At 69.4% G+C, this 111,995-nt stretch carries 114 protein-coding genes and 3 tRNA genes (2 of these 117 running past the window's edge); 42 read left to right on the top strand and 75 right to left on the bottom strand.

The features are described from left to right. On the bottom strand, positions 1-1,398 hold the 5' portion of the coding sequence (locus CSX12_RS08530; RefSeq protein WP_241160591.1) for a carboxyl transferase domain-containing protein. 156 nt of this gene lie to the left of the window's left edge; only the first 1,398 of its 1,554 coding nucleotides appear in the window; it begins with the start codon at positions 1,396-1,398; its stop codon lies beyond the left edge, outside the window. A gap of 111 nt (positions 1,399-1,509) precedes the next feature. Between CSX12_RS08530 and CSX12_RS08525 the strand changes: the two genes are divergently transcribed. Then, positions 1,510-2,160 (top strand): TetR/AcrR family transcriptional regulator, encoded by a 651-nt coding sequence (locus CSX12_RS08525; protein ID WP_017202075.1) that lies wholly within the window; start codon positions 1,510-1,512, stop codon positions 2,158-2,160. Here the strand turns inward: CSX12_RS08525 and CSX12_RS08520 are convergent. Genes CSX12_RS08520 through pdhA form a run of 3 tightly spaced genes read right to left on the bottom strand, consistent with a single transcriptional unit; the run spans position 2,105 to position 5,588 of the window. After that, positions 2,105-3,463: a dihydrolipoamide acetyltransferase family protein gene (locus CSX12_RS08520; protein ID WP_124895510.1), complete on the bottom strand. Its 1,359-nt coding sequence runs from the start codon at positions 3,461-3,463 to the stop codon at positions 2,105-2,107. The genes CSX12_RS08525 and CSX12_RS08520 overlap by 56 nt on opposite strands. After that, the gene (locus CSX12_RS08515; RefSeq protein WP_026049705.1) at positions 3,460-4,470 is read right to left on the bottom strand and encodes an alpha-ketoacid dehydrogenase subunit beta; all 1,011 of its coding nucleotides are present in this window, start codon (positions 4,468-4,470) and stop codon (positions 3,460-3,462) included. The genes CSX12_RS08520 and CSX12_RS08515 overlap by 4 nt, the downstream gene beginning before the upstream one ends. 2 nt (positions 4,471-4,472) lie before the next feature. Then, the gene (pdhA, locus tag CSX12_RS08510) at positions 4,473-5,588 is read right to left on the bottom strand and encodes a pyruvate dehydrogenase (acetyl-transferring) E1 component subunit alpha (protein WP_164479626.1); all 1,116 of its coding nucleotides are present in this window, start codon (positions 5,586-5,588) and stop codon (positions 4,473-4,475) included. Between the two features lie 171 nt (positions 5,589-5,759). Here pdhA and CSX12_RS08505 point away from each other — a divergent pair, with 171 nt between their 5' ends. Then, on the top strand, positions 5,760-6,233 hold the full coding sequence (locus CSX12_RS08505) for an Lrp/AsnC family transcriptional regulator (RefSeq protein ID WP_017202071.1): 474 nt from the start codon (positions 5,760-5,762) through the stop codon (positions 6,231-6,233). On the opposite strand, the gene CSX12_RS08500 is transcribed toward CSX12_RS08505, so the two are convergent. Next, positions 6,205-7,104 (bottom strand): alpha/beta hydrolase, encoded by a 900-nt coding sequence (locus CSX12_RS08500; RefSeq protein WP_026049704.1) that lies wholly within the window; start codon positions 7,102-7,104, stop codon positions 6,205-6,207. The two genes, CSX12_RS08505 and CSX12_RS08500, sit on opposite strands and share 29 nt — an antisense overlap. Positions 7,105-7,228: 124 nt before the next feature. Here CSX12_RS08500 and CSX12_RS08495 point away from each other — a divergent pair, with 124 nt between their 5' ends. Next, entirely contained in the window at positions 7,229-8,143 is a 915-nt protein-coding gene (locus CSX12_RS08495; RefSeq protein WP_124895508.1) for a helix-turn-helix domain-containing protein, read from the top strand. A 172-nt stretch (positions 8,144-8,315) separates the two neighbouring features. Further along, entirely contained in the window at positions 8,316-8,630 is a 315-nt protein-coding gene (locus CSX12_RS08490) for a hypothetical protein (protein ID WP_017202068.1), read from the top strand. A gap of 50 nt (positions 8,631-8,680) precedes the next feature. Here the strand turns inward: CSX12_RS08490 and CSX12_RS08485 are convergent, their stop codons facing one another. Further along, positions 8,681-8,941: a DUF6458 family protein gene (locus CSX12_RS08485; RefSeq protein ID WP_017202067.1), complete on the bottom strand. Its 261-nt coding sequence runs from the start codon at positions 8,939-8,941 to the stop codon at positions 8,681-8,683. 121 nt (positions 8,942-9,062) lie between these two features. Then, complete coding sequence (locus CSX12_RS08480; RefSeq protein ID WP_124895507.1) at positions 9,063-9,581, bottom strand: hypothetical protein; 519 nt, start codon at positions 9,579-9,581, stop codon at positions 9,063-9,065. A 355-nt stretch (positions 9,582-9,936) separates the two neighbouring features. On the opposite strand from CSX12_RS08480, the gene CSX12_RS08475 reads away from it, so the two are divergent. Beyond that, positions 9,937-10,497 (top strand): hypothetical protein, encoded by a 561-nt coding sequence (locus CSX12_RS08475; protein WP_124895506.1) that lies wholly within the window; start codon positions 9,937-9,939, stop codon positions 10,495-10,497. Positions 10,498-10,504: 7 nt separating this feature from the next. Here the strand turns inward: CSX12_RS08475 and CSX12_RS08470 are convergent. Both CSX12_RS08470 and CSX12_RS08465 read right to left on the bottom strand, forming a co-directional pair. After that, positions 10,505-10,578 (bottom strand) — tRNA-Ile (locus CSX12_RS08470). A 29-nt stretch (positions 10,579-10,607) separates the two neighbouring features. Beyond that, on the bottom strand, positions 10,608-11,144 hold the full coding sequence (locus CSX12_RS08465) for a gamma carbonic anhydrase family protein (protein WP_124895505.1): 537 nt from the start codon (positions 11,142-11,144) through the stop codon (positions 10,608-10,610). A gap of 130 nt (positions 11,145-11,274) precedes the next feature. Here CSX12_RS08465 and CSX12_RS08460 point away from each other — a divergent pair, with 130 nt between their 5' ends. Continuing rightward, positions 11,275-11,760: a DNA starvation/stationary phase protection protein gene (locus tag CSX12_RS08460; RefSeq protein WP_017202063.1), complete on the top strand. Its 486-nt coding sequence runs from the start codon at positions 11,275-11,277 to the stop codon at positions 11,758-11,760. A gap of 80 nt (positions 11,761-11,840) precedes the next feature. On the opposite strand, the gene CSX12_RS08455 is transcribed toward CSX12_RS08460, so the two are convergent. The 6 genes from CSX12_RS08455 to CSX12_RS08430 form a co-directional block, all read right to left on the bottom strand. Beyond that, complete coding sequence (locus tag CSX12_RS08455) at positions 11,841-13,337, bottom strand: amidohydrolase family protein (protein WP_241160590.1); 1,497 nt, start codon at positions 13,335-13,337, stop codon at positions 11,841-11,843. After that, positions 13,334-13,975: an FMN-binding negative transcriptional regulator gene (locus CSX12_RS08450; RefSeq protein WP_124895504.1), complete on the bottom strand. Its 642-nt coding sequence runs from the start codon at positions 13,973-13,975 to the stop codon at positions 13,334-13,336. The genes CSX12_RS08455 and CSX12_RS08450 overlap by 4 nt, the downstream gene beginning before the upstream one ends. Before the next feature lie 38 nt (positions 13,976-14,013). Further along, entirely contained in the window at positions 14,014-15,498 is a 1,485-nt protein-coding gene (locus CSX12_RS08445; RefSeq protein ID WP_124895503.1) for a sodium:alanine symporter family protein, read from the bottom strand. A gap of 99 nt (positions 15,499-15,597) precedes the next feature. Then, a complete protein-coding gene (locus tag CSX12_RS08440; protein WP_124895502.1) occupies positions 15,598-16,596 on the bottom strand; it encodes a DNA-formamidopyrimidine glycosylase family protein in 999 nt (332 codons plus the stop codon). A gap of 1 nt (position 16,597) precedes the next feature. Continuing rightward, on the bottom strand, positions 16,598-17,083 hold the full coding sequence (locus CSX12_RS08435) for a ribose-5-phosphate isomerase (protein ID WP_124895501.1): 486 nt from the start codon (positions 17,081-17,083) through the stop codon (positions 16,598-16,600). A 38-nt stretch (positions 17,084-17,121) separates the two neighbouring features. Continuing rightward, positions 17,122-18,309, bottom strand: a complete 1,188-nt coding sequence (locus CSX12_RS08430; RefSeq protein ID WP_017202057.1) for a ferrochelatase — start codon at positions 18,307-18,309, stop codon at positions 17,122-17,124. A gap of 170 nt (positions 18,310-18,479) precedes the next feature. Between CSX12_RS08430 and pepN the strand changes: the two genes are divergently transcribed. The 4 genes from pepN (at position 18,480) to CSX12_RS08410 (ending at position 24,349) form a co-directional block, all read left to right on the top strand. Further along, the gene (pepN, locus tag CSX12_RS08425) at positions 18,480-21,032 is read left to right on the top strand and encodes an aminopeptidase N (RefSeq protein ID WP_124895500.1); all 2,553 of its coding nucleotides are present in this window, start codon (positions 18,480-18,482) and stop codon (positions 21,030-21,032) included. Positions 21,033-21,267: 235 nt separating this feature from the next. Beyond that, on the top strand, positions 21,268-22,248 hold the full coding sequence (locus CSX12_RS08420) for a mechanosensitive ion channel domain-containing protein (protein WP_225855839.1): 981 nt from the start codon (positions 21,268-21,270) through the stop codon (positions 22,246-22,248). Further along, entirely contained in the window at positions 22,245-22,694 is a 450-nt protein-coding gene (locus CSX12_RS08415) for a globin (RefSeq protein WP_017202054.1), read from the top strand. Before CSX12_RS08420 ends, CSX12_RS08415 begins: the two co-directional genes overlap by 4 nt. After that, complete coding sequence (locus CSX12_RS08410; protein ID WP_124895499.1) at positions 22,691-24,349, top strand: FAD-binding dehydrogenase; 1,659 nt, start codon at positions 22,691-22,693, stop codon at positions 24,347-24,349. Before CSX12_RS08415 ends, CSX12_RS08410 begins: the two co-directional genes overlap by 4 nt. Positions 24,350-24,358: 9 nt before the next feature. Here the strand turns inward: CSX12_RS08410 and CSX12_RS08405 are convergent, their stop codons facing one another. Continuing rightward, on the bottom strand, positions 24,359-25,024 hold the full coding sequence (locus CSX12_RS08405; protein WP_017202052.1) for a hypothetical protein: 666 nt from the start codon (positions 25,022-25,024) through the stop codon (positions 24,359-24,361). A 49-nt stretch (positions 25,025-25,073) separates the two neighbouring features. On the opposite strand from CSX12_RS08405, the gene CSX12_RS08400 reads away from it, so the two are divergent. After that, positions 25,074-25,970, top strand: a complete 897-nt coding sequence (locus CSX12_RS08400) for an acyl-CoA thioesterase II (protein ID WP_124895498.1) — start codon at positions 25,074-25,076, stop codon at positions 25,968-25,970. A gap of 30 nt (positions 25,971-26,000) precedes the next feature. Here the strand turns inward: CSX12_RS08400 and CSX12_RS08395 are convergent, their stop codons facing one another. Together CSX12_RS08395 and ettA are read right to left on the bottom strand one after the other, a co-directional pair. After that, positions 26,001-26,486, bottom strand: coding sequence for a thioesterase family protein (locus tag CSX12_RS08395; RefSeq protein WP_124895497.1), 486 nt, complete (start codon positions 26,484-26,486; stop codon positions 26,001-26,003). Positions 26,487-26,493: 7 nt separating this feature from the next. Beyond that, complete coding sequence (gene ettA, locus CSX12_RS08390) at positions 26,494-28,173, bottom strand: energy-dependent translational throttle protein EttA (RefSeq protein WP_124895496.1); 1,680 nt, start codon at positions 28,171-28,173, stop codon at positions 26,494-26,496. 150 nt (positions 28,174-28,323) lie between these two features. Here ettA and CSX12_RS08385 point away from each other — a divergent pair, with 150 nt between their 5' ends. Next, entirely contained in the window at positions 28,324-28,773 is a 450-nt protein-coding gene (locus CSX12_RS08385; RefSeq protein ID WP_124895495.1) for a hypothetical protein, read from the top strand. A 49-nt stretch (positions 28,774-28,822) separates the two neighbouring features. Here the strand turns inward: CSX12_RS08385 and CSX12_RS08380 are convergent, their stop codons facing one another. Both CSX12_RS08380 and ssb read right to left on the bottom strand, forming a co-directional pair. Beyond that, a complete protein-coding gene (locus CSX12_RS08380) occupies positions 28,823-29,320 on the bottom strand; it encodes a hypothetical protein (protein ID WP_124895494.1) in 498 nt (165 codons plus the stop codon). 76 nt (positions 29,321-29,396) lie between these two features. Further along, the gene (ssb, locus tag CSX12_RS08375) at positions 29,397-29,894 is read right to left on the bottom strand and encodes a single-stranded DNA-binding protein (protein WP_124895493.1); all 498 of its coding nucleotides are present in this window, start codon (positions 29,892-29,894) and stop codon (positions 29,397-29,399) included. A gap of 204 nt (positions 29,895-30,098) precedes the next feature. Between ssb and CSX12_RS08370 the strand changes: the two genes are divergently transcribed. After that, entirely contained in the window at positions 30,099-30,368 is a 270-nt protein-coding gene (locus CSX12_RS08370; protein WP_124895492.1) for a hypothetical protein, read from the top strand. Positions 30,369-30,370: 2 nt separating this feature from the next. On the opposite strand, the gene CSX12_RS08365 is transcribed toward CSX12_RS08370, so the two are convergent. Then, positions 30,371-30,443: transfer RNA gene (locus CSX12_RS08365), tRNA-Arg, on the bottom strand. 87 nt (positions 30,444-30,530) lie between these two features. Here CSX12_RS08365 and orn point away from each other — a divergent pair. The 6 genes from orn (at position 30,531) to CSX12_RS08335 (ending at position 33,152) form a co-directional block, all read left to right on the top strand. Then, complete coding sequence (gene orn / locus CSX12_RS08360) at positions 30,531-31,157, top strand: oligoribonuclease (protein ID WP_124895491.1); 627 nt, start codon at positions 30,531-30,533, stop codon at positions 31,155-31,157. A 36-nt stretch (positions 31,158-31,193) separates the two neighbouring features. Further along, a tRNA-His gene (locus CSX12_RS08355) sits at positions 31,194-31,266 on the top strand. Between the two features lie 91 nt (positions 31,267-31,357). Then, a complete protein-coding gene (locus CSX12_RS08350; RefSeq protein WP_124895490.1) occupies positions 31,358-31,987 on the top strand; it encodes a LysE family transporter in 630 nt (209 codons plus the stop codon). A 27-nt stretch (positions 31,988-32,014) separates the two neighbouring features. Further along, positions 32,015-32,362: a metallopeptidase family protein gene (locus CSX12_RS08345; protein WP_017202043.1), complete on the top strand. Its 348-nt coding sequence runs from the start codon at positions 32,015-32,017 to the stop codon at positions 32,360-32,362. Then, positions 32,359-32,655: an ATP-dependent Clp protease adapter ClpS gene (gene clpS, locus CSX12_RS08340; protein ID WP_017202042.1), complete on the top strand. Its 297-nt coding sequence runs from the start codon at positions 32,359-32,361 to the stop codon at positions 32,653-32,655. Before CSX12_RS08345 ends, clpS begins: the two co-directional genes overlap by 4 nt. Further along, the gene (locus tag CSX12_RS08335; protein ID WP_124895488.1) at positions 32,652-33,152 is read left to right on the top strand and encodes a DUF2017 family protein; all 501 of its coding nucleotides are present in this window, start codon (positions 32,652-32,654) and stop codon (positions 33,150-33,152) included. Before clpS ends, CSX12_RS08335 begins: the two co-directional genes overlap by 4 nt. 4 nt (positions 33,153-33,156) lie before the next feature. On the opposite strand, the gene CSX12_RS08330 is transcribed toward CSX12_RS08335, so the two are convergent. From CSX12_RS08330 to gatC, 6 genes are read right to left on the bottom strand one after another with little or no spacing between them, the layout of a single operon-like run. Continuing rightward, positions 33,157-33,738: a hypothetical protein gene (locus tag CSX12_RS08330; protein WP_124895487.1), complete on the bottom strand. Its 582-nt coding sequence runs from the start codon at positions 33,736-33,738 to the stop codon at positions 33,157-33,159. Next, positions 33,722-34,039, bottom strand: coding sequence for a hypothetical protein (locus CSX12_RS08325; protein ID WP_017202039.1), 318 nt, complete (start codon positions 34,037-34,039; stop codon positions 33,722-33,724). Before CSX12_RS08325 ends, CSX12_RS08330 begins: the two co-directional genes overlap by 17 nt. Positions 34,040-34,076: 37 nt before the next feature. Then, complete coding sequence (dinB, locus tag CSX12_RS08320; RefSeq protein WP_124895486.1) at positions 34,077-35,333, bottom strand: DNA polymerase IV; 1,257 nt, start codon at positions 35,331-35,333, stop codon at positions 34,077-34,079. Positions 35,334-35,380: 47 nt separating this feature from the next. Continuing rightward, positions 35,381-36,895 carry an Asp-tRNA(Asn)/Glu-tRNA(Gln) amidotransferase subunit GatB gene (gene gatB / locus CSX12_RS08315; RefSeq protein WP_017202037.1) on the bottom strand — a complete coding sequence of 505 codons (1,515 nt, stop codon included), beginning with the start codon at positions 36,893-36,895 and terminating at the stop codon, positions 35,381-35,383. Continuing rightward, positions 36,895-38,412 carry an Asp-tRNA(Asn)/Glu-tRNA(Gln) amidotransferase subunit GatA gene (gatA, locus tag CSX12_RS08310; protein WP_124895485.1) on the bottom strand — a complete coding sequence of 506 codons (1,518 nt, stop codon included), beginning with the start codon at positions 38,410-38,412 and terminating at the stop codon, positions 36,895-36,897. The genes gatB and gatA overlap by 1 nt, the downstream gene beginning before the upstream one ends. Further along, positions 38,409-38,708 carry an Asp-tRNA(Asn)/Glu-tRNA(Gln) amidotransferase subunit GatC gene (gene gatC, locus CSX12_RS08305; protein WP_026049703.1) on the bottom strand — a complete coding sequence of 100 codons (300 nt, stop codon included), beginning with the start codon at positions 38,706-38,708 and terminating at the stop codon, positions 38,409-38,411. The genes gatA and gatC overlap by 4 nt, the downstream gene beginning before the upstream one ends. A 57-nt stretch (positions 38,709-38,765) precedes the next feature. On the opposite strand from gatC, the gene CSX12_RS08300 reads away from it, so the two are divergent. After that, entirely contained in the window at positions 38,766-40,466 is a 1,701-nt protein-coding gene (locus tag CSX12_RS08300) for a long-chain-fatty-acid--CoA ligase (protein ID WP_124895484.1), read from the top strand. A 65-nt stretch (positions 40,467-40,531) separates the two neighbouring features. Beyond that, positions 40,532-42,358, top strand: coding sequence for a DEAD/DEAH box helicase (locus tag CSX12_RS08295; RefSeq protein ID WP_017202033.1), 1,827 nt, complete (start codon positions 40,532-40,534; stop codon positions 42,356-42,358). Between the two features lie 76 nt (positions 42,359-42,434). Here the strand turns inward: CSX12_RS08295 and ligA are convergent, their stop codons facing one another. Genes ligA through CSX12_RS08280 form a run of 3 tightly spaced genes read right to left on the bottom strand, consistent with a single transcriptional unit; the run spans position 42,435 to position 47,090 of the window. Beyond that, positions 42,435-44,768 (bottom strand): NAD-dependent DNA ligase LigA, encoded by a 2,334-nt coding sequence (ligA, locus tag CSX12_RS08290; protein ID WP_124895483.1) that lies wholly within the window; start codon positions 44,766-44,768, stop codon positions 42,435-42,437. Positions 44,769-44,807: 39 nt separating this feature from the next. Then, entirely contained in the window at positions 44,808-45,905 is a 1,098-nt protein-coding gene (mnmA, locus tag CSX12_RS08285) for a tRNA 2-thiouridine(34) synthase MnmA (protein WP_124895482.1), read from the bottom strand. Between the two features lie 9 nt (positions 45,906-45,914). Beyond that, complete coding sequence (locus CSX12_RS08280) at positions 45,915-47,090, bottom strand: aminotransferase class V-fold PLP-dependent enzyme (protein WP_124895481.1); 1,176 nt, start codon at positions 47,088-47,090, stop codon at positions 45,915-45,917. Positions 47,091-47,190: 100 nt separating this feature from the next. Here CSX12_RS08280 and glgX point away from each other — a divergent pair, with 100 nt between their 5' ends. The 3 genes from glgX to glgB all read left to right on the top strand — a co-directional run bounded on the left by glgX (position 47,191) and on the right by glgB (position 53,602). Then, on the top strand, positions 47,191-49,263 hold the full coding sequence (glgX, locus tag CSX12_RS08275) for a glycogen debranching protein GlgX (protein WP_124895480.1): 2,073 nt from the start codon (positions 47,191-47,193) through the stop codon (positions 49,261-49,263). 122 nt (positions 49,264-49,385) lie between these two features. Further along, positions 49,386-51,401: an alpha-1,4-glucan--maltose-1-phosphate maltosyltransferase gene (locus CSX12_RS08270; protein ID WP_206427157.1), complete on the top strand. Its 2,016-nt coding sequence runs from the start codon at positions 49,386-49,388 to the stop codon at positions 51,399-51,401. Then, the gene (gene glgB, locus CSX12_RS08265) at positions 51,398-53,602 is read left to right on the top strand and encodes a 1,4-alpha-glucan branching protein GlgB (protein WP_124895479.1); all 2,205 of its coding nucleotides are present in this window, start codon (positions 51,398-51,400) and stop codon (positions 53,600-53,602) included. Before CSX12_RS08270 ends, glgB begins: the two co-directional genes overlap by 4 nt. 48 nt (positions 53,603-53,650) lie before the next feature. On the opposite strand, the gene CSX12_RS08260 is transcribed toward glgB, so the two are convergent. Together CSX12_RS08260 and CSX12_RS08255 are read right to left on the bottom strand one after the other, a co-directional pair. Continuing rightward, positions 53,651-54,574, bottom strand: coding sequence for a tetratricopeptide repeat protein (locus tag CSX12_RS08260; protein WP_026049701.1), 924 nt, complete (start codon positions 54,572-54,574; stop codon positions 53,651-53,653). Next, positions 54,571-56,529 carry a glycosyl transferase gene (locus tag CSX12_RS08255; RefSeq protein ID WP_124895478.1) on the bottom strand — a complete coding sequence of 653 codons (1,959 nt, stop codon included), beginning with the start codon at positions 56,527-56,529 and terminating at the stop codon, positions 54,571-54,573. The genes CSX12_RS08260 and CSX12_RS08255 overlap by 4 nt, the downstream gene beginning before the upstream one ends. Positions 56,530-56,709: 180 nt before the next feature. Between CSX12_RS08255 and CSX12_RS08250 the strand changes: the two genes are divergently transcribed. Next, a complete protein-coding gene (locus CSX12_RS08250; protein ID WP_017202024.1) occupies positions 56,710-57,771 on the top strand; it encodes an AI-2E family transporter in 1,062 nt (353 codons plus the stop codon). Positions 57,772-57,786: 15 nt separating this feature from the next. Here the strand turns inward: CSX12_RS08250 and CSX12_RS08245 are convergent, their stop codons facing one another. The 9 genes from CSX12_RS08245 to rpsB form a co-directional block, all read right to left on the bottom strand. Continuing rightward, positions 57,787-58,506, bottom strand: a complete 720-nt coding sequence (locus CSX12_RS08245; RefSeq protein WP_124895477.1) for an alpha/beta hydrolase — start codon at positions 58,504-58,506, stop codon at positions 57,787-57,789. Further along, on the bottom strand, positions 58,503-58,790 hold the full coding sequence (locus tag CSX12_RS08240; protein WP_017202022.1) for a hypothetical protein: 288 nt from the start codon (positions 58,788-58,790) through the stop codon (positions 58,503-58,505). Before CSX12_RS08240 ends, CSX12_RS08245 begins: the two co-directional genes overlap by 4 nt. Positions 58,791-58,799: 9 nt before the next feature. Further along, positions 58,800-59,372: a transglycosylase SLT domain-containing protein gene (locus CSX12_RS08235; RefSeq protein WP_017202021.1), complete on the bottom strand. Its 573-nt coding sequence runs from the start codon at positions 59,370-59,372 to the stop codon at positions 58,800-58,802. Between the two features lie 170 nt (positions 59,373-59,542). Continuing rightward, positions 59,543-60,121 carry a DivIVA domain-containing protein gene (locus CSX12_RS08230; protein WP_017202020.1) on the bottom strand — a complete coding sequence of 193 codons (579 nt, stop codon included), beginning with the start codon at positions 60,119-60,121 and terminating at the stop codon, positions 59,543-59,545. Then, a complete protein-coding gene (locus tag CSX12_RS08225; protein ID WP_026049700.1) occupies positions 60,121-61,272 on the bottom strand; it encodes a phosphatidate cytidylyltransferase in 1,152 nt (383 codons plus the stop codon). The genes CSX12_RS08230 and CSX12_RS08225 overlap by 1 nt, the downstream gene beginning before the upstream one ends. 5 nt (positions 61,273-61,277) lie before the next feature. After that, positions 61,278-61,832 carry a ribosome recycling factor gene (gene frr, locus CSX12_RS08220; protein ID WP_017202018.1) on the bottom strand — a complete coding sequence of 185 codons (555 nt, stop codon included), beginning with the start codon at positions 61,830-61,832 and terminating at the stop codon, positions 61,278-61,280. A 68-nt stretch (positions 61,833-61,900) separates the two neighbouring features. Next, a complete protein-coding gene (gene pyrH, locus CSX12_RS08215; RefSeq protein ID WP_017202017.1) occupies positions 61,901-62,617 on the bottom strand; it encodes a UMP kinase in 717 nt (238 codons plus the stop codon). Between the two features lie 94 nt (positions 62,618-62,711). Then, positions 62,712-63,539 carry a translation elongation factor Ts gene (gene tsf / locus CSX12_RS08210; RefSeq protein ID WP_017202016.1) on the bottom strand — a complete coding sequence of 276 codons (828 nt, stop codon included), beginning with the start codon at positions 63,537-63,539 and terminating at the stop codon, positions 62,712-62,714. A gap of 41 nt (positions 63,540-63,580) precedes the next feature. Next, positions 63,581-64,522, bottom strand: a complete 942-nt coding sequence (rpsB, locus tag CSX12_RS08205; protein WP_124895476.1) for a 30S ribosomal protein S2 — start codon at positions 64,520-64,522, stop codon at positions 63,581-63,583. Between the two features lie 304 nt (positions 64,523-64,826). Between rpsB and CSX12_RS08200 the strand changes: the two genes are divergently transcribed. Then, the gene (locus tag CSX12_RS08200; protein WP_124895475.1) at positions 64,827-65,399 is read left to right on the top strand and encodes a peptidoglycan DD-metalloendopeptidase family protein; all 573 of its coding nucleotides are present in this window, start codon (positions 64,827-64,829) and stop codon (positions 65,397-65,399) included. 17 nt (positions 65,400-65,416) lie between these two features. On the opposite strand, the gene CSX12_RS08195 is transcribed toward CSX12_RS08200, so the two are convergent. The 9 genes from CSX12_RS08195 to CSX12_RS08155 all read right to left on the bottom strand — a co-directional run bounded on the left by CSX12_RS08195 (position 65,417) and on the right by CSX12_RS08155 (position 72,493). After that, positions 65,417-66,319: a tyrosine recombinase XerC gene (locus CSX12_RS08195; protein ID WP_124895474.1), complete on the bottom strand. Its 903-nt coding sequence runs from the start codon at positions 66,317-66,319 to the stop codon at positions 65,417-65,419. Positions 66,320-66,382: 63 nt separating this feature from the next. Further along, on the bottom strand, positions 66,383-67,576 hold the full coding sequence (dprA, locus tag CSX12_RS08190; RefSeq protein WP_124895473.1) for a DNA-processing protein DprA: 1,194 nt from the start codon (positions 67,574-67,576) through the stop codon (positions 66,383-66,385). Continuing rightward, the gene (locus CSX12_RS08185; protein WP_124895472.1) at positions 67,573-69,102 is read right to left on the bottom strand and encodes a YifB family Mg chelatase-like AAA ATPase; all 1,530 of its coding nucleotides are present in this window, start codon (positions 69,100-69,102) and stop codon (positions 67,573-67,575) included. The genes dprA and CSX12_RS08185 overlap by 4 nt, the downstream gene beginning before the upstream one ends. Beyond that, positions 69,099-69,461 (bottom strand): YraN family protein, encoded by a 363-nt coding sequence (locus tag CSX12_RS08180; RefSeq protein WP_017204526.1) that lies wholly within the window; start codon positions 69,459-69,461, stop codon positions 69,099-69,101. The genes CSX12_RS08185 and CSX12_RS08180 overlap by 4 nt, the downstream gene beginning before the upstream one ends. 126 nt (positions 69,462-69,587) lie before the next feature. Continuing rightward, positions 69,588-69,914 (bottom strand): DUF2469 family protein, encoded by a 327-nt coding sequence (locus tag CSX12_RS08175; protein WP_017204525.1) that lies wholly within the window; start codon positions 69,912-69,914, stop codon positions 69,588-69,590. A gap of 73 nt (positions 69,915-69,987) precedes the next feature. Next, a complete protein-coding gene (locus CSX12_RS08170) occupies positions 69,988-70,647 on the bottom strand; it encodes a ribonuclease HII (protein WP_124895471.1) in 660 nt (219 codons plus the stop codon). Next, positions 70,644-71,369 (bottom strand): signal peptidase I, encoded by a 726-nt coding sequence (gene lepB, locus CSX12_RS08165; RefSeq protein ID WP_124895470.1) that lies wholly within the window; start codon positions 71,367-71,369, stop codon positions 70,644-70,646. The genes CSX12_RS08170 and lepB overlap by 4 nt, the downstream gene beginning before the upstream one ends. 117 nt (positions 71,370-71,486) lie before the next feature. Next, positions 71,487-71,834 (bottom strand): 50S ribosomal protein L19, encoded by a 348-nt coding sequence (rplS, locus tag CSX12_RS08160; protein WP_026050001.1) that lies wholly within the window; start codon positions 71,832-71,834, stop codon positions 71,487-71,489. 170 nt (positions 71,835-72,004) lie between these two features. Then, positions 72,005-72,493, bottom strand: a complete 489-nt coding sequence (locus CSX12_RS08155; RefSeq protein WP_124895469.1) for an MFS transporter permease — start codon at positions 72,491-72,493, stop codon at positions 72,005-72,007. Between the two features lie 109 nt (positions 72,494-72,602). Here CSX12_RS08155 and map point away from each other — a divergent pair, with 109 nt between their 5' ends. Further along, on the top strand, positions 72,603-73,385 hold the full coding sequence (gene map / locus CSX12_RS08150) for a type I methionyl aminopeptidase (protein WP_124895468.1): 783 nt from the start codon (positions 72,603-72,605) through the stop codon (positions 73,383-73,385). A 66-nt stretch (positions 73,386-73,451) separates the two neighbouring features. Continuing rightward, positions 73,452-74,045, top strand: coding sequence for a histidine phosphatase family protein (locus tag CSX12_RS08145; RefSeq protein WP_241160589.1), 594 nt, complete (start codon positions 73,452-73,454; stop codon positions 74,043-74,045). Between the two features lie 26 nt (positions 74,046-74,071). Here CSX12_RS08145 and trmD read toward each other — a convergent pair whose 3' ends face one another. Genes trmD through rpsP form a run of 4 tightly spaced genes read right to left on the bottom strand, consistent with a single transcriptional unit; the run spans position 74,072 to position 76,089 of the window. Further along, positions 74,072-74,791: a tRNA (guanosine(37)-N1)-methyltransferase TrmD gene (gene trmD / locus CSX12_RS08140; protein ID WP_124895467.1), complete on the bottom strand. Its 720-nt coding sequence runs from the start codon at positions 74,789-74,791 to the stop codon at positions 74,072-74,074. A gap of 19 nt (positions 74,792-74,810) precedes the next feature. After that, complete coding sequence (rimM, locus tag CSX12_RS08135) at positions 74,811-75,416, bottom strand: ribosome maturation factor RimM (protein WP_124895466.1); 606 nt, start codon at positions 75,414-75,416, stop codon at positions 74,811-74,813. A 1-nt stretch (position 75,417) separates the two neighbouring features. Next, positions 75,418-75,648 (bottom strand): RNA-binding protein, encoded by a 231-nt coding sequence (locus CSX12_RS08130; RefSeq protein ID WP_017830729.1) that lies wholly within the window; start codon positions 75,646-75,648, stop codon positions 75,418-75,420. A gap of 6 nt (positions 75,649-75,654) precedes the next feature. Next, on the bottom strand, positions 75,655-76,089 hold the full coding sequence (gene rpsP / locus CSX12_RS08125; protein ID WP_124895465.1) for a 30S ribosomal protein S16: 435 nt from the start codon (positions 76,087-76,089) through the stop codon (positions 75,655-75,657). Between the two features lie 209 nt (positions 76,090-76,298). Between rpsP and CSX12_RS08120 the strand changes: the two genes are divergently transcribed. Then, the gene (locus tag CSX12_RS08120) at positions 76,299-77,450 is read left to right on the top strand and encodes a glutamate--cysteine ligase (RefSeq protein ID WP_017204516.1); all 1,152 of its coding nucleotides are present in this window, start codon (positions 76,299-76,301) and stop codon (positions 77,448-77,450) included. A gap of 18 nt (positions 77,451-77,468) precedes the next feature. On the opposite strand, the gene CSX12_RS08115 is transcribed toward CSX12_RS08120, so the two are convergent. After that, entirely contained in the window at positions 77,469-78,440 is a 972-nt protein-coding gene (locus CSX12_RS08115) for a sugar-binding domain-containing protein (RefSeq protein ID WP_124895464.1), read from the bottom strand. A gap of 102 nt (positions 78,441-78,542) precedes the next feature. Between CSX12_RS08115 and CSX12_RS08110 the strand changes: the two genes are divergently transcribed. The 3 genes from CSX12_RS08110 (at position 78,543) to glpK (ending at position 82,653) form a co-directional block, all read left to right on the top strand. After that, positions 78,543-80,252, top strand: coding sequence for a glycerol-3-phosphate dehydrogenase/oxidase (locus CSX12_RS08110; RefSeq protein ID WP_124895463.1), 1,710 nt, complete (start codon positions 78,543-78,545; stop codon positions 80,250-80,252). A gap of 91 nt (positions 80,253-80,343) precedes the next feature. After that, positions 80,344-81,099 carry an MIP/aquaporin family protein gene (locus CSX12_RS08105; protein ID WP_017204513.1) on the top strand — a complete coding sequence of 252 codons (756 nt, stop codon included), beginning with the start codon at positions 80,344-80,346 and terminating at the stop codon, positions 81,097-81,099. A gap of 39 nt (positions 81,100-81,138) precedes the next feature. Continuing rightward, positions 81,139-82,653, top strand: coding sequence for a glycerol kinase GlpK (glpK, locus tag CSX12_RS08100; RefSeq protein ID WP_017204512.1), 1,515 nt, complete (start codon positions 81,139-81,141; stop codon positions 82,651-82,653). Positions 82,654-82,663: 10 nt separating this feature from the next. Here the strand turns inward: glpK and CSX12_RS08095 are convergent, their stop codons facing one another. Further along, on the bottom strand, positions 82,664-83,605 hold the full coding sequence (locus CSX12_RS08095; RefSeq protein WP_124895462.1) for a LysR family transcriptional regulator: 942 nt from the start codon (positions 83,603-83,605) through the stop codon (positions 82,664-82,666). A gap of 78 nt (positions 83,606-83,683) precedes the next feature. Here CSX12_RS08095 and CSX12_RS08090 point away from each other — a divergent pair, with 78 nt between their 5' ends. Continuing rightward, the gene (locus tag CSX12_RS08090) at positions 83,684-84,595 is read left to right on the top strand and encodes an EamA family transporter (protein WP_124895461.1); all 912 of its coding nucleotides are present in this window, start codon (positions 83,684-83,686) and stop codon (positions 84,593-84,595) included. Between the two features lie 17 nt (positions 84,596-84,612). On the opposite strand, the gene ffh is transcribed toward CSX12_RS08090, so the two are convergent. Next, the gene (gene ffh / locus CSX12_RS08085) at positions 84,613-86,172 is read right to left on the bottom strand and encodes a signal recognition particle protein (protein ID WP_017204509.1); all 1,560 of its coding nucleotides are present in this window, start codon (positions 86,170-86,172) and stop codon (positions 84,613-84,615) included. A 53-nt stretch (positions 86,173-86,225) separates the two neighbouring features. Then, a complete protein-coding gene (locus tag CSX12_RS08080; RefSeq protein ID WP_124895460.1) occupies positions 86,226-86,813 on the bottom strand; it encodes a TetR/AcrR family transcriptional regulator in 588 nt (195 codons plus the stop codon). Between the two features lie 93 nt (positions 86,814-86,906). Here CSX12_RS08080 and lipB point away from each other — a divergent pair, with 93 nt between their 5' ends. Further along, the gene (gene lipB / locus CSX12_RS08075; RefSeq protein ID WP_124895459.1) at positions 86,907-87,560 is read left to right on the top strand and encodes a lipoyl(octanoyl) transferase LipB; all 654 of its coding nucleotides are present in this window, start codon (positions 86,907-86,909) and stop codon (positions 87,558-87,560) included. Then, positions 87,557-88,546: a lipoyl synthase gene (gene lipA, locus CSX12_RS08070; protein ID WP_124895458.1), complete on the top strand. Its 990-nt coding sequence runs from the start codon at positions 87,557-87,559 to the stop codon at positions 88,544-88,546. Before lipB ends, lipA begins: the two co-directional genes overlap by 4 nt. A gap of 34 nt (positions 88,547-88,580) precedes the next feature. Here the strand turns inward: lipA and CSX12_RS08065 are convergent, their stop codons facing one another. From CSX12_RS08065 to smc, 3 genes are all read right to left on the bottom strand, one after another. Then, positions 88,581-89,081, bottom strand: a complete 501-nt coding sequence (locus CSX12_RS08065) for a DUF2004 domain-containing protein (RefSeq protein WP_124895457.1) — start codon at positions 89,079-89,081, stop codon at positions 88,581-88,583. Positions 89,082-89,124: 43 nt separating this feature from the next. Further along, positions 89,125-89,997: a signal recognition particle-docking protein FtsY gene (ftsY, locus tag CSX12_RS08060; RefSeq protein ID WP_017204504.1), complete on the bottom strand. Its 873-nt coding sequence runs from the start codon at positions 89,995-89,997 to the stop codon at positions 89,125-89,127. A gap of 241 nt (positions 89,998-90,238) precedes the next feature. After that, positions 90,239-93,784, bottom strand: a complete 3,546-nt coding sequence (smc, locus tag CSX12_RS08055) for a chromosome segregation protein SMC (RefSeq protein ID WP_124895456.1) — start codon at positions 93,782-93,784, stop codon at positions 90,239-90,241. Between the two features lie 523 nt (positions 93,785-94,307). Here smc and CSX12_RS08050 point away from each other — a divergent pair. The 4 genes from CSX12_RS08050 (at position 94,308) to CSX12_RS08035 (ending at position 97,897) form a co-directional block, all read left to right on the top strand. Next, on the top strand, positions 94,308-94,592 hold the full coding sequence (locus CSX12_RS08050; RefSeq protein ID WP_124895455.1) for a hypothetical protein: 285 nt from the start codon (positions 94,308-94,310) through the stop codon (positions 94,590-94,592). 109 nt (positions 94,593-94,701) lie between these two features. After that, a complete protein-coding gene (locus CSX12_RS08045; RefSeq protein ID WP_124895454.1) occupies positions 94,702-95,781 on the top strand; it encodes a GNAT family N-acetyltransferase in 1,080 nt (359 codons plus the stop codon). 101 nt (positions 95,782-95,882) lie between these two features. Then, positions 95,883-96,578 carry an ABC transporter ATP-binding protein gene (locus CSX12_RS08040; protein WP_017204497.1) on the top strand — a complete coding sequence of 232 codons (696 nt, stop codon included), beginning with the start codon at positions 95,883-95,885 and terminating at the stop codon, positions 96,576-96,578. After that, positions 96,575-97,897, top strand: coding sequence for an FtsX-like permease family protein (locus CSX12_RS08035; RefSeq protein WP_124895453.1), 1,323 nt, complete (start codon positions 96,575-96,577; stop codon positions 97,895-97,897). The genes CSX12_RS08040 and CSX12_RS08035 overlap by 4 nt, the downstream gene beginning before the upstream one ends. Before the next feature lie 34 nt (positions 97,898-97,931). Here the strand turns inward: CSX12_RS08035 and CSX12_RS08030 are convergent, their stop codons facing one another. Together CSX12_RS08030 and CSX12_RS08025 are read right to left on the bottom strand one after the other, a co-directional pair. Next, positions 97,932-98,663: an SDR family NAD(P)-dependent oxidoreductase gene (locus CSX12_RS08030; protein WP_124895452.1), complete on the bottom strand. Its 732-nt coding sequence runs from the start codon at positions 98,661-98,663 to the stop codon at positions 97,932-97,934. A 29-nt stretch (positions 98,664-98,692) separates the two neighbouring features. Then, positions 98,693-99,679 (bottom strand): aldo/keto reductase, encoded by a 987-nt coding sequence (locus CSX12_RS08025; protein ID WP_124895451.1) that lies wholly within the window; start codon positions 99,677-99,679, stop codon positions 98,693-98,695. A gap of 186 nt (positions 99,680-99,865) precedes the next feature. On the opposite strand from CSX12_RS08025, the gene bsh reads away from it, so the two are divergent. Next, on the top strand, positions 99,866-100,840 hold the full coding sequence (bsh, locus tag CSX12_RS08020; protein ID WP_124895450.1) for a choloylglycine hydrolase: 975 nt from the start codon (positions 99,866-99,868) through the stop codon (positions 100,838-100,840). A gap of 59 nt (positions 100,841-100,899) precedes the next feature. Here bsh and CSX12_RS08015 read toward each other — a convergent pair whose 3' ends face one another. From CSX12_RS08015 to CSX12_RS07980, 8 genes are all read right to left on the bottom strand, one after another. After that, positions 100,900-101,523: a TRIC cation channel family protein gene (locus CSX12_RS08015; RefSeq protein ID WP_124895449.1), complete on the bottom strand. Its 624-nt coding sequence runs from the start codon at positions 101,521-101,523 to the stop codon at positions 100,900-100,902. 66 nt (positions 101,524-101,589) lie between these two features. Continuing rightward, positions 101,590-102,108, bottom strand: coding sequence for a DUF1269 domain-containing protein (locus CSX12_RS08010; protein ID WP_124895448.1), 519 nt, complete (start codon positions 102,106-102,108; stop codon positions 101,590-101,592). A gap of 110 nt (positions 102,109-102,218) precedes the next feature. Continuing rightward, on the bottom strand, positions 102,219-103,094 hold the full coding sequence (mutM, locus tag CSX12_RS08005) for a bifunctional DNA-formamidopyrimidine glycosylase/DNA-(apurinic or apyrimidinic site) lyase (protein WP_124895447.1): 876 nt from the start codon (positions 103,092-103,094) through the stop codon (positions 102,219-102,221). Beyond that, on the bottom strand, positions 103,087-103,725 hold the full coding sequence (gene rnc, locus CSX12_RS08000) for a ribonuclease III (RefSeq protein WP_124895446.1): 639 nt from the start codon (positions 103,723-103,725) through the stop codon (positions 103,087-103,089). Before rnc ends, mutM begins: the two co-directional genes overlap by 8 nt. Positions 103,726-103,788: 63 nt before the next feature. Beyond that, positions 103,789-103,998 carry a 50S ribosomal protein L32 gene (rpmF, locus tag CSX12_RS07995; RefSeq protein ID WP_013586329.1) on the bottom strand — a complete coding sequence of 70 codons (210 nt, stop codon included), beginning with the start codon at positions 103,996-103,998 and terminating at the stop codon, positions 103,789-103,791. A 2-nt stretch (positions 103,999-104,000) separates the two neighbouring features. Beyond that, positions 104,001-104,549, bottom strand: a complete 549-nt coding sequence (locus CSX12_RS07990; protein WP_225855838.1) for a DUF177 domain-containing protein — start codon at positions 104,547-104,549, stop codon at positions 104,001-104,003. A 70-nt stretch (positions 104,550-104,619) separates the two neighbouring features. Further along, on the bottom strand, positions 104,620-105,117 hold the full coding sequence (gene coaD, locus CSX12_RS07985) for a pantetheine-phosphate adenylyltransferase (protein WP_124895445.1): 498 nt from the start codon (positions 105,115-105,117) through the stop codon (positions 104,620-104,622). 30 nt (positions 105,118-105,147) lie between these two features. Next, entirely contained in the window at positions 105,148-107,322 is a 2,175-nt protein-coding gene (locus tag CSX12_RS07980) for an ATP-dependent DNA helicase RecG (RefSeq protein WP_124895444.1), read from the bottom strand. Positions 107,323-107,385: 63 nt separating this feature from the next. Between CSX12_RS07980 and rsmD the strand changes: the two genes are divergently transcribed. After that, positions 107,386-108,012 (top strand): 16S rRNA (guanine(966)-N(2))-methyltransferase RsmD, encoded by a 627-nt coding sequence (gene rsmD / locus CSX12_RS07975; RefSeq protein WP_124895443.1) that lies wholly within the window; start codon positions 107,386-107,388, stop codon positions 108,010-108,012. Here the strand turns inward: rsmD and thiL are convergent. Next, complete coding sequence (thiL, locus tag CSX12_RS07970) at positions 107,982-108,977, bottom strand: thiamine-phosphate kinase (RefSeq protein ID WP_124895442.1); 996 nt, start codon at positions 108,975-108,977, stop codon at positions 107,982-107,984. The genes rsmD and thiL overlap by 31 nt on opposite strands. Positions 108,978-109,000: 23 nt before the next feature. On the opposite strand from thiL, the gene CSX12_RS07965 reads away from it, so the two are divergent. Next, positions 109,001-109,483: a DUF3515 domain-containing protein gene (locus CSX12_RS07965; protein WP_017204484.1), complete on the top strand. Its 483-nt coding sequence runs from the start codon at positions 109,001-109,003 to the stop codon at positions 109,481-109,483. An 18-nt stretch (positions 109,484-109,501) separates the two neighbouring features. Here CSX12_RS07965 and CSX12_RS07960 read toward each other — a convergent pair whose 3' ends face one another. The 3 genes in view from CSX12_RS07960 to CSX12_RS07950 are tightly spaced (each overlapping or abutting the next) and all read right to left on the bottom strand, a layout consistent with a single transcriptional unit that may run on beyond the window. Next, on the bottom strand, positions 109,502-110,584 hold the full coding sequence (locus tag CSX12_RS07960; protein ID WP_124895441.1) for a D-alanine--D-alanine ligase family protein: 1,083 nt from the start codon (positions 110,582-110,584) through the stop codon (positions 109,502-109,504). Next, on the bottom strand, positions 110,484-111,623 hold the full coding sequence (locus CSX12_RS07955) for an NAD(P)H-dependent glycerol-3-phosphate dehydrogenase (RefSeq protein WP_124895440.1): 1,140 nt from the start codon (positions 111,621-111,623) through the stop codon (positions 110,484-110,486). Before CSX12_RS07955 ends, CSX12_RS07960 begins: the two co-directional genes overlap by 101 nt. Next, positions 111,613-111,995 carry the 3' portion of a lysophospholipid acyltransferase family protein gene (locus CSX12_RS07950; protein ID WP_124895439.1) on the bottom strand. The gene runs 373 nt beyond the window's last position, so only the last 383 of its 756 coding nucleotides appear in the window; its start codon lies off the right edge, out of view; its stop codon occupies positions 111,613-111,615. The genes CSX12_RS07955 and CSX12_RS07950 overlap by 11 nt, the downstream gene beginning before the upstream one ends.

The following is a 111,995-nucleotide window of genomic DNA, read 5'->3' as shown; positions in this document are numbered from 1 at the left end:
CTGCTCGCGGATCGGGGCCTCGAAGGCCGCACGCTGCTCGTCGCTCCAGCTCTCTCCGCGCCCGACGAGCTGGTCCTCCTTGACCGTGGCGAGCACCGAGGCCGCCTGAGGGCCGCCCATCACGGAGATCCGGCTGGCCGGCCAGCTCCACAGGAACCTCGGTGAGTACGCCCGCCCGCACATCGAGTAGTTCCCGGCGCCGAACGACCCGCCGATGATGACGGTGAGCTTGGGAACGCGCGTGCTGGCGACGGCCGTGACCATCTTCGCGCCGTCCTTCGCGATGCCGCCGGCCTCCGCGTCGGAGCCGACCATGAACCCGGTGATGTTCTGCAGGAAGAGCAGGGGGATGCCGCGCTGGTCGCACAGTTCGATGAAGTGCGCGCCCTTCAGGGCCGATTCGCTGAAAAGGACGCCGTTGTTGGCGATCACGCCGATCGGATGCCCGTGCAGTCGCGCGAACCCGGTCACCAGTGTGGTGCCGTACTCGGGCTTGAACTCGAGGAAGGTGTCGGCGTCGATCAGTCGCTCGATGACCTCGTGCACGTCATAGGCGGCGTTGACGTCCACGGGCACGACGTCGTACAGCGAGCCCTGCTCGGACGGGGCACGGCTCTCCGCCACGTCCCACGCGGGTGCGACGGGCGGCGGGAGGGTGGCCACGATGTCGCGGAGGATCTCGAGCGCGTGCTCGTCGTCCTCCGCGAGGTGATCGACGACGCCGCTGCGGCGGGCGTGGAGTTCTCCACCGCCGAGCTCTTCGGCCGTGACGACCTCGCCGATCGCGGCCTTGACCAGCGGTGGGCCGCCGAGGAAGATCGTGCCCTGCCCGCGGACGATGATCGTCTCGTCGCTCATCGCCGGTACGTAGGCGCCGCCTGCCGTGCAGGAACCGAGCACCGCGGCAAGCTGCGGGATGCCGGCCGCCGACATCCGGGCCTGGTTGAAGAAGATGCGTCCGAAGTGCTCGCGGTCGGGGAACACCTCGTCCTGTCTGGGCAGGAAGGCTCCGCCGGAGTCGACGAGGTAGAGGCACGGCAGGCGGTTCTCCAACGCGATCTCCTGCGCCCGCAGGTGCTTCTTGACCGTGAGGGGGAAGTACGTCCCGCCCTTCACGGTCGCGTCGTTGCACACGACCATGACGTGTCGGCCGTGGACCAGTCCGATCCCGGCGATGACGCCGGCTCCGGGAGCCTCTCCCCCATACAGCCCGTGGGCCGCGAGCGGCGCCACTTCGAGGAACGGGCTGCCCTCGTCGAGCAGGCGTGCGACGCGGTCGCGGGGAAGCATCTTGCCCCGAGCGACATGCCGCTCGCGCGACGATTCCGGGCCTCCCCTGGCGGCGACGGCGAGACGGTCGCGCAGCTCCTGCGCCAGGGACTCCTGGGTAGCGGGCATCGTGATGTCCTCCTCGACCCACGTCCGCGCGGCCGAGGGCCTGGCGCGGTGCATGCACTTTCGGTTAGTGTTCACTAACCCGATGCTTCAGGTTAGCGAGGATTAACTGAGATGACAACCCCGGTCACCGCACGGGATCGCGCGAAGGCGGAGCGCTCCGACGCCCTTCTGCACGCGGCTGCACGTCTCTTCGCCGCCCGGGGCTACAGCGGGGTGAGCCTCGAGGAGATCGGTGCAGCGGTCGGCGTGTCCGGACCCGCGGTGTACCGGCACTTCGCGGGGAAGCAGGCCCTGCTCGGCGCCGTGCTGATCAAGGTCAGCCAGGACCTGCTGCGCGGCGGCGACGAGGTCGGCACCGACGTGTCCGAACCCGAGAAGCGCATGCACGGACTGATCCGCTTCCACGTCGACTTCGCGCTCGGCAATGCCGAGGTCATCCAGGTGCAGGACCGTGACGTCGCCTACCTGTCGGACAGCGATCGAGCCGAGGTGCGTCGTCTGCAGCGCGCGTACATCGAACTGTGGATGGACGCCCTCGCCGCTCTCGACGAGACCCTCGCCGACGACAGGGACGCCCTGCGGCTCCGGGTCCAGGCCTGCTTCGGACTGATCAACTCGACTCCGCACAGCACCCGCGCGACCGCGCGGCGACACTCCGCCACCGCGAGCGTCCTGATCGCGATGGCGGAGGCGGCGCTGCGCGCAGCTACGCGAGGAGCATCGCCCGACCCGGATCCTCCAGGAGGCCCGCGACCGACGTGAGGAAGGCCGCGCCTTCCGCGCCGTCGACCAGCCGGTGGTCGAACGAGAGACTGAGCGTCATGATCTCGCGCAGGGCGATCTCGCCCCGGAACTCCCACGGCTGTCGCCGCACCGCTCCGACCGCGAGGATCCCGGACTGACCGGGCGGGAGGATGGGGGTGCCGGCATCGACGCCGAACACGCCGATGTTCGAGATCGAGAAGGTCCCTCCGGCCAGCTCCGCAGGCGAGGTCCGGCCTGCGCGTGCGGTCTCCGCGAGCGCGGTGATCGCATCGGCCAACTGCGGCAGCGTCATCCGCTCCGCATCCCGGATCATCGGCACGATCAGCCCCCGATCGGTCGCGGCGGCGATCCCGAGGTCCACGAAGTGGTACTGCACGATCTCGCCCGCGGCCTCGTCCCATCGGGAGTTGAGTCCCGGCGCGCGGCCGAGGGCGAGGCAGACCGCCTTCGCCACCACCGCGAGCGGTCCGATGCGGTGTGCCGCGAGTGCCTTGTCGCCGCGGAAGCGAGCGATCATCTCCATCGTCGCGGTGACGTCGACCGTGTGGAAGACCGTCACATGCGGTGCGGTGAACGCGCTCTGCACCATCGCCGCCGCCGTGTGCTTGCGCACGCCGCGGATCGGGATGCGCGTCTCGCGCTCCGCCCGGTCGAGGCCGGCCGCCGTCCCCGGCGCCGCGGGAGCATGTGGCGATCCGACGTCCGTCCGCGGTGCCGTCGCGGCACCGACCCGCTCCGCATACGCATCCACGTCGCCGCGGGTGATCACGCGGTCTCCGGCCTCGGCGGCCACCAGGACGAGGTCGACACCCAGGCGCTTGGCGTGAGCGCGGACGGGCGGCGTCGATCGGGGCCGCTCGATCACGGCCTCGACGGCAGGGGACGGCGAGGCGTCGTGCGGAGCCGCTTCGAGCACGGCGGTGTCGACCGGTGCCGCCGCCGCGCCGACACGACGAGCTCGTCGCGCGGGACGGCCGGACGTCGCGGGGGCGGCACCGTAGCCGACGAGGTTCGGCTGAGCTTTCTCCGCGGAACCTTCGGAGTCCGGCGCATCCTCGTCGCCCTGCACGTCGAAGGCGATGAGCGGAGCGCCCACCGCGACGGTCTCCCCCGCGTCGGCGTGCAGCGTCGAGACGGTGCCTGCATAGGGCGATGGCAGCTCCACCACCGCCTTGGCGGTCTCGACCTCGGCGAGGGTCTGGTTCAAGGTCACGGCGTCACCCGGGGCGACGAGCCACTGCACCACTTCGGCCTCGGTGAGGCCCTCTCCCAGGTCTGGCAGACGGAACTCTGCGATCATGCGTCCGCTCCCGTCAGGCTGTTCGGTCGGTCCAGCACCCGGTCCACCGCGTCGAGCAGTCGATCCAGGTCAGGCAGGTGATACTTCTCGAGCTTCGCCGGCGGGTAGGGGACGTCGTGACCCGTCACGCGCAGCGGCGCGGACTCGAGGTATTCGAAGCAGCGTTCCGTGATGCTGGCGATCACCTCGGCGGCGACACCGGCTTCCCTCGACGCTTCATGGGCGACGACCACACGCCCCGTCTTGCGCACGGAGGCGGCGACGGAGTCGTAGTCGACCGGGGACAGCGACCGCAGATCGATCACCTCGAGCGAGATGCCCTCGTCTTCCGCGGCCTCCGCAGCCTGGAGCGCGGTCGACACCATGGCGCCGTATGTGATGAGGGTCGCGTCGGTGCCGGCGCGCACCACCCGGGCGAGTCCCATCGGCGGGGCATCGGCGAGCGGCGCGTCCAGTTCGACCTCCCCCTTGTGGTGGTAGAGGCGCTTCGGCTCGAAGAAGATCACCGGGTCGTCGGACGCGATCGCCTGCCGCAGACTCCGGTACGCGTCCTGCGGGTTGGAGACCGCGACGACGCGAAGGCCCGCGGTGTGCACGAAGTAGGCCTCCGGCGATTCCGAGTGATGCTCGGCGGCACCGATCCCACCCGCCCACGGGATCCGGATGGTGAGGGGCATCTTCACCCGTCCCTGCGTGCGGTAGTGGAGCTTCGCGACCTGCGCGACGATCTGGTCGAACGCCGGATAGACGAAGCCGTCGAACTGGATCTCGACGACCGGGCGGTAGCCGCGGAAGGCCAGACCCACCGCCGTGCCCACGATCCCGGACTCCGCGAGCGGAGTGTCGATCACGCGTGCGGCGCCGAACTCGTCGAGGAGTCCGTCGGTGATGCGGAAGACGCCGCCGAGCCGGCCGATGTCCTCCCCCAGCAGGACCACCTTGTCATCGTCCTGCATCGCACGGCGGAGCCCGGCGCCGAGCGCCTTTCCGAGAGTCATCTCGGTCATGCTCACACCCCGCTCTCGAATGTGGCGAGGTACGCGGCGTACTCCGCGCGCTGACGGTCGAGTCCCGCGTGCGGCTCCGCATACACGCCGTCGAACACGGCCAGTGCGGGGCGGGTGACCATGCCGAGGCACGCCGCGCGCATCTCCTTCGCGACCGCATCAGCGGCCGCCTGCGTCTCGGCGACGTCGTCATCGCTCAGCTCCCCCGCGGCACGGAGGTGCGCCTCCAGCCGGGTGATCGGATCGCGGCGACGCCAGGACGCGAGCTCGGCCTCGTCACGGTAGCGCGTCGGGTCATCCGCCGTCGTGTGCGGACCCATCCGGTACGTGACCGCCTCGATGTACGCGGGCCCCTTGCCGGATCGCGCGTGGTCGAGGGCCCATCGCATGGCCGCCATGCAGGCGAGCACGTCGTTTCCGTCGACGCGGACGCTCGGGATCCCGAATCCGGGGGCGCGGCCGGCGATCGGGTACTGGGACTGGACGGTCACCGGCTCCGAGATCGCCCAGTGGTTGTTCTGGCATACGAACACGACGGGCGCCTGGTACGAGGACGCGAAGATCATGGCCTCGTTGACGTCCCCCTGGCTGGTCGCGCCGTCTCCGAAGTACGTGACGGCGACCTCGTCGGTCCCGTCGTGCTGGATGCCGAGCGCATACCCCACGGCGTGGAGCGTCTGTGCGCCGATGATGATCTGCAGCGGTGCCATCCCGAGCACGGCCGGATCGTAGGAGGCGCCCTCCTCGCCGCGCCACATCCGCACGTAGTCGGCGGGCTGCGCGCCGCGGGAGTAAATGACGCCGGTCTCCCGGTAGCTGGGGAAGACGAAGTCCTGCGGCGAGAGCGCCCGTGCCGTGCCGATCTGCGTGGCCTCCTGCCCCTGGCACGGCGCCCACAGCCCGAGCTGCCCCTGCCGCTGGAGAGCGACGCCCTCGGCGTCGATGCGACGCAGGATGATCATGTCGCGGAGCAGCGAGCGCAGCTGGGCGTCATCGACGTCGGCGACGAACGGGTCGAGCCGGGGATTCGGGACGCGACTGCCGTCCGGAGCCAGGATGCGCTCGGAGAGCTCCAGATCCTGCGCGGTGTCTGCGATGGGGGTGATCTGCGGCGACATCATCGTCCTCCTCGTCCCGAGCAGCCCCTCGTGAGGGCCACTCTTTGACGCCGGCGTCATCACCGGCACGCTCTGAGCGTACGTCTGCTCAACACCTCGCTCAAGCAATTGCATGGCCTCTGAGCATGTTGCTCAATTCTGCGGCAACCCCACCTGCTAGGGTTTGGCACTATGCCTGGACTGGACCGCACCGATCTCGAGCTTCTCGCCGCTCTCGCCGATGATCCGCGCATCACCGTGGTCGCGCTGGCCGAGAGCCTCGGACTGTCACGGAACACGATCCAGGCGCGCATGGCCCGTCTGGAGCAGAGCGGGATCTTCCTGTCCTACGAGCGATCCTTCGCGCCGGAGGTGCTCGGGTTCCCGCTGCAGGCGTTCGTGAGCATCGGTGTGCGGCAGACCGAGCTTCCACGCATCATCAACGAGCTCGCGAGGATCCCCGAGGTCGTCCAGGCGCACGGCCTGAGCGGATCCATCGATCTGCTCGCGCGGGTGGCGTGCCGTGACGCACGGCACCTCTTCGACACCGATGCGCGCATCCTGTCGATCGAAGGCGTGGAGCGCACCGAGACCTCGCTCGCGATGGGCGAGGTCATCCCGTTCCGGGTCGCCGGCCTCATCGGCCTCGCGCGACGGGAATCCTGAGGAAGCGCCGAATGGCTCCGGCCGCCTCAGCCGGAGTCTCGTAGTGGATCAGGTGACCGACGTGCGCGATCTCCACCAGGGACGCGTCCGGAAACAGCGTCGCGAGCGTACGCTCGGCCTCGATCGGCGTGATGTCGTCGCGCTCGGCCGCCACGAGCAGGGTGGGCGCCTGGATAGCCGGAGCGAACTCACGCACATCGTGTGAGACGCTCGCGACGAAGGCGTCCCTCAGCACGTCTCGATCGGAGAACCGGGAGAAATAGGTGTCGTGCTGGTCGTGGATGAAGCGACGGAGCACGGGATCCCCCGTCTTCGCCATCGTGATGCTCATGACCCGGACGATGATGCGGTTGCGCAGCAATGCGGTGCCGAGCTTCTCCGGAAGGCGCGCGCCGAGCGCGTAGTACAGCACGGCCAGACGGGTCATCACGCCCTTCGGCCCCTCGAGAGCGGGAGCGCCGATCGGGTTGAGCAGGATCAGACGAGGGGTGGACAATCCCTTCGCGACCGCAGCGGAGGCGACGATCGAGCCGAAGGAGTGACCGAGCACGACGGCTCCCGGCGCCACGGTCGCGGCGAAGTCCCTGAGCCACCCGGCGTACTCGTCGAGATCATGACGGCGCCCCGGCAGCGGGGCGGATTCGCCGAATCCGGGGAGATCGGGGGCGATCACACGCACCTCCGGCAGGAACGCCAGAACAGGCTCGAGGCCATGGTGCTCCCCGCGGAAACCGTGCACCGCGATGACGGTCGTCTCCGCGTCCTCCGGGCCGTAGACCCAGTACGCGGTGGTGCCCCCTCGCACAGCGACCTCGTGTCGCGTGACCGGCAGTCTTCCGAGTCGCTCTGCATAGGGAGATGGCACGGTCATGCTCCGAGTCTACGAGCCTCGCGGCCACCAGGCGTGTCGGCGGTCGGCCCTATCGTGGGAGACGTTCCCAGCCGCCGTGGTTACACTCGGAATCGCTCTCGGGAGCGACGTCACGAGGAGCAGCATGCGGTTCACGTCCACGGATCTGGCACAGGTCGAGGCCACCTGGCAGCAGTTCGTGCCGTCCTCCTCCCTGCAGGACGCCGATCCGCGTCGCTTCCGATTCGACTGGCACTCGGAGGAGCTCGTGAGCGGTTCGCTCGTGAACTACCGCCTCGCCGCTCAGGTCCATTCGAGGGCGGAACCGGTGGACCAGATCCTCGTCTGCCGTGTCGATGCCGCTGACGCGCGCGTGTGGTCGCGCGGCCGGTCTCTCGACGCCGGTCGCCCGTGGATATCCGATGGCGCCCTGATCGAGGCGAAGTGGGATCGCGCCGCCCGCGTGCGCGCCTTCGTCTTCGACCGCCGTGCGGCGCAGCAGAGCGCCCGGCTGCTGACCGGCGACGATCGCCTGGAGCTGCGCACGACGGGACTCTCACCGCACTCGGCCGACGCCGCACGCAGTTGGGAGCGCGCGTTCGCCTACATCGAGAGCGCCATGGAGGATGCGCAGGCGGAACCCCTCCTCATCGCCGAACTGGAGCGGCATGCCCTGATGATGACGCTCTCGGCGTTCCCCACGACGTTCGGCGAGACATCGACGCGGCCTGTCCAGCGAGGCGCAGCGCCATCGACGGTCCGACGCGCGCTCGCTTTCATCGATGAGAACGCCCACCTGGCCATCACGATCGACGACGTCGCAGCGGCTGCGTTCATCTCGACCCGGGGTCTCCAGTACGCGTTCCGTCGAGCCCTCGACATCACCCCTGCCGAGGCGCTGCGCCGAGCCCGCCTCGCCGGCGCACACCGGGAACTCCGCCAAGGCGTCGGTCCCTCCGTCAGCGCGGTCGCCCGCCGGTGGGGTTTCAGCAACTCCTCGCGCTTCACCGCGGCGTATCGCCAGGCATACGGCGCCGCACCGCGGGTCGCGGAGGTGTGACAGCGAACGAAGATTCTGTTCGCGTCCGACGGCGGGTCGCCGTGCATGCCCTGCGTGGGGCGATTTATTGGCTAGAGTTCGAAATACCCCGTCCGCGTATACCGGTCGGCGAATCCCCGTCGAGGAGTTCCATGTTCCGTGCCCCGCACATCGTCGAAGGACCGGCCCGCTGATGGGCAGTCTCTACTACGGCGACGCGCAGACTCCGATCCAGATCGAGGATCGCGCTCTCGCCCATCTCAAGGTCGTCATCGCGACGAAGCTGCGTCGGAACGAGAGCTTCACGCTGTCATGGCGGCACCCTGACGGCGACGCGCCCGGACGCTCCACGCTGTGGCTGCACCCGTCGATTCCGCTGCGTTTCGTCTTCCAGGAGCCGGAGACGCCCGAACTGAGCCGCCGGTGGATCGAGGAACTCGCCCACTCCGCGAACTCGAGCGGGGGCATCACCCTCGTCGAGGAGCATCTCGAGGCACCTGTCGAGTGACGAACGGGGTGGGAGGGCAGAAGCCCTCCCACCCCGTCATCCGCGGTGGGTCACAGCGTGTCGTCGCCGCTGGAGCTGACCGAGCGGCGCGTGGTCGGCTCACCCGTCGCCGGGTCGACGTAGGTCCGGGAGACGCTCTCCGTCCGGCGGCGGCGTGCCAGCAGCACGATGCCGATCAGGAAGATGATCACGCCTGCGCCCATCAGGATGTAGCCGACCATGTCGAGGTTCACCCACGGCACATCGACGTTCACCGCGAAGACGAGGATCGCTCCGATCACGAAGAGTGCGATTCCGCTGCCGATGCTCATGTTGCCTCCTGTCTGCGGCGCAATGCCGCGCCTCTCGCAGGATGGCGGGCGCAGACGGACACGGGGAGGGGCTTGACACGAGACCGCAGTCTCGTCTCGTGTCTTCGCCTGTGCCGATGCGTCAGCGGGTGTAGCCGTAGGACTCGACCCGAGGGAAGGCGAGTCCGTCGCCATCGCCGTGCCAGATCCCGGTGAACGCGATAACGACCCTCTCGCCGGAGGCCAGCGGTCCCCTCCAGGTGACGGTGTCCCGGGACGCCGTGGCGCCTCCGACGGTCGCGCCGAGGCTCGCCGTGTCCCAGCTGGAATCGTCGAGCACCCCGCCGAGGCCGAACACCATCTCGCTCTTGGTGGAGTCGACGCTGCCGTTGTTGACGAACTCCATCCGGTAGGTGACGACGTCGCCAGGACGCGGATCGGTGGGACGCGAGTTGAAGGTGTACTGGAACGAGAGGCATGCCGGATTCAGCGCCTGCACGACAGCACCGGAGCCCCCGCTTCGCACGACGGTGTCCGACGCATCGCCAGAGGTCACCGTGCTCGCACTGGCCGCGCTCCCGCTTGCGACAGCGCCCAGGGCGAGTGCGGCGGCCACCCCTCCGTTGAGCGCACGTCGGCGGATCGAAGTCGTCTTGTTCACGGTGGTGCCCTTCTGTCTTCACCTCCGCCGTGCGGTCGACGGGGACCGACCGTGCCGTTCCGAGGAGCACGAGCGGTCCCCGTCCGCCGGGACGGTGGCCGGAGGTGAGGCGCCACCCCGCCCGGCGCCCGGTGCCGCGCACCGGGGGTGAGGAGAGGATGACCCTCACAGTGAGGTGACGCCTCGGAGGTGTTTCGATTACGCGCAGCGCACGAGCGCGCTCCGTGGGCGATCACATTCCAGCATCCCGCTACGAAGCTCGCTGACGTCCTTCTGGGCTTCCCGCGCTCGTGCAAGCGTGCTGTCACGCTCCTCCCTGTTCGACAGGACAGGGACGCCTGAGGAAAGGGACGCGATGCACACGACGATTCTGACCAGCCTGGCCGCGGGGCTTCTCGCCGCGACCCCCGTTCTTGCGGCTCAGCCACCGGCCGCGTCCGACCCGACGCCGGCTCCCCCATGCGTGTCGGGCGCAGCTGCGGCGTGTCCCACCTTCCACTACGCCTGGGACATGGCATCCGGGTGCGTGCCGGGTGCGTCGGCGGGCTGTCCCGCTTTCGACGAAGCCTGGGACGGGGCGGCCGCCGATCCCTCTCCCGGCCAATGGACGCTCTTCCGGATGGTGTTGGCGAACAACAGCCGCATCGACGCGCCGAACGCCCTGTTCGTCATCCGGCTGGGCAGCGTCCGGGACGACGCCTACACGTCCTTTCCGATCCGATCGACAAGCGGCCGCTGGGGCATCCGCGAGGACCCGGACCCCGGTCCCGATGTTCGTGAGTCCGATGAGAAGCTGTTCTGGAGCGGTCCCCTCGCGGCCGGCGAGAGCGTCGCCGTCACATTCTGGGGAATCTGGCGAGGGACCGGAGACGGACTCCCCAACCCGACCGTCGAGTACTACGGCGCCGCTCGATAGGAGGCAGTAGGGCGGGCGGGACTTGAACCCGCGATCGTTGGGTTATGAGCCCACTGCCTTAACCAGCTTGGCCACCGCCCCGTACGCGCTCCAGCCTAGTGGCCGAGGGCTCAGACGGGAGTCGTCGCGGCATGCGTCCTGACGTGCTCGAGGTAGATGTCGGCGTTCGCGATCAGGCCCGCGCGTTCTTCTTCCGTGAGCGGTCGGCGGACCGAGGCCGGTACGCCGGCGACGAGGGAGCCGGGCGGGATCTCGGTCCCACCCAGCACGACGGCACCGCCGGCGATGAGACACCCGGAGCCGATGACGGCACCGCTGAGGATGACGGAGCCCATGCCGACCAGTGTGCCGTCGCCGATTGTGCAGCCGTGGACGACGGCATTGTGCCCGATCGACACCTTCGCACCGACGACGACGGGATGGCCCGCGTCGACGTGGAGAGACACGTTGTCCTGCACGTTCGAATCGGGGCCGATCACGATCGAGGCCGAATCCCCGCGGAGCACTGCGTTGTACCAGACGCTGGATCCCGCAGCGAGCGAGACGTCTCCGACGATCCGTGCTCCGTCCGCGATGAACGCGGCCTCGTCGATCGTCGGCACGCGGTCGGGCAGAGCGAGGACGGAGGCCCCGGAGGCGATACGCATGAGGCGAGACTACCCTCATCACCGCGGAAACACGCGGAAGTGAGCCGAGCCTCAGCTTGCTTGCGGAATGTCTCAGCGTGAGTAGCGTTGTCTTCATCAGATACGAGAATCCGACCCGGAGGAGCACCAGATGAGCAAGGCACAGACCGTTTCCACCACCGCCATCGACCCGACCGTCGCCGCAGGCGCGGCCCAGTTCCTCTCCCCCGTCGTGCTCGGCCTCCAGGCTCTGACCGTGAACGGCAAGCAGGCCCACTGGCACGTCCGCGGAGCGAACTTCATCGGCGTCCACGAGCTTCTCGACACGATCGTCGCGCACGCCGGCGACTTCGCCGACACCGCGGCTGAGCGTATCGTCGCGCTGGGTCTGCCGATCGACGCCCGCGTCTCCGCCGTCGCCGAGAAGGCCGGTTCGACCGCCGTGGCAGCCGGCTTCGCGCAGTCAGACGAACTCATCCGCGCCGTGATCTCCGACATCGACGCGATCCTCGTCGATGTGAAGGCTGCCGTCGACGGACTCGACGAGGTCGACCTGACCAGCCAGGACGTCGCGATCGAGATCCAGCGCGGGCTCGAGAAGGACCGCTGGTTCCTGGTCTCGCACATCGCCGCCTGACATCCCGTCCGAGCCCGAAGGGGCGGTCCCCGGTTCGCCGGGGACCGCCCCTTCGGCATCTCACCGGCAGGTCAGGGGGCTCACGAGAGGTGGGTGATCCGCCCCGCCAGGAGTGTGGCGACGACGGGCATCGAGCGCAGCTCCGACCCGCCGGCGGTGCGCGGGTCGGCTCCGCAGAGCACCAGGTCGGCGGGTTCTCCCGGCCGGATCGCTGAGCGCACGCTCGCCTCGATCGCTTCATCCACCGAGAGCCGCTCCTCCGGGTGCCAGGGCTCGCGAGCGTCGTCCGTCCGCGTCACCGCCGCCGAGATGGCCTGCCACGGGTCGAGGTCGGCCACGGGAGCGTCGGAGCCGAAGCGGAGCTGTGCGCCCGCGTCACGGAGCGAAGCCAGCGGATAGGCGACGGCGGTCTGGGCCGGCCATTGACGGGCCACGAGATCCCGATCGTCCAGAGCGTGCTGGGGCTGCACGCTCGCGATCAGGCCGAGCCGACGGAAGCGCGGAAGATCGGCGTGCCGCACGAGCTGGGCATGCTCGATGGAGCCGACGGCGCCTGTCGTGGTGAACGCGTCGAGCGCGGAAGTGAGCGCCCGGTCACCGATCGCGTGGACCGCCACCGCCAGTCCTGCGCCGGTCGCCGTCGTCATCAGCGCCGTCAACTCCTCCGGCGGCACCGTGAGCACTCCGAAGTTGGCCGGATCGCCGGGGTAGGCGTGGAAGCAGGCCGCCGTCCTGGTTCCCAGCGAGCCGTCGGAGATCACCTTGAGTGATCCCGTGTGCACGAGTCCGCGGCCCTCCGACGGCGCATCCGTGTAATCGTGCGCCTGTCCGGTGCGCAGGCCCGCCGCGATCGCTCGCTCCAGGTCGAACGGATACACGGCGAACTCCACGCGGTGCGCCGCGAATCCATCGGCGACCCGCCGCGGCCAGGCATCCGCGTTCCAAGCCATGTCGAAGTCGACGAGACCGGTGATCCCCCGTGTGGCAGCCTGCTCCCCCGCGCGCCGCACCGCGCGATCACCGTGTTCGGGGTCGACCGCGTTCAAGCGGCGAGAGATCTCGAAGGCGTCCTCTTCGCGCAGCATGCCGTCCGGGCTGCGGAAGCACTCCCGCGCCAGTGCCGCGGAGTTCAGCCAGACGCTGTGCACATCGGCGTTGATGAGATAGGTGGGCACGGCACCGGTGGCGTCGTCCAGCAGGGGCAGGCTCGGCACATCACCCCAGAAGGCGTCGCGGAAACCGCTGCCCACGCGGCGTCCGTCGGGGAGGAGCCCGGCGCTCGACATCGTGCGCGCCGCCTCCGCCGCCGACGTCACGGCGCCGAGCGGCTCCCGTTCCGCAGCCAGCGCCCATTGCACGGTGTGGACGTGGTTGTCCCAGAGCCCGGGAACCGCCCACGTGCCGTCGCCGTCGAGGACCCGGCCGCGCGCCGGCAGCGCCCCCGTCGGTGCGATGTCGACGATGCGGCCTTCCGCCAGATACAGGTCGACCGGCTCGTCGTCGAGCAGGAATTCGCGCCCGGGCCCAGTCACCCGCACCGCCCGCACCATGTCGATGCTGTCGCCACGTCCGGTCACTGCCGCACTCCCCCGCGCGCTTCCTGAGCGCGCCGCATCTCTCCGGCCAGGGCAGGGTTGCGGTACGGCCCTTCGGCGTCGAGCGCGGCGATCACCGTCTCGATCGTCTCCGCCGGCTTGTTCTGACTGAGCTTCCGCTTGCCCACCACGCGCGTGGGCGTCAGCCGGAAGCCGACCGTGCCGGCTTCGAGCCGACGGACGAAGGCCTCGTCATTCGGCCGCTCCCACATCAGGCGAGGGTCGGGCAACCGGGATTCGAACCGCTCGACGAGGCGGTCCAGCACGGCGAGATTCTCCTCGGTGGACAGGATCTCCGGCACGCCGGAGAGGTGGACGGCGGTGTAGTTCCAGGTCGGCACGGCCGCCGCGTGGCCGTACCAGCCCGGCGAGACGTACCCGTGCGGCCCCTGGAACACGACCAGCATCTCGCGCTCCGCCATGCCGTGGATGAGGTCGTCCGGTCGCCCCACGTGTCCGACGATCGTGAGGTCGTCTCTCGCCGCGTCGAGCAGCACCGCGTAGTGCGAGGCGACGAGTCCGTCGTCGCCCGCGCTCATGATCGTCGCCCAGGGATTCGCGTCGATCACGTGGCGCATCTCGGTCACATCCGCCAGCGTGAAGCTGGGATTCTGTCGCATATGACCAGCCTAGGGCCGCGTACGACGCTCATCTCGCGTCAGTCGCCGCGACGCCCGACCACAGGGACGGCCTGCGTCTTCCATTCCTCCCACCCGGGGGTGCCGGCCATGAACGACTCGATCTGGTCGCGGTCGGCACGGAGCTTCGGATCGTTGTCCAGATACTTCTTCGTCTCTCTCGCCACGAGCCCGGACAGGATCAGAAGCCCGATCAGGTTCGGGAGGGCCATCAGGCCGTTCATGGCGTCCGAGAACGCCCAGACGACGCCCAGCTGCACGGTGCAGCCGATGAAGACCACGAGCGAGAAGATGATCCGGAACGGCATCACGGCGCGTCGGCCGATGAGACGCTCGATGTTCCGTTCCCCGTAGTACGACCATCCCAGGATCGTGGAGCCCGCGAACATCACCAGTCCCAGGGTCACGATGATGTGGCCCCAGTCGCCCGGCAGCCCGTGAGAGAACGCCGCCCCCGTCATCAGAGCCGGACTCAGCTGCTCACCCGTCTCCGGATCGATCTCCTTCCAGGTGCCGGTGGAGATGATGACCAGGCCGGTGCAGCTGACGACGATGATCGTGTCGATGAACGTCTGGGTCATCGATACGAGCCCCTGGCGCACGGGGTGGCTGGTCTTCGCCGCCGCGGCCGCGATCGCCGCGGAACCCATGCCGGACTCGTTGGAGAAGATGCCGCGGGCGACGCCGAACTGCACGGCGACGATGATGGCGGAGCCGGCGAACCCTCCGACCGCGCTCGTTCCCGTGAACGCCTCGGAGAAGATCTGCGCGAAAGCGGCGGGCAGCGCGCCGACGTTCGCGATGAGGATGTACAGCGCGCCGAGGACGTAGAAGATGATCATGATCGGCACGAGACCGGCCGTGACACGACCGATCGACTTGATGCCGCCGACCAGGACGATCATCGCGAACGCGGTGAGGACGATGCCCGTGCCCCAGGTCGGCACGTCGAAGCTCGCTTCGAGGTTCTGGGCGATCGAGTTGCCCTGTGTCATGTTGCCGATGCCGAAGCAGGCGATCACGGCGAACACGGCGAAGGAGAGCGCCAGCACCTTGCCGAACGGGCCGCGGATGCCCCGTTCGAGGTAGTACTGGGGGCCGCCGGACTTCTCTCCCGCGTCGTCGGTCTTGCGGAAGCGCACTCCGAGGAAGGCTTCGGAGTACTTGGACGCCATGCCGAGCAGCCCGGTGACCCACATCCAGAAGAGCGCTCCAGGACCACCGATGCCGATCGCGGTGGCGACGCCGACGATGTTGCCGGTTCCCACAGTCGCCGCCAGCGCTGTCGTCAGCGCCTGGAACTGGGAGATGTCCCCGTCAGCCCCGGGGTCCTTGCGCGTGAGCAGCCCGAGCCGCAGTGCGGACCCGAGGCGCACGAACTGCAGACCGCCCAGGCGGATCGTCAGGTACAGCCCTGTCCCGAGGAGCAGCGGTATCAAGAAGAACGGGCCCCAGATGAACCCGCTGATGCTCTCGAGGACGGACTGGAGGGCGGTGAGATCCATATCGGCTCCTGTCGGTGACGGCGCGGAAACGCTGTCACCATATTCACAGGAACCGCGGCTCGCGGCGCGCGTCGACGGGCGTGTCGGGGAGACGCGCACTCAGGCCTGGCAGCGCGGGCACCAGTAGAGCTTGCGGGCGCCGATCTCCTCGAGGGCGATCTCGGTCCCGCAGACGCGACACGGCAGGCCGGCCCGGTGGTACACCCAGTGCCGGTCGTCGCGGTTGGCCATGGCCGCACGGTAGTCGTCGCCGGTGAGCCCGTCCATGGTCATCATCTGCCCGGTCTCCACCCCGACAGCGAGCAGGCGCACCCAGTCGTGCCAGAGGGCGCGGGCGACATCCTCCGGCACGTCCCGGCCCGGAGTGTGCGGGTTCAGACGCTGGCGGAAGAGCATCTCGGCGCGGTAAACGTTCCCGATCCCGCTCACGACGCTCTGGTCCATCAGCAGGAGCGCGATCGGGGTCGACTTCTTCGTGACCGCGCGGACGAAACGCTCCTCGTTCTCGACCGGGTCGCCCACGAGCGGATCCGGCCCGAGCTTCGCGATCGTGGCCAGCATCTCCTCCGGCGTCTGCAGCACGCACGCGGTCGGGCCGCGGAGATCGGCAGCCGTGATGTCGGTCATCAGGCGGAGGCGGACCTGTCCGACGACGGGCGGCGGCCACTCCGCGCCCTCGTCGGCGAGACCCTTGGTCTGCTCCGACATGCGCACGTGCACTCGCGTGCGCCGCGGCGCCCCGATCGAGGCCAGGGAATTCTCGCCGGCATCGTCGAGGATCGGCTCATCGAGGACAGTCCCGCGCTGATTCGTCTGCCCCATGCGCCCGTTGGACGAGGCGATCGTGGGGTCCACCAGGATCTCGCCCGCGAAGTCCCAGGCCCCGTACAGCCCGAGATGCACGCGGAGCCACACGTCGCCCTCGGTCTCGAAGAACATCTGCTTCCCGACCGCCTGCACGCTCACCGCCTCGCGTCCGTCGAGGACGGCCGCGCCCTCCGCGAACCGACCCTGCGGGCTCGACGCGCTGAGCACCTTGCCGACGAAGTTCCGATCGAACTGTCGAGCGATCCGGTGGACGGAATGGCCTTCGGGCATGTCAGCCCCGGGGGTCCGGGAGCAGCGAGCCGTCGCGCTCGAAGTCCGCGATCTGTCGGATGCGTCGCACATGCCGCTCCTCGCCGGAGAACGGCGTCTGCAGGAAGCGGTCGATGAATGCGGTGACCTCGTCGAAGGTGTGCTGACGTGCGCCGATCGAGATCACGTTCGCGTCGTTGTGCTCGCGCGCGAGCTCCGCCGTCGACAGATTCCAGACCAGCGCGGCGCGGACGCCCTCGACCTTGTTCGCGGCGATCTGCTCGCCGTTGCCCGAGCCGCCGAACACGACACCGAGCGCCTCGACACCGGCAGCCTGGTCGGCGACGACCGCCTGGGCCGCGCGGATGCAGAATGCCGGGTAGTCGTCGAGCGCGTCGTACTCCACCGGCCCGTGGTCGACGACGTCGTGGCCAGCGGAGCGGAGGTGCTCCTGCAGCTGCGTGGAGAAGTCGAGACCGGCGTGATCGGTGGCGATGTGGATGCGCATGGCTTCCATCCTAGAAGTCGCGGGTGCTCAGCGGCGTGTCACGGGGCGACGCCGGCCGCCGCGGGCTTGAAGCCCGCGCGGACGTTCTCGCAGCATCCGGGGCGGCACACGTCGAAGCCTCCCGGGAGCGTGGTCACGTGCGCACGCTCCTCGTTCGGACGCCCCTGGAGTCGCTCCTCGATCAGGTCGACGATCCCGTCGACGAAGGCAGGGCGGACACCCGGCGTCGGCGTGCGGGTGAAGGCCAGCCCGGCCTCCTCCGCGGCTTCCGCGGCTTCGGTGTCGAGATCCCACAGCACCTCCATGTGGTCGCTCATGAAGCCGACGGGAACCACGATGACAGCCTTGCGGCCCCGCGCAGGCAGCTCGCCGATGACATCGCACACATCCGGCTCCAGCCACGGCTGCGACGCGGGGCCGGATCGCGACTGGTACACCAGCTCCCACGGCACATCGGCGGCACCGGGAAGTGCCGCGCGAACCTGGTCCATGGTCCACGCGGCGACCGCGAGGTGCTGGGCGGCGTAGGCGCCGCCCTCAGCGCCCCAGTCGATGTCCCTGGCGCCGGAGCGCTCCGCGTCGGCGGTGGGGATGCTGTGCGTGGAGAACAGCACCTGGATGTCTCCGGGTGCGATGCCCTGGTCGAGATAGCCCTGCACGGATTCGCGCACGCCTGCCTCGAAGGCCTCGACGAAGCCCGGGTGGTCGTAGAAGGGACGGATCTTGTCGATCGTCACGCTCTCCCCCAGGCCCGTCTCGGTCAGCACCCGTGCGAAGTCTTCGCGGTACTGGCGGCAGCTGGAGAACGAGCTGTACGCGCTCGTGGCGAAAGCGAGCAGCGTCGTGTGCCCGTTGGCAGCGGCCTCGGGGATGACGTCTTCCAGGTACGGGCCCCAGTTGCGGTTGCCCCAGTAGACGGGGAGGTCGATACCGCGCTCTGCGAGAGCGTTCTCGAGCGCCTCCTTGAGCACACGGTTCTGCCCGTTGATCGGGCTCACGCCGCCGAAGTGACGGTAGTGATGCGCCACCTCCTCGAGCCGCTCATCGGGGATGCCGCGCCCCCGCGTGACGTTGCGCAGGAAGGGGATCACATCCTCCTGGCCTTCCGGGCCGCCGAAGCTCGCCAGCAGGATGGCGTCATAGGCGACCGGAGTGGTCACGAAGGGCGCGCCGTCGGCGGCAGCAGGCGAAGCAAAGGGAACGACATTCGGCTCGATCGCAGTCACCCTCCCATCCTTTCACCTCTGCAGAGGGCCTGCGTCCGCGTCTGCCGTTTCCGTGCATCCGATCAGCGAACGTGAGCGCACCGACCGCTCTGGCGTAGGCTGTCATGGTTGCCGTCGGCGCCAACTGCGCCCAGCCCCGGTGACATCCCCTCACCCCTGGGAGTACAGCTGTGCCTGGAGAGAACCTCACCCGTATCGAAGCGCAGGAGCGCCGCAGCGTCATCGATACGCAGTCCTACGAAGTCGCCCTGGACCTGACCAAGGGCGCCGAGGTCTTCGGCTCCCGCAGCGTCGTGCGCTTCACCGCGACGCCGGAGAGCTTCACCTTCATCGACCTCATCGCCCGCGATGTCCGGGAGATCTCGCTCAACGGCGAGCAGCTCGACCCGAACGAGGTCTTCGCCGACTCGCGCATCGCGCTCACCGGCCTGCAGGCCGAGAACGTGCTGGTCGTCGACGCCGACTGCCTCTACACCAACACGGGCGAGGGCCTTCATCGCTTCGTCGACCCGGTCGACGGCGAGGTCTATCTCTACTCCCAGTTCGAGGTGCCGGACTCGCGCCGCGTGTTCGCGGTCTTCGAGCAGCCCGACCTGAAGGCGACGTTCCAGTTCACCGTCACCGCGCCTGCCGCGTGGAAGGTGGTCTCCAACTCCCCCACGCCCGAGCCGATCGTGCACGACGACGACGTGACCGCGACGTGGGGCTTCGAGCCGACGCCGCGCATCTCCTCGTACATCACCGCGCTCGTGGCCGGTCCCTACGAGTCGACCTTCTCGGAGCTGACGAGCGCCTCGGGCCGCGTCATCCCGCTCGGCGTGTACGGCCGCAAGAGCCTGTGGCAGCACCTCGACGCCGACTACATCTTCGACAAGACCCGCGAAGGCTTCGCCTACTTCGAGTCAAAGTTCGGCGTGCCGTACCCGTTCGCCAAGTACGACCAGCTCTTCGTGCCGGAGTTCAACGCCGGCGCCATGGAGAACGCGGGCGCCGTGACGTTCACCGAGACGTACGTCTTCCGCAGCAAGGTGACAGACGCCGTCAAGGAACGTCGCGTCGTCACGATCCTGCACGAGCTCGCGCACATGTGGTTCGGCGACCTCGTCACCATGAAGTGGTGGAACGACCTCTGGCTGAACGAGTCGTTCGCCGAGTGGGCCTCGACCATCGCGACCGCCGAGGCGACCGAGTGGACAGAGGCCTGGACCACGTTCAACGCCATGGAGAAGACCTGGGCCTACCGTCAGGACCAGCTCCCCTCGACCCACCCGATCGTCGCCGAGATCAACGACCTCGAAGACGTGCAGGTCAACTTCGACGGCATCACCTACGCCAAGGGCGGCTCCGTCCTGAAGCAGCTCGCCGCGTGGGTCGGGATCGAAGCGTTCTTCGCCGGCGTCTCGCAGTACTTCCAGAAGCACTCCTGGGGCAACACCGAGCTCAGCGACCTGCTCTCGGAGCTCGAGGCCACCAGCGGCCGCGACCTGAGCACCTGGTCGAAGAAGTGGCTCGAGACCGCCGGCGTGAACACGCTGGAGCCGGTCATCGCCGAGGGCCATGACGGCACGATCTCGCGTTTCGCCATCACGCAGACCGCACCGGCCGACTACCCGACGATCCGCCCCCACCGCCTCGGCATCGGCTTCTACACCCTGACCGACGGCTCCCTCACGCGCTCGCACTATCTCGAGGTCGACGTAGACGGCGACCGCACCGAGATCCCGGAGCTGCAGGGCATCGCGCGGCCCGACCTCGTGCTCCTCAACGACGACGACCTCGCGTACACGAAGATCCGTCTCGACGAGAAGTCCCTGGCCACGGCGATCGCGCACCTGGCCGACATCCACGACCCGCTCGCCCGCTCCCTGGTGTGGGGCGCCGCGTGGGATCAGACCCGCGACGCCGAGACGGATGCGTCCGCCTACATCGACCTCGTGCTCGGCAACATCGGCCGCGAGACCGAGTCGACCACGGTGCGCACCACGCTCGCGCAGCTGCGCACCGCGGCGACCCTGTACGTCGCACCCGCACAGCGCGAAGCAGCCCGTCTCAAGGTGGCCGACGGACTGTGGGCCCTGGCCGAGGCGGCCGAGCCTGGCAGCGACAGCCAGCTGCAGTTCGTCACGGCGTTCGCCAACGCGCTCGTCACGCCCGAGCACGCCGGCATCGTGGGGCGTCTGCGCTCCGGCGAGGAGACGCTCCCCGGACTCGAGATCGACGCCGACCTGAACTGGCAGCTGCTCGTCGGCCTCGCCACGATCGGCGCGACCGATGCGGCGACGATCGACTCCGCCCTCGCCGCGGACAACACCGCCAAGGGCGCCGAGTTCGCGGCGCAGGCGCGTGCCTCGCTCCCCGACTCGGCATCCAAGAACGCCGCGTGGGACGCGCTGATCGTGCGGGACGATGCTCCGAACACGATCGTGCGTTCGGCGGCGCTCGGGTTCGTCCACCCCGCAGGGGCGTCGGTGCTCGGCGAGTTCGTGCCGAAGTACTTCGACATGCTGCTCCCGGTGTGGGAGTCGCGCACCTACCAGATCGCCCAGTACCTCATCGTCGGACTGTTCCCGACCGCGCTGGCCGACGTCGCCCTCCGCGACGCCACCCGCGCCTGGCTCTCCGCCCACCAGGACGCCCCGCCCGCCCTGCGCCGCCTGGTGCTGGAGAACCTCGCGGACGTCGAGCGTGCGCTGGCCGCACAGGCTCGCGACGCCGAGGACTGATCCCTCCCTTCCGAGACGGAGATCGTCCCCTCGCGCGGACCGCGTCCACCGTGACGCGCCGGCGCGCGAGGGGCGGTCTCCGTCTTGCCGTTGCACGCTCGTCCAGCCCGCGCAGAGGCCCGATCGCTAGGATCTGGAAGTGATGATGCTCCCCTTCCAGACCACCCCCGCACCCGAACCCACGCCGCTCCCCGACTGGCTGGTCGGTCTGCTCGATGTGCTCGGCAAGGTCGGGATGAAAGCTCTCGCCGTCGCGCTCATCATCGTGAGCTGCGTGGTGATCGGACTCATCCTGCGCCTGGTCATCCGCCGCGTCGTGCACCGCATCGTCGACAGCGCGAAGAACAAGGCGTCGGTCGACGACACACAGGCGCTCGAACGGTCGCCGCTCGCGGACATGCGGCTGGTGCAGCGCACCCGGACGCTCGGGACGATCCTGCAGAACATCGTGAACGTGATGCTCGTGGTGATCGCGATCGTGCTGATCGTCAACGCCCTCGATCAGAGCCTCCTCGGCTCGCTGACCCTGCTGACGGCAGCCGTCGGCGCCGGGCTGGGTTTCGGCGCCCAGAACATCGTCAAGGACGTGCTCAACGGCATGTTCCTCGTCGCCGAGGACCAGATCGGCATCGGCGACGTCGTCGATCTCGGGCTCGCGAGCGGTGTCGTCGAGTACGTCAGCGTCCGCATCACCCAGGTCCGCGACGTCAACGGCACGCTCTGGTACGTGCGCAACGGCGAGGTGACCCGCATCGGCAACATGTCGCAGGGGTGGGCGCGTGCGATCATCGACCTCGGGGTGCCGGCCGACTCTGATCTCGAGCAGGTCGAGCACATCATGCTCGAGACCGCCCAGGGACTCGCGAAGGACCCGAAGTGGCGTACCCGCATCATCGAGAAGCCGGAGCTGTGGGGCCTGGAGTCGATCGACGGGGACGCCCTCGTCGTCCGGATCGTGATCAAGGCCCGCGCGAACGCCAAGGACGACGTGGCCCAGGAGCTTCGGCGACGTCTCCGTGCCGCCCTCCTCGAGAAGGAGATCGGCGTCCCGCGCATGACCGACGTCGTTCCGACCGGACTCGACGGCGCGCGACGGGTGCGCGGCGCGAACCCGCCCAAGACCCGGCCGAACGCCGTCACAGGTGTGCCGGTCATCCCCGACCGCGGCATCTGGCGGCGCAAGAAGCAGACCGACGACGGGAGCACCCAGAAGTGACGTTCTACGACGAGATCGGCGGACACGAGACCTTCCGGAGAATCGTGTCGGTGTTCTACCGCGAGGTGGCCCTCGACCCCGTGATGAAGCCGATGTACCCGGAAGAGGATCTCGGCCCCGCAGAGGATCGTCTCCGCATGTTCCTCGAGCAGTACTGGGGAGGGCCGACGACCTACGGGGACACGCGCGGACACCCGCGGCTGCGCATGCGGCACATGCCGTTCCACATCGACGCCGATGCCCGGGATCGTTGGCTTCGTCACATGCGCACCGCCGTCGACGAGGCGCAGTTGTCCCCCCTGCACGAATCGACGCTGTGGGACTACCTGGAGCGCGCGGCATATGCCATGGTGAACACATTCGAGCCGTCCGGGATCGGTGCCGCCCCCGGCGGTCGCCCCACGCTCGAGACCCGATCACGTCAGGAATCAACGGAGAACTCATGACGACGAAGCCCCTGTCCGCAGATGTCCTGGTGATCGGATGGGGGCTCGCCGGCCTGGTGGCGGCCGCCGAGGCGCTCGACGCCGGGCGCCGTGTCATCCTGCTCGACCAGGAACCGCGGACGAACCTCGGCGGCCAGGCCTGGTGGTCCTTCGGCGGCCTGTTCTTCATCGACTCGCCGGAGCAGCGACGCTTCGGCATCAAGGACTCGCTCGAGCTCGCCACACAGGACTGGTTCGGCAACGCCGGTTTCGACCGCGCTGAGGACGAGTGGCCACGGCGCTGGACGGAGGCATACCTGCAGTTCGCCGCCGGCGAGAAGCGCTCCTGGCTCCGCGATCGCGGAGTCGGCTTCTTCCCCGTCGTCGGGTGGGCGGAACGCGGCGGATACGGGGCCATCGGCCCGGGCAACTCGGTGCCGCGGTTCCACATCACCTGGGGAACCGGTCCCGGGATCGTGGCGCCCTTCGCCGCTGCCGTCGAGCAGGGGGAACGGGAGGGACGACTCACGATCCTTCCGCGGCACCGGGTGTCGGAGCTCACCGTCACCGACGGATCGGTCACCGGCGCGCGCGGCAGCATCCTCGCCTCCACCGGCGCCCGGCGCGGAGAGGCGACCACACGGCAGAGCATCGGTGAGTTCGAGATCATCGCCGCGGCGACCGTCGTCGCCTCCGGCGGCATCGGCGGCAACCACGACCTCGTCCGCGCCGCCTGGCCATCGCGCCTCGGCACACCGCCCGAGCACATGCTCACGGGGGTGCCCGCCTACGTCGACGGCTCGATGCAGGCCGTCAGCGAGGCTGCGGGGGCGCGTCTGATCAACGGCGACCGGATGTGGCACTACGTCGAAGGCATCACGAACTGGGATCCCGTGTGGCCCTCACACGGCATCCGCATCCTGCCCGGGCCGTCCTCCCTCTGGCTCGACGCCACGGGCAAGCGTCTTCCGGTTCCGCTGTTCCCCGGATTCGACACCCTCGGCACACTCGCGCACCTGCGCACGACAGGGCATGATCACTCCTGGTTCGTCACGTCACGTCAGATCGTCGAGAAGGAGTTCGCGCTCTCGGGCAGCGAACAGAATCCCGACCTGACGGGCAAGGACGTGGCCCTGCTGCTCCGATCGCGTCTCGCCAAGGGACCGACCGGCCCGGTGCAGTCCTTCCTCGACGAGGGTGCGGACTTCCTCGTCGAGAACGATCTGGAGTCGCTGCTGGAGCGCATGCAGAGTCATCCCGGCGGCTCCGCCCTCGACATCGACAACGTACGGAGGGAAGTCATCGCCAGGGACCGCGAGATCGAGAACGAGTTCACCAAGGACGCCCAGATCGGGATGCTGCGTTCCATGCGCAACTACCGCGGCGACAAGCTCATCCGCACCGCGGCGCCGCATCGGCTGCAGGACCCCGCGGCGGGCCCGCTCATCGCCGTCAAGCTGCACGTCCTCACGCGGAAGTCGCTGGGCGGCATCAACACCGACCTCGACGGACGCGCTCTCCGCTCCGACGGCTCCGCGATCCCCGGGCTGTATGCCGCGGGCGAAGCGAGCGGCTTCGGCGGGGGCGGCGTGCACGGCTACCGCGCGCTGGAGGGCACCTTCCTCGGCGGCTGTCTGTTCTCGGGACGCCAGGCAGGGCGCGCGGCTGCTCGCTGACGGCGGCTCTCAGACGGACGAACCGGTCTCCCGCACGCTCGTGAGGCCGGAGGCCACGGGACCGCGGACGAGGACGTGGCCACGGCGGAACGCGAGCCTCGTCCAGCGGCCGGACCTCATCACGCGGACCTCCTCCTCCCCGGAGATGAAGCCCATCGCATCGGCGGCGAAGGCGGCGCCACGCGGCAGGCCGTCAAGGTCTTCGTCCGGCTCGCCCCAGATCGCGGCACGCAGTGCGCGCACCGCCTCCTCCCCTGCCCCGTCGACGGCACCTCGGGCGACGGCGGAGATCCCCCACTGCGCCCGCTGAGCGATCTTCGAGGCCGGCAGTGCGCCCACCGGCGCCCACTGCCCCCGCGGCGGAGCGACCCCGACCCAGGACGGTGAGAGTCCGAGTTCCGGAAGCGTGAGGCGCAGGTCGTCGTCGGTCGCGGCCAGCTCGTCCACGACGATGTCGCACTGGAGCTCGGGGTCTGCCGACACGATGCGCATCGCGAGGATCGTGGGCGTCTGGTCGAACAGCGTCACGGGGGCGAGCACGGCCGTCGATAGGGCGAGGACGCCGTCCGCCGCCTGCAGTCGGACACCCTCGGCCGTGATCCTCTTCGCCCTCCCGACGAACGTCAGGACGTCCTTCGCGGTGTCCGGATCGGCGAGGACGAGTTGATGGGCCACGGGTTCTAAACTACCAACGGAGCGGCACTGCGGTCGCGGAGAGGAACCCATGAGCGCGGAGAACCACGCCATCCAGACCGTCGAGCGACTGCTCGAGGTCCTCGATCTCGATGCGACACAGGCGAGGACCACGGAAGACATCTTCACCGGTTCCTCGCACCCGATGCCGAGCGGCCGCATCTACGGCGGCCAGGTCCTCGCCCAGGCGCTCCTGGCCGCGGAGCGCACTCTTCCCGAGGATCGCGCCGTGCACTCCATGCACGGCTACTTCCTGCGCCCCGGCGACGCCGATCAGGGCATCACGATCGCGGTGGACCGGATCCACGACGGACGCTCGTTCTCCACCCGCCGCACGCAGGCCTATCAGAACGGTGTGCCGATCTTCTCCATGATCGCCTCGTTCCAGGATGCCGATCCGGGTGTCGAGCATGCCGAGCCGATGCCGCCGGGGATCCCCGCCCCGGAGGACCTCGTCCCCGACGAGGATCGCGTCCAGGGTCTGCCCGCCGGGACGGCGCGCATGCTGAGCGACCGCGCCGCGGACATCCGGCACGTCGATTCTCCGCTGTACCTGCCCAGCGACGACGAGCGCGTCGCCCGGCAGGCCGTGTGGATGAGGCTCCGCGCCCCGCTTCCGGACGACCAGCGGCTGCACCGCGCCGCGCTGGCCTATCTGAGCGACATGACCATCCAGGAGTCCATCCTGCGGGCCCACGGCGTCTTCTGGTCGCTTCCCGGGCTCAAGGTGGCGAGCCTCGATCACGCGATGTGGTGGCACCGCCCTGCACGCGTGGACGAGTGGCTCCTATACCTCCAGGAGTCGCCGAACGCGCGGGGCGGGCGAGGCCTCGCCACAGGGCGCATCTATACGCGTGACGGCGACCTGGTCGCCAGCGTGGCGCAGGAGATCATGATCCGGGTGCCCGAGGAGCAGCCCCGATCCTGACGCGCGCGGATGCGCCTCGCGCGCTGCGGATCAGCGGTGCGCGTACTCGATCGACGGACCGACGTAAGGCTCCCAGGCTTCGCGCATCTCCGCGGTGAGCCTGGTCGGACGCCCCGTGCTCGCGTCGACGAGCACGATGATCGCCGTGGAGCGTGCGTAGATCTGCCGCGGCTCGGCGGCCGGGTCGTTGTGCACCTCGTAGCACACCTCGACGCTGGAGCCGCCGAGCTTGCCGAACCACATCTGCACCTCGAGCGGACGCCGCTGATACGGGACCGGCGCGAGGTACTCGATCTCCTGCCGCGCGATGAGCGTCAGGATCCCCTCGTCGATGCCCGAGTCGAGCACCGCGGTCGACGGAGCTTCCTCGCCGGGGCCGGCTCGCCAGAACGCGCGGACCCGCGCCTCCTCGAGCAGTTTGAGCATCGAGGTGTTGTTGACGTGGTTGAACGCGTCCAGATCGCCCCAGCGGAGGTGGATCGGGATGTGCAGACGGGGCCCGGGCTCGGCGGTCATCGCGGCCTCAGTCGCGCGTCAGCTTGCGGTGCGTCGAACGGTGCGGCTTGGCGGCATCCGGTCCGAGACGCTCGATCTTGTTCTCCTCGTACGCCTCGAAGTTGCCCTCGAACCAGTACCACTGGTCGGGCTTCTCGTCGGTGCCCTCGTAGGCGAGGATGTGCGTCGCGATGCGGTCGAGGAACCACCGGTCGTGCGTGATGACCACGGCGCAGCCGGGGAACTCGAGCAGTGCGTTCTCGAGGGAGCTCAGCGTCTCGACGTCCAGGTCGTTGGTGGGCTCGTCGAGCAGCAGCAGATTGCCGCCCTCCTTGAGCGTCAGCGCGAGGTTGAGGCGGTTGCGCTCACCACCGGACAGCACGCCCGCCTTCTTCTGCTGGTCCGGCCCCTTGAAGCCGAACTTCGACACGTAGGCGCGGGACGGGATCTCGGTCTTGCCGACTGTGATGAAGTCGAGCCCGTCGGACACGACCTCCCACAGCGTCTTGTTCGGGTCGATGTTCGAGCGCGACTGGTCGACGTAGCTGATCTTCACGGTCTCGCCGATCTTCAGCGTCCCGCCGTCGAGCGGCTCGAGGCCGACGATCGTCTTGAACAGCGTCGTCTTTCCGACGCCGTTCGGTCCGATCACGCCGACGATGCCGTTCGGCGGAAGGCTGAAGCTCAGCCCGTCGATCAGCGAGCGGCCGTCGAAGCCCTTCTTCAGGTTCTTGGCGTCGATCACGATGCTGCCCAGACGCGGACCCGCCGGGATCTGGATCTCCTCGAAGTCCAGCTTCCTGGTGCGCTCCGCCTCCGCAGCCATCTCCTCGTACCGCGCGAGACGCGCCTTCGACTTCGTCTGGCGTCCCTTCGCACTGGAACGGACCCACTCCAGCTCGTCCTTGAGACGCTTCGCGAGCTTCGCGTCCTTCTTGCCCTGGATGTCGAGGCGCTCGGCCTTCTTCTCCAGGTAGGTCGAGTAGTTGCCCTCGTAGCCGATCAGACGACCGCGGTCGACCTCGGCGATCCACTCGGCGACGTGGTCGAGGAAGTACCGGTCGTGAGTGATCGCGATGACCGCGCCCTTGTTCGACTGCAGGTGCTGCTCGAGCCAGAGCACGCTCTCGGCGTCGAGGTGGTTGGTGGGCTCGTCGAGGAGGAGCAGGTCCGGCTTCTGAAGCAGGAGCTTGGCCAGCGCGACACGACGCTTCTCACCACCGGAGAGCGGAGCGATCGCGGCATCCCCCGGAGGCGTGCGCAGGGCGTCCATCGCCTGCTCCAGCTGCGAGTCGAGGTCCCAGCCGTCCGCCGCGTCGATCTCCTCCTGCAGCGTGCCCATCTCGGCGAGCAGCGCATCGAAGTCCGCGTCGGGGTCGGCCATCAGAGCGGAGATCTCGTTGAAGCGGTCGACCTTCGCCTTGATCGCGATGCCGTCCTGGATGTTCTCCAGCACCGTCTTGGACTCGTCGAGTTCCGGCTCCTGCATCAGGATGCCGACCGAGTAGCCCGGCGCGAGCTTGGCCTCGCCGTTGGAGGGCGTGTCGAGCCCGGCCATGATCTTGAGGATCGTCGACTTTCCGGCGCCGTTCGGGCCGACCATGCCGATCTTGGCGCCGGGGAGGAACGCCATCGTGACGTCGTCGAGGATGAGCTTCTCGCCCACAGCCTTGCGCGCACGCACCATCGAGTAGATGTACTCAGCCATACCGTTTAAACGCTCCTCTTGAGGCCTGACTCAACACCCGGTCCGGGCGAGGCCGCTTCTCATGGTGGATGTGAAGTGATCAGCCGGGGCGAGGCTGCTGTGTCTTCTCGCCGACTGGGTTCTCTAGCCTACCGGTCGCATAATGGCACCATGCCCAACCGCCGCCAGTTCCGCGACGTTGCGTACGGCATCCTGGGACATTTCGTGCGTGACACTCCCTGGGATCCGGAGTGGTGGTCGCTCGGCAGCATCGGGAGGGCATACCGACAGGGAGTCGGTGGCCGGTATTCGTTCGACATGGTGGTCGGCTCGGTGGCGCCTACGACGATCGAACTGCTGTCGATAGCCGACCAACTCAGGATGGACCTGCGTCGACATCTCCATCTGCGTCGTCTGCCGCCCGAGTGGGTCACGGACGCCGTCCTGGAGGTCGAGGCCACACCATCTCCGAGCGTCCCACGGAACCTGCGCGTGATGTGCCGTGTCACCTTGATCGACGACCGCGGAGTCGAACACACCTCGGCGACGTGCACGACGGTCCCTCTTCCCGCCCGCCGTCTCGCCAGCTGGATCGGGCGTTCCCGCCCCCGACGCGATTGACCCGTCCTGCGTCCCGCCGCGGACGGATCCGTGATGACGGGTTCTGGTGTCACCAGTCGATCGGGCGTGTGGCGCCGATCAGGCACCGCCCGTCGGCCAGCTGCGGCATCACGGCGGTGACGACGCCACCCGTCGATGGGCCGACCTGACCGACGAGGCAGTCCTGCTCGCCCCAGCGCACCGAGAACTGCAGGCTCTCTGCCGGGTTGCCGACGGTCGTCTGGTCCTGGGTGACCTGCATGTCCGCGCGGTCGAATCCGGCCGTGACCAGGCCGTCGACGTACGCCCGACCCGACCCGCGCTGATCGGTCGCCCAGACACGTTCGGCGACCGCGGCGAAGACCGGGAGGTTCTCCTCGGCGGTGCCCTCCGGCACGAGCGCGGGAGCGGCGGACTCCGTGGCATCAGGACTCGGTGACCCCGCCGGTGTGGCAGAGGCGGAGGGACCGGGCTCCGGTGCGCACGCGGACAGGAGCAGAACGACGGTGGCGGTGGCCGCGAGGACGCTGCCCGCACGCGTCGGTGAGAGGACCGATCGACGAAGCACGAGCCGAGTCTACGTGCCTTGCGCTCGCGCCCCATGATGGGACGTGCGGGCTCGTACCACCTGCGGGTCCAGCCGGTCAGAAGGGTCTCGCCACCGCGTCCTCTCCCGTTCCCGATGTCGTCGACCACGAGGCATCGACCGCAGAGGATCGCTCCGGCGCGACCGCTTCGCCGTCGTCCCCGGGCGCATCTGCCGGTCCGGAGCCGGCTGCCGACGGACGAGACTGCGGCCGATAAGCCGTCGTCCCCCACCGGAGGTCGTGGCCGATCGCCTCCGCATCGATGTCGACGCTCGTGCCGTGCTTGCCGTTGTGCTCCCAGTTGCGGATCTTGAGCCGCCCCGTGACGATCACGCTGTCGCCCGTGCGCAGCGAGGCTTTCGCGTGCTCGCCGAGCTGTCGGAACGCCGCTACCGAGAACCAGTTCGTCCCGTTGTCGACCCAGGACTGCGTGGCGGCGTCGAAACGCCGCTGGGTGCTCGCGAGCCGGAAGTTCGTCACCGGGACCCCTCCCGTGGTCTGACTCAGAACCGGGTCGGTCGCGACTCTTCCGACGATGGTCAGGGTGTCGATCATGCTGCGTCCTTTCGTCTTCCGGATCCTGCCCGGGTGAGACCAGCGTGACCGCGGGCACGGCCGCACACAGCTCCCGAACACGACCGCCGTGGAGATGTGCCGATACCCGACGCTCCGTGCAGGAGAAGTGCAGGAGGCTCGGCGCGAAACCCTGGTCGGAATGTCGGTGGTCGGTCATATCTTCGAATCAGGAAAGGAGTTCCCATGTCAGACAGCCAGATCACGTCCCTGCCCGAGGTCCCGTTCGCCACGCCGCGTCTCGCCTCGGCGCGGGAACACCTCGTCCGCGCTGCCGATCACCTGTGGCGCGTCCAAGACCAGCGCGAGCACGTGCTGGGGCACCTCCGCATCGTCGCCGATCCCCTCGGGCTGCGCTACCGCGCCGAACGGCTGCACCTGGCGACGGGCGTCTTCCGCATGGTCGGCGAGTTCTGGCGTGCCGACGACGCCGTCACCGCGCTGCGCCACTCGTGAAGCGCCCCCGGCAGGATTCGAACCTGCGACCAAGAGATTAGAAGGCTCCTGCTCTATCCCCTGAGCTACGGAGGCGGGATATCTCTACCGTACCGCGGTCTCCCCGTCGCTTGCAGAACCGCTCACGCCGGGCGATGTCGGAGCCGTCGATAGGATGGCCGAATGGTATCTGCGTCCGAGAACGATCGTCTCGTATGGATCGATTGCGAGATGACGGGCCTCGATCTCGCGGTCGATGAGCTCGTCGAGATCGCCGTCGTCATCACCGACTTCGAACTGCGTCCGCTCGATGCGGGCTTCCAGGTAGTGATCCGACCCGGCGAAGCGGCGCTCGCGCACATGAACGACTTCGTCACGAAGATGCACGAGACCTCAGGGCTGATCGAGGAGATCCCCCACGGCGTCTCGCTCGAAGAAGCGGAGGCTCAGACGCTCGCGTATATCAAGCGATTCGTCCCGCTGGAGCGGAAGGCCCCGCTCGCCGGGAACACGATCGGCACCGACCGGATGTTCCTCGCCAAGTACATGCCGCAGGTGGATCAGTGGCTGCACTACCGCAACGTCGATGTCTCGAGCATCAAGGAGCTTTCCCGGCGGTGGTACCCGCGCGTGTTCTTCCAGGCCCCGGTCAAGGACGGCGGGCACCGCGCACTCGCCGACATCCTGGAGTCGATCCGCGAGCTCCGGTACTACCGGGAGGCCGTCTTCGTCGACGAACCAGGACCCTCCAGCGATGAGGCGCGCGACATCGCGACCCGTACGGTGTCAGAGTTCACCCCGAACATGTAATAGACTCGTATGGTTGCCCGCTCCGGTGGGCACATGGTGGGTATAGCTCAGCTGGTAGAGCGCTGGCTTGTGGTGCCGGATGTCGCGGGTTCGAGTCCCGTTACTCACCCTCCTGAAGAAGGCCCGAACCGCACGGTTCGGGCCTTCTTCGCGTCCGGGGCGCGCGAGATCGGGCGATCCGCGCGCCCTAGACTGACGAGGTGACATTCGCGGTCTGGTTCTCGTTGTTCACCGCATCCGTCGTGATCAGCTTCACCCCCGGGGCCGGCGCGATCAACACGATATCGAACGCCATGAACCAGGGATGGCGCCGCTCGATCTGGGGCATCATCGGCCAGCAGATCGCCCTGGTCGTCCATGTCGCGATCGTCGCCGCGGGTGTGGGACTCCTGGTCGCCCAGTCACCGCTCCTGTTCAACGCCATCCGTTACGCCGGCGCCGCTTACCTCGTCTACCTCGGCATCAGACTCATCCTCACCAAGCCGACTACGTCCGTCGAGGACGCGCCGACGCCGGTCGACACGCGTGAGGGCCGCTGGTCGATGATCCGCCGCGGGTTCTGGGTCAACCTCCTCAACCCCAAGGCCATCGTCTTCTTCCTCGCGTTCATCCCCCAGTTCATCCGTCTGGATCAACCGCCGATCCCGCAGTACGTCACGCTCATCGTGACCGTGATCATCGTGGATGTGATCGTGATGTGGGGGTTCTTCGCCGCAGCGGCCCGCCCGTTCCGTCGCCTCACCCGCACCGTGCGCGGACAGCGTCTCCTCAACACGATCTTCGGCATCCTCTTCATCGTGGTCGCAGCGATCCTCGTGCTCCTGCACTGACCGCCGCACGCCCGTAGGCTGGAGAGGATGGAGATGAACGCCGCCGCCTTCGAAGAGCTCGTGATCGACGAGCTCGACCAGCTGCCCGACGAGATGGTCGAGGGCTTGGACAACGTCGTGTTCGTCGTCGAGGATCGCCCCGAAGACGGCACCCTCGATCTGCTGGGCCTATACGACGGCCTGGCGCTCACCGAACGCACCCAGTACGGCATGGGCGAACTGCCCGATCGGATCGTCGTCTACCGGGAACCGCATCTCGCCCAGTGCGAGGATGAGGCGGACCTCCGGGACGAGATCCACACGACCCTCGTGCACGAGATCGCGCACTTCTACGGGCTGGACGATCGGCAACTGCACGAGATGGGCTGGGCATGACTGTCCCCGCTGCCGTCCCCTCGCTCGATGAGGCCACGGATCTTCAGGCCGCGCCCCTGGAGCCGTGGCAGGTCGTGGTGTGGAACGACCCCGTGAACCTCATGAGCTACGTCGTGCGGGTGTTCCGCACCTACTTCGGCTACTCCCTCGACCGCGCGACCGCCCTGATGCTCGCCGTGCACCACGAGGGACACGCCGTCGTCGCCACCGGTCCGCGCGAGACAATGGAGGTGCACGCTCAGGCCATGCACGACTTCGGCCTGTGGGCGACCGTCAGGAAGGCTCCGCTATGACCGCGATCACCATATCCACGCCGATCACGGCCGTCGAGGAACTGCACCTGGCCCGACTCGTCGATGACTTCCTGGAGCTGATCGATACGTCTCGTGACGTCGGCGATCCCGCTGTCGAGCGCCTGACCCCCAGCCCGTATCCCGGTGACCAGGGATCGACCGCCGCCTTCGCAGAAGCGACCCGCAACGATCTGCTCGACCGTCGTGCCGCCGACGCACGGCGGATGCGGGCGTCCCTCGACGACTTCGACGAAGATCCGACCGCGCTCGGCGACGCCGCGCTGGAGTCCCGGGATCTGGCGATCTCGCTGGACGAGCTCGATCCCTGGCTGCGAACGCTCACGGCGATTCGGCTCGTGATCGCGACCAGGCTCGGGATCACCGCGGACGACGATTCCGGTGAGGACGGGCGTCACCAGGTGTACGACTGGGTCGGGTATCGACTCGAGCTCCTGATCCAGGCCGCCGATGACGCGGGCGCCGGCTTGGGCTCCTGAGACCTCAGGGCACCGGGACGATCCGGGTCGCCAGCGCCCGAGGATCGTCCCTCTCGATGTGCCGGCGCTCCTGGGCGGCCCAGCGATCCCAGTGCGGGCGGTACGTGTCACCGTCGCGGGCCAGAGCACGGGCCTTGCGCACGGGTTCCGCCGATTCCACCCACACGCGCACATCCGCCAACCGCGCCGTCGCGGGTCGGAGAATGCCGCTCCCCTCGATGATCACACCCAGCGCCGGGTCCACAGCATGACTCTCCGCCTCGGCCTGCGCCTCCCAGTCCCAGCGCCGCCAGGTGCCGAGGTACCCGCGTCCGTGCGGGCGCAGAATCCATTCCAGGGCGCGCTCCGCTCCCTCATCCAGGCCATCCCAGCCCGGGTAGATCGAGTCGAGCGCGATGAGCTGCACGTGTCCGCTGACCGGCCACCGGCGCACCAGGCGCGCCGCGAGGGACGACTTGCCCGCCCCGCTGCCGCCGTCGATGAGCACGACCGGGTTGGCGGCCGCCAGCGCGCGGACGTCGTGCGCGATCAGTGTCGCGGCCTGCTCGAGAGCTGCCGCGACAGGGTCGTCACTTCTTGAGGGCACGGATGATGCGGGTGATCGCGCGTCCGGCGACCCACACGAACGGCACGGCCACGACGAGCAGCGTGACGATGTTCGGCTCGAAGCGCAGTCCCTCCTCACGGCGGACGTACACGCCGACCGGCACCGACACGCCTCCTCCGCCGCCGCCCTCAGCGCCATCACCGCTGCCGCCTCCGAATCCGGAGTACGTGAACGCGACCGGAGTGATGCTCACCCCGTCGACGTCCTGCGGCTCTCCATAGGCGCTCTTGACGCCGAGATTCGCGGCCTGCTTTCCGAGTTCCAGTGCAATGTTCGGCATGGTCCCACGCTAGCCGACGGCGGCACGACACGCGCGGTCAATTCACGCCGTGCGCCTTCGGGTGCTGTGCGGCGCCGCGTCCGTCGCCGTGGCCGATGTGCCTGGCGCGACTGATCGTCGCGGAGCCGAACCTCGCGACGGCCTCGTCGACCGCGCCCTCGACCTTGCGCCAGTCCTCATCGTCATCCCAGAGTCCGAGGCCCGCCCCGCCCGCTGGACGCAGGTTCTCGGCGCGCACACCGACCAGACGCACCGGGTCGCGCCGGTCGATCTGCTCGAACAGGCCCTGGGCGGCCTCGCCGATGCGCTGGCCGACGGCTGTGGGCTCGCTCAGCGTCTGCGAGCGGTTCACCGTACGGAAGTCGTCGAAGCGGATCTTGATAGACACCGTCGCGGTCTCCCAGTCCGCTCGACGCAGCCGCGCGGCGACGCGGTCCGCGAGCCGGAGCAGCTCGGCGCGGAGGAACGTCCGGTCGAGGATGTCCTGATCGAACGTCTCCTCGTGGCCGATGCTCTTCTCCACCCGCTCGGTGTCGACCGCGCGGGGGTCCTCGCCGAGCGCGAGCTGGGTCAATCGCGCGCTCAGCGCCGGCCCCACGGCGCGATCGAGCATCTCCCGTGACGACTCGCGCACATCCCGGATCGTGCGGATCCCCCGAGCCTCCAGCGCCTCCGCGGCCTTCGGCCCCACACCCCACATCGCCCGCACCGGACGAGGGGCGAGGAAGTCGAGAGTGGCGGGGGCGGGCACCACGAGCATCCCGTCGGGTTTGGCGACCGTCGAGGCCATCTTCGCGACGTGCTTCGTCGCTGCGACACCCACGCTGCAGGTGATGCCGACCTCGTCGAGGACACGCGTGCGGATCAGGTCCGCGATGCGGGCCGGACTCCCCCACAGCCGTCGGACACCCTGCACGTCGAGGAACGCCTCGTCGACCGACAGCGGCTCCACGAGCGGCGTGAACGACTCGAAGATCGCCATCACCTGGCGCGAGACCTCCTGGTACCGATGGAAGTGCGGGGGGACGATGCGCGCCGTGGGGCAGAGCCGGAGCGCCTGGGACACGGGCATGGCGGCGCGCACGCCGTAGCGTCGCGCTTCGTACGATGCGCTCGAGACGACCGAGCGGCCATCGGGAGCCCCGATGATGAGCGGCAGCCCGCGGAGCGTGGGGTCATCGAGCACCTCGACAGCCGCGTAGAACGCGTCCATGTCGACATGCAGGATGCGCGTTCCGGTGTCGTCGGCATCCGGACGCGAGACCACGCGTCCCCTGCCGTCACCGTGTCCCATGACGCCATTCTCCCCCGGGCCTCGGACACGAGGCCCGGGAGATCAGGTCACTGCGCCGCGCGCTCGAGGATGAGCTCACGGACCCGAGCGGCGTCTGCCTGCCCCTTCATCGCCTTCATGACGGCGCCGATGACCGCTCCAGCCGCCTGGACCTTGCCGTCCTTGATCTTCGCGAGCACATCGGGCTGCGCGGCGAAGGCGTCGTCGATCGCGGCGATGAGCGCACCATCGTCGGAGACGACGGCGAGCCCCCGGGCGTCGACGACCTCCTGCGGAGTGCCCTCCCCCGCGATCACGCCCTCCAGCACCTGGCGGGCGAGCTTGTCGGTGAGGGTTCCCGCGTCGACGAGCTTCTGCAGAGCCGCGACGTTCTCCGCCGAGATCAGGTCGGCAGCATCCTTCTCCTGCGCGTTCGCCAGGCGGGCGATCTCTCCCGTCCACCACTTCCGGGCGGCGGCCGGAGCGGCACCGGCGGCGATCGTGGCCTCGACCTGGTCGAGGATGCCGCCGTTGCGCACGTCCTGGAACTCGAGGTCCGTGAATCCCCACTCCGTCATCAGACGGCGACGACGGGCGACGGGCTGCTCCGGAAGCGCGGCTCGGAGCTCCTCGATCAGCTCGGCTGCCGGCTCCACGGGCAGCAGATCCGGCTCAGGGAAGTACCGGTAGTCGTCGGCGTCCGACTTCGGGCGACCAGGCGACGTCGTGCCGGTGTCCTCGTGCCAGTGCCTGGTCTCCTGCGTGATCGACCCGCCGTCGGCGAGGATCTGCGCCTGACGCTGGATCTCGTACCGGACGGCCCGCTCGACGGAGCGCATGGAGTTGACGTTCTTCGTCTCGGTGCGGGTGCCGAGCTTCTCCTCGCCGCGCCGGCGCAGCGAGACGTTCGCGTCGCAGCGCAGGTTGCCGCGCTCCAGGCGGGCTTCGGAGATCCCCAGTCCGCGGACGATGTCCCGGATCGCCTGCACGTAGGCCTTCGCCACCTCGGGAGCCCGGTGCTCCGTGCCCGTGATCACCTTGGTGACGATCTCGACCAGCGGCACACCCGCCCGGTTGTAGTCGACCAGCGAGTACTCGGCGCCCTGGATCCGGCCCGTCGAGCCTCCCATGTGCGTGAGCTTGCCGGCGTCCTCCTCCATGTGGGCGCGCTCGATCGGGATCGTGATGAGCGTGCCGTCCTCGAGCTCGACTTCCACGGATCCCTCATAGGCGATCGGCTCGTCGTACTGCGAGATCTGGTAGTTCTTGCCCAGGTCCGGGTAGAAGTAGTTCTTGCGCGCGAACCGGCTCGACGAGGCGATCGAGCAGCCGAGCGCGAGGCCCAGGCTGATCGACGATCGGATGGCCGTCTCGTTCACGACGGGCAGGGCTCCGGGGAGTCCCAGGTCGACCGGAGCGATCAGCGTGTTCGGCTCGGCGGCGTGGTACGCCTCGTTCGCGGGGTTCGGCGCGTCGGAGAACATCTTCGTGTTCGTGTTGAGCTCGACGTGCACCTCGAACCCGAGGACGGGCTCGAACAGCTCGAGCGCCTTGTCGAAGTCCATGAGCTTGGCGGCGGCCATCAGCGGTTCCCTCCTGCGAGCTGCGGTGCGCGAGTGAGCAGTGGTGCGCCCCACGCGTCGACGAGGAGCGTCTCGAGCGCCGCACCGACCTTGTACAGACGAGCGTCCTCGCGGGCCGGAGCGATGAATTGGATGCCGACGGGGAGCCCGTCTTCGTCCGCCAGACCGCTCGGGATCGAGATACCGGGAACGCCGGCCAGGTTCACCGGAATCGTGGTGATGTCGTTCAGGTACATCTGCAGCGGGTCGTCGACCTGCTCGCCGAGCTTGAACGCCGTCGTGGGTGCCGACGGCGTCGCGATGACGTCGACCTCGGCGAAGGCGTTCGCGAAGTCCTGCTGGATCAGCGTGCGGACCTTCTGCGCGCTGCCGTAGTACGCGTCGTAGTATCCGGCCGACAGGGCGTAGGTGCCGAGGATGATGCGGCGCTTCACCTCGTCGCCGAAACCGGCGTCGCGCGTGGCGGACATGACGTCCTCGACCGTCGGATTGCCGTCGGGGGTCACCCGCAGACCGAAGCGCACGGAGTCGAACTTGGCGAGGTTGCTCGATGCCTCCGCCGGGAGGATCAGGTAGTAGGCGGCGACGCCGTACTCGAAGTGCGGCGCACCGATCTCGACGATCTCGGCACCCTGCGCCTCCATGAGCGCGAGCGCGCTGCGGAAGGAGGATGCGACACCGGGCTGGAAGCCGCTGTCGGGCAGCTCGCGGATCACGCCGACCTTGAGCCCCTTGAGCACGTCCCCGCGCGCTCCCTCACGAGCAGCTTCTGCGAACGACGGCCAGGCGTCGGTGAGGGAGGTGGAGTCCTTCGGGTCGTGCCCGGCGATCGCATCGTGCAGCAGGCCGGAATCGAGCACCGTCCTGGACACCGGACCGACCTGGTCGAGGCTCGACGCGAGAGCGATCGCGCCGTAGCGGCTCACCCCGCCGTAGGTCGGCTTCACGCCGACGGTACCCGTGACGTGCGCCGGCTGACGGATCGAGCCGCCGGTGTCGGAGCCGAGCGCGAGCGGCGCCTCGAAAGCGGCGACGGCCGCAGCCGAGCCTCCGCCGGATCCGCCGGGAATGCGGTCGAGGTCCCACGGGTTGCGGGTCGGACCGTAGGCGGAGTGCTCCGTGGAGGATCCCATCGCGAACTCGTCCATGTTGGTCTTGCCCAGCGGGATCATGCCGGCAGCCCGAGACCGCGCCACGACCGTCGCGTCGTACGGCGACCGGTAGCCCTCGAGGATGCGGGACCCGCTCGTGGTGGGCTGGTCGGTCGTGACCAGCACATCCTTGATCGCGAGCGGCACCCCGGCGAGAGGACCGAGCTCCTCGCCCGCCGCGCGGCGCGCATCGATCGCGGCGGCTGCGTCGAGCGCCCCCTCGTTCACATGGAGGAAGGCGTGCACGTCGCCGTCGACGGCGGCGATGCGGTCCAGGTGCGCCTGCGTGGCCTCGACGCTCGAGACCTCGCGGGAGGCGAGCTTCGCGGCCAGAGCCGCGGCGTCGAGGCGGATGATGTCGCTCACTGCTCCTCCCCCAGGATCGCGGTGACCCGGAAGCGGCCGTCTGCGGCATCCGGAGCGTTCTGCAGCACCTGCTCGTGCGTCAGCGTCTGGCCGACGACGTCCGGGCGGAAGACATTGCTCAACGGGATCGGGTGGCTGGTCGCAGCGACATCGGCCGTCGCGACCTCCGAGACCTTGGCGATGTTGTCGACGATCGCGTCGAGCTGGCCGGTGAGCCGCGACACCTCGTCGTCGTTCAGCTGGATGCGTGCGAGCACACCGAGATGGCGCACGAGTTCAGGGGTGATTTCAGACACCCGTCCAGTCTAGTTGGAGTGCCCCGGCCTCCTCCGCGCCCGGCCTATGCTGGGCGGGTGAGCACGTTCCAGCCCCCTCGCCCGTGGATCGCCAGCTATGCCGCCGGAGTTCCGGAAGACCTTCCCCCTGTCGAGGGGTCGCTGGTCGACATCGTCGCCGCATCCGCACGGGACTATCCCGATGCTCCCGCCCTGCAGTTCTTCGGCAGGGAGACGACCTACGCACAGCTGCAGGCGGCCATCGATCGCGCCGCCGCCGGGCTGCGCGACCTCGGCGTCCGCGCGGGCGATCCGGTCGCGATCGTGCTGCCCAACTGCCCGCAGCACATCGTCGCGTTCTACGCCGTGCTCCGTCTCGGCGCCGTCGTCGTCGAGCACAACCCGCTCTACACCCCTCGGGAGCTCCGCAAGCAGTTCGAGGATCACGGAGCGAAGCACGCGATCGTCTGGAACAAGGTCGTCTCCACCGTGCAGGACTTCCCCGCCGACCTCACCGTGACGAATCTCGTGTCGGTCGACGTCACCCGTGCCATGCCGGCGCTCACCCGGTTCGCACTCCGGCTCCCGGTGGCGAAGGCGCGGGAGTCGCGCGCGGCTCTGACGGAGAAGGTCCGCGGCACCGTGGTGTGGGACTCCCTGCTCGGGACCGCACCGCTGCCCTCGACGCACCCGAAGCCCGCCACCGATGACCTCGCGATCATCCAGTACACCTCCGGGACGACGGGCACGCCGAAGGGTGCTGCCCTGACGCACCGGAACCTGCTCGCGAACGCGGCACAGGCACAGGCGTGGGTCCCCTCGATCCAGCGCGGCAAGGGCTGCGTGGTGTACGCGGTGCTGCCGATGTTCCACGCCTACGGACTCACGCTCTGCCTCACCTTCGCCATGTCGATGGGTGCGCGGCTGGTCCTGTTCCCGAAGTTCGACCCCGACCTGGTCCTCGACGTCGTGAAGAAGCACCCGGCGACCTTCCTTCCTCTCGTTCCGCCGATCGCCGACCGCCTGCTGACCGCGGCCGACGCGAAGGGCGTCTCCCTCGACGGCATCGAGGTCGCGATCTCCGGCGCCATGGCGCTGCCGCACGAGCTGGTCGTGCCCTTCGAGAAGGCGACGAACGGCTTCCTCGTCGAAGGCTACGGATTGAGCGAATGCTCACCGGTGCTCATGGCCAACCCGGTCGCCGACAACCGGGTGCCCGGCACCGTGGGACTGCCGCTGCCCGGCACCGAATGCCGAGTCGTCGATCCGGACAACCCGACACAGGACGTCCCGGCGGGATCGGCCGGCGAGCTCGTCGTCCGCGGCCCGCAGGTGTTCTCCGGCTACTACGGCAAGCCGGAGGAGACCGAGTCGGTGTTCGCGGACGGCTGGTATCGCACCGGCGACATCGTGACGATCGACGACGCCGGCTTCGTCCGCATCGTCGATCGCATCAAGGAGCTCATCATCACGGGCGGCTTCAACGTCGCCCCCACCGAGGTCGAGAACGCGCTCCGACAGCACCCGCAGGTCGTGGACGCGGCCGTGGTGGGCCTGCCGAGCGAGCACTCCGGCGAAGAGGTCGTCGCGGCGATCGTGGTCGAACCGGGCACCGAGGTCGATGTCGAGGCGATCCGCGAGTTCGCTCGCAGCATCCTCACGCCGTACAAGGTGCCGCGTCGCGTCTTCGTGGTCGACGAGCTGCCCACCTCGCTGATCGGGAAGGTGCTCCGCCGTCAGGTCAAGGAGCGGCTGACCGCTCTGACGACCGGCGCCTGAGCCTCCCCTCACAGACAGCGGGTGCCGCCGCGCGCTACCCTTGGGAAGTGACCCCTGAAGATGCAGTGCTGACCGACGCCCCCGAGGAATCCCCCGCAACCCCCGGATTCGAGGAGCTCGGCATCACCGGGCCCGTCCTCAAAGCCATCAAGGATCTCGGCTACGAGACCCCGTCCCCCATCCAGGCGGCGACCATCCCGACGCTGCTCTCCGGCCGCGACGTCGTCGGCATGGCCCAGACCGGAACCGGCAAGACCGCCGCGTTCGCCCTGCCCGTGCTCGAGCGCCTCGACGTGTCGCAGAAGACCCCGCAGGCCCTCGTGCTCGCCCCGACCCGCGAACTCGCGCTGCAGGTGTGCGAGGCGTTCGAGTCGTACGCCTCGAAGATGAAGGGCGTCCACGTCCTCCCCGTCTACGGCGGCCAGGGCTACGGCGTGCAGCTGTCTGCTCTGCGTCGCGGGGTCCACGTCATCGTCGGCACCCCGGGCCGGATCATGGACCACCTCGCCAAGGGCACCCTGGACCTCTCGCAGCTGCAGTACCTCGTCCTCGACGAGGCCGACGAGATGCTGAAGATGGGCTTCGCGGAAGATGTGGAGCAGATCCTCGCCCAGACGCCCGAGGAGAAGCAGGTCGCGCTGTTCTCCGCCACGATGCCGCCGCAGATCCGCCGCCTCGCGCAGAAGTACCTGCGCGAGCCGGAGGAGATCAGCATCAAGTCGAAGACCGCGACGGGCACGAACATCACCCAGCGGTACCTCGTGGTCTCGTACGCGCAGAAGGTCGATGCGCTCACCCGCATCCTCGAGGTGGAGAACTTCGACGGGATGATCGTCTTCGTCCGCACGAAGAACGAGACCGAGACGCTGGCCGAGAAGCTGCGCGCCCGCGGATACTCCGCAGCCGCGATCAACGGCGACGTCCCCCAGGTGCAGCGTGAGCGCAGCGTCAATCAGCTCAAGGACGGAAAGCTCGACATCCTCGTCGCGACCGACGTCGCGGCCCGCGGGCTGGACGTGGAGCGCATCAGCCACGTCGTGAACTTCGACATCCCCACCGACACCGAGTCGTACGTGCACCGCATCGGCCGCACCGGCCGCGCAGGGCGCTCCGGAGACGCGATCAGCTTCATCACGCCGCGCGAGCGCTACCTCCTCAAGCACATCGAGAAGGCGACGCGTCAGCAGCCCACGCAGATGCAGCTGCCGAGCACGGAAGACGTCAACACCACGCGTCTGAACCGCTTCGACGACGCCATCACGACGGCGCTGTCCGAGACGACCCGCATCGAGGCGTTCCGGGACATCGTCGCGCACTATGTGCGTCATCACGACGTCCCCGAGGCGGATGTGGCGGCGGCGCTCGCCGTGGTGGCGCAGGGCGACACTCCCCTGCTGCTCGACCCGGCGAACGATCCGCTCTCCAAGGCCGTGGAGGCCGACAACCGTCCGCCGCGCGAGCGCGCGACACGGGAGCCGCGGGAGCCCCGCACCGAGCGTCGGGGGCGCGGCGACTACGCCGCATACCGCATCGAGGTCGGCCGCCGGCATCGGGTCGAACCTCGTCAGATCGTCGGCGCTCTCGCCAATGAGGGCGGCCTCGGCCGCGACGACTTCGGCGCCATCAACATCCGCCCCGACTTCTCGATCGTCGAGCTCCCCGCGAACCTCGACCCCGCCGTGCTCGAGAAGCTGCGGGACACCCGGATCTCCGGTCGCCTCATCGAGATCAAGCCCGATCGCGGCCCCGGCGGCGCACGTCGCACCGGCGGACCTCGCGACGGCGGTCGCGGCGACCGCTACGAGCGCCCCGCACGCCGGAACGATGACGACCGGTACGCCCGCGGCGACCGGGACGAGAAGCCGTTCCGGAAGCCCCGGCACAAGAACTGATCGCGGAGCCGCGCGGAAGGACGACCCATCGTCCGCCGCGCGGCTCGGTCGTCGAAGTGGGCGGTGGCCGCGCGCGTCAGGAGCTCTCGCCCGCAGGGGCCAGAGCCTCCGGCCCCTCCGTGACGAGGATGTGGAACTGTGCGGCGTCGAGGATCCGGATACCGAGTTCCTCGGCCTTCGCGAGCTTGGACCCCGCGCCGGGGCCGGCGGCCACGAAGTCGGTCTTCTTCGACACGCTCGACGCCGCCTTCCCTCCGGCCTGGATGATCGCCTCCTGTGCGCCGTCGCGGGTGTAGCCGTCCAGAGAGCCGGTCGCGACGACCGTCAGCCCCTCGAGCACGCCGCCCGCAGGGACCGCCGCGCCGGGGCCCGGGTGACCGGGCGTCGCCCACTGCACGCCCGCGTCGGTCCAGCGCTGCACGATCTCCTGATGCCAGTCGACCTCGAACCAGGCCAGCAGCGAGTCGGCGATGATGCCGCCGACTCCCTCGACCGCGGCGAGCTCCTCCCGTGAGGCGGCGCGGATCGCGTCGAGCGAACCGAACCACTGCGCCAGCGCCCGCGCGGCGACGGGGCCGACATGCCGGATGTTCAGCGACACAAGCAGCCGCCACAGGTCCTTCGTCTTCGCCTTCTCGAGCTCCGCGATCAGCGTGAGTGCCTGCGATGAGGGCTGCGGCCCCTCCAGCCCCGACTTCTTCTCGGCGGCGGTGGGGTTGCGTCGGAAGGGCGCGCGGGTCTTCACGAGGCCGTCGTCATCCTCCTTCGGCAGCCCGGTCTCGGCATCGCGGACGACGACCTCGATCGGCACCAGTTCGTCCACCGTGAGGGCGAAGAGCCCGGCCTCCGTCTCCAGCGGAGGAACCGCGGGAGACGTCGGCTGCGTCAGCGCCGCTGCGGTGACCTCGCCCAGCGCCTCCACGTCGAGCGCGCCGCGCGATCCGATGTGCTCCACCCGTCCGCGGACCTGCGCAGGACAGGAGCGGGCGTTCGGACAGCGCAGATCGATGTCGCCCTCCTTCATCGCCCGCAACGGGGTGCCGCACTCCGGGCAGTCCGCCGGCATCACGAACTCGCGCTCGGTGCCGTCGCGCTTCTCGACGACCGGGCCGAGAACCTCGGGGATGACGTCGCCCGCCTTGCGCAGCACGACGGTGTCGCCGATGAGCACGCCCTTCGCCTTCACGACGTCCTTGTTGTGCAGCGTCGCCTGCCGGACGACGCTCCCGGCGACGTGTGCGGGTGCCATGACCGCGAACGGAGTGGCTCTGCCCGTCCGCCCCACGGACACGACGATGTCGAGGAGCTTCGTCTGCACCTCCTCTGGCGGGTACTTGTAGGCGATCGCCCAGCGCGGAGCCCGGCTCGTGGCCCCGAGTTCGTCGTGCAGCTCGAGCTCGTCGACCTTGACGACGATGCCGTCGAGCTCGTGCTCGATGTCGTGGCGGTGTTCGCCGAAGTACTCCACGAAGTCGACCACCTCGTCGATCGTGCGGCACACCCTGGTGTGCGGACTCGTGGGCAGGCCCCATTCGGCCAGCAGCTCGTAGACCTCGCTCTGCGCCGCGACCGGTGGGTTCGGCCAGGCCCCGATGCCGTGCACGTAGAGCGCGAGCGACTCGATCCGCAGCAGCCCCGCCTCCAGCTCCAGCCCGTTCTTCTTGTCGATCTGCTGCCGCAGGCCGCCACTGGCCGCGTTGCGCGGATTCGCGAAGGCCGGGAAGCGGCGCGCGGCCGCCGTCCGCGCCTTCTCCTCATCGAAGGGCTTCTTCACCCCACCGCGCGCTTCCCACCGCGCCAGCGCATCCGCATAGGCGCGCTCACGGAAATCCGCCTGCGCCGCATTGAGACGCTCGAACGCGGCCACCGGGATGAACACCTCACCGCGGACCTCGACGATGGGCGGGTGCCCTTCGCCGACCAGTCGAGCGGGGATCTCCGGCAGCCGCAGGGCGTTCTCGGTCACGATCTCGCCGACGCGCCCGTCGCCGCGGGTGGCCGCCGAGGTCAGCACGCCGTTCTCGTACCGCAGGTTGATCGCGAGTCCGTCGATCTTCAGCTCGGTCAGCCAGGCGACCTCGCGGCCGGAGGCGGCTCTGGTCTTCGCGGCCCACTCTCGGAGCTCGTCGACGGAGAACACGTTGTCGAGGCTGAGCATGCGCTCGGCGTGCTCGATCGTCGCGAGCCCGGTCGCCTCGGCGGCGCCCACCATCTGCGTCGGAGAGTCCTGGCCCTGCAGCTCGGGGTGCAGGCGTTCGAGCTCTTCGAGTCGGTGCATCCATCCGTCGTAGGTGAAGTCGTCGACCACTGAGGTGTCGCGGCCGTAGTAGGCCTCCTTGGCCTCGAGGATGCGAGTGGTCAGCTCCTCGGCTTCGGTTCGGGCGTCTTCCAGCGAGATGTTCTCCGGCACCCCGTCAGTCTACGAGCGGGCACCGACACCGCGAGGGATCTACGCGCCGACGGGGACGGCCGACACCGTGGTGTCGATCGTGAACTGTCCGAGGACGCGCGTGCCGATGTACAGGACAGCGGTCTGTCCCGGCGCGACGCCGTCGAGCGGCACCGCTGGCGTGACGCGGACGCCCCGGTCCGTGAGCTCGGCCGTCGCCGCGACGGGTTCGGCGTGGGCGCGTATCTGCACGTGGCAGTCGAAGGACGAGTCGACGGGCGCCGCCCCCGCCCAGCTGAAGCGCTCCCCCGCGATCTCGGCGATCGCCAGCGCCTCCTTCGGTCCGACCACGACGGTGTTCGAGACGGGACGCACCTCGAGAACGAAGCGCGGCTTGCCGTCCGCGGCGGGGACGCCCAGCTTGAGGCCGCGGCGCTGCCCGACGGTGAAGGCGTGCGCGCCCTCGTGCGCGCCGACGACCTCGCCCGAGCGGTCCACGATGTCGCCCGTGGCGGTGCCGACCTTCTCGGCGAGCCAGCCCCGGGTGTCGCCGTCCGGGATGAAGCAGATGTCGTGGCTGTCGGGCTTCTGAGCGACGCTGAGGCCCCGCGCCTCGGCTTCGGCGCGCACGAGCGCCTTCGACGGCGTGGTGCCGAGCGGGAAGTACGTGTGGGCGAGCTGCTCCGCGGTGAGGACGCCGAGGACGTAGGACTGATCCTTGGCGTTGTCGGATGCGCGATGCAGCTCGAGCCCGTCGGCACCGTCGACCAGGGTGGCGTAGTGACCTGTGCACACGGCGTCGAAGCCGAGCTCGATGGCACGCTCCAGCAGAGCGGCGAACTTGATCTTCTCGTTGCAGCGCATGCACGGGTTCGGGGTGCGTCCCGCCTGGTACTCCGCGATGAAATCGTCGATCACGTCGTCGCGGAACCGCTCCGAGAAGTCCCAGACGTAGAACGGGATGCCGAGCACGTCGGCGGCGCGTCTGGCGTCGAGCGCATCCTCGATGGTGCAGCACCCGCGGCTGCCGGTGCGCAGCGTCCCCCCGGCGCGGGAGAGCGCGAGGTGCACGCCGACGACGTCGTGTCCGGCCTCGACAGCCCTGGCGGCTGCGACGGCCGAGTCGACGCCACCGCTCATGGCCGCAAGGATCCGCATGGCACCAGTCTACGAGCGTGCAGCTGTGCCGGCGCCGGATGCCCGCGCGTAGGCGTCGGCGATGACGGCGAGCACGGCGTCCACATCGTCGTCCGTCGACGTGCGGCCGAGGGAGAACCGCAGCACGCTCCTGGCGTCCTGCTCGTCGCGCCCCATCGCCATGACCACGTGCGAGGGCTCGGCCACACCCGCCTGACAGGCCGACCCCGTCGATGCGGAGACGCCGGCGACGTCCAGGAGGAACAGGAGGCTCTCGCCCACCGCCCCGGGGAAGAGCAGGTGCGCGTTCCCGGGAAGACGGTCGTGCGGATCCCCCAGGAGTTCGGCGGCGGGGACGGCGGATCGGACACCGGCGACGAGACGGTCGCGGAGCAGGCGGAGGCGACGCGCCTCCTCCTCCCGTTCCGCTTCGGCGAGCTCCAGAGCCGTTGCGAACGCGGCGGCCCCGGCCACGTCCTGCGTGCCGGCGCGGAGTCCGCGCTGCTGCGCGCCTCCGCGCAGCAGCGCCGTCAACCGCGCCGTCCGCGCTGCGACCAGCGCGCCGACTCCGACGGGCGCTCCGATCTTGTGGCCAGCGACGCTCAGCGCGACGAGTCCCGTGCCGGGAGCGGCGTCGGCACGCCATCCCCGGAACGACACCGGCACATGCCCGAGGGCGGCCACGGCATCCAGGTGCAGGGGGACTCCTGCCGCGGCGGCCTCTTCCGCCATCCCGGCGGCATCGTTGACGGTGCCGGCCTCATTGTTCGCGACGAGCGCGGTCGCCAGCGCCGCGCCGGGAAGCTGCTCGCCGAACGCCCGGGGGTCGATGCGCGCGAGCGGCGACAGCGTGACCCTGCGGACACCGGCTCCCTCCTCGACCAGGGCGGCGACGGTGTCCATCGTGGCGTGGTGCTCGCCGTCCGGCAGCACGATGTCCGTCGTGCCTTCGGCGCGGGCGTGCCACATCCCCTGCAGCGCGAGGTTGATCGACTCCGTGCCGCCGGAGGTGAAGACGATCTCGATCGGGTCGGCGTCCAGGACGGCCGCGGCACGCTCGCGCGACTCCTCCAGCAGTCGCCGCGCGTCCTGGCCTGCACCGTGCGTGGACGAGGCGTTGCCGACCGTCTCGGTCGCGCGCAGCCACGCGTCCCGCGCCTCCGGGCGCAGCGGCGCGGTCGCCGCATGGTCGAGGTAGTGCCGCATCCCTCGATTCTCTCGCGAAAAGGACCCCGCCGGGGGCGCCGGGGTGGAACCGGGTCCGACCTGTCATGAGACGGCAACACATCACGCCTAGGGTGTATTCATGCCTGCGTCCCGAGACCTCATCGTCCCCGGCGGCTCCGACCTCGACAACCTCGGCGTCCGCCTGCACGACGAAGTCGGCACCCTGCGCGTCTGGTCCCAGAACGCGGCCTCCGTCGAGCTGGTCGTCTTCGACACCACGGACCTCGACTGGGCGACCGACGAGCTGCCCCTCGAGCGCCGGCCCGGGGGCATCTGGGAGGTCACGACGCCGCTGCTCCAGCCCGGTGTGCGCTACGCCATCCGGGTCGGCGGTCCGCACGGGCCGGGAAACACCTTCAACCCGGAGACGCTGCTGCTCGACCCGTACGCGCGGGGCCTCGCCCAGGGCGACGGATACGAGGAATGGCGCTCGGTCGTCATCGTCGACGGGTTCGACTGGGGCGACTCGCGCAAGCCCCGCGTCCCGCTGGACAGGACGGTCATCTACGAGGGGCACCTCAAGGGGCTCACGAAGCGGCACCCCGATGTGCCGCCTGCGCTGCACGGCACGTACGCGGGCCTCGCCCACCCCGCGATGATCGAGCACTTCCACTCGCTGGGCGTCACCTCCATCGAGCTGCTCCCCATCCAGGCGTTCGTGCCGGAGCCCCGTCTGCTCGAACGCGGACTCACCAACTACTGGGGCTACAACACCCTCAACTTCTTCACACCGCACACGGCCTACGCGACGGAGGACGCCCGGAAGGAGGGGCCGGAGGCGGTGCTGTCCGAGTTCAAGGGCATGGTCCGGCTGCTGCACGAGGCCGGTCTCGAGGTGATCCTCGACGTGGTCTACAACCACACATCGGAAGAGGGCATCGGCGGACCGCGCTCGAGTCTGCGCGGTATCGACAACGCGAGGTACTACCGTCAGGACGCGTCCGGCGTGTACATCGACACGACCGGATGCGGGAACACGCTGAACACGGCCACGGCCGCCGGCGCTCGTCTCGTGCTCGACTCCCTCCGCTACTGGGCGCAGGAGATGCAGATCGACGGCTTCCGCTTCGACCTCGCCACAGCGATCGCCAGGGACGAGTCGCACACCTACACGCCGGAGCATCCGCTGCTCACGGCCATCGCGAGCGACCCGGCCCTCGCTGACACGAAGCTCATCGCCGAGCCGTGGGACGTCGGCCTCGGCGGCTGGCAGACCGGGAACTTCCCTGCGGGCTGGCACGAGTGGAACGACCGCTACCGCGACCGCGTGCGCAACTTCTGGCTGAGCGACATCGACTACGCGCGGCGAGCGTCCGCCCCGGTCGGCATCGGCGGATTCGCGACGCGTCTCGCCGGCTCCTCGAACACGTTCAGCGAGGACAGGGGGCCGCTGGCGAGCGTCAACTTCGTCACGGCCCATGACGGCTTCACCCTCCACGACCTCGTGTCGTACGACGTCAAGCACAACGAGGCCAACGGCGAGCACAACCGCGACGGTGCGGACACGAACCGCGCGTTCAACCACGGCATCGAGGGGCCGACCGACGATCCCGCGATCCTCGCCGCCCGGCGCAAGGCGATGCGCAACCTCCTCGGCACCCTGCTGCTCTCCGCCGGGATCCCCATGCTCACCGCGGGCGATGAGCATGGGCGGACCCAGAAGGGGAACAACAACGCCTACGCGCAGGACTCGGCGCTCACCTGGCTCGCCTGGGACTTCGAACCGTGGCAGGAGGACCTGCGTGCGCACGTCGCCCGCCTGATCCGCCTCCGCGAGGAGAATCCGGCACTGCGGCCGACCCGCTACGCCCGACTGGGCGAGCACATCCCCGGCGCCTCCGTCATGGACTGGTACGACCAGAACGGCGAGACGATGGAAGCACACCAGTGGACCGACCCCGGCAACCGCACGCTCCAGTACGTCGCGGCGTCCACGCCCGAGGCCGAGGCGTACAACCGGATCCTGCTCATCGTGCACGGGACGGAGTCGCCCATCGACGTCCGCCTCCCCGAGGAGATCGAGGGGGCGACGCGCTTCGTGTCACTGTGGTCGAGCGCTCAGGAGCGTCCCTCCGAGGAGCAGGAGGTCTTCGCGCCGGGAGACGTGCTCCCGGTCTCCGGGACCTCGATGAGGCTGTTCCGCGTCGAATGACGCGCGCCGCCGACGCACCACGCGGCGCGCTACCCGCCACCGGGTCCGCGCGGTACATTCGGGATGTGTCTGCACGTGCTGGTACCCGGTCCCCGGCTCTTCGGAGCCCCGCTCAGATCCCGATGCGCGCGCTCGGCGAAGCCGACCTGCCGGGAGATCTGCGCACGACGCGGCTCCCGCTGCTCGACCCGTCCCCCTCCGTTCCCGGCGGGTTCGTGCCGAAGGCCTTCGTCGGCGAGGTCGTGCCGTTCCGCGTCGTCTCGTTCCGCGAAGGACATGATGCGATCGGCGTGCACCTGCGTCTGACGTCTCCGTCGGGCGAGAGCAGCCTGCACAGGCTGACGCCGCGAGCCGACGGGACCGACACGTGGGCGGCCGACATCGCCCTCGACGAGCAGGGAACCTGGCGATTCCGCTTCGAAGCGTTCTCCGACGACTTCGCGACCTGGGCGCACGCCGCGGAGCTGAAGGTCGCGGCGGGCGTCGACGTGCCGGTGATGGCCGCGCTCGGCGCGGATCTGCTGGCACGCGCCGCCGCGGAGAAGGACCGTCCCGCGGCGGAGCGGAAGCGGCTTCTCGCGATCTCGGCGCAGTTGCGCACCGACGACGGGACCATGACTCTCGCGATGTCGACGGATGCCGAGCTCGCCCGACTCTTCCGTGACCGGCCGGTGACCACGCTCCGTTCCGCGTCGGTCGAGCACTCCCTGCACGTCGACCGCCGCGCCGCCGGAGTGGGGGCATGGTACGAGTTCTTCCCCCGCTCCGAGGGGGCGCGCCGCCTCAAGGACGGCAGCGTCAGGAGCGGGACCTTCCGTACCGCGGCGCGACGTCTGCCCGAGGTCGCGGCGATGGGCTTCGACGTGATCTATCTCGTCCCCGTCCACCCGATCGGCACGACCAATCGGAAGGGCCGCAACAACACGCTCGTCGCCGAGGCCGGAGACCCGGGCTCGCCGTACGCGATCGGCGCGGCCGAGGGCGGGCACGACGCGATCCACCCCGATCTCGGCACGGAGCAGGATTTCCGCTTCTTCGTGCGCGCAGCCAGGAAGGAAGGGCTCGAGGTCGCCCTGGACCTCGCCCTGCAGGCCTCGCCGGATCACCCGTGGGTGACCGAGCATCCGGAATGGTTCACGACCCTCCCCGACGGCTCGATCGCCTACGCCGAGAACCCGCCCAAGAAGTACCAGGACATCTACCCGCTGAATTTCGACAACGACCCGGAAGGGATCGCCGCGGAGATGCTGCGCATCGTGCAGCACTGGGTCGCGCAGGGCGTCAAGATCTTCCGCGTCGACAATCCGCACACCAAACCGCTGCAGTTCTGGGAATGGCTCATCCGCGAGGTCGGCGCCGTCGATCCGGACGTGATCTTCCTCGCCGAGGCGTTCACCCGTCCGGCCGTGATGCGCGCGCTCGCCGCCGTCGGGTTCCAGCAGAGCTACAGCTACTTCACGTGGCGCAACAGCAAGGCCGAGCTGGAGGAGTTCCTGACGTCGGTGTCGCACGAGACCGCCGACTACATGCGACCGAATCTGTTCGTCAACACGCACGACATCCTCACCGAGTACCTGCAGTTCGGCGGCAGGGCCGCGTACCGCATCCGCGCCTGTATCGCCGCCACCGCCGGTCCCGTCTACGGGGTCTATGCCGGGTACGAGCTCTTCGAGAACGTGGCGCGGCCCGGTTCCGAGGAGAACATCGACAACGAGAAGTACGAGTACAAGTTCCGCGATTGGAAGGGCGCCGAGGAGCGCGGCGAGTCCCTGGCGCCGCTCCTGCGCAGGCTCAACGAGATCCGGGGCGCACACCCGGCGCTGGGGCAGCTGCGCAACTTCCGCTCGCACTGGAGCGACGACGACGCCATCCTCGTGTACAGCAAGCACCTCGACGCGGCCTTCACCGGCACGGGGAGGGCGGACACCATCATCGTCGTCGCGAACGTCGACCCGCACTCGGTCCGCGAGACGACGGTGCACCTCAACACCACCGTCTGGGGCGTTCCCCTCGGAGACGCCTTCGAGGTCGAAGACCTCCTCACGGGCGAGGTCTGGACGTGGCGCGACCACAACTACGTGCGGCTCGACGCCTTCGCCGAGCCGGTGCACATCCTGAAGGTGAGGGAGCGATCATGAGCCACACGGAAGAACTCGCCGCATCCACCGCGTGGGAGGCGATCGCGTCGGCCACGCATCACGATCCGCACTCCGTGCTCGGTCCGCATCCGCACAAGGACGCCGCTGACCGCACCGTGACGCTGATCAGGGCCCGCCGTCCCCTCGCCGCCGAGGTCGCCGCGGTCTTCGGCGACGGGAGCCGAGTCGAGCTCGCCCACGTCGCCCACGGGATCTGGGAGGCGCAGCACGCCGGCCCGCCGCTCCCCTACCGCATCGCCACCCGCTACGCCGATCAGGACGAGACGGTCGCCGGAGACCCCTACCGCCACGCTCCGACGCTCGGGGAGCTCGACCTGCACCTGATCGCGGAAGGACGGCACGAGCGTCTCTGGGAGGCCCTGGGCGCCCATCCGCACACATCCGAGGGGGAACGCGGCGTCTCGTTCGCCGTCTGGGCCCCGAACGCGACAGCGGTGCGGGTCGTCGGCGATCACAACGGATGGAACGGGGAGACGCACGCGATGCGCTCGCTCGGCGGGAGCGGCGTGTGGGAGCTGTTCATCCCCGACCTGCCGATCGGAACCCGCTACAAGTACCAGATCCGCACGCGCAACGGCGACTGGATCCTGAAGGCCGACCCGATGGCGCTCGCCGCCGAGGTGCCGCCGGACACGGCTTCGGTCGTGACCTCCTCGTCCTACGAGTGGTCGGACGGCGCGTGGATGACCCGCCGAGCGGCGACCCACGCCGTCGCCCAACCCCTGTCGGTGTACGAGGTGCACGTGGGCTCGTGGCGAGGCGGACTGGGGTATCGCGATCTGGCGGATCCGCTCATCGAGCACGTCACCGCGACCGGTTTCACGCACGTCGAGTTCATGCCGCTCGCCGAGCATCCGTTCGGCGGATCCTGGGGATATCAGGTGAGCGGCTACTACGCCCCCACCAGTCGATTCGGGAGCCCGGATGACCTGCGGTACCTGATCGATCGACTGCACCAGGCCGGGATCGGCGTGATCATGGACTGGGTGCCCGGCCACTTCCCGAAGGACGCCTTCGCGCTGGCGAGATTCGACGGACAGCCGCTCTACGAGCATCCGGATCCCCGCCGCGGCGAGCATCAGGACTGGGGCACGCTGATCTTCGACTACGGACGGTCGGAGGTCCGCGGCTTCCTCGTGGCGAACGCCCTGTACTGGATGCAGGAGTTCCACGTCGACGGTCTCCGCGTCGACGCCGTCGCCTCGATGCTGTACCTCGACTACTCGCGCAAGGACGGCGAGTGGGAGCCCAACATCCACGGCGGCCGCGAGAATCTCGAGGCGATCCGCTTCCTGCAGGAGGTCAACGCGACCGCGTACCGTCTCCACCCGGGGATCATGATGATCGCCGAGGAGTCCACCAGCTTCCCGGGGGTGACGGCGCCGACCGACCACGCCGGCCTCGGCTTCGGGTTCAAGTGGAACATGGGCTGGATGAACGACTCGCTCCAGTACATCGTCCGCGACCCCCTGTATCGCGCGCACCACGAGGGCGAGATGACCTTCTCGTTCGTCTACGCGTTCGGCGAGAACTACCTGCTGCCCATCAGCCATGACGAGGTCGTCCACGGCAAGGGCAGCCTGCTCGCCAAGATGCCGGGCGATCACTGGCACAAGCTGGCCAACGTCCGCGCCTACCTCGCGTACATGTGGGGCCACCCCGGTAAGAAGCTGCTGTTCATGGGCCAGGAGTTCGGCCAGCTCGCGGAGTGGTCGGAAGGGCGCGAGCTGGACTGGTGGCTGCTGGACCAGCCCTCACACGCCCAGTTGCAGGACTTCGTCGGCGCACTGAACCGCACCTACCGCGCGCAGGCGCCGCTGTGGGAGCGCGACAACGACGGCTCCTCCTTCGATCGGCTGGGCGCACCCGCGTGGGACCCGTCCGTGATCGCCTTCGAGCGGCGCGACGCGCACGGAGGGCGACTCGTCGTGGTCAGCAACTTCGCCGGCGTCGAGAAGACGGGTCACCAGCTGGCGCTCCCCCGCGAGGGCGTGTGGCAGGAGGTGCTCAACACCGACGCCGTCGATCACGGTGGACGCGGTGCCGGCAACCTCGGCATGGTGGTCGCTCGCGGCAGGGAGAACGGCGACCCGATCGCGACGGTGACGCTGCCCGCGCTCTCGACGCTGTGGCTGCGTCACCAGCCCGAGCCGCACGTGCCCACGGTCAACCACGGCTGAACGGATTCGGTCCCGGCGACAGGCGCCGGGACCGAGACAGCCGCGCTGCTAGAACAGCAGCGACGAGAGGCGGTTGCGCGCCGCGATGACGCGAGGGTCCGCGGCGCCGATGAGTCCGAACAGCTCGACCAGGCGCTCCCGCACGGGCGTGCGCTGGTCGGACGGCAGCTGAGCGAACAGGTCGAGCAGTCGGCCGAACGCGTCCTCCACGTGACCGCCCGAGAGATCGAGGTCGGCCACCGCGAACTGCGCCTGGACGTCGAGCGGATCGGCGGCTGCAGCGGCGCGAGCCTCCTGCAGATCGAGCCCCTGCACGCGATCCAGAAGACGGACCTGTCCCAGCCCGGCGCGTGCGTCCTCATCGCGGGGGTTCTCGGCGAGGGCCTTCTCGTACGCACGGATGGCCGCCGCGTAGTCACCGGTCTCGATGGCCGCGAACGCCTCGGCGTGCAGCGGCGGAAGCTCCGGCTCGGCCGGCGCACTCGGCGCGTCGGCCGCCTCGCCCACGGAGAGAGTCCCGGTCACGCCGTTCTGCGCTGCGACCTGCAGCAGCTGAGCGAACACCTCGCGCACCTGCTGCTCGGGCACGGCACCCGTGAACATCGGGACGGGCTGTCCGGCGATCAGGGCCACCACCATCGGGATGGACTGCGCGCGGAAGCTCTGCGCGAGCTGCGGGTTCGCGTCCACGTCGACCTTGGCCAGGAGGACCCGGCCGCCGAGCTCGCGTGTGACCTGCTCGAGGATGGGGCTGAGCTGCTTGCAGGGCCCGCACCACTCGGCCCAGAGGTCGACGACCACGGGCACCGTGCGGGAGAGTTCCAGGATCTGACCGAACGTCTCGTCGGTGGCGTCCACCACGACGTCGACGACGCCCGGATCGGGCGCTCCCCCGGCTTGCGGCGCCGGCCGGTTGCGGAGGCTCGACAGGTCCACAGCGCCGCGCAGTGCGGCCGGAGAGATTTCGCTCACTTGATCACCTTCGCGGAAACGATGTCCTGGCGCGCGGCCAGGAGACGGATCTGCTCCGTCGAACCCTGCGCGGGGACGGCGAAGAACAGCTGGAACTCGTACGTCGTCTCGATGCCCTTGGCCGATTCGGTCGCTCCCGTGAGCGCCTTCGCCTGGGCGTTGTCGCCGAAGCGGATGACCACGTCCGAACCGGTCGGGGTCACGGACTCGACATCGGTGAGGGTCACGGCGACGATCGCACCGCTGTCGAGCGTGGTCATCGAGATGGGCGACGCGTCCGTGGGAGCCATGTCGAACGCGGCCGCCGAGGTCTCGGACGCGCCCTTGTCCGCCAGCGCCTGGACCACTGCCTGCCGGCTGTCGTTGATCGACTTGGCGAAGGTGAGCGACAGATCGTCGAACAGGCCGTATGACGCGCTCTTCTCCCCCGTGTCGACGACGTCGGCGAAAGCCGCTGCCAGCTCGGCGGGAGGGAGGGCGAGGAAGGCCGAGTCAGCCGGCACCATGGAGGTCCCGAGCCAGGAGGCCGCCACTGCGGGGAACTCGGCATCGGCCGACATCTCCGCCATGTTGGTCACCTTGTAGTCGGACCAGGGGTCCGCCTGCGTCATCGTCAGCAGCACCGGCGGTACGGTGTCGTCGCCGTTGCTCTTGGTGAGCGCGAGGACCGTACGGGGCCAGACATCGGTCGCCTCCGGAAGCACGACCTCGAAGTCATCGGTCGGGATGGCGGAGGGCACGGGCGTGTCGGGGAGCGCGGTCCGCAGGGCGTACTCGGTCGTCCGCGCCGTCAGCGCCGGTCCGTCCAGACGAGTCGCCGCGAGGTCGAGATCGAGCGCCGCGTCGGCCTCAGCGACCGTGTCGGAGATCGTCCGGAGGATGCGCTTCGCCTGCGCCTCGGTGACGGCCGGCGGCTTCTGGTTCTCCGGCGCGATCACGGTGGGGCTGGGCGACGGCGAGGGCGAGGCGTCACCGAGCTGCGGCCAGGAATCGGCCGAGCAGCCCGCAGCGAGGATCGCGGTCAGTCCGAGGACGGGGAGGGCGAGCATGCGCCGCCGCCGGCCCACTGGGGACGCCTGCAGGGAGCGCTTCCCCTCGGTGCCCTTGTCTTCGTCCACGATCTCCGCCTCTTCGATCTCCCCGCCATCGCCGTTCTGCGCGCCGCGCGGCTCCGCGCCGTCGGTCTCCGGCTGTTCGATGGCCGCGCGTTCCGCCGGCGGGAGCACCGCGACGTCGATCGGCTCGGTCGCCGGCAGCGGGCCGGGGCCCTTGCGGCGCGGGCCACGGCCGCGGCGCTGGTGGCGGATGGCGAGCACGTAGAGGATGAGGCCGATCAGGAGGACCACACCACCGGCGACCATGAGCGGGCCGGCCCAGGGAGTGGAGTTGTCCAGCGGCCAGGAGACGACGATGTCGTCCGGAGCGTCCTTCGTGCCGTCGTAGGCGATGAGGAGGCTGGTGCCCTCCGGGAGCTGCATGTTGTCGGCCGTGAGGAGGTTCTCCTCGCCGAAGGAGTCGAGCCACAGGTCGGAACCGCGCGGATCGCGCCCGGTCGGCTCCTCTTCGGCGGCGTCGCCCTCGGTGCCTTCCGTCGCGGGATCGTCGCCGCCCTGGGCCTCGTCCTCGCCTGTCGGCGCGGTGACGTGCTCGACGTTCAGATCCCCGTCGTCGTCGACCGTGACGTGGTTGTAGTCGGAGTCGGCGAGCCAGGCCTCCATGTCGGCGGTCCGGCCGTAGCTGCCGAAGATCTCCCCGTCGCCCCGGACGATGAGCGTCTGCGCCCCCGGATTGATCCGCAGCACATCGCCGTCGAGAAGCACGAACGGCGCCGGCTCATCGATCGCGACCTCGGTCTTCTGAGAGTCGGGGCCCACGAAGATGGTGCGCTGGGCGATCCCCGCGCCGATCAGCGCCGCGGCCAGCACGAAGGCCACCACGGCCCATACGAAACGCACGAATAGTCTCCTCACGCATCGCAGGCATCCACCCGCGACGCAACACTCGACATTTCAGACTAGCGAAATCACCTGTGTGTTGCCCACGAGCACATGCAGTGCACCCTGGACCGGCACGTCGCAGGCTCTGCGACGTCGCGCCTCGATAGCCTTGCTCCACCGGTCTCGAGGAGTCGCTGCATGAAGATCCACAACCCCTTTCGCACCGCGCTGGTGGCGACGCTCGGCGTGGGACTGGGCATCCTCCTGATCAGCAGCGTCCAGACGCTGTCGACGGTGCTGCTCTACCTAGGGACGGCGCTCTTCCTGAGCCTCGGCCTGGATCCCCTTGTCTCGTTCCTCGAACGCCGCCGCCTCCCCCGATGGCTCGCGGTGGTCGTGACGATCCTCGCCGTCCTGGGGGTGTTCGTGGGGATCGTGCTGATCATCCTCCCCGTCCTGGTGGACCAGATCTCGCAGCTCATCGCGCAGATCTCGGCGATCGTGCAGCGGGGAAACCTCATCCCCGACCTCAAGGAGTGGATGCAGGCCACCTTCCCGAACCTGCTGGTCGACGACGTCTTCACCTACGTCACGGATTGGCTGACGACCAATCTCACCGAGATCGGCGGATCGATCGGACAGGGAGTGCTGGTCGCCAGTGGCGCCGTCCTCAGCGGCCTCTTCGGCGCCTTCATCGTCCTCATCCTGACGATCTACCTCACCGCCTCCACCCCGTCGCTCAAGCGCGCGGTGTACCAGCTCGCGCCGGCGTCCAAGCGCGACCGCTTCATCGATCTCGCGGAGCAGATCACCGACTCGGTCGGCTACTACGTCATGGGGCAGGTCTCGCAGGGTGTCATCAACGGCGTGCTCAGCGCCATCTACCTGTCGATCATCCAGGCCCCGTTCCCCGCGGTGCTGGCCGTCGTGGCCTTCTTCTTCTCCCTGATCCCGCTCGTCGGAACCCTCACGGGATCGACGATCATCGTCCTCGTGTGTCTGCTCCCCGGCCTCGGCTCCCCCGGGACGGCGATCGCTGCGGCGATCTACTACCTGATCTACATGCAGATCGAGGCGTACATCATCTCGCCGCGCATCATGAGTCGCGCGGTGTCCGTGCCCGGCGCCGTGGTCGTCGTCGCGGCACTCGCGGGCGGCAGCCTGCTCGGCCTGCTGGGCGCGCTCATCGCGATCCCGGTGGCGGCCAGCATCCTGATCCTGTACCGCCAGGTGCTCATCCCGCGGATGAACGAGCTCTGAGCCGCCGCGAACCGCTCAGTCCATCGGCCACTCGGTGGCGAGAGGAAGCGCCGACGGGTTCACCGCGCCGACGATCTCGGTCAGCACCCGGCGCGTCTGGGTCTCCCCCACCCACAGGTGCTTGCCGCCCTCCACGGCGATCAGCCGGGCGTGCGGGATCGAGGCGAAGCGCGCACGCGCCTCCGGGGGACGCAGATAGTCATCGAACTCGGGGACGAGGACGACGACGGGCACGTCCGTCCCGGCCCACGCAGCGACCTCTTCCGCGGAGGCGCGGTGCAGCGGCGGCGAGAGCAGGATGACGCCCTCGATGTCGTGCTCCCTGCCGTACTTCAAGGCCAGTTCGGTGCCGAACGACCACCCCAGCAGCCACGGGCGCGGCAGCCCACGCTCGCGGACGAACGCCATCGCTGCCGCGACATCCTGGCGCTCGGCCTCGCCGCCGTCGAAGGCTCCGTCGCTGGTCCCCCGCGGCGACGTGGTCCCACGCGTGTTGAATCGGAGGACCGCCAGGTCAGCGAGAGCCGGCAGCCGAGCCGCCGCCTTCCGGATGATGTGGGAGTCCATGAATCCGCCTGCCGTGGGCAGCGGATGCAGCGTCACCAGCGTCGCGACCGGCGGAGTCTCTGACGGCGCGGCCAGCTCGCCGACGAGGGTCAGCCCGTCCGCTGTCCGCAGCTCGATGTCCTCGCGGCGGGCCGGCAGCTCCACCGGACCTCTGATCTCGGTGCTCACGACATCCTCCAACAGTGTGTGTGCCAGTGACGACGAGCCGCGAGATCCGCCGCGTCGCCGAGAACCCCGTCCGCGCGCCAGGCGACGACGTGCGCCGTCCCGGTCTCGATCCCGCGCCCGCAGCCCGGGCAGAGGTACTCCTTCTGCGCCTGTACCGCCGAGACCGGCTGCACGGTCCATTCGGCTCCGCGGCGGGACTCCGAGCGCTTCCAGCCGGCGAGCAGGCGATCGAACGAGTCGTCGCCCTCAGGGCGCGCCGGAGGGCGTCTGCGCGAGCGGGGCATCGTGCCTGCTCACCACCAGTGGTTGTTGACCCAGAAGTTGTACGCGCCGGCCCAGCTGCCGTAGCGACCGGTGGCGTATCCCGTCGCCCATCGCAGGTTGTCGACCGGGTTGTATCCGTTGCCCGGCACCTTGCTGCAGGGCAGCGCCTGGACGAGGCCGCACGCGCCGGAGGACGAGTTCGTGGCGTTCGGGTTCCAGCCGCTCTCGCGCGACACGACGTAGTCGACGTACTGCCAGTCGCTCTGGGCGATCCCTGCGGCGGCCATCCATTCCGCGGGCGCGCCGCCCCCCGTGTAGGGAGGCAGGGACGATCCCCCGGAGGATCCGCCGGTGCCTGTCGAGGGCGTCACCGCGACAGGGGCGGGCTTCGGCTTCGGCTTCGGCTTGACGTAGACCTCGAAAGTGCCGCGCTCGACCGGGGTGATCGCGGCGCCGCTGACGGTGACCGTGATGTCCTGCATGTCGGCGAGGGCCAGAGAGTACGCGGAATCCGGGGACTCCTCCGGCGCCGGCTGTGCGAGAGCCACACCGGTCGGGGCCATGAGGGCGCCGGCGAATCCGACGACGGCCAGGGCGCTCACGACGCTCGCCACAGTGCGGCGGCGGGACTGTCGACGTGTGGCCTGGCGCGCCGAAGAACTCCTTGCCGCGGGCACCGGCGAGAGGTCGCTTCGTTCGGGATTCATGTCGTTTCGGGAGTTCACGATGAGGGACAGTCTACGCAACAGTGCCTGGATCGACCATCAGGAACTCAGCGGACGGCGAGAATCACATCGATCGTGGCGTCGAGGAGGGCATCGACCTGCTCCTCGCGATACCCGCCGCGCTGCATCCGGAAAGCCGCAGAGCGCAGCTGCTCCGCTGTCAGCGGATCACCGTCCCGGAGATAGCGGACGATGCGGGAGGAGACGTGATCGACCTCGTCGATGCGGTACCCGAAGGTGAGGATGCCGGTCCGCGCGAAACGCCGACGCCGCGGACGGGCGAGGTGATCGAGGATCACCTGCGCATCCGATCGGGCGCGCTCGACCCAGGCTCCCGCGCCCTCCGAGCGCACCGCGCGCTCGCGCTCACGCGCGGCGAACGCGTCCTCCACCCGTCCCAGCGCGGCATCGACGTCGGCGACGACGTAGCCGTTCTTGACGAGGGGGAAGGAGGCGATCCGCACGTCGTCCGCGCCGAGATCGTCGCTGCCGGTCTCGAAGGCCTTCCTCGCCGAGGCGAGGAAGGTGTCGACCGCGGCACGGTGGTAGCCGCGCTCACGACCGGAGGTCACCGCGAACGCCGGTGGCGACGACGTCGGCCGGTCAACGAGCTGGTCGTCATTCATCACAGCACCACCCAGGGAGAGAGGAGGAAGTAGAGGCAGAGAGCGGGCACCGTGGATGGGAGGATGCTGTCCAGCCGGTCGAGCAGGCCTCCGTGACCGGGCAGCCACGAACTCATGTCCTTGATGCCGAGGTCACGCTTGAGCATGGACTCGCCGAGATCGCCGAGCGTGGCGGAGAGCAGGATCGAGGCGCCGAAGATGACCCCGGCCCACCACGGCAGGTCGAGGAGGAAGATCGCCAGCAGCACGCCGGCCGCGAGCGACGCGAGAACGGCCCCGCCGAAGCCCTCCCAGGTCTTCTTCGGAGAGATCTTCGGAGCCATCGGGTGACGGCCGAAAGCCAGCCCCGCGGCATAGGCTCCGGTGTCCGCGGCGACGGCGATGGCGATGAAGCTGAGCACCCACCACTGACCGCCCTCCTGCTCCAGCAGGATGAGGGCCACGCCGGCCAGGAACGGGACGTAGATCTGCACGAATCCGCTGATCACGGCGTCCGCGAGGACGTCTCCGTACGTGCGGCCGTCCTTCGCGACCATCTGCGCCATCAGGCGCCACACGATCACGAACGCGACGGCGACGAAGAGCATCACCCAGCTCAGCCACGGCTCGGCGAAGTACGCGGAGAGGACCAGGAACGCGGCCGCGATGAGCTGCGGCACCACGTCCACCCGTCGGCCGGACGCGCGCAGCGCACGGGACAGCTCATACACCCCCAGCAGCGCCGCCGCCAGCGCGAACGGGACGAACAAGGCCTTCACGAACAGCAGCGAACCCAGCAGGGCTGCACCGAAGGCGAGGCCGATCAAGGTCGCGAGGATCAGATCGCGACCCGTCCGCTGCTTGATCCGCTCGTTCGCCTGATCGAGCTGGTCGCGGGCGTGGGAGACGTGGGTGCCGAACTCGTCGCGCGCGGCTCGCCACTGCTCCCGGATCGCATTGTGATCCGCCGTGTCGAGCGGATCCGATCCGGAGGCCGCGGTCCCTGCCGCGACGACGGGCGTCGGAAGCGGAGGACGGGGCGGGATCGCGTCGGTGTCGAAGGTCGGGAAGGCCGTGTCCGCGAGCGGGACGCCGTCGGAGGGCACGCCGTCTCGCGCGTCGCGACGCGTCAACGGCGTTCCCTCATCAGCGTCTCGCGATTCGTCAGACATCCCGACTACACCTCGAGGAGTTCGGCCTCTTTGCGCTTCAGCGCGTCGTCGATGAGGTCGACGTGCTGGCGGGTGAGAGCGTCGAGCTCCTTCTCCCCGCGCGCGATCTCATCCTCGCCGACCTCGCTCTTGAGAGCGTCGAGGTCGTCCTTCGCCTTGCGACGGATTCCGCGGACGTGGACCTTCGCGTCCTCGCCCTTGGACTTGACGAGCTTGACGTACTCCTTGCGGCGCTCGGCCGTCAGCTCCGGCATCGTGACGCGCACGAGGTTGCCGTCGTTCGTGGGGTTCGCCCCGAGGTTGGGCATGTCGCGGATGGCCTGCTCGATCGCCTTCAGCGCCGACTTGTCGTACGGCGTGATGATGAGCGTCCGCGCCTCCTGGTTCGCCAGGGAGGCGAGCTGGGCGATCGGGGTGGGGGTGCCGTAGTAGTCGACGAGCACCTTCTGGAACATCTGGGGGTTCGCGCGACCGGTGCGCACCGTGGAGAAGTCCTCCTTGGCAGCTTCGACCGCCCGGTTCATGCGAGTGGTGGTTTCAGCGAGGACGTCCGCGATCACGGTGACTCCTATCGTCGGGGTGTTCTGCAAATTCTATCGGGCGGAGGCGTCTCCGCCGAGTCGGACGCTCAGGCGGTGACGAGGGTTCCGATCGGTTCTCCGAGCAACGCACGCGTCACGTTGCCCGCGGGCTCCATGCCGAAGACGCGCATGTCCATGCTGTTGTCCATGCAGAGACTGAACGCGGTCGAGTCCACGACCTTCAGGCCGCGCTGCAGCGCATCGCGGTAGGTGACGCGCTCGATGCGCTCTGCGTCCGCGTGCTTGTTCGGGTCGGCCGTGTAGATCGCATCGACGCCGTTCTTCGCGACCAGGACCTCCTGCGCGCCGATCTCGAGCGCACGCTGCGCCGCGACGGTGTCCGTGGAGAAGTAGGGCAGGCCGGCTCCAGCGCCGAAGATGACCACGCGCCCCTTCTCGAGGTGACGCTCCGCCCGGCGCGGGATGTACGGCTCGGCGACCTGGGTCATCGAGATGGCGGACTGCACGCGGGTCGCCGCTCCCGCCTGCTCCAGGAAGTCCTGCAGCGCGAGCGCGTTCATGACCGTGCCGAGCATGCCCATGTAGTCGGCGCGTCCCCGGTCCATCCCGCGCTGGCTGAGCTCGGCTCCGCGGAAGAAGTTGCCACCGCCGACCACGATCGCGACCTCGACCCGGTCGACGGCCGCGGCGATGTCGCGCGCGATCTGGGAGACCACATCGGGGCTGACACCCAGCTGCCCGGCTCCGAAGGCCTCGCCGGAGAGCTTGAGAAGGACGCGACGGCGTCCGGTTCGTTCAGTCATGGGTGGGTGTGTCCTCTCGTCCCGATTCAAGATAATGCCTCGTGGGCATGAAGAAGGGGTTCGGATCGTGGCGATCCGAACCCCTTCGACGTTGCTACGCGCCGACCTTGAAGCGCGCGAAGTCCGTCACGGTGATACCGGCGTCCTTCGCCACCTGGGCGACAGAGAGCTTGTTGTCCTTCGCGTAGTCCTGCTCGAGCAGGGCGACCTGCTTGATGAACGCGGACACGCGACCCTCGACGATCTTGGGCAGAGCCGCCTCCGGCTTGCCCTCGTTGCGGGAGATCTCGGTGACGATCTCGCGCTCCTTCTCGACGGCGTCCGTCGGGACGTCCTCGCGGGACAGGTACGACGGGTTCGCGAACGAGATGTGCTGGGCGATGCTGCGCGCGGTCTCCGCGTCGTCACCCGAGTAGGCGACGACGACGCCGATCTGCGGCGGCAGGTCCTTGCTGGTGCGGTGCAGGTAGACCTCGACCTTGTCGCCGGTGATCGTGCGCACGCGGCGCAGCTCGACCTTCTCGCCGATGATCGCGGCCTCTTCCGAGATGACCTGCTCGACGCTCTTGTCGCCGGCGGAGGCGGCGAGGGCAGCCTCGACCGAATCGGCCTTGACGGCCGCCGCAGCGTCCGCGACCTTGTCGGCCAGCGCGATGAAGCGCTCGTTCTTCGCGACGAAGTCGGTCTCGCAGGCGAGCTCGATGAGCGTCACGGCGCCGTCCTGCTCGCGAGCGACGATCAGTCCCTCGCTGGTGGAACGGTCCGCGCGCTTCGCGTTGCCCTTGGCGCCCTTCAGGCGCAGGATCTCGGTGGCCTTCTGGACGTCGCCGTCAGCCTCCTCGAGCGCCTTCTTGGTGTCGACCATTCCCGTGCCGAGCTGCTCACGCAGCGCCTTGAGGTCGGCGATGGTGAAGTTGGCCATGTGTGGTGGCTCCTTGCTTCGTTAGGTGTGTGTACGAGGGATTACTTGGCGTCTGCTGCCTCGGCGGCGGCGACCTCGGCGGTCTCCTCACCGGAAGCGGCGGCGATCGCCTCGTCGTGTGCCTCAGCACCGGCCTCGTCGGCAGCGGTGGCGTCGGCGGCGGGCGTCTCGACGACAGCGACCTCGTCGTCGGCGGTCACGACCTCGGCAGCGTCAGCGGACTCCTGGACGGGGGTCTCGAGAAGCTCCTTCTCCCACTCGGCCAGCGGCTCTGCGTCGCCCGACTCGGGGTTGTGCTTCTGCTGCAGGCCCTCAGCGGCGGCGTCCGCGATGATGCGGGTCAGCAGCGAGACGGAGCGGATCGCGTCGTCGTTGCCGGGGATCGGGTACTGGAAGTCGTCCGGGTCGGCGTTCGTGTCGAGGATGCCGATGACCGGGATGCCGAGCTTCTTGGCCTCGTCGATCGCGAGGTGCTCGCGCTTGGCGTCGACGACCCAGAGGGCGGACGGCGTCTTCGTCAGGTTGCGGATACCACCGAGCGACTTGTGCAGCTTGTCGAGCTCGCGCTTCTTGAGCAGGAGCTCCTTCTTCGTGAAGCCGCTGTTGGCCGGGGTCTCGTAGTCGAGCTCCTCGAGCTCCTTCATGCGTGCGAGACGCTTGGAGATCGTGGAGAAGTTGGTGAGGAGTCCACCGAGCCAGCGCTGGTTGACGAACGGCTGACCCACGCGGGTCGCCTGCTCGGCGAGGATCTCCTGAGCCTGCTTCTTCGTGCCGACGAAGAGGATCGTGCCGCCGTGGGCGACGGTCTCCTTGACGAAGTCGTAGGCCTTGTCGATGTAGCCCAGCGACTGCTGCAGGTCGATGATGTGGATGCCGCTGCGCTCGGTGAGGATGAAGCGCTTGACCTTCGGGTTCCACCGACGGGTCTGGTGTCCGAAGTGCACGCCGCTGTCGAGCAGCTGGCGGATGGTGACCACAGCCATGGTCGTCTCCTGGTTCTGGCGCGATTCTGCGCCGTTGAGGTTGTCAAGCCGATCGGATGATCGGACTCCCTGGTGCCCGGCGCACACCCGCCCTCGTGCGAGAGGGACCTGTGGGTGTGGATGCCGCGAGATGAATCGCTGTGGGCACGCGTAGTCACCCCGAGTTCGAGGTGCTCCCCCAGCATACAGGATGTGCGCCTGAACTCAGGCTGCACCGGGGCGGGCGGCGACGTGTTGTCCCGAACTGTCGCGAGGCTACCCGGATCGGCGTCTCGGCGCCGGGCGGGCACGCGAGACTCCGAGGATGCGCACGCTTCTCCGTTCGATCTCCGGCGCCGCGTCGGCGTTGATCCTCCTGACCGTGTCGGGCGGCCCCGCCATCCCCCCGGCGACCGCGGGTGTCCCCTCGGCGACCGCGAGTGTCCCCTCGGCGACCGCGAGTGTCCCGGACGACGGGTGGCCGCGCTGGCGCTGGCCTGTGGCGGGCGTCCGCTCGGTCGTGAACCCCTATCGGGCACCGGCGCATCGCTACGGCGCCGGCCACCGTGGCGTCGATCTCGGGGCCGCGATCGGCGCCGTGGTCGTCGCGCCGGCGCCGGGGGTGGTGGCCTTCCGGGGAACGGTCGTCGACCGAGCGCTGCTGACCATCGCTCACGACGACGGATTGGTGTCGACCTTCGAGCCGCTGAGCTCGACGCTGCAGCCCGGGCAGTCGGTGGCGGCCGGTCAGGAGATCGGCCGCGTCGACGTCGGCGGGCATACGTCCCCGGGCGCGCTCCACGTCGGCGTGCGCAGGGACGGGGCGTACATCAACCCGATGCTGCTCTTCGACGACGTTCCCCGCGCCGTCCTGCTCCCCTGCTGCGAGTCCTTCTGAGTCCCACCCCGACGAGCTCACGCGCGGGGGTGGGCCAGCCGATAGGTGGCTGTCAGCCGCTCGGTCGAGACATGGGTGTAGATCTGGGTGGTGCCGAGACTGGCGTGGCCCAGGATCTCCTGCACGGCGCGGAGGTCCGCACCCCCGTCGAGCAGGTGCGTCGCCGCGGTATGGCGCAGCGCGTGCGGGCCGATGGTCTCGGCACCGACGATCGGCGCGAGTACCCGTGCGACCAGGTCGTAGACCGTGCGCGGCCCGATCCGGCCGCCGCGGCTGCCGAGGATCACCGCCGGAGTGAACGTCCGCGCCCGCGCCACGAGGGCAGGGCGACCCCGGCGGAGATAGGCGTCGAGCGCGTCCCGAGCCGGCGTGCCGTACGGCACGACGCGCTCCTTCGCCCCTTTGCCGAGCACGCGCGCCGTGCCGCGGTCGAGATCCAGATCGTCGACGTCCAGCCCGCAGAGTTCGGACACCCGGATGCCGGAGCCGTAGAGCAGCTCGAGGATCGCGTGGTCGCGGAGCGCCAGCGGATCCCCCGCTTCCGCTGCTGCCCTGTGCGCGTCGAGCAGGCCGGACATCGCGTCGCGTGATGCGACGGTGGGCAGCGGGCGTCCCTTCTTGGGGGCGATGAGCCGCAGACTCGGGTCGTGGGCGATGAACCCCTGCTCCTGTGCCCAGCGGAAGAAGGACCGTGCCGCCGCGGAGCGCCTCGCCAGGGTGGAGCGCGCATCCCCTCGCTGCGTGGCCTGCCACAGCCAGTCCCGGAGTGCGTCCAGGTCCACGGCCTCGAGAGAAGCCGCGCCGCTCGAGGAGACGAGGTCGCGCAGGTCCGAGCGGTACGCCTTCACGGTCGCCGGCGACAGCCGACGCACACGTTCGAGGTGATCGGTGAACGCCTCGATCGCTGCCGAGAGATCCATGCGTCCAGCTTGCCCGCCACCTCCGTCCGTCCGCCGTCGCCTCGCCGTCGGGAGGCGAGGATCTCAGCGCGGAGCAGGCGTCGGGACACGACGCCACCCCGCCTCATCGACGTCGACGACTGCCTCGAGACCGAGCAGTCCGAGCAGGGACAGGACCCGATCCGTCGCCAACCCCGACCTGCGCGCGATCTCCTCCGCCGTCCGCCGGGACCTCGTGCTCAGCGCGTCGAGCAGGCGCACGCGATCCGGATCGTGCGCGCCGCCCTCCGGTGCCGCGACGCTCTGCCCCCAGAGCTCTCTGACCTCAGCCGAGGAGGTGACGCACTGCGCGTCGTACTCGCGCAGCAGGCGATGACAGCCCGCCGAGGTCGCCGAGGTCACCGGTCCCGGAACCGCGCCCAGCGGTCGCCCGAGCGTCGCCGCGTGTCCCGCGGTGTTGAGCGAGCCGCTGCGCCAGCCTGCCTCGACCACGACGGTGGCATGCCCGAGCGCCGCGATGAGCCGGTTCCGGGCGAGGAAACGCCACTTCGTGGGAGCCGTCCCGCACGGCGGCTCGCTCACCAGGGCACCCTCGTCCGCGATCCGCTGCAGGAGCCGCTGATGCCCGGCCGGGTACGCCCGGTCGACCCCGCCGGCCAGGAAGGCGACCGTCGCCCCCTCGACGCCGAGGGCGGCTCGGTGGGCGGCCCCGTCGATCCCATAGGCGCCGCCGGAGACGATGACGGCACCCGTGGCCGCCAGGTCGCCCGCGAGCTCCGCTGCGACATGCTCGCCGTATCCGGTCGCCGCCCGAGCGCCGACGATCGCGACGCGCGGCGTGCGGACCAGCAGCTCCGGGTCGCCCCGCACCCAGAGCGCACTCGGGCGTCCTGGGCCGAGATCGTCGACGGCCGTCGGCCAGCAGTCGTCTCCGGGGAGGATCAGACGAGCATCGGCGTCGCGCGCACGGCAGAGCGCGTCGCGCACGTCACCCGGCCTCGCACGAGGACGCCACCGAGCACGGGCCTCGGAGAGCGCACGCGCCGCGAGCTCGCTCCCGACCGCCGCACCGGTCCGAGGGACTGACGTCCCGAGAGCCAGAGTCAGGGCCTCGACGGCCCCGAGAGCTTCGATCAGCGCTCCGGCCACCGTATCCCCCGGTTCGGCGAGCACCGACCACGCGGCGCGCGCGATGCTCTCCGCCGCGTCATCACCACCCGGGCGGACGCCGCGGACAGCGACGAGGGTGTCGCGGTCAGCGACAAGACGGTCCATCATCGCGGCACCCCGCTGCGCAGGTGCAGTGCCCGCCCGATCTCATCCACGCCCGGCTGCTCCCGGTCGGCCAGATCGGCCATGGTCCACGCCACCCGGAGCACACGGTCGTAACCCCGCAGCGTGAGCGCCCCGCGCTCGAGCGCCCGATCCAGCGGAGCTCTGGCGCCGGCGGGAAGGCGGAGCGCCCCCTGTCGCAGCCAGGTGCCGGGCACATCCGCATTTCGGCGCCACGGCGTGCTCTGCCAGCGCGCGGCCGCCCTCTTCCTGGCCGCCGCGACGCGCGCCCCGGCCGCGGCCGTCGTCGTGACCCCCGCGGAACGGCCCGTCGCTCGCGAAGCCGCCACTCTGGTCACCTGCAGATCGATGTCGATGCGGTCACGGAGGGGGCCGGAGAGGCGGGTGGCGTAGCGCCGGACGGCCATGGGCGGGCAGATGCACTCGGCGCCCCGCACCCCGTAGTTTCCGCACGGACACGGGTTCATCGCGAGGAGCAGCTGGAACCGGGCGGGGAACCGTGCGGTGAACCCCGCCCGGTGGACCTCGATCGCCCCGGACTCCAACGGCTGCCGGAGTGCATCCAGGGCGACCCGGGAGAACTCGGCCGCTTCGTCGAGGAAGAGGACTCCGCGGTGTGCCCGCGCGATCGCTCCCGGTCGTGCCACGCGGGACCCTCCCCCGACGAGTGCCGCGACCGAAGTGCTGTGATGCGGCGCCTCCAGCGGAGGCACCGGATCGAGTGCGGAGACCTGCTCGCCGCTGAGGGACCGCACGGACGCGACTTCGAGCGCCTCTTCCTCGGTGAGTGGAGGCATGATCCCCGGAAGCCGGCGGGCCAGCATCGTCTTCCCCGCGCCCGGAGGTCCGCTCAACAGCATGTGATGACCGCCGGCAGCCGCGACGACCAGAGCTTCGACGACCTCCTCCTGTCCGACCACATCCACGAGGTCGGCCGTCGGACGCTCCCGCCGAGGCGACGGGGCCGACGCGGCGGGGACCACCTCTGTCACCTCGACGTCGGCGCCGTGCCACACGGCCACCTCGGCGAGGGAGGCGGCGGCTCTGACCTCGATACCGGGCACCAGCTTCGCTTCGGCCTCGTTCCCCCGCGGCACGATCACGGTGTCGAATCCCGCCCGTGACGCGGCGAACACGGCCGGCAGCACCCCGGGGACCGGACGGATGCGCCCGTCGAGCCCGAGCTCGCCGACGTGGACGACGGACGAGATCGATCGCGCATCGACGGCGCCGCCGGCTGCGAGGGAGGCCACGGCGACCCCGAGGTCGAAGCCGGCCCCGTGCTTGGGGAGGCTGGCGGGAGACAGATTGACGGTGAGGCGCCGCCGCGGCAGTTCCAGTCCCGTGTTCTTGCAGGCGTTGTGCACCCGTTGCACCGCCTCCGCCAACGACTTGTCGGGGAGGCCGATGATCCGGAACTCCGGCGTCTGGTTCGACAGGTCCGCCTCCACTTCGACGAGATGCCCGTCCACACCGGTGAGCGCGACGGCCCAGGTCCGCGCGGTCGTCATGCGAGGTCCACCAGATGCTCGAGCGCGCCGGTGAAGGGGTCGTCGCCGATGATGCCGATGGCCTCGAGGCGCACCGCGCGTCCCCGCGCTTGATCCGGGTGCGCGTGCACCCAGGCGTGGGCGAGTCGCCAGAGACGTCGCCTCTTGCGGTGATCGACCGCTTCGAACGGGTGACCGTACGCGGCGGACCGACGGGTCTTCACCTCGATCACCGCCAGGCGGTCACCGCAGACGGCGACGATGTCGATCTCGCCCTGCGCGCACCTCCAATTGCGAGCGATCACCGTGTAGCCGCTGCGCATCAGGTGCTGTGTCGCGCGCTCTTCCCCTGCTCTGCCGAGCTCATCCTTCGCTGCCATGTGCTCAGCATCGCGAGTACCCCCCGTCGCAGGGCGCGCTCACCGTGGAGGCACACGGAAGCTGGGGAGAAGTCACGATCTCACGAGCGTGTGGAGCAGATGCGCGAGCTCATCCGCGACCCGGCGTCACTCGCCGTCGAGCGAGAGCTCCTGCGGCAGTTCGAACTCGCGGCGCTGCAGCTCCTCGACGTTGACGTCCTTGAACGTCAGCACGCGGACCGCCTTCACGAAACGGTCGGCGCGGTAGATGTCCCACACCCACACGTCGCTCATCGAGATCTCGAAGTAGAAGTCGTGCTCGGTGTCCCGGCGCACGACGTTGACCTCGTTCGCCAGGTAGAAGCGGCGCTCGGTCTCCACGACGTACTGGAACTGCGACACCACGTCCCGGTACTCCCGGAACAGGGCCAGCTCGAGCTCGCGGTCGTAGTCGTCGAAGGCTTCCTCATCCATGATGTGTCCATCCTAGAGTCGTGTGCGGCCGGCGGCGGCATCGTCGGCCGACCGGTCGGTCCGACCGGTGCGCTCAGAACAGCGTCGGGACGTCCGCGATCGCCCAGGAGGAGCGATGGAACGGGGAGAGCCCCGTACTGCGGATCGCGTCTCGGTGCTCCGGGCTGGCGTAGCCCTTGTTGCGGTTCCACTGGTACACGGGATGCTCCTCGTGCAGCTGCGCCATGTAGCCGTCCCGTGCTACCTTCGCGATCACCGACGCGGCTGAGACCGAAGCGCAGTCCCGGTCGGCCTTGATGACGGGGCGCACCCGCAGCGGCGCGGGGTGCACCTTCGACACGTAGTCGTGGTTGCCGTCCAGCAGGACCAGCGCCTGGTCGAGGGCGACGCCCTGATCGGCGATGGCCTGTACGGCACGAGAAGCCGCCAGGCCGAGTGCGCGCATGATCCCGACCTCGTCGATCTCCTCGGCACTCGCCCAGCCCACCGCCGACGCCTGCACCCACGCGGCGGCGCGGGCGGCCACCTCCGGCCGTCTGCGCTCGGTCACGAGCTTCGAGTCGCGCAGGCCCTCGGGCACACGACGTCGAGCACCCGACGCGTCCATGGCCGCAGCGCCGACGGCGACCGGACCGGCGAGTGCGCCGCGACCCACCTCGTCGAGCGAGACGATCAGCTCGCACTCCCCCAGGAGCCGCCGCTCCAGAGTCAGCTTCGGCGCGATCACGGTCATTCCGCCGCCGGTACGCCGTTGAAGATCTGGTGGTGGCCGTCGATCGGGCCCATGCGATCGAGCGGCCAGGTGGTGAGGAACGCCTTGCCGACGATGTTGCCGATCGGGACGAAGCCTCCGCTCGGCAGGTCCTGGTGCGCGCGGGAGTCCCGCGAGCGGTCGCGGTTGTCGCCAAGGAGCCACACCGAGTCCTCGGGCACGACGACATCGAAGGGCTCGTTCGAGGCCGCCGTGTCGCCCTCCGGGAGGTTGAGGTAGCTGAGTTCATCGATCGGCGCACCGTTGATGGTGATCTGTCCCAGCGCGTTGCAGCACACGACATGATCGCCGGGAAGACCGATGACCCGCTTGACGAGGTGGTCCTGCGAGTCCGTCGCGGAGATGCCGACGAAGTTGAGCACCCAGTCCACCGCCTCGACCAGCGGCGGCTGAGCCGGCGTCTGCGGCTGGCCGTCCAGCCATCCGCCCGGGTCCTTGAACACCACGACGTCGCCGCGCTCGTACGGCGTCCACCGCGGAGTGAGCTCATCGACCAGGATGCGGTCGTTGACGAGCAGCGTGCGCTCCATGGAGGCCGAGGGGATGTAGAACGACCGGACCACGAAGCTCTTGACGACGAACGACACGAGCGCCGCGATCACGACGATCACGAGGACGTCGCGGAGGAAGATCAGGAACCCGCGACGACGCTTGGAGGTGGTCGCGGACGGAGAGTCGGTCATCAGGTTCCTTCACGATCGTGCATCGCCTTGGGGCGACGGTATCAAGGTTCGCACACCGGGGAGAGAACACAGCACCCCGGGACATCGTGTCCCGGGGTGCTGTGGAGAAGCTGCGACTCAGCGGTCGCGCTTCTCCTTGATCTTCGCCTTCTTGCCACGGAGCTGGCGGAGGTAGTAGAGCTTCGCGCGACGCACGTCACCTCGGGTGACGACCTCGATGTGGTCGATCACCGGGGAGTGCACCGGGAAGGTGCGCTCGACGCCGACCTGGAAGCTGATCTTGCGGACCGTGAAGGTCTCGCGGACGCTGTCGCCCTGACGGCCGATGACGACGCCCTGGAAGACCTGGATACGAGAGCGGCTGCCCTCGGTGATGTTGACGTGCACCTTGACGGTGTCGCCGGGACCGAAGTCGGGGATGTCGGAACGGAGGGAAGCCGCGTCGACGGCATCGAGGATCTGCATGATCGTCTCTCTCTGCACTCGCCTCAGGTCGGATGCATGATTTCGGAAGGAACAAGAAAGGGGGTGTGCCGTACGGCGCTGATGCGTCCGCGGGCTCCCCTGAGGCAGAGCCGGTCACGGCACAAGGAACCATTCTGCCATGGAAGCGGCGACCCGCCAAAACCGTGACGTCAGTCGCGGGCGTCGGACTCCCTGACCACGATGACCTCCCGCGCGCGCGTCGGCGGCACCGGGTCGTCGGAGGTGCGGATGGTCGACCAGGTGATGGTCTCACGGAGTCGGGTCCCGCTCCCCCGCGCCTCGTTCCACAGCTGCCAGAGCTGCAGCCAGATCAGGCCGATGCCGACGACGATCGCCCCGGTCAGCAGCCAGGGGAACGCCCCGTCGATGAAGAAGCCGACCGCGATGGTGAGACCGTGCCAGAGCGTGAAGCCGCCCACGTCCCACCACGACACGGCGCGCTCGATGCGCACAGACGGGCGGGAACGGGTGAGGACCGTGAGCAGGAGCTGCCCGAGGAAAACCGAGGGCATCGCGATGAGAAGGACCCACAGGATCGACCAGCCGCCCTGGAAGACGCCCCACCCGAGCAGGAGCCACAGCGGCAGGAGGAACGCCGCCGGGAGAAGCCAGCGGAAGAACGCCTGTCGCAACCACATGATCCGATCGTACGACGCCTGCGCCGCGACCGACACGGTGTTCGCTGAGAGCGCGCGGCGTACCGGGGCCCGGTGATCAGGGAGAATGGAAGGGACGAGAGGACACCCGATGATCGAACTGCGCACCCCCGCCGAGATCGAAGAGATGCGCGCCGCCGGACGGTTCGTCGCGGAGACCCTGGCGACGCTGCGCGACGAGACAAAGGTCGGGACGAACCTCCTCTCGATCGATCGCCGCGCACACGACATGATCCGCAAGGCAGGGGCGGAGTCCTGCTACATCGACTACCACCCGTCCTTCGGCGCCAGCCCGTTCGGCAAGGTGATCTGCACGTCGGTGAACGACGCCGTGCTGCACGGGCTGCCCCACGACTACGCCCTCCGCGACGGCGACCTGGTCACGCTGGACTTCGCCGTTTCGGTCGACGGCTGGGTCGCTGACTCCGCCGTCTCCTTCGTCGTCGGCACGCCGCGGGACGAGGACCTCCGCTTGATCGACACGACCGAGCGGGCCCTGACGGCGGCGATCCAGACGTCGACCGTCGGCAACCGGATCGGCGACATCTCCGCCGCGATCGCGGCGGTCGCCCACGGCGAGGGCTACTCGATCAACACCGACTTCGGTGGCCACGGCGTCGGCCGCACGATGCACGGCGACCCCCACGTCGCGAACGACGGGCGCGCCGGCCGCGGCTTCCCGCTGCGCGCGGGACTCGTGCTCGCCCTGGAGCCGTGGTTCCTCGCCACGACCGACGAGCTCGTCACGGACCCCGACGGCTGGACCCTGCGCAGCGCGGACGGCTCGCGGGGCGCGCATTCCGAGCACACGATCGCGATCACCGAGGACGGCCCGATCATTCTGACCGATCGTTCGTTCCTCGGCGTCGACTGAGCGGCGGCATCACCCCTCGGGCGAAGAGGAGCAGACAGACCGGAGGGGCTGTGCCATCCTGAGTCCATGATTCCGCAGGATCGTCACGTGCCGGAGCGGCTGTTCCTCGCTCGGCACGGTCAGACGGTCTGGAATCTCGAACATCGCCTGCAGGGGCGGCTCGACTCCCCGCTCACGGACGAAGGGCTCGCCCAGTCCCGTGCGATCGCCGAACGGCTCTCCGGAGTCGGCATCGTCACCGTGTGCTCCAGCCCGCTCGGTCGTGCGCTCCGGACCGCTCAGGTCGTCGCGGAACGACTCGGCGCCCAGGTCGTCGAGGTCCCCGAGCTCGCGGAGCTGGATCACGGCGAGCTGGCGGGGATGACCTGGGATGAGATCGACGAGGTCCACCCGACCGCCCGGGCGGAGCGCGCCGCCAACCGCTACGGCTGGGCGTTCCCGGGCGGCGAGAGCTACGCACAGGCCAGGGCGCGCGCCCGGAAGGCCCTCAGCAGCTGCGGTTGGGCCGCCACGGGTACGCCGCTGCTCGTCACGCACGAGATGATCGGCCGCATGCTCCGCGCGGAGCTGCGGGGCCTGGATGCCCCGGCTGCGCTGGCCCTGCGGCACCCGCACGGCGTGGTCTTCGAGATCGATCGCCGATCGGAGCGAATGCTCTGAGCCGATGGATCGCTCCTCCGCGCGGATCAGTCCGCCGAGGCCTCTTCGTCGGGGAGCAGGTCGGGGCGACGCGCCCGCGTGCGTTCGAGCTGCTGCTCGCGACGCCAGGCCGCGATCGCCGCGTGATTGCCGCTGAGGAGCACGTCCGGCACCGGGCGCTCCCGCCACGACGACGGCTTCGTGTACGAGGGGTACTCGAGCAGGCCGTCCTCGTGCGACTCCTCGACGAGGCTCTCCGGGTTGCCGACGACACCCGGGATCAGGCGGCCGATGGCCTCGATCATCGCCATGGTGGCGACCTCTCCCCCGTTGAGGACATAGTCGCCGAGACTGATCAGGCGCACCTCGCCGAGGGTGGCGGCGTACTCGAAGACGCGCTCGTCGATCCCCTCGTATCGTCCGCACCCGAAGACGAGGTGCTCACGGGTCGCGAGATCGCGGGCGGTCTTCTGCGTGAAGACCTCTCCGGCCGGAGAAGGGAAGATGATCGTCGGCCGTGCTGCGTCTGTGGAGTCAGGGCGACCGGCGAGCTCATCGAGCGCGAGCGCCCACGGTTCGGGCTTCATGACCATGCCGGCACCGCCGCCGTACGGCGTGTCATCGACCGTGCGATGGCGATCGGAGGTCCAGTCCCTGAGGTCGCGCACGCGGAGGTCGAGAAGGCCCGACTCGCGCGCCTTCCCGAGCAGCGAGAGGGTCAGACCGTCGAAGTAGGACGGGAAGATGGAGACGACGTCGATGCGCACGGGGGAACCGTATCAGCGGTCACTCGGCCGCAGCGGGGCCCGCGTCGGGCTCCGGATCCACGTCCGTGTCCGCGGACTCCGGCAGCTCCTCGAAGAGTCCGGGCGGCGGTGTCACGATGACGCGACCTGCCGCCACGTCGACGGTCGGCACGATGGCGGCGACGAACGGCACCATGACCTCGCGGTCTCCGGCCTTGACGATGAGGAGGTCCTGCGCGGGGAAGTGCTCCACCCGCACGACGCGGCCGATGACCTCGTCCTCGCGGACCACGTCGAGGCCCACGAGCTGGTGGTCGAACCACGCGTCCTCTTCGACCTCGTCGACATCCTGGTCGATCCAGAGGATCGCTCTGACCAGGCTCTCCGCCGCATCACGATCGTCGACGTCCTGGAAGAAGACGACGGGATTGCCGTTCATCACGCGGTACTCGCGAACGGTCAGATCCTTGCCGTGCCACGGAGATGCCTCCGGCACCTGCAACGTGAAGACGGCTCCGGGGACGAAGCGCCCCTCCGGATTATCGGTGTACAGCTCGAGCTTCAGTCCGCCCTTGAGTCCGTGCGCCTTCACGAGGCGCCCGACGCGCAGCTGGTTCTTGCCCTGGTTGCGGTCCTTCGGCACCACGTCAGTCGTCCGCGACGTCGACGCGCACACGACGCCCGTCAGCAAGAGCGCTGACGAGGGTGCGAAGTGCCTTGGCGGTGCGGCCGCCGCGCCCGATCACGCGTCCACGGTCGTCGGGGTGCACACGCACCTCGAGGAGGTCGCCTCGCGGCGATGTGGACTCGTTGATGCGAACATCCTCCGGGTGATCGACGATCCCCTTGACGATGTGTTCGAGCGCGGCGGCGAGCACAGCGGATTACTCTGCGTCGGCGGCGGGAGCCTCGGCGGGCTCCGCGTCGGCGGCGGGTGCCTCGGCCGGCGCTGCGGCCGGCTCGGCCTTCTCGGCCTTGGGCTTGACGACGGACTTCTTGGAGGCGTCGATCTCGAAGGGGGCCTTCGGCTCGGCGACCTTGAGGGTCGACTTCGCGTCCTTGTCGCCCTTGAACTTGCCCCAGTCACCCGTGATCTTGAGGATGGCAGCGACCTGCTCGGTCGGCTGCGCGCCGACGGACAGCCAGTACTGCGCCCGCTCGGAGTCGACCTCGATGAACGAGGGCTCCTCGGTGGGGTGGTACTTGCCGATCTCCTCGATCACGCGACCGTCGCGCTTGGTCTTGGAGTCGGCGACGACGATGCGGTAGTACGGTGCGCGGATCTTGCCCAGGCGCTTGAGACGAATCTTGACAGCCACGATTCTCCTGAATTGTGTGGAAGGGAAAACGAACCGGTCGCCTGGGGAGTGGGGTGCACACCCGGCGGAAGCTCAAAAGGAGGACTGGTGCTGGATAGAGGGTCGAGCACGTCGTCCGACCCTCTATTCTGCCAGATGCGCGCGCCAGGCGCGAAACGCGGCGAAACCGCGGTTGCCGTGTCGCGCCCCGCGCATGCCAGACTGTGCGGGTGAAGCTCGAGTTCGCCTCATCGGCGCGGTCCACCGTCGGCCTCGAATGGGAGATCATGCTCGCGGATCCCGTGAGCGGTGACCTCGTCGGGCGCGCCCCCGAACTGCTGTCCGCCCTCGAGGAGCAGAGCGCCGACGAACGCCACACGGTCACCGGCGAGCTGCTGACGAACACGATCGAGGTCACGAGCGGGATCGGCGATTCGGTCGCCCATGCCGTCGACGACATCGCGAACGCCATCACCGCGGTCCGCGAGGCGACGGATCCGGCCGGGATCGAGCTGCTCTCCGCCGGCAGCCACCCGTTCGCCCAGTGGTACGACCAGGACGTGACGGACAAGTCGCGGTACCACACCCTGATCGAGCGCACCCAGTGGTGGGGGCGCAACATGATGATCTGGGGCATCCACGTCCACATCGGCGTCGAGGACCAGCGCAAGGTGTTCCCCCTCATCAACGCGCTCTCGGCGTTCCTGCCGCACCTCCAGGCGCTCTCCGCATCCAGTCCCTTCTGGGCGGGCGAGCGCACCGGGTACGCCTCGAACCGAGCGCTCGTCTTCCAGCAGCTGCCGACCGCCGGTCTCCCCTGGCCGCTGCAGGACTGGTCCGAGTACGAGGCCTACCTCGACGACATGGTGCGCACCGGCGTGATGGCCGACGCGACCGAGGTCCGCTGGGACATCCGGCCCGCGCCGCGCTGGGGCACCATCGAGGTCAGGGCCTGCGACGGACTGTCCACCCTGCCCGAGCTCGCGTCCGTCGCCGCGCTGGTGCAGGTGCTCGTCGAGCACTTCTCCCGCGAGCTCGACGAAGGACGCACGCTGCCGACGCTGCCCGCCTGGTTCCACCGCGAGAACAAGTGGCGGGCCGCGCGTTACGGACTCGGCGCTCGTGTGATCGTCGACCGGGACGGCACGCAGCGCCCGGTGCGCGAGCACCTCACCGAGACGCTCGAGAAGCTGGCTCCGGTGGCCGTCGAGCTGGGTTGCGGACGGGAGTTCGGCGGTATCGGCACGATCCTGGACGGCGGCGCGAGCTACGCCCGGCAGCTGGCGGTCGCGGACGCATCCGACGGCAACCTGGTGCCGGTCGTGCACCACCTCATCCGCGAGTTCCGCACGGGCCCGGAGTCTTCGACCGAAGAGCCCTGACCGCCGACCGAGGAGGGCTCAGTCCTCGACGAGGCGCCGCCCGAGTCCCTCGTCCAGGACGACATCGGTGATGAGGCCGGCTGCCAGAGCCGCGCGCAGGCTCGCCAGCTTCGGAACTCCAGAGACGACGCACACGCGTCGCGGCACGCGGCGCAGCCGATCGAGGCTGGGCCCCGTCGCCCTGGCGTTCACGCGGATGTCGCGCCATGAGCCGTCCGCACGGAAGAAGACGGTCGCGACGTCCCCGATCGCGTGATCCTCGCGGAGACTCCGGTAGTCGTCGCGGCCGAGGTACCCGCCGACGTAGACCCGGCTGGGCACCTCGGCGGCGGGCGAGCCCAGGCTGAACACGGCGACGTCCATCTTGGCCTGCAGGTCGAGCACACGCCGCGTGCTCCGCTCCCGCCACATCGCCTCACGCGTCGCCGGGTCGTCGAAGAAGGCGGGGACGGGGAACTGCTGCACCTGCGCGCCGAACGCGCTCCCGAACCGCTGGAGGATGTCGCTGGAGTACTCCACGCCGGTGGTCTGCGTGTTGCCGGCGCCGTTGAGCTGCACGAACGTCGTGTTGTGCGTCTCCTTCTGGGTCAGCCCGCGGCTCACGGCGCTGATCGTGGATCCCCACGCCACGCCGATGATCATGTTCGAGTCGACGAACTGCGACAGCAGCCGCCCGGCGGTGAGGGCCACGCGCTCGAGCCGCTCCACCTCGCTGAGGATCTCCGGCATCGGCACCACGTGCGCGGCCACCCGGTGCCGATCCCTGATCTGCTGCTCGAGCATCCCCAGGCGCTCGAGCGGCGAGTTGATCCGGATGTCGACGAGTCCGCTCTCCCGAGCGAAGCTCAGCAGACGGGAGACCGAGGACCGGGACGTGCCGAGCTCCTGCGCGATGACCTCCATCGTCTTGTCCTGCATGTAGTAGAGCTGCGCGGCGGTGAGCGCCGCGACCAGCTTGCTGTCGCGTGATTGCGCGCCGCCACCGACCATGAGTCCTCCTCATCCACGATCCTTGCACATATGTGCAGTGGGCTTGCGCGCGGCTCCCGCGGAGGTCGATGCTGGGTGCAAGCAAGGAAGAGAGGATCGACGATGATCGATTCGACACACTCGTCCGCGGAGCGCGCGGACGTTCGCGCTGCCCGCGAATCCGGACGCACGAGCGTCCTCGTCATCGGCGGCGGGATCAACGGCATCTCGACGTTCCGCGACCTGGCACTGCAGGGCGTGGATGTGCTCCTCGTCGAACGGGGCGACTTCGCATCCGGCGCATCCGCAGCGTCGAGCCACATGATCCACGGCGGGATCCGCTACCTCGAGAACGGCGAGTTCCGCCTCGTGCGCGAGTCCGTCGAGGAGCGCAACGGCCTGCTCAAGATCGCTCCGCACTACGTCAAGCCGCTGCAGACGACGATCCCGATCTACTCGACCTTCTCCGGCATCCTCTCCGCTCCGCTGCGGTTCCTGACGCACAAGAGCGGCAAGCCGCAGGAGCGCGGAGCGTTCCTCATCAAGGTCGGCCTCACGATCTACGACACCTTCTCCCGCGACGGCGGCACGGTCCCTCGGCACCGCTTCCTCGGGCGCAAGAAGTCGCTCGCCGAGCTGCCCTCCCTCGACCCGAAGATCAAGTACACCGCGACGTACTACGACGCCTCGATGCACGACCCCGAGCGCCTGGCCCTCGACGTGCTCCAGGACGGTCGTTCCGCGCACCCGGGCGCCGTCGCCCTGAACTACGTCGAGGCGATCGGCCGCGACGGCGACAAGGTGCTGCTGCGCGACCGCGAGAGCGGCACGGAGTTCGCGGTGGCGGCCGACGTGATCGTGAACTCCTCCGGCCCGTGGACCGATCTCACCAACGAGGAGCTCGGCCTCGACAGCCGCTTCATGGGAGGCACCAAGGGATCCCACATCGTCCTCGACCACCCGGAGCTGCTGGAGGCCACCCGTGGCCGCGAGATCTTCTTCGAGCACTCCGACGGACGCATCGTGCTCATCTACCCGCTCAAGGGTCGCGTCCTGGTCGGCACCACCGACATCGACGCCGATCCTCGCGAGGTCCCGGTGTGCACGGAGGAGGAGATCGACTACTTCTTCGATCTGATCCACCACGTGTTCCCCACGATCCCCGTCTCGCGTGAGCAGATCGTCTACAACTTCTCCGGGATCCGCCCTCTCCCCCGGCACGAGGACACCGCTCCCGGGTTCGTCTCCCGCGACTACCGGATCGAGGTCGACCGCGAGGGTTCTGTTCCCCTCGTCAGCCTCGTCGGCGGCAAGTGGACGACGTTCCGGGCGCTCGGCGCCTCCCTCTCCGACGTGGTCCTCGGGCTGATCGACCGGACGCGGACCGTGTCGACGGCTGGTCGCGCTATCGGCGGCGGGCGCGACTTCCCTCGCACCGAGAAGGCGAAGCGCATCTGGATCCAGGAGAACCTTCCCGGGGCTGGCGCGCGTGCCGACCAGCTTCTGACGCGCTACGGCACACGGGCCGCTCAGGTCTGGGAGTACGTCGAGCAGGGTGACGACGCGCCCCTGGCCGGTGGAGACCTCTCGACGCGAGAGCTCGAGTGGATGGTGCACAACGAGCTCGTGGCGCGCCTGGAGGACGTCATCCTCCGCCGCACGAGCATCGCGTTCACGGGCGGAGCGAACGCAGAGGTGCTCGACGAGATCGCCGACGCGCTCGCGCCGCTCCTCGGGTGGGACAGCGCTCGTCACGACGCCGAGCTGGAGCAGACCCGTCTGCTGCTGAACGAAAGACACGGACTCCACATCCCGTCCCGCGCCCGCGGCTGACGGACCTCCGACCGCCGCCCTCCTCGCGGCGTATCTCCCAGAACGTGTCAGGGCAGAGGGGCCCTGACACACAAGAAAGGTCAATGAAGACATGACTGACGTCAATCTCGGTCTTTACTTCCTCTCCGAGCTCGTCGGCACAGCGATGCTGGTGCTGCTCGGATGCGGCGTCGTCGCGAACGTCGCCCTGGCGAAGAACAAGGGCTTCGGCGGCGGCTTCCTGATGGTCAACTGGGGATGGGGCCTCGCGGTCTTCGCCGGTGTGCTCGTCTCGGCGTACTCGGGCGCGATCCTGAACCCCGCCGTCGGCATCGGCCTCCTCGTCGCCGGCAAGATCAGCTTCGCGATGTTCCTCACCGCGACGGCCGCGGAGCTCGTCGGCGCGATCCTCGGTGCGATCGTCGTATGGCTCGCGTACAAGCAGCACTTCGATGAGGAGCCGGAGGCCGCCAACAAGCTCGGCGTCTTCTCGACCGGTCCCGCCATCCGCTCCTACGGGTGGAACCTCGTCACCGAGATCATCGGCACCTTCGTGCTCGTGTTCGTCATCTTCGCGTTCGCCGACTACGGCGACATCGAGGTCGGCGTCCCCGGAGGCCTCGGCCCGCTCACGGCGCTTCCCGTCGCCCTGCTCGTCGTCGCCATCGGCGCCTCGCTCGGTGGCCCGACCGGCTACGCCATCAACCCGGCCCGTGACCTCGGTCCGCGTATCGCGCACGCCATCCTGCCCATCAAGGGCAAGGGCGCCAGCGACTGGTCGTACTCGTGGGTCCCGGTCGTCGGACCGCTCATCGGTGGTGTGATCGCCGCCCTCGCCGCACCCGCGCTCCTCGGCCTCGCCGGCTGACGCGCGACCCACCCGCACTGAATTCAAAGGAGAGCACAAGTGGCTGACTACATCATCGCGATCGACCAGGGAACGACGTCGAGCCGCGCGATCATCTTCGACAAGAAGGGCAGCATCGTCGCGACCGGACAGAAGGAGCACGAGCAGATCCTTCCCAAGGCCGGCTGGGTGGAGCACGACGCGGCCGAGATCTGGCGCAACGTCCAGGAGGTCATCGGCCTCGCCCTCGGACGCGCCGACCTCACCCGGCACGACATCGCCGCCGTCGGGATCACGAACCAGCGCGAGACCGCCGTCGTCTGGGACAGGAAGACCGGCAAGCCGGTCTACAACGCCATCGTGTGGCAGGACACGCGCACGCAGGCGATCGTCGATCGTCTGGCAGCGGACGGCGGCGTGGAGCGGTTCAAGCCCATCGTCGGACTTCCCCTGGCGACCTACTTCTCCGGCACCAAGATCGCCTGGATCCTGGAGAACGTCGACGGAGCCCGCGAGAAGGCCGAGGCCGGGGATCTCATCTTCGGCACGACCGACAGCTGGGTCCTGTGGAACCTCACCGGCGGCGTCGACGGCGGTGTGCACGTCACCGACGTGACCAACGCCTCGCGCACGATGTTCATGGACCTCGAGACGCTCGAGTGGCGCGACGACATCCTCGAGGCGTTCGGTGTGCCGCGCTCGATGATGCCGGAGATCCGCTCCTCCTCCGAGGTGTACGGCACGGCCGAGAGCTCTTCGCTGCTGCGCGAGACCCCGATCGCCGGCATCCTCGGCGACCAGCAGGCCGCGACGTTCGGTCAGGCCGCCTTCCAGAAGGGCGAGAGCAAGAACACCTACGGCACCGGCTGCTTCCTCATCTTCAACACGGGCGAAGAGGTCGTCCACTCGAAGAACGGGCTGCTGACGACCGTCGGATACAAGCTGGGCGACCAGCCGACCCACTACGCGCTGGAGGGATCGATCGCCGTCACCGGATCGCTGATCCAGTGGCTTCGCGATCAGCTCGGCATCATCTCCTCGGCACCCGAGGTCGAGAAGCTGGCAGAGCAGGTCGAGGACAACGGCGGCGTGTACATCGTCCCGGCGTTCTCCGGCCTCTTCGCGCCGTACTGGCGTTCGGACGCCCGCGGCGCGATCGTCGGCCTCACCCGCTACGCGAACAAGAACCACATCGCGCGCGCCGCCTTGGAAGCCGTGGCCTTCCAGACCCGCGACGTGCTGGATGCGGTCAACGCCGATGCGGGTGTGGACCTCACGGAGCTCAAGGTCGACGGCGGAATGGTGGCCAACGACGCGCTGATGCAGTTCCAGGCGGATGTGCTCGGCGTCCCGGTCGTGCGGCCGGTCGTCGCGGAGACCACCGCTCTCGGCGCGGCCTATGCGGCAGGCCTCGCGGTCGGGTTCTGGAACGGGCTCGACGACCTGTCCGCGAACTGGCAGGAGGACAAGCGCTGGGAGCCGTCCATGGACGACGCCGAGCGCGACCGCCAGCTGCGGCTGTGGCGCAAGGCCGTCACGAAGTCGATGGACTGGGTCGACGACGACGTGAAGTGATCTGACGCGGTCACGAGACGGGCTCGGGGAACTCCCCCGGGCCCGTCTCTCGTCCACCGTCGGATGCGGTCTGACGGGGCCGGGCCGCCGCCACGATCCGGAGGAATGCCCGCGCCGCGCTGCGGGGTGCCACAGCGTCCCAGGCCACGTGCTCCACGCGCACGGGACCGTCACGCACCTCCGCGGTGGCGACGGCGTGTCCTGCGGCGCTGACCACACCGGGCGCGAGGAGCGTGACGGCGAGCCCCGCGGCGACCAAGCCGAGCAGCCCCGCCGCGGTGTCGGACTCGAAGGCCACGTCACGGCTCACCCCCGCCGCAGCGAAAGCGGCATCGCTCTGTGCACGCCCGGACGTCCCTGCGGGGAAGTCGGCGAAGACGGCGTCCGCGAGGTCGTGCACAACCACGGTGGGAGTGCCGGCGAGCGCATGATCGGGTGGCAGCACGGCGACCAGCCGCTCGCGGCTCAGCGGGCGCGAGGCGACTCCCTGGGGCACCAGCCCGTCCCTGAGTCCGAGCAGCGCCACATCGAGGTCACCGTCTCGGACCGCTGTCACGAGCGCATCGCTGTTGCCCTCGCGCAACTCCACCCTCGCCTCGGGATGCGCTGCCCGATACGACAGCAGCAGACGCGGCACGTCGAGCACCGTGACGGTGGGGATGACTCCCAGCCGCAGCGTGCCCACGACCTCGCCACCCGCGGCGGCGGCATCCTCGCGCGCCTGATCCGCCGCTCGCACGGCCACACGCGCCGACCGGAGGAAGGCTTCCCCGGCCTCGGTCAGCCGGACGCTGCGGCTCGTGCGGGCGAAGAGCCGTACGCCGAGCTCCCGTTCGAGGGCTCCGACCCGATGACTGAGCGCAGACTGCGTGACATGGCAGCGAGCGGCGCCGCGCGTGAAGGAGGCGGCGTCGGCGACCGCGACCACGTACCGGAGCTGCTGCAGATCCACGTAGCTATGATTGCTCGTCATCGATGTCGTGACAACCATGCGTTGGACTCATGTGCAACCGAAGCGCACGCTGGGAGCATGAACCGCATCGGCCTGACCCTGACCACCGCGCTCGCCCCGATGGCGTGGGGCACGACCTACCTCGTGACGAGCGAGCTGCTTCCGGCCGGGCACCCGCTGCTCGCCGGCCTGCTCCGGTCCCTTCCGGCGGGGCTCCTCGCGCTCCTCTTCGCACGGCGGCTGCCGCACGGATCCTGGTGGGCCAAAGCGTTCGTCCTCGGCGGCCTGAACATCGGCGCGTTCTTCCCGCTGCTGTTCCTCGCCGCCGAGCGTCTCCCCGGTGGCGTCGCCGCCGCGGTCGCCGGAGCGCAGCCGCTCATCGTGCTCGTCCTCGGTGCCCTGGTGCTGGGTGAGCGCATCCGCCCGCTCACCGCCGCGGCCGCAGTCGTCGGCGCCGGTGGCGTCGCTCTCGTCGTGCTCGGACCCGCGGCCGCGCTCGACCTCTGGGGCGTGCTGGCTGCGCTCGGTGGAGTCACCGCCACCGGCATCGGCATGATCCTCACCAAGCGCTGGGGGCGGCCGGTGGGCGTCGGGCCCGTGGCCTACGCGGGATGGCAGCTCAGCGCAGGCGGTCTGCTCCTGCTCCCGCTCACTCTCGCCGTGGAAGGGCTTCCGCCCGTCATCGACGCGGAGGCCGCCCTCGGCTACCTCTGGCTCGCGACCGCCGGCGGCCTCGTCGCCTACACGCTCTGGTTCCGCGGGATTCAGCGGCTGCCGGTGGTCGCCCCCGGGCTGCTGGCGCTGCTCTCCCCCGTCGTCGCCACGGTGCTCGGGGTGCTCGTCGCCGGAGAGCGCTTCTCCGTCCTCCAGGCGGCGGGCATCGCCCTCACCCTGGTCGCGCTCCTCGGCGGTCAGCTCGCCTCGTGGCCGCGCCGGAGGTCAGCCGCCGCCCTGATCGAGCCGTCGGCGGCTCCGGTGCCCGCCCGCTGATCGCCGGCGCGAGCGGGTCAGCTCTTGCCGAAGAGCTTCTGGATCTCGGCGAGGTCCGCCTCGCTCGGGGGCTGCGCAGCGCCGCCGCCAAGCCCGAAACCGGACCCCGTCGGCGTGGTGGAAGCCGCGATGCCGGCGTTCTCGGCCGCGCGCTTGGCCGGGTTCCCGGAACGCGAACGACCGGAGGACTTGCCCTTCTTGCCGCGCTTCGACGAGGCACCGGGGCGTCCCATCCCCGGAACGGGTCCCATTCCCGGGATGTTCGGCGTCCCGCCGCGAGCGACGGTCTTCATCATCTTCGCCGCCTGCTCGAACCGCTGCACGAGCTGATTCACATCGGTGACGGTCATGCCGGAACCGCGCGCGATGCGCAGTCGGCGCGAGCCGTTGAGAACCTTCGGGTTCCGGCGCTCGCCCGGGGTCATCGACCGGATGATGGCCTCGGTGCGGTCGATCTCGCGCTCGTCGAAGTCCTCGAGCTGCTGCTTCATCTGCCCCATGCCGGGGAGCATCCCCAGCATCTTCTTCATCGAGCCCATCTTCTTCATCTGCTGAAGCTGCTCGAGGAAGTCCTCGAGGGTGAAGGCCTCGTTCGCGAGCTTCTCCGCGACCTTCATCGCCTCTTCCTCATCGAAGGCCTGCTGGGCCTGCTCGATGAGGGTCAGGATGTCACCGAGGTCGAGGATGCGGCTCGCCATGCGGTCGGGGTGGAACGGCTCGAGGTCCTCGAGGCGCTCGCCCGTCGAGGCGAAGATGATCGGGCGACCGGTCACGGATGCCACGGACAGCGCCGCACCACCACGGGCGTCTCCGTCGAGCTTGGAGAGCACGACTCCGGTGAAGTCGACACCCTCCTGGAAGGCCTTCGCCGTGTTCACGGCGTCCTGTCCGATCATCGCGTCGATGACGAACAGCACTTCGTCGGGGTCGACCGCCTTGCGGATGTCTGCGGCCTGCTTCATCAGCTCGGCGTCGACGCCGAGGCGGCCGGCGGTGTCGATGATGACGACGTCGTGCTGCTGGCGGCGCGCGTACTCGACGCCGTCGCGGGAGACCTTGACCGGGTCGCCGACGCCGTTGCCCGGTTCGGGGGCGTACACCGAGGCGCCCGCCTGCTCGGCGACGACCTGCAACTGGTTGACGGCGTTCGGACGCTGGAGGTCGGCGGCGACGAGCAGGGGCGTGTGCCCCTCGCCCTCGAGCTGCTTCGCGAGCTTGCCCGCGAAGGTCGTCTTCCCCGAGCCCTGCAGGCCGGCCAGCATGATCACGGTCGGCGCGGTCTTGGCGAACTGCAGGCGGCGCTGCTCCCCGCCGAGGATCTGCACGAGCTCCTCGTTGACGATCTGGACGACCTGCTGGGCCGGGTTGAGGGCCTTGTTCACCTCGTCCCCGAGCGCCCGCTCGCGCACCTTCGCCGTGAACTCCTTCACGACGACGAGGGCGACGTCGGCGTCGAGCAGCGCGCGTCGGATCTCGCGCACGGTGCCGTCGACGTCGGCCGCGGTGAGCTTTCCCTTCGTGCGAAGGTTGCGGAAGGTCTCGGTGAGCCGATCGGAGAGCGTGCCAAAGGTAGCCATGGTGCTGTCGATTCTACGCGAGCGGAGCCTCCATGCTCAGCCCGGTGCGGAGCTCATCGCGTCCAGGGCAGTTCGTGGATCGAGGACAACGCCTCCTGAAGCACCGCCTCCGGCGTCCCGCGCCCTGCGCCCTGCTCCGCCCAGACCCGCAGCGACGACAGCACGGCCGCAGCGAACGCCGCGCCGAGGACGTCGGCTCGGAGCACGTCGATACCGGACAGACGTGCGGCCTCCGCCACGGCAGCCGCGAGTCGCGCGAGCCGCAGTCCCGTGTCGCGCACCAGTTCGTCCTGCAGCCGCATCGCTGCGGCGTTGCGCAGAGCCAGGGCGAGAGGATCCGGCGCGAAATCGCGCACGATGCCGAGCAGGATGCCGCGCACCTGCTCCCCCGACGCCTCTCTGCCCAACGTGGTGAGCGAGCGGACCGCGTCCTCGATCCGCTCGTCCACTCCCGACCAGAGCACGTCGCTCTTGGACGCGAAGTAGTTGAAGAAGCTCGACCTGCTCACCCCGGCGCGCTGGGTGATGTCGGCGACGGACGTCGCATCGTAGCCGCGCTCGAGGAAGAGCTCGCACGCTGCTTCGGCGAGCGTCTCGCGGGAGGACGCCCTGGGGCGTCCTGCTCGGCCGGTCGAGGTCATCCCCCCACGGTACCGGTCCGGCGCGTCGGCGCACCCCGCTCTGCGAAGGCGTATTGTTAGACGCGATCCAACTACCACCGACCCCGACTGGACATGATGGACATCCTCACTCCCGGATTCGCCGCCGACGCCGTCCCCTACATCGAAGGGTGGGAGCTCCAGCGACGCGTCCACGCCGACGTCGTCGCCGGCACACGTCCCGACACGCTCGTCCTGCTCGAGCACGAAGCGGTCTACACCGCCGGCAAACGGACCGAGCCGCACGAGCGCCCTCGCGACGGCACCCCCGTCATCGATGTGGACCGAGGAGGCAAGATCACCTGGCACGGGCCGGGACAGCTCGTCGGGTACCCCATCGTGCGGCTGCACGAGCCCATCGACGTGGTCGCCCACGTGCGCCGGATGGAGCGGATCCTCATCGACGTGCTCCGCCCGTTCGGCGTGGACGGCTATCAGGTGGAGGGTCGAAGCGGGGTCTGGGTGCGTCGACCGCTCTCCGAGGACAAGGTCGCCGCGATCGGCGTGCGCGTCCAACAGGGGGTGACGATGCACGGTTTCGCGATCAACTGCGACAACTCGCTCGCCGGGTTCCGGGGCATCATCCCCTGCGGGATCACGGACGCCGGGGTCACGACCGTGAGCGAGGTCAGCGGGATCAGCACGACGCCGCTCGACATCGTCGATGCGGTGCGAACCGCCTTCCTCACCGAATACGCCACCGCAGAGACCGCAGGAGTTCCCGCATGACCGCCGCACCCGAGGGCCGCAAGCTCCTCCGCCTGGAGATCCGCAACGCCGAGACGCCCATCGAGCGCAAGCCGGAGTGGATCAAGACGAAGGCGAAGATGGGACCGGAGTACACGGCCCTGCATTCGCTCGTCAAGAGCGAGGACCTGCACACGGTGTGCCAGGAAGCCGGCTGCCCCAACATCTACGAATGCTGGGAGGACCGAGAGGCGACCTTCCTCATCGGCGGCTCGCAGTGCACGCGGCGGTGCGACTTCTGCCAGATCGACACGGGCAAGCCGGCCGACTACGACACCGACGAGCCGCGCCGCGTCGCCGAGAGCGTCCTGCGCATGAACCTGCGCTACGCGACCGTGACGAGCGTCGCCCGTGACGACCTCCCCGACACCGGAGCCTGGCTCAACGCGGAGACGGTGCGGAAGATCCACGAGCTCAACCCGAACACCGGGGTGGAGCTGCTCGCGAACGAGCACAACGCCGATCCGGCCTTCCTGGGGCAGATCTTCGACGCCCGCCCCGAGGTGTTCGCGCACAACGTCGAGACCGTGCCGCGCATCTTCAAGCGCATCCGCCCTGCCTTCCGCTACGAGCGCTCCCTGAACGTGCTGACGCAGGCGCGCGACGCCGGACTCATCACCAAGTCGAACCTCATCCTGGGGATGGGCGAGGAGCCGGAGGAGGTCGTCCAGGCGCTGCGGGACCTCCACGACGCCGGGTGCGACATCATCACCATCACCCAGTACCTGCGGCCGACGCCGCGGCATCATCCGGTCTCGCGCTGGGTGAAGCCCGCCGAGTTCGTCGAGTTCAAGGAGGAGGCCGAGCGCATCGGCTTCCTCGGGGTCCTCGCAGGTCCGCTGGTCCGCTCCTCGTACCGCGCGGGTCGGCTCTGGGCGCAGTCCATGGCGTCCAAGGGCCGCGAGATCCCCGCGCACCTGGCGCACATCGCCGACAGCGCGGACCTCGGGTTCGCGCAGGCCGTCTGAGACCTGCCGCCCCTGTTCCGACGGGGGCGGCCGGTCAGTCGGCGCTCATGACGGACTGCACGCTGCCGTCGGAGCCGAGGTTGACGAGCAGGACGTCGTCCGTGGAGCTGTCGTCGAGCGCGTACTCGAGCACCGCGAACGGCTCCGAGCCGCCGTGCTCGTCGGCGAGGATCGTCATGCTCATGAGGCGCAGCGACCGGATGATGTCGACCGCCGCATCGCCGGAGACATCGACCAGCACGTCCGGCAGATCATCGCCGTAGATCTCCTGCTGCTGCAGGATGTACTCGGTCACTTCGCTGGTGCGGTCGTCGACCTCGGCGAGCATGCCACGGCGCGCGGTCGCATCGACGCTCTCGAGCCCGGAGATGAGGGAGGCGGCGATGTCGAGCGCGTCCACCGACACATCGTCCTGGTCGGGCGCGGTGAGGTCGACCGTCACGTTCTGGTCTCCGAGCTCCACCGTCTCCGACCAGAAGATCGAGCCGTCGGGCCCCGAAGACAGGAGTCCGAAGTAGTCGTGTTCGATCGCCATAACGCTATGAAACCAGCCTCGTGCTCACGGCGGTAGTCCCGTCTCAGCCGACCAACGACTGGACGAACACATGGGGGGTGAAACCGGTCAGGTCATCGATCCCCTCGCCCCGACCGAGCAGCTTCACGGGGATGCCCGTCCGCTCCTGGACGGCCAGCACGAAGCCCGCCTTGGCCGAGCCGTCGAGCTTGGTCAGGACGAGCCCGGTGACGCCCGCGTGCTCCAGGAAGGCCTCCGCCTGCATCACCCCGTTCTGCCCCGTCGTGGCGTCGAGGACCAGCAGCACCTCGCTGATCGGCGCCTGCTTCTCGATGACGCGCCGGACCTTCGAGAGCTCATCCATCAGGCCGCCCTTGGTGTGCAGGCGTCCCGCGGTGTCGATGATCGCGATCTCGATGCCCTCGCGCTTGGCGTACTCGACGGTCTGGAAGGCGACGGAGGCGGGGTCCTGCCCCTCCTGCTGCGGGCGCACGATCGCCGCTCCCCCGCGCTGCGCCCAGGTGGCGAGCTGATCGACTGCGGCGGCGCGGAAGGTGTCGGCTGCTCCGACGACCACGCTGCGCTGATAGCCGCGGAGGAACTTGGTGAACTTCCCGATCGTCGTCGTCTTCCCGACGCCGTTGACGCCGACCACGAGCACGACCGCCGGACGCTCGGTGAGCTTCAGCGTCGTGTCGAACTTGGCGAAGTGCTCCTCGAGGGTCTCCCGCAGCATGCGCTGGAGGTCCTTCGGGTCGGTCGTGCGGTACCGGTCGACCTTCGCGCGGAGCTCGTCCACGATGCGCTCGCTGATGTCGGGCCCGAAGTCGGCCGTGAGCAGGGCGGTCTCCAGGTCTTCCCACGTCGTCTCGTCGATCGTGGGCTTGACGAACATGCCGCGCAGTGCGCGACCGAGGGACCAGGACTTCTCCGCCATCCCCCCAGCCTACGGGTAGCGCTGCAGGATGGCCGCCGAACACTCCCCCGCCCCCGTCGTCGCGCGACTCTCCTCTGCACAGCTTCGGAGATCCGGCTCGACACGCCGCGCATCACAGGTCGACACGCCGCAAGCGCCTCCCGAACTCCGAAGTTGTGCTCAATCGAACGGCGGAGCAGACGCGGGGACGGGAGGGGCGGAGCAGACGCGGGGACGGGAGGGGCGGATGGGGCGGGACGGGTCAGACGACGGCGGCGGCGCGGTCGCCGACGCGCTGGCCGACGACGGCCGAGACACCGTCCTGGCGCATCGAGACGCCGTACAGGGCATCGGCGATCTCCATCGTGCGCTTCTGGTGCGTGATGATGAGCAGCTGCGAGCTCTCCCTGAGCTGCTCGAACACCGTGAGCAGACGTCCCAGGTTCGCGTCGTCGAGCGCCGCCTCCACCTCGTCGAGGATGTAGAATGGGCTCGGCCGAGCCTTGAAGATCGCCACCAGCAGCGCGACCGCCGCGAGCGAACGCTCTCCGCCGGACAGCAGGGAGAGCCGCTCGATCTTCTTGCCGACCGGACGGACCGACACCTCGATGCCCGTCGTCAGCATGTTGTCCGGATCCGTGAGCGAGATGCTCCCGGTCCCACCGGGGAAGAGCAGGGGGAAGACCTGACCGAACGCCTCCTTCGTGTCCTCGAACGCGCTCGCGAAGATGGTCTGCATCCGCTCGTCGAGGTCCGTGATGATCGTGAGGAGGTCCTGGCGGGTCTGCGTCAGATCGGCGAGCTGCTCCGTGAGGAAGGCATGTCTCTGCTCGAGCGCCGCGAACTCCTCCAGTGCCAGCGGGTTCACGCGCCCGAGCTGGGAGAGCTTGCGCTCGGCGTCGGCCAGACGGCGCTGCTGGATACGGCGGTCGAAGGGGATCGCCGTGTCGTCGAGGAGTTCGTCGGGCGCGGGCTCCGCACCCGGATCCCGAGGAACGAGCTGGTCGGGTCCATATTCCGCAATGAGAATATCTTCGTCCAGGGCGAGCTCAGAGGACACCCGCTCGAGGAGGCTGTTCAAGTGCAGCTTCTTCTCGTGGATCTGAAGCTCGAGCCCGTGAACGCTCTCGGTCAGCCCCGCGAGGCGCTCGCGGAGCGAGGTCTCCTGTGCGCGCAGGGCGACGAGCTCCTCGTTCTGCGCCGAGCGCGCCGCCTCCGCTTCCGCGAGGGCGAGCCTCGCCTCGGTCACGGACCTGTCGAGCGAGTCGAGGATGCGCGGAAGCTCGGCCGCCACCCCGGAAGCCGCCTCCCGCTGCGCGCGGCGGATCACGGCACGACGGGCGGCCTCGGCAGCGGCGTCGCGCTCCTGCTCCCGCTGCCGCTCCAGACCCGTGACCCGCGCCTGCGCCGCTCGCACGCGTTCGCGCAGCGTCTCGATCTCCAGTCGGGCGCGAACCTCCCCCTCACGAGCGAGTTCGAGCGCCTCCAGCAGACCATCGCGGGCAGAGGCGTCGAGGACCGGCCGCGGTGCGGCGATCGCCTCGTCGAGGGCCGCCTTCGCATTCTGCGCCTTGGACTCGGCATCGGCGACAGCGGCCTGAGCCTGCGCCAGCCCGGCCTCCAACCGTTCGCACTCGGCGACGGCGGACTCGTGGCGAACGGTGACGCGGTTCACCTGCTCGGCGTGCGTGGCGAGGGCAGCGTCGTGTTCGCGCAGCGCACGGAGCGCATCCTTGGCTTGACGTCGGGTGGTCTCGACGGTCTCGTTCGCCTCCTCACGAGCGAGGCGGAGAGAATCGACGACGACCTGGATCTCGGCGAGCCGTTCGGCCGCCGCATCACGCTCTGCCGCGAGCTCCAGACGCGAGCGCTCACCGCCGGAGCCCGTGCGGAGCGTCTGCGCGGTGATCACGTCACCGCCCAGGGTGACGATCGTCGTCGCCGTGTCACCGGCGACATCGAGCGCGGTCCTGGCAGCCCTGGCGGCGTCCCAATCCTCGGCGATCAGCACATGCGACAGCACGCCCAGGATTCCATCCGGGGCCGTCACGGTCTCCACCGCGGGCGTGACCCGGTCGACGGCGGGCAGGTCGGGGTGGGTGCGCTTCGCGTCCGCGACGACGAAGTCGACGACTCCCCTGCGCAGGTCGGTGGACTCGGCCGCCAGGGCGAAAGCGTCCTCGGCGGTGTCGACGAGGACACCCTCGGCGAGCGGACCGAGCACCGCGGCGATCGCCGCCTCGTAGCCCGCACGGACCTGGACGGCGTCGCCGACGAGGCCCCGCACTCCCTGGCCCCCGGCCTGGACGATCTCGGCAGCCCCGCCGGAGAGCGACAGCGCACTGCTCAGCGCGGCAGCCTTGGCCGTGAGGGAGTCGACCTCGCGCTCCGCGGCGTGCAGTCGTTCGCGCAGCGTCTCGCGCTCCGCCTCGGCCGCGGTCGCCGCCCGCTGCGCGCTCTCGTACGCGGCAGCGTGCTCCGCGGCGGTGCCTTCCGGTGCCTCCGCGTCGTCGATGGCCTCGAGCGCTTCCGCCGCCTCACGCCGACGCACGTTCGCGGCCTCGAGGGCGTTCTCCTGGCGGAGCACGGCTCCCCGCACGGCGGCGAGGGCGGAAGCGGCGGCGTCCGCCGTCCCGCGCAGGGTCGACAGCCGCATGTCGTACTCCGACACCAGTGCGCTCTGCTCGGCGATGTCCACGTCGAGCGTGTCGAGCTCCGCTCGCGCGTGCACGACCTCACGGCTCGCTGCGGCGGCGGCGTCCTGGGCGTCGCCGAGTCCCGCTGAGATCGTGTCGATCTCCTCCTTGGCCTCGTCGATCATGCCCTGGGTCACGGTGACGGCGGACACTGCCGCGTCGTCGTCCTCCGTGCCGAGGAGTGCCAGGCGCTGATTGGCCAGGGTGTACAGACCGCGCATGCGCTCCTGCACCTGCTCGAGCCCGAACGCCACACTGCGCGCCTGGTCCACCGCGACGGAGTTCTGATCCTGCTCGAGGCGGGCGATTCCGGCACGCACGGTCTCGGCCTGATCCGACAGCACGAGACGCTCGGTGTGGCGCTCATGCTCGGTGCGCGTGTGGTCGGCCAGTGCCGCGCGCAGAGCCACGACGTCATCGGCGAAGAGACGGGCTTTGGCGTCGCGGACGACCGCGGCGATGGTCTGCGCCTCGCGGGCGATCTCCGCCTGGCGGCCCAGAGGCTTGAGCTGACGACGGATCTCACCGGCCAGGTCGCTGAGGCGCGTGAGGTTCGCCTCCATGGCGTCGAGCTTGCGGAGGGTCTTCTCCTTGCGGCGACGGTGCTTCAGGATTCCGGCCGCTTCCTCGATGAATCCGCGGCGGTCCTCCGGCGACGCCTGCAGCACGGTGTCCAGACGCCCTTGCCCCACGATCACGTGCATCTCGCGGCCGAGGCCCGAGTCGCTCAGGAGCTCCTGCACGTCGAGGAGCCGGCATCCTTCGCCGTTGATCGCGTACTCGCTGGAACCGTTGCGGAACAGCGTCCGGCTGATCGTGACCTCGGCGTACTCGATCGGCAGAGCGCCGTCGGCGTTGTCGATCGTGAGCTGCACCTCGGCGCGGCCGAGGGGGCCGCGCGTCGACGTGCCCGCGAAGATGACGTCCTCCATCTTGCCGCCGCGAAGGGTCTTGGCACCCTGCTCCCCCATCACCCAGGCGAGCGCGTCCACGACGTTGGACTTGCCGGAGCCGTTCGGGCCGACGATGCAGGTCACGCCGGGCTCGAACACGAAGCTCGTCGGCTGCGCGAACGATTTGAACCCCTTGAGCGTCAGGCTCTTCAGATGCATGCGGGCACCACTCGTCGGGGGAGAATCACGCGGCTACGCTACCGGAATCCCGGGCTTCGGCCGTCATCCCGCGCGGTCGGAGACGAAAGCCGCATCGGGGCGACACGCCGTGCTTAGCACGAAGTTCTTGACGATTCGCTGCGAGTTTCGCTACGGTTGCCTCCGGATCGCCACACGAAAGGAGGTTACCGATGATGATCACTCAGCTCAACGCCCAGGCCACTGGCCTCGCCGCGCCCGCGCACTCTGCGCCGCGCCACGCGTTCTCGGTAACCGCCGGCGACCGCTTCGGCTCGCTCTCGTAGCAGCGCACCGATTCTCCGGCCCGTAGTGGGCCCTCTCCGGTCGGCGCGTCCGCGCCCCACCCTCTGATCTGTCCTCAGATCACGGATCTCCCGCCTCGCTCGGCACCCGCTCTTCTGCGGCCCCGGCGTCGCCTCCGTCCGCACCATCGCCGTCCGCCGAGGCGTCGCGGCGGGGTGCTTCCGCATCCACTCATCGCACCCATCTCGAAGGAACCATCGTGAACTCCACGTTGCACCGCAACACCGCCCACCCGCCCGATATCGAGGACCGCGAGGTCCTCCACATCCCCCGCGACGAGGAACTGCTCCGGCTGGGGATGGCGGATCGCCTCTCTCTCCGGATCGGCATCTGGCTGCTCCAGCGGACCCAGCGTCCGCGCCGCGAGCGCCGTCGGATCCTCACCGATCCGGGAGACGCCTTCCTGCTCGGCGAGCAGCGTCACCGCTCCGCCGCCGAGTCGTACGCACTGATGACGTTCGACATGCAGCGCGGCATGCGCTGACCGAGCGCATGCCGACCTCGACGCGCACCCCGCCCCGGCATCCGTCCGCACACCCGTGTACGGATGCCGGGACGGAACCGCTCCCCCGTAGAACCCCGAAGGACCTGACATGACCATCGCCGACCTGACCATCACCCCGCTGATCGTTCCGGCCACGCTCGACGACGACACCGCGGCGGACTTCCGCGCCTACGGCGAACTCAACCGCCGGATCTGCGACGAGCAGGTGGGACTCCCCGACCTGGCCCCCGACGCCGCGCAGCTCCTGCCGAACTGGCAGGACGACGCCGACTCGCTGGATCTCGGCTTCATCGCCCGCGTCGACGGAGAGATCGCCGGAATGGTGACGATCTCCTTCGCGCAGGAGGAGGAAGCGCATGCCGCCGAGATCGACCTTCTCGTCCCCGAGGACCGCTGGGGCCACGGCATCGAGGACGCGCTGCTCTCGCGCGCCGAGACCGAGGCGCGCGACCGCGGGCGCAGCGTGCTGCAGATCTGGTCGCTGCACCGTCCGGAGGAGGCGGAGCGGATGCTCGTGCCGAAGACGGGCTGGGGCCGGGTCCCCGCCACTCGGTTGAGCGACCTGATCGAGAGCCGCGGTTTCACCCTCGAGCAGGTGGAGCGCAACAGCGAAGCCGACCTCCGCTCCGATCCCGCCCCGTTGCGCACGGCGCTGACCGACGCGCTCGCCGTCGCCGGACCCGACTACCGGGTGCTCGAATGGACGATGCCGACGCCGCCCGAGCTGCGGGCAGGCTTCGCCGCCGTCCTCGCGAAGCTGTCGACCGATGCGCCCAGCGGTGACATGGACTTCGTGGCCGAGGTGTGGGACGAGGACCGCGTCGTCCGGCGCGAGGCGAGGCTGACCGGGGCGGGCCAGACCGTGTCCGTCGTCGCCGTCCAGCATGTGCCGACCGGTGACCTCGTGGCGTACAACGAGTTGCTGATCGGCGCCGAGCGGAGAGGGGTCACGCATCAGTTCGGCACCCTGGTCTCGAAGGAGCACCGCGGACACCGCCTGGGGATGATCGTCAAGTGCGCGAACCTCCTCCGGTGGCGCGAGCTGATGCCCGATGCGACCGTGGTCTCGACGTTCAACGCGGAGGAGAATCGACCGATGCTCGACATCAACGAGGCGGTCGGGTTCGTGCCGGTGTCGTACGCCGGCGCCTGGCAGAAGAAGCTCTGATCGCGGTGCGGACCCGATCTCATCCTCCCGGATGACGTCGGGTCCGCATGGTCATCCGGCGGAGCGACGACGCGCGCAGGCCGGGTGACCAGGCTGGAATCATGAATATTCCCGTGATCGAAGCACACGCCCTCATCAAGAACTTCGGCACGACGCGCGCGCTCGCCGGCGTCGACCTCGCCATCCACCGCGGCGAGTCCGTCGCGATCATGGGTGCGTCGGGCTCCGGCAAGACGACACTCCTGCACGTGCTGGCGGGGATCACCGCGCCGGATGCGGGCAGCGCCGTCTTCCGTCCCGCTGAGGGGGCCGCGATCGAGGTCACCGCGCTCGGCGAGTCCGCCCGATCACGGCTGCGACGGGAGCGCTTCGGTTTCGTCTTCCAGCAGGGACTGCTGATCCCGGAGCTGACGGCCGTCGAGAACGTCGCTCTGGCGTCGATGATCAACGGAGTCCGGCGGCAGGACGCGGTGCAGCACGCGGCCTCCTGGCTGGCCGCGCTCGGACTCTCCGGGATGGAGGACCGGCGGATCGGCGAGCTCTCCGGAGGCCAGGCGCAGCGCGTGGCGATCGCCAGGGCGCAGGCGACCGGCGCGGAGGTGGTGTTCGCCGACGAACCGACGGGAGCGCTCGACTCCCGCACATCCGCCGAGGTGATGGACGCCCTGCTGTGGTCCACCACGGGTCAGGGCCGCACGCTCGTCGTCGTGACGCACGACGCCGACGTCGCCGCCCGCTGCACCCGCACGATCGCCGTGCGCGACGGCCGCATCCTCGGATCGGCGGTGAACGCATGAACCGCACGGTTCTCGCGTTGCTGCTGCGTCCCGCACCGGGGCAGAACAGCGTTCTCGTGCTCCCGGTGGTCGCCTTCGGGATCGTGACGACGCTCGTCCTCACCGTCGTGGGCGGCGCCCAGGCGTTCTGGCGGTGGACGGATCCGGAAGCCGCGCTCTACCAGGCGCTGGCGGCCATCGCGCTCGTGCTGCTCGTCGTCCCGTTGATGTCATTGGGCGGCGCCGCGGCGCGCCTGTCGGCCCGACGCCGAGACGAGCGACTGTCCACGCTGCGTCTGCTGGGCGTCTCCCCCGCCGGTGTGACCTTCGCGACGGTCGCCGAGTCCGTCCTCGTCGCCGGCGCCGGGGCGATCGCCGGTGTGCTCGGGCACATCGCACTCAGCCCGCTCATCGGCCTCATCCCGTTCCGGGGCGAGGCACTCGGGGTCGGCGCGGTGCTGCTGCCGCCCTGGGGAATGCTCGCCGTGGTGGGCGGGGTGCTCCTGCTGGCCGCAGCCAGCGCGGTCATCGGGCTCCGCCGCGTGGTGATCTCGCCTCTCGGCGTCCGCACGCGTACCGAGCCATCGAAGGTGCACTGGATCCGAGCCGTCATCGCGGTGGGGGCCATCGCCGTGTCCTTCGCCCTGATCAAGGTCTTCCCGGCTGTGGCCGAGCTGTTCGTCACCATCATCGTCGTCGCGCTGCTGTTCGCCGCGTGTCTCGCGGTCCTCAACCTCATGGGTCCGTGGGTGCTGAAGGTCAGCGCATCGCGCCAGCTGAAGCGCGCCGAGACTCCCGAGCGTCTTCTCGCCTCCCGGATCGTGCTGGACTCGCCGAAGGCCGCGTGGCGTCAGGTGGGCGGCATCGCGATGGCGAGCTTCATGGCCGTCTTCGCCGGCACCGGCGTCGCTCTGCTGGACACTCTCAGCGGGGCTGACCTGTCGGCTGCGGACCTCGCCCTCGCCGACGACATCCGGACAGGCCTGATCATCACCCTGATCGGATCCTTCCTGATGGTGGCGGCATCCGTCGGCGTGAACCAGGCGTCCGATGTCCTCGACCAGCGGGAGCTCCACCGGAGCCTGCATCACCTCGGAGTCCCGCTCGAGACGGTGGACCGCGCGCGTCGACGCGCGATCATGTCTCCGCTGCTGGTCACGGCGATCGGATCGGCTCTCGTCGCGGCCGTTCTCGTGCTCCCCTTGGTCGGGCTCGCCCTGATCACGGCCCCGGTGTCCGTGTTCACGATCGCGCTCGTCGTGGCCGTCGGCATCGGTGTCGTGTGGGCGAGCACCTGGGCGACGCGTCCTCTGCTGCGGGGGGCGTTCCGGACCGCGTGAATCAGAGGCGGCGGGGCCGCCGAGGCCCCGCCGATCACTCGCGGAGGGGAACTCCGGTGTGCTTCGCCAGGGCAGCGATCAGGGCGTCCTGTGTGGCCTCGTCGTGCACGGCAGGGTGCGGATCCCGGATGCGCTGGTGGAACCAATAGGCTCCGGAGACCAGCGCCGCCGGGTCTTCCGAGGTCGCCAGCCACGACTGCGTGACGTGCCCGAGTTCCAGGTCGTCCCTCGCCGACGGGCCACCCATCCGCGTGGGCACCCAACCGGGGTCCACGGCGTTGGAGCGCACATCGGGCCACCGTCGGGCGACCGCGGCCATCAACACGGTCAGGAGCAGCTTGCTGTCCGAGTACGAGGCGGTCCGACGTTTCCCGGTCCAGTCGAGACGCGAGAGCTCGGCCGAACCGCCGCGATGCATGCCGCTGGAGAGGTAGATCGACCGCGCAGCAGGGACCAGCGCGGTGAGGACGTACGGTGCCACGACATTGACGGGCAGCAGCGCCGGGCCGTCCAGCACCCCCGCATTGTGGATGACCGCATCGAACGGTCCGAGGTCCCCCGCCTGCTCCGCGAGGCCGCGCACCTGATCCGGCAGCGCGAGATCGCCGACGACGCTCCGCGCCCCGCGGGCGAGCAGGTCATCGAGGTCGGCGAGGCGGTGGTCCGTGCGAGCGTGGACCACGACGTCATGGTCGTCGTCCAGAAGGGCCGCGGCGGTCGCACGGCCGATCCCCTGTGTGGAACCGGTGACGAATACGCGTGCCATGGTCTCTCCTCTCCCCGGTCCGCCGGCGATCAGCGGTTCACGTACGACATGTGCTCCGGGTTGTACCGGTCGCCGCGCACGCCGATGCGCTCGACCAGAGCGTCGAGATCGGCTTTCTCGTCCGCGGAGAGGGCGACCGCCGTCGATGCCGCGTTCTCGCGGATCCGCTCGGTGCGCCGTGTTCCGGGGATGGGCACGATCCACGGTCGCTGAGCCAGCAGCCAGGCCAGAGCGATCTGTCCCGGAGCCGCACCCTTGGCCGCGGCGAGCGTCTTCACCTGAGCGACGAGTGCCTGGTTCGCGTCGAGGTTGTCCGCTTCGAACCGCGGCACGCGGGTGCGGATGTCGCCCTCCGCGAAGGTCGTCGAGGTGTCGACGGTGCCCGTCAGGAACCCCTTCCCGAGCGGGCTGAAGGGGACGAACCCGATCCCGAGGTCGGCGAGCGTCGGCAGCACCTCCGCCTCGGGATCGCGCGTCCAGAGCGAATACTCGCTCTGGAGCGCCGTGACGGGCTGAACGGCGTGTGCGGCCCTGATCGTCGCCGCCGACGCCTCCGACAACCCGAAGTGGCGCACCTTCCCCTCCGCGATGAGCTCGCCGACCGTGCCCGCCACGTCCTCGATCGGCACCCGGGGATCGACACGGTGCTGGTAGAAGAGATCGATCACATCGGTCCGCAGCCGCGCGAGCGAGGCGTCGGCGACGCGACGGATCTGCTCGGGGCGGCTGTCGACGCCGACCATCTGCCCGTCGCGGATGTCCCACCCGAACTTCGTCGCGATGACGACCTCGTCACGGAGCGGCTCCAGCGCTTCGCCGACGAGCTCCTCGTTGACGTAGGGACCGTAGACCTCCGCGGTGTCGAAGAAGTTCACGCCGTGGTCGACCGCCGAGCGGAGGACCGCGATCATCGCGTCGCGGTCGCCGGGGTTCGGCCCGTAGCTCTGCGACATGCCCATGGCGCCGAGGCCGATCGCCGAGACCTCGAGTCCCTGTCCGAGTGTTCTGGAGTGCATGTCCCCACGCTACGACGGGGGGCGTCTCGGAGGGAGGCTCTGCGGGTACACCCTTCGCCAGCCGGTGCAAGCCGTCGCCACGCACGCGCGGAGGCGTGTGGGCCTTTCGGCCATGGTCAAGCGACGGACTCGAACGTATCGTGGGCCCCACACGAGACGGATCAGCTCACATCGGAGGGTGACGACATGTGCACAGGGGCGAACTACACGACTTCGGACCACTACTTCGGGCGCAATCTGGACCTGGAGTTCTCGTACAACGAGGCGGTGACGGTGACGCCGAGGAACTTCCCCTTCCGGTTCCGGCGGGCGGAACCCCTGCCCACGCACCACGCCATCATCGGGATGGCGACGATCTCGGACGGTTATCCCCTGTACTACGACGCGACGAACGAGAAGGGCCTCAGCATGGCCGGTCTCAACTTCCCCGGGAACGCCGATTACAAACCGGAAGCGTCGGACAAGACCAACATCACGCCGTTCGAGTTCATCCCCTGGATCCTCGGACAGTTCGAGACCGTGGACGAGGTCAAGGCCGAGCTGGAGCGGATCAACCTCGTCGACATCTCCTTCAGCGACGCCTTCCCACTGTCGCCGCTGCACTGGATCATCTCCGATCGGACGACGTCGATCACCGTGGAGAGCGTGGCGGAGGGTCTGAAGGTGTACGACAACCCGATCGGGGTCCTCACCAACAACCCCACCTTCGACATCCAGGCGTTCACTCTCAACAACTTCATGCACCTGTCGACGAACCCACCGCAGAACAACTTCTCCGACGCCCTCGAGTTCGACGTGTACAGCCGCGGCATGGGCGCCATCGGCCTGCCGGGCGACCTGTCGTCGGCGTCGCGGTTCGTGAAAGCGGCCTTCACGAAGATGAACTCCGTCTCCGGGGACTCCGAATCGGAATCCATCAGCCAGTTCTTCCAGATCCTCGGTTCCGTCGCGCAGCAGCGCGGATGTGTGGAAGTCTCCCCCGGCAAGTTCGAGATCACCGTCTACTCCTCGTGCTGCAACACCGACAAGGGGATCTACTACTACACCACCTACGAGAACAGCCAGGTGACGGCCGTGGACATGCACAAGGAGGACCTCGACGGGAGCGTGCTGGCCGACTACCCCCTCATCAAGGGGCAGCAGATCCACTGGCAGAACTGACCGGGCCAGGGCAGCTCCCCGGCGATGCCGGAGTGCCGGCGTCACCATCTCGCGAAGGACTACGCCCTCCGGTCGTCACGCCGCCGGGCGACCGCCCGTGGAACCCGCCATCCGAACCGGAGCGACAGGAGTCGGAGGGCGAACACGAGCGTACCGACGGCCACCACGACCGCGGGGCTGTACCAGCCCGTCAGCCAGGCGACGGTGATCGACGCCGCGCCGAGCATGGCCGGAACGGCGTAGATGTCGTCCGGATCGAACAGCTGCGGATCCCTGTTCGCGACGACATCGCGGAGCAGGCCGCCTCCGACGCCGGTCGCGACCCCGAGCAGAGCCGCAGCGACCGGATTCATGCCCAGCTGGAGCGCCTTCACCGCCCCCGTCGTGCAGAACAGACCGAGACCTGCGGCATCGAAGACGAGCAGGGTGTGGGGCATCCGTTCGACGGCCGGGTCGAGGAAGAAGACGAGCGCCGCCGCGGCGACGGGAGCCGCCAGGTGGATCGGCTGCGAGAACGCGGTCGGCGTGACGCCCAGGATCAGGTCACGGACGACCCCGCCGCCCAACCCCGTCAGCGCACCCAGGAGGACGGACCCCACGATGTCGAATCCCCGGCGCGCCGCCAACAGGGACCCCGAGATGGCGAAGAAGAACGTGCCGAGGAAGTCCAGCACGACATCCATGAGACCCCCGCGAGTCGGCGATCCGACCGCCCGGCACCGCTGTTCGGTCGATGCCGAGGGCCGCTGTCAGGAGGCGAGAGCGTCGACGATCTTGTCGTCGCCCGTGTTCACGGCCTTGACCACGGCGTCGTAGTCGCCCTTCTCGATCGCCTTGGCCACCTTCTTCGTCGCCTTCCTGACGGCCTTGTCCACCTTGTCGAGGTAGCGATCGTCCACGACGGCGACGATCGCCGAAGAACCTGCCGGAAGCCACGCCTCCGCGTCCACGCCGATGTTCTTCTCCTCATGGCGTTTCACGAGCGCCCCGGCCCCGGCGCCGATCGCCGCACCCACCACCCCTGTCAGCAGAAGCGGGGGTGCGAAGAGGCCGACCACCAGCCCGGCGACGGCGCCGATCGCCGTTCCCGCCTCGATCAGGCGGCCGCCGTGCTCCTTCACTTCGGCCTCTCCCTGTTCGTCACGGGAGAGGACGACGCCTGCGGTCACCTTCACATCGTCGAGCTGGTGGATCGCCGCGAACTCCTCTCGGGCCGTCGTGACGTCGTCGTAAGCGGCGACGAGGAGCGAATAGTTGCGTGCAGTCATGGTGATGCCTCTCGTTCTACGAGCTGCAAGTCTTCGCCGAGTGTCGCCTCGGCGACAGTGCCGATGGTCCCGGCGCGTGCGCGGTGACCGCCTCCGCAGGTACGGCGCGCCTAGTACGCGGCCGGCTTCAGCCGCTGGCAACGCGGGCAGAAGAAGCTGGAGCGGTTCATGAACGGCTCCCTCCGGATCGGACCGCCGCACCGCTCGCACGGCTGCCCTGCGCGGCCGTAGGCATGCAGGTGACGCGCGAAGTAACCGGCCTGTCCGTTGACGTTCACGTACTGCGCATCGAAGCTCGTGCCGCCCTCGGCGAGAGCCCTCGTGAGCACGAGCCGCACCTCGGCGAGCAGCCGATGGACCGCGCGGGTCGACAACGCATCCGCGGAGGTCTCCGGGTGGATGCGTGCGGCCCACAGGGACTCGTCGGCGTAGATGTTGCCGATTCCGCTGATGAGGCTCTGGTCCAGGAGAACGCGCTTGATCGCGCTGCGCCGTCGCGACAGCGCCGCGCGGAACGCCCGATCATCGAAGGCGGCATCCAGCGGGTCCCTGGCGATGTGACGCACCTGCGTCGGAACACGCGAAGGACCGTCGGCGACGAGCGCGTCGACCGCCAGCGAGCCGAACGTCCGCTGGTCGGCGAAGACGATGGCGAGCTCTCCGTGCACGGGATGCTCGATCCCGATGCGGACGCGCTCGTGCCGCTCGGCCGTCGCATCGGGCGCACGCAGCAGCATCTGCCCGCTCATCCCGAGGTGGGCGATCAGCGCGGAGTCCCCGTCGTCGAGCGGGAGCCAGAGGAACTTGCCGCGCCGGGACGTCGCCGTGAAGGACCGGCCCTCGAGTCGCGCGACGAAGTCGGACGCGCCAGCGACGTGTCGCGTCAGCGCACGTTCGTCGAACACGCTGACCCCGGTGATCACGGCGCCGACGGCGGCCGGTTCCAGGCCGGCCCGGACGACCTCGACCTCGGGAAGCTCAGGCACGGTCGCTGAGAGTGCGCCAGGCGCTGAGGGCCGCCGCCATCTCCGCCGTCTTCTTGCTGCTTCCGGTGCCCGTCATGCGCACGTCGCCGACCGCGACGGTCGCGGTGAACCGACGATCGTGGTCGGGCCCGCTGGCCTCGACGGAGTACTGCGGAGGGGTCGCACCCACGCGAGCGGCGAGCTCCTGGAGGCTGGTCTTGGGATCCATCGCGGCGCCATAGCGCTCCGGGTCGGCCAGCAGCGGCTTCGTCAGGCGGAGCACCAGCTCGGTCGCCGCCTCCGGACCGGCCGACAGGTACGTCGCCCCGATCACGGCCTCCATCGTGTCGGCCAGGATCGAATCCTTGTCGCGTCCGCCGGTCTGCTCTTCGCCGCGGCCGAGCAGAAGATGGTCGCCGAGACCGATCCCCCGGGCGACCTCCGCCAGAGCGACGGTGGAGACGACGCTCGCGCGCCGCTTCGCCAGCTCGCCCTCGTCGAGGTCGGGGTGGGTGGTGAACAGCATGACCGTCACCGCCTGCCCGAGCACCGAGTCGCCGAGGAACTCCAGGCGTTCGTTGTGCGGGATGCCGCCGTGCTCGTAGGCGTAGGAGCGGTGGGTCAGCGCCAACTCCAGAAGCTCCGCGTCGATGTCGACGCGGAGCTTAGCTGGGAGAGGCCTCGTCCCCCGGGGACCTCCGTCACGATTCGCGGATCAGACGTCAGCGACCTTGCGGCCCTTGTACTCCAGGAACAGTTCGGTGCCCTGCGAGTCGGTGACGACCTTCGCCTGGTGCGGACGGCTGTAGACGACCTTGCCGTTCTCGATGGTCTTGACGAGGGCAGGAGCCTCCGCCTTCCACTGCGCGCGGCGCGAGCGGGTGTTCGAACGGGAAACCTTGCGCTTCGGGGGGTTACCAGCCATGACTAGCTCTCTTCTTTCTCGGCGGCACGAGATTCTTCCGTGCCGTCTTGGTCTGTGATCTGCTGGAGCGCACTCCACCGAGGATCGATGGGAGCCACCTGCTCCGTTCCGGTGCTCACGGTCAGTCGCTCACCCGTTTTCGGGTCGAGACCCGGGCAATCCGGCTGACACACCGGCTGAAAAGGAAGGGCCAGGACGGCCGCATCCCTGACGAGAGTTTCAAGATCCACGTGGTCGTCTTGAACCTCGAAGTCAGTTTCTTCCTCACCAGGATACGCGAAAAGCTCCTGGAACTCGACTTCGACGGGCCGAGCGATGTCGATCAGGCATCTTCCGCATACCCCGGCGTACTCACCGTCGGCGGTTCCGGACACGAGAATGCCCTCGTGGACCGACTCGAGGCGCACATCGACGTCGAGGTCGGAGCCTGCTTCGAAGGAGACGATCCCCTCGCCCCACTGCTCCGCGAGGGTCACCGTGAACTCGTGCTCACGCATCTCACCCGGGCGCCGGACGATGTCGCGGACGGGGAGGATGAAAGGGCCGTTCAGTCGAGATCGCACCCGGCCATGTTACCGGGCGCCGCCGGGAGAAGGGCCGAGCCGACGTTCAGGAAGGCGCTCAGATACCCCGCGCGCCGGTGTCGAGGAACGCGGCGACGGCCGGCGGGACGAACGGGGCCACGTCGCCGCCGAGGGACGCCACCTGACGGACGAGGGAGCTCGACACCATCGCATGCGAGGGGTCGGGCAGCAGGAAGACCGTCTCGATGTCGGCGAGGTGCCGGTTCACGATCGCCATCGGCGACTCGTACGCCACGTCGATCTGCGAGCGGATGCCCTTGACCAGCACACCGGCGTTCACGTCGCGGGCGTAATCCACGAGCAGCCCCATGCTCCAGGAGCCGATCACGATGTTCCCCCGCATGCCGTCATCGGCGATCGAGCGCTCCAGCAGCGACAGACGCTGCGCGATCGGCAGCATCGCCTCCTTGCCAGGGTTGTGGACGACCAGCACATGCAGTTCGTCGTACAACGCGGCCGCACGCCGGATCACATCGAGGTGACCCAGGGTAGGCGGATCGAAGGAACCCGGGACGACGGCGATCCGGCTGCTCATGCCCCCAGCCTAGGGCACGCCGAAGCGGCGTCAGTTCTTGGCGAGGGCGGCGCGATCCTCGTCGCTCACCCGCCGACCGATCGCCTCCCGCAGCCCCGCATGACCGAGGAGATCGGGGTCGTCCGCGAGGATGCCCTCCGCCACCTCGCGCGCGCGGGTGATGAGGTCGGCGTCCTTCACCACGCGCAGCAGCTTCAGCGAGGAGCGCACGCCTGCCTGGGCGGCCCCGAGCACATCACCTTCGCCGCGGAGCTCGAGGTCGACCTCCGCGAGCGCGAAGCCGTCGAGTGTCGCCGCGACCGCTTCGACGCGATCCCGCGCGAGGGACCCCGTCTCCGCCTCCGTGACGAGCAGGCACAGGCCGGGCACTCCCCCTCGCCCCACGCGACCACGCAGCTGATGCAACTGCGAGACGCCGAAACGATCCGCGTCGAGCACGATCATGGTCGAGGCGTTGGGGACGTCGACGCCGACCTCGATCACGGTGGTGGCCAGGAGCAGATCGATGTCACCGCGCGCGAAGGACTGCATCACGGCGTCCTTCTCCTCGGAGGGCATCTTGCCGTGCAGGACCGCGCGTCGCAGACCGCCCAGAGTGGGATGCGTGGAGAGCGCCTCGTCGAGCTGCACCACGCCCCAGCGCGGACCGTTGCCGCCTTCCGGTGCCGCCGCCGGCTGCTCGCCGGGCTCGGTCGTCTTCTTCGCCGTGTCGATCGCCGCACAGACCGCGAAGACCTGCCGCCCCTGGGCGATCTCCTCGGCAGCGCGCTCCCATACCCGGTTGAACCAGCCCGGATGCTCCGCGAGCGGAGCGACATAGGTCTCGATGCCCGCTCGTCCCGCCGGCATGGTGCGGATCACGGAGGTGTCGAGGTCGCCGAACACGGTCATGGCGACGGTCCGCGGGATCGGCGTGGCCGTCAGCACCAGCGCGTGCGGACTCGACCCCTTCGCGCGCAGGGCCTCACGCTGCTCCACGCCGAAGCGGTGCTGTTCGTCGACCACGACGAGTCCGAGATCAGCGAACGTCGTCTTCTCTCCGAGCAGGGCATGGGTGCCCACCACGATGAGGGACTGCCCGGAGGCGACGCGCAGTGCCGCCTTCCGACGTTCGGCGGCGGTCAGCTGTCCGGTGAGCAGCGTGGGCATCAGCTGCGCCGCCAGATCGGGGCCGAGCATCTTGGCGATCGACCGCAGGTGCTGCCCGGCGAGGACCTCGGTGGGGGCGATCAGCGCCGCCTGCCCCCCGCTCTCCGCGACCTGGAGCATCGCCCGGAGCGCGACGAGGGTCTTCCCCGAGCCGACCTCGCCCTGCACGAGGCGGTTCATGGGCCACGCTCCGACGAGGTCCGCGGCGATCTGCGCACCCACTGTCTGCTGATCGGGCGTGAGCGTGTACGGAAGGGATGCGTCGAACCGCTCCAGCAACCCACGCGGATGCGCCGGGCGCGAGGTCGCCGCAAGCGCGCGGACCGCGTCCCGCTGCTGCAGGAGGGCCGTCTGCAGCGTCAGCGCCTCATGCATGCGGAGGGTGCGCACCGCCGGGTCGATGTCGTTGCGCGTCCGGGGGCGGTGGATCAGCTCCAGCGCGTCCCGGGCGGTGAGCAGCTCCTCGCGTTCGCGGATCTCCGCGGTCAGCGGGTCGGGCACGGTCGGGAGGTCGTCCAGCACGCGTCCGATCAGACGGGCGATCTGCCAGGTCTGGATCGCCGAGGTCGCGGGATAGATGGGGATCGGCACCGCGGCCCGGGCATCGGCGCTGCGCCGTGCGGCGTCTTCGTCGTCGAACAGCTCGTACTCGGGATGGGCGAACTGGGTCACGCCGTTGAACTCGCCGACTTTGCCGGAGAACACGCCTCGACGCCCGACGGCCAAATCCTTGGAGCGCCATTCCGCCGCACCGACGTTCTTCGCGAAGAAGGTCAGCGACATCCGGCCGACGCCGTCCCCGATCACGACGTCGACCATCGCGCCCGGACGATTGCGCATGCGACGGAAACTCGACGACAGCACCTCGGCCACGATCGTGACCGTCTCCCCCAGGGGAAGATCGCGGATCGGAGTCAGCTCCCCGGGATCGGCGTAGCGGCGCGGGTAGTGCGCGAGAAGGTCGCCGACGCTCTGCATGCCGAAGGCGCGTCCGAGCGTCTTGGCAGACGCCGCGCCGAGGGCATCCTCGAGCGAGGAATCGAGCGTGAGCGGCATGCTCCGAGTCTAGGGAACAGCACGGACACGGTCGGCACCCCGGGGCTGTCGTATCGTGAACAGGTGACGAGGATCATCGCAGGGGGCGCGAGAGGCGCGAGGCTCGAGGTGCCGGGAGCGGGAACACGACCGACCAGCGACCGTGTCCGCGAGTCGCTCTTCGGTGCGCTCGAATCCCTGAGCGCCATCTCCGGGGCGCGGGTGCTCGATCTCTACGCCGGCTCCGGAGCCCTCGGCCTCGAAGCGTTGAGCCGCGGTGCAGCGAGCGCCGACCTCGTCGAGCGCGGACGGCAGGCCGCGGCGATCGTGCGACGCAACGCCGCCGCGGTGGCCAAGGCGACGGGCGCGCCGGCAGGGCGGGTCCACGAGAGCTCCGTGCACGCGTTCCTGCAGCGGGCCGCCGGGCCCTTCGACCTCGTCTTCAGCGATCCGCCGTACGACCTCGACGACGCGGCGATGACCGCGGACCTCGTCGCCCTCGCGCCGCTGCTGGCATCCGACGCGGTCGTCGTCGTCGAGCGGGCGCGCCGGTCCGCACCTCCCGACTTCACCGCCGCAGGGTTGGAGCTCTTCCGCGAGAAGAGCTACGGCGACACGACGCTGTGGTGGGCCGAGCCGTCCGCAGAGACCGACGGCGACGCGGTGCAGGGTTCTGCGGCTCAGCCGGAGACCGAGTCCCAGTCCCGGTAGGGATCCCATCCGCTGGTGTCGACAGGTCGCCCGTCGCACAGCAGGTCCTCGGTCCCCCGTGCTCGGACGACCCCGATGGCACGGAATCCGGGAGGCAGCGCACCCTCCGGGAACGTCGCGAGCAGGGCATGATCCTCCCCGCCCGCCAGCGCCCGATCCACGTCCGGACCGAGCGCGGAACCGTCGAGTGCGAGCGTGACCCCGGAGGCGTCGGCCATCCGACGCGCATCCAGCGCGAGTCCGTCGGAGATGTCCATCATCGCCGTCGCCCCGGCTGTCGCCGCGACGGCGCCGAGCGCGATCGGCGGAGTCGGACGCAACTGCGCCGAGAGCGCCGCACGCTCCCCCGGCCCGAGCCGGGCGGGGTCGACGGGAACGGGGACGTCCCCGTCGCGGAACCGACCGAACAGCACGGCGAGGCCTTGAGCAGCCAGGCCCAGCTCTCCCGCGACCGCGACCGCATCCCCGGGGCGAGCTCCGCTGCGGGTGACGGGAGCTCGGCCCTCCAGGTCCCCGAGCGCGGTCACGGCCACCGTCAGCACGTCCGAGACCGTGAGGTCGCCGCCGACCACGGCGCACCCGGGGGCGAGCGCCGTGCAGGCATCGCGGAAGCCGTCTGCGAGCCGCTCGACGAACGACAGGCGCAGATCGCGCGGCACCGCGAGGGCGACCAGCAGCGCGGTCGGGCGCGCCCCCATCGCCGCCACGTCTGCGAGATTCACCGCGGCGGCCTTCCACCCGAGGTCGTAGCCGCTCGACCAGGCCAGGCGGAAATCCGGACCGTGCACGAGGGTGTCGGTCGTGGCTACCACCGACCCCGACGGCGCCGCGATCACGGCGGCATCGTCGCCCGGGCCCAGCAGCGTGTGCGCCGACGGCGGGGTGCGGGTCAGGATCGCCTGGAGGACCCGTCCTTCGGAGACATCGCCCAGGCGCGGATCATCGGCTTCGGGTCGGGAGGGCATGCTGTCAAAGGTAGCCTGGAAGCATGCCCCGCTCCCGTCGCCTCGCTGCCCTCGCCGGCGCAGCGGCCGTGTCCGCGCTGCTCGCGGGCTGCTCCACGACCGTCCACCTCGAGCCGGCGGACGACGCGAACGATCCCGCCTGCGCCTCGGTGTCGGTGCTGCTCCCGGACAACGTCGCGGGCTTCGACCGCGTGTGGACGGATGCCCAGGCCACCGGCGCATGGGGTGACCCGACTGTCGTGCTCCGCTGCGGCGTCGAACCTCCCGCCCCGTCCGCCCTCGTGTGCACGACCCTCGGCGGTGTCGACTGGCTCGTCCTGGAGCAGGAGGAGGAGAGGCAGCGCCTGGTCACGTACGGTCGCGACCCCGCCGTCGAGGTCAACATCCGCCGCGGCGAGCAGATCGATTTCCAGTCGATCGTCGACTCGATCTCGAAGAGCATCCAGGGCGGACTCGCCCCCGCGACCGCGAAGTGCACCGACCGCGTCGAGTTCCCCGCGAGCTGACCGCGGCGGACCGGACGGTCAGCGTCGCAGACCGGCCTCGACCAGCTCGGTGATCAGGTCGCCGTAGCTCAGCCCCGAGGCGACCCAGCACTTCGGGAACATCGAGATCGGCGTGAAGCCGGGCATCGTGTTCAGCTCGTTGACGACGAGGTCGCCGGACGGCGTCAGGAACATGTCCACTCGGGCGAGGCCGCGACCGTCCACGGCTTCGAACGCACGCACGCCAGCCTCCTGGATCGCCGCGCGCTCGACGTCCGTGACGTCGGCGGGGCACACGACGTCGACGCCGTCGCCGCCGAGGTACTTGCCCTCGAAGTCGTAGAAGCCGCGAGAGGTCAGCACGATCTCGCCGGGGAGCGAGGCACGGACCCCGTCTGCGCCCTCGAGCACGGCTACCTCGATCTCCCTGCCGTGCACGCCGGTCTCGATCAGGACCTTGTCATCCTCGGCGAACGCGACGGCCAGGGCCGCGTCGAGCTCGTCGAGGGCGTCGACCTTCGACACGCCGACGCTCGAGCCCGCCCTCGCGGGCTTCACGAACAGCGGCAGCCCGAGGGCCTCCGCCTCCGCGCGGACGGCGGCGGGTTCCCGATCCCAGTCCCGGCGCCGGACGGTCACCCAGGGGGCGACGGCGATACCCGAGGCCTGAAGCGCGATCTTCATGAAGTGCTTGTCCATGCACAGCGCCGAATCGAGGACGCCTCCACCGGCGTACGGGACCTCGAGCGTGTCGAAGAAGCCCTGGATGGTGCCGTCCTCGCCGTGCGGACCGTGCAGGATGGGCAGCACGACGTCGATCGAGCCGAGCCCTTCGGTGGCACCGTCGGGGTGCACGACGCGCAGCGTACGGTCGCCGCCCGGCTCCGGCCACAGCACGCGCGTGCCGTTGTCGACGACCTCGGGGAGGTGGTCCGCGTCGAGGGGGAACTTCGCGGGGTCGTCCTCTTCGAGGACGAAGGCGCCTTCGCGCGTGATCCCCACCGGGATCACGTCGTAGCGGTCACGATCGATTGCGCCCAGCACTCCCCCCGCCGTTGCGGAGCTGATCGAATGCTCGCTGGAGCGCCCGCCGAAGAGCACCACCACCGTCTGCTTGTCCATGGTTGGTCCTCTCACCCTGCGGGGTGTCGTCGTCCGTCGTCAGGTGGGGCGCGATGTCCCGCGGGTCCATCTTCCCGTCGAGCACCATCTTCACCTGCTCGACGATGGGCATGTGGACGTCGGCTTCACGCGCCAGCTGCAGGATGGGCGCGACCGATGCCAGGCCCTCCGCCGTCTGCTGCATCTGCTTCACGACATCCTGGAAGCTGTATCCCTGGCCGAGGAGGCGGCCGGCGGTGTTGTTGCGGCTGAGCGGCGACTGGCAGGTCGCGATCAGATCGCCGAGGCCGGCGAGCCCCTGGAGGGTCTCGGGGTGTGCGCCGTTCGCGACCGCGAAGTCCGTCATCTCGACCAGGCCGCGGGTGATGATCGACGCCTTGGTGTTCTCGCCGTAGCCGACGCCGTCGACGATGCCGATCGCGACCGCGATGAGGTTCTTGAGCACTCCGCCGAACTCGGTGCCGATCACGTCGGTGTTCACGAAGGTGCGGAAGTAGTCGTTCCGCGCGGCGCGTGCCACGGTCTCCGCGGTCTCCTGGCTGCGTGAGGAGATGACGGCGGCGGTCGGCTGCTCGCGGGCGATCTCGAGGGCCAGGTTCGGCCCGGAAGCCACTGCGATGCGGTCGGGATCGCAGCGCAGCTCCTGCTGGATCACCTGGCTCATGCGCAGTCCGCTGCCGCGCTCCACACCCTTCATCAGGCTGATGACCTTGGCGTCGCTGTCGGCGAGCAGAGGTCGCAGCGCCTTGAGGTTCTCGCGGAGGGACTGGCTCGGCACCGACAGGTACACCTGCTCGACGCCGTCGAGGGACGTCGCCAGTTCATGCGTGGCCGACATGGTCCGGGGCAGATTGATGCCCGGCAGGTAGCGGCTGTTGCGCTTGGCCTCGTTGATCTCCTGGGCGAGCTCGGGACGGCGAGCCCACATCGTCACCTGGGCGCCGCCGTCGGCGAGGATCTTGCCGAATGTCGTCCCCCAGCTGCCCGAGCCGATGACGGTGGCGCGCGGACCGACCGGAGCGGTTCTCTTAGGAGTCAAGGCGTCCGGTCTCCTTCTGGCCGTGGGATGCGGGGTTCCAGCGCTCCGCCGGCGCCTTCTCATCGCGCAGCTGCTCGAGCAGGGCGGTGATCGCGTTCATCAGACGGTTCGTCGCCTCCGTCAGGGCGGCCGGCTCGCCGGCACGCGCGCGCAGGTCCGCCACATCGACGGGATCGCCGACGAGCACGTGGACCGGCTTGCGCAGCGGCCACAGGCTCAGGCCCTTCTGGTAGCGGCCCATGATCTCCTGCGTGCCCCACTGCGCCATCGGGATCAGCGGGATGCCGTCCGCGAGAGCGAGCCGCACCGCGCCCGACTTGCCGCGCATCGGCCACAGATCGGGATCGCGGGTCAGCGTCCCCTCCGGATACA

It is taken from the genome of Microbacterium sp. Y-01 (assembly GCF_003856715.1).
GTDB lineage: Bacteria > Actinomycetota > Actinomycetes > Actinomycetales > Microbacteriaceae > Microbacterium > Microbacterium algeriense.
The sequence above is the reverse complement of the archived record's forward strand: the minus strand, read 5'-3'. Positions and strand labels throughout refer to the sequence as shown.

Bases quoted from the DNA above. Each gene is read 5' to 3' on its own strand.
- CSX12_RS08525 (WP_017202075.1), top strand. From the start codon at position 1,510: ATGACAACCCCGGTCACCGCACGGGATCGCGCGAAGGCGGAGCGCTCC.
- CSX12_RS08520 (WP_124895510.1), bottom strand. From the start codon at position 3,463: ATGATCGCAGAGTTCCGTCTGCCAGACCTGGGAGAGGGCCTCACCGAG.
- CSX12_RS08515 (WP_026049705.1), bottom strand. From the start codon at position 4,470: ATGACCGAGATGACTCTCGGAAAGGCGCTCGGCGCCGGGCTCCGCCGT.
- pdhA (WP_164479626.1), bottom strand. From the start codon at position 5,588: ATGTCGCCGCAGATCACCCCCATCGCAGACACCGCGCAGGATCTGGAG.
- CSX12_RS08505 (WP_017202071.1), top strand. From the start codon at position 5,760: ATGCCTGGACTGGACCGCACCGATCTCGAGCTTCTCGCCGCTCTCGCC.
- CSX12_RS08500 (WP_026049704.1), bottom strand. From the start codon at position 7,104: ATGACCGTGCCATCTCCCTATGCAGAGCGACTCGGAAGACTGCCGGTC.
- CSX12_RS08495 (WP_124895508.1), top strand. From the start codon at position 7,229: ATGCGGTTCACGTCCACGGATCTGGCACAGGTCGAGGCCACCTGGCAG.
- CSX12_RS08490 (WP_017202068.1), top strand. From the start codon at position 8,316: ATGGGCAGTCTCTACTACGGCGACGCGCAGACTCCGATCCAGATCGAG.
- CSX12_RS08485 (WP_017202067.1), bottom strand. From the start codon at position 8,941: ATGAGCATCGGCAGCGGAATCGCACTCTTCGTGATCGGAGCGATCCTC.
- CSX12_RS08475 (WP_124895506.1), top strand. From the start codon at position 9,937: ATGCACACGACGATTCTGACCAGCCTGGCCGCGGGGCTTCTCGCCGCG.
- CSX12_RS08465 (WP_124895505.1), bottom strand. From the start codon at position 11,144: ATGCGTATCGCCTCCGGGGCCTCCGTCCTCGCTCTGCCCGACCGCGTG.
- CSX12_RS08460 (WP_017202063.1), top strand. From the start codon at position 11,275: ATGAGCAAGGCACAGACCGTTTCCACCACCGCCATCGACCCGACCGTC.
- CSX12_RS08450 (WP_124895504.1), bottom strand. From the start codon at position 13,975: ATGCGACAGAATCCCAGCTTCACGCTGGCGGATGTGACCGAGATGCGC.
- CSX12_RS08445 (WP_124895503.1), bottom strand. From the start codon at position 15,498: ATGGATCTCACCGCCCTCCAGTCCGTCCTCGAGAGCATCAGCGGGTTC.
- CSX12_RS08440 (WP_124895502.1), bottom strand. From the start codon at position 16,596: ATGCCCGAAGGCCATTCCGTCCACCGGATCGCTCGACAGTTCGATCGG.
- CSX12_RS08435 (WP_124895501.1), bottom strand. From the start codon at position 17,083: ATGCGCATCCACATCGCCACCGATCACGCCGGTCTCGACTTCTCCACG.
- CSX12_RS08420 (WP_225855839.1), top strand. From the start codon at position 21,268: ATGAAAGCTCTCGCCGTCGCGCTCATCATCGTGAGCTGCGTGGTGATC.
- CSX12_RS08410 (WP_124895499.1), top strand. From the start codon at position 22,691: ATGACGACGAAGCCCCTGTCCGCAGATGTCCTGGTGATCGGATGGGGG.
- CSX12_RS08400 (WP_124895498.1), top strand. From the start codon at position 25,074: ATGAGCGCGGAGAACCACGCCATCCAGACCGTCGAGCGACTGCTCGAG.
- CSX12_RS08395 (WP_124895497.1), bottom strand. From the start codon at position 26,486: ATGACCGCCGAGCCCGGGCCCCGTCTGCACATCCCGATCCACCTCCGC.
- ettA (WP_124895496.1), bottom strand. From the start codon at position 28,173: ATGGCTGAGTACATCTACTCGATGGTGCGTGCGCGCAAGGCTGTGGGC.
- CSX12_RS08385 (WP_124895495.1), top strand. From the start codon at position 28,324: ATGCCCAACCGCCGCCAGTTCCGCGACGTTGCGTACGGCATCCTGGGA.
- ssb (WP_124895493.1), bottom strand. From the start codon at position 29,894: ATGATCGACACCCTGACCATCGTCGGAAGAGTCGCGACCGACCCGGTT.
- CSX12_RS08370 (WP_124895492.1), top strand. From the start codon at position 30,099: ATGTCAGACAGCCAGATCACGTCCCTGCCCGAGGTCCCGTTCGCCACG.
- orn (WP_124895491.1), top strand. From the start codon at position 30,531: ATGGTATCTGCGTCCGAGAACGATCGTCTCGTATGGATCGATTGCGAG.
- CSX12_RS08345 (WP_017202043.1), top strand. From the start codon at position 32,015: ATGGAGATGAACGCCGCCGCCTTCGAAGAGCTCGTGATCGACGAGCTC.
- clpS (WP_017202042.1), top strand. From the start codon at position 32,359: ATGACTGTCCCCGCTGCCGTCCCCTCGCTCGATGAGGCCACGGATCTT.
- CSX12_RS08335 (WP_124895488.1), top strand. From the start codon at position 32,652: ATGACCGCGATCACCATATCCACGCCGATCACGGCCGTCGAGGAACTG.
- CSX12_RS08325 (WP_017202039.1), bottom strand. From the start codon at position 34,039: ATGCCGAACATTGCACTGGAACTCGGAAAGCAGGCCGCGAATCTCGGC.
- dinB (WP_124895486.1), bottom strand. From the start codon at position 35,333: ATGGGACACGGTGACGGCAGGGGACGCGTGGTCTCGCGTCCGGATGCC.
- gatB (WP_017202037.1), bottom strand. From the start codon at position 36,895: ATGGCCGCCGCCAAGCTCATGGACTTCGACAAGGCGCTCGAGCTGTTC.
- mnmA (WP_124895482.1), bottom strand. From the start codon at position 45,905: ATGCGGATCCTTGCGGCCATGAGCGGTGGCGTCGACTCGGCCGTCGCA.
- CSX12_RS08280 (WP_124895481.1), bottom strand. From the start codon at position 47,090: ATGCGGCACTACCTCGACCATGCGGCGACCGCGCCGCTGCGCCCGGAG.
- glgX (WP_124895480.1), top strand. From the start codon at position 47,191: ATGCCTGCGTCCCGAGACCTCATCGTCCCCGGCGGCTCCGACCTCGAC.
- CSX12_RS08270 (WP_206427157.1), top strand. From the start codon at position 49,386: ATGCGCGCGCTCGGCGAAGCCGACCTGCCGGGAGATCTGCGCACGACG.
- glgB (WP_124895479.1), top strand. From the start codon at position 51,398: ATGAGCCACACGGAAGAACTCGCCGCATCCACCGCGTGGGAGGCGATC.
- CSX12_RS08250 (WP_017202024.1), top strand. From the start codon at position 56,710: ATGAAGATCCACAACCCCTTTCGCACCGCGCTGGTGGCGACGCTCGGC.
- CSX12_RS08240 (WP_017202022.1), bottom strand. From the start codon at position 58,790: ATGCCCCGCTCGCGCAGACGCCCTCCGGCGCGCCCTGAGGGCGACGAC.
- CSX12_RS08230 (WP_017202020.1), bottom strand. From the start codon at position 60,121: ATGAATGACGACCAGCTCGTTGACCGGCCGACGTCGTCGCCACCGGCG.
- CSX12_RS08225 (WP_026049700.1), bottom strand. From the start codon at position 61,272: ATGTCTGACGAATCGCGAGACGCTGATGAGGGAACGCCGTTGACGCGT.
- pyrH (WP_017202017.1), bottom strand. From the start codon at position 62,617: ATGACTGAACGAACCGGACGCCGTCGCGTCCTTCTCAAGCTCTCCGGC.
- tsf (WP_017202016.1), bottom strand. From the start codon at position 63,539: ATGGCCAACTTCACCATCGCCGACCTCAAGGCGCTGCGTGAGCAGCTC.
- rpsB (WP_124895476.1), bottom strand. From the start codon at position 64,522: ATGGCTGTGGTCACCATCCGCCAGCTGCTCGACAGCGGCGTGCACTTC.
- CSX12_RS08200 (WP_124895475.1), top strand. From the start codon at position 64,827: ATGCGCACGCTTCTCCGTTCGATCTCCGGCGCCGCGTCGGCGTTGATC.
- CSX12_RS08195 (WP_124895474.1), bottom strand. From the start codon at position 66,319: ATGGATCTCTCGGCAGCGATCGAGGCGTTCACCGATCACCTCGAACGT.
- dprA (WP_124895473.1), bottom strand. From the start codon at position 67,576: ATGATGGACCGTCTTGTCGCTGACCGCGACACCCTCGTCGCTGTCCGC.
- CSX12_RS08185 (WP_124895472.1), bottom strand. From the start codon at position 69,102: ATGACGACCGCGCGGACCTGGGCCGTCGCGCTCACCGGTGTGGACGGG.
- CSX12_RS08180 (WP_017204526.1), bottom strand. From the start codon at position 69,461: ATGGCAGCGAAGGATGAGCTCGGCAGAGCAGGGGAAGAGCGCGCGACA.
- CSX12_RS08175 (WP_017204525.1), bottom strand. From the start codon at position 69,914: ATGGATGAGGAAGCCTTCGACGACTACGACCGCGAGCTCGAGCTGGCC.
- CSX12_RS08170 (WP_124895471.1), bottom strand. From the start codon at position 70,647: ATGACCGTGATCGCGCCGAAGCTGACTCTGGAGCGGCGGCTCCTGGGG.
- lepB (WP_124895470.1), bottom strand. From the start codon at position 71,369: ATGACCGACTCTCCGTCCGCGACCACCTCCAAGCGTCGTCGCGGGTTC.
- rplS (WP_026050001.1), bottom strand. From the start codon at position 71,834: ATGCAGATCCTCGATGCCGTCGACGCGGCTTCCCTCCGTTCCGACATC.
- CSX12_RS08155 (WP_124895469.1), bottom strand. From the start codon at position 72,493: ATGTGGTTGCGACAGGCGTTCTTCCGCTGGCTTCTCCCGGCGGCGTTC.
- map (WP_124895468.1), top strand. From the start codon at position 72,603: ATGATCGAACTGCGCACCCCCGCCGAGATCGAAGAGATGCGCGCCGCC.
- CSX12_RS08145 (WP_241160589.1), top strand. From the start codon at position 73,452: ATGATTCCGCAGGATCGTCACGTGCCGGAGCGGCTGTTCCTCGCTCGG.
- CSX12_RS08115 (WP_124895464.1), bottom strand. From the start codon at position 78,440: ATGGTCGGTGGCGGCGCGCAATCACGCGACAGCAAGCTGGTCGCGGCG.
- CSX12_RS08110 (WP_124895463.1), top strand. From the start codon at position 78,543: ATGATCGATTCGACACACTCGTCCGCGGAGCGCGCGGACGTTCGCGCT.
- CSX12_RS08105 (WP_017204513.1), top strand. From the start codon at position 80,344: ATGACTGACGTCAATCTCGGTCTTTACTTCCTCTCCGAGCTCGTCGGC.
- CSX12_RS08090 (WP_124895461.1), top strand. From the start codon at position 83,684: ATGAACCGCATCGGCCTGACCCTGACCACCGCGCTCGCCCCGATGGCG.
- ffh (WP_017204509.1), bottom strand. From the start codon at position 86,172: ATGGCTACCTTTGGCACGCTCTCCGATCGGCTCACCGAGACCTTCCGC.
- CSX12_RS08080 (WP_124895460.1), bottom strand. From the start codon at position 86,813: ATGACCTCGACCGGCCGAGCAGGACGCCCCAGGGCGTCCTCCCGCGAG.
- lipB (WP_124895459.1), top strand. From the start codon at position 86,907: ATGATGGACATCCTCACTCCCGGATTCGCCGCCGACGCCGTCCCCTAC.
- lipA (WP_124895458.1), top strand. From the start codon at position 87,557: ATGACCGCCGCACCCGAGGGCCGCAAGCTCCTCCGCCTGGAGATCCGC.
- CSX12_RS08065 (WP_124895457.1), bottom strand. From the start codon at position 89,081: ATGGCGATCGAACACGACTACTTCGGACTCCTGTCTTCGGGGCCCGAC.
- ftsY (WP_017204504.1), bottom strand. From the start codon at position 89,997: ATGGCGGAGAAGTCCTGGTCCCTCGGTCGCGCACTGCGCGGCATGTTC.
- smc (WP_124895456.1), bottom strand. From the start codon at position 93,784: ATGCATCTGAAGAGCCTGACGCTCAAGGGGTTCAAATCGTTCGCGCAG.
- CSX12_RS08045 (WP_124895454.1), top strand. From the start codon at position 94,702: ATGACCATCGCCGACCTGACCATCACCCCGCTGATCGTTCCGGCCACG.
- CSX12_RS08040 (WP_017204497.1), top strand. From the start codon at position 95,883: ATGAATATTCCCGTGATCGAAGCACACGCCCTCATCAAGAACTTCGGC.
- CSX12_RS08035 (WP_124895453.1), top strand. From the start codon at position 96,575: ATGAACCGCACGGTTCTCGCGTTGCTGCTGCGTCCCGCACCGGGGCAG.
- CSX12_RS08030 (WP_124895452.1), bottom strand. From the start codon at position 98,663: ATGGCACGCGTATTCGTCACCGGTTCCACACAGGGGATCGGCCGTGCG.
- CSX12_RS08025 (WP_124895451.1), bottom strand. From the start codon at position 99,679: ATGCACTCCAGAACACTCGGACAGGGACTCGAGGTCTCGGCGATCGGC.
- bsh (WP_124895450.1), top strand. From the start codon at position 99,866: ATGTGCACAGGGGCGAACTACACGACTTCGGACCACTACTTCGGGCGC.
- CSX12_RS08015 (WP_124895449.1), bottom strand. From the start codon at position 101,523: ATGGATGTCGTGCTGGACTTCCTCGGCACGTTCTTCTTCGCCATCTCG.
- CSX12_RS08010 (WP_124895448.1), bottom strand. From the start codon at position 102,108: ATGACTGCACGCAACTATTCGCTCCTCGTCGCCGCTTACGACGACGTC.
- rpmF (WP_013586329.1), bottom strand. From the start codon at position 103,998: ATGGCTGGTAACCCCCCGAAGCGCAAGGTTTCCCGTTCGAACACCCGC.
- coaD (WP_124895445.1), bottom strand. From the start codon at position 105,117: ATGAGCAGCCGGATCGCCGTCGTCCCGGGTTCCTTCGATCCGCCTACC.
- CSX12_RS07980 (WP_124895444.1), bottom strand. From the start codon at position 107,322: ATGCCGCTCACGCTCGATTCCTCGCTCGAGGATGCCCTCGGCGCGGCG.
- thiL (WP_124895442.1), bottom strand. From the start codon at position 108,977: ATGCCCTCCCGACCCGAAGCCGATGATCCGCGCCTGGGCGATGTCTCC.
- CSX12_RS07965 (WP_017204484.1), top strand. From the start codon at position 109,001: ATGCCCCGCTCCCGTCGCCTCGCTGCCCTCGCCGGCGCAGCGGCCGTG.
- CSX12_RS07960 (WP_124895441.1), bottom strand. From the start codon at position 110,584: ATGGACAAGCAGACGGTGGTGGTGCTCTTCGGCGGGCGCTCCAGCGAG.